Source organism: Streptomyces sp. NPDC034049 (assembly GCF_055575575.1).
The window spans coordinates 567,709-682,520 of record NZ_JBVISJ010000001.1 but is presented as its reverse complement, the minus strand read 5'-3'; the positions used below and the strand labels follow the sequence as shown (position 1 = coordinate 682,520).

99 protein-coding genes, 1 pseudogene and 1 riboswitch (2 of these 101 only partly in view) are annotated in these 114,812 nt (G+C 71.8%); of the genes and pseudogenes, 38 read left to right on the top strand and 62 right to left on the bottom strand.

Annotation, left to right across the window (positions count from 1 at the left end; genetic code table 11):
• Positions 1-438: the beginning of a histidinol dehydrogenase gene (hisD, locus tag ACZ52C_RS03000; protein ID WP_469073104.1), read on the bottom strand. 885 nt of this gene lie to the left of the window's left edge; only the first 438 of its 1,323 coding nucleotides appear in the window; it begins with the start codon at positions 436-438; its stop codon lies off the left edge, out of view.
• Positions 439-620: 182 nt separating this feature from the next.
• Here hisD and ACZ52C_RS02995 point away from each other — a divergent pair, with 182 nt between their 5' ends.
• From ACZ52C_RS02995 to ybaK, 4 genes are all read left to right on the top strand, one after another.
• Complete coding sequence (locus ACZ52C_RS02995; RefSeq protein ID WP_469073103.1) at positions 621-2,204, top strand: oxidoreductase; 1,584 nt, start codon at positions 621-623, stop codon at positions 2,202-2,204.
• Between the two features lie 170 nt (positions 2,205-2,374).
• On the top strand, positions 2,375-3,385 hold the full coding sequence (locus tag ACZ52C_RS02990) for a hypothetical protein (RefSeq protein WP_469073102.1): 1,011 nt from the start codon (positions 2,375-2,377) through the stop codon (positions 3,383-3,385).
• 70 nt (positions 3,386-3,455) lie between these two features.
• Positions 3,456-4,196, top strand: coding sequence for an LON peptidase substrate-binding domain-containing protein (locus ACZ52C_RS02985; protein WP_469073101.1), 741 nt, complete (start codon positions 3,456-3,458; stop codon positions 4,194-4,196).
• Between the two features lie 17 nt (positions 4,197-4,213).
• Positions 4,214-4,714, top strand: a complete 501-nt coding sequence (gene ybaK / locus ACZ52C_RS02980) for a Cys-tRNA(Pro) deacylase (protein WP_469073100.1) — start codon at positions 4,214-4,216, stop codon at positions 4,712-4,714.
• A gap of 248 nt (positions 4,715-4,962) precedes the next feature.
• Here ybaK and ACZ52C_RS02975 read toward each other — a convergent pair whose 3' ends face one another.
• The 4 genes from ACZ52C_RS02975 to ACZ52C_RS02960 all read right to left on the bottom strand — a co-directional run bounded on the left by ACZ52C_RS02975 (position 4,963) and on the right by ACZ52C_RS02960 (position 8,998).
• A complete protein-coding gene (locus ACZ52C_RS02975) occupies positions 4,963-5,637 on the bottom strand; it encodes a DUF2567 domain-containing protein (RefSeq protein ID WP_469073099.1) in 675 nt (224 codons plus the stop codon).
• A gap of 34 nt (positions 5,638-5,671) precedes the next feature.
• The gene (locus ACZ52C_RS02970) at positions 5,672-6,496 is read right to left on the bottom strand and encodes an ABC transporter permease (RefSeq protein WP_469073098.1); all 825 of its coding nucleotides are present in this window, start codon (positions 6,494-6,496) and stop codon (positions 5,672-5,674) included.
• A gap of 106 nt (positions 6,497-6,602) precedes the next feature.
• Positions 6,603-7,628, bottom strand: coding sequence for an ABC transporter ATP-binding protein (locus ACZ52C_RS02965; RefSeq protein WP_469073097.1), 1,026 nt, complete (start codon positions 7,626-7,628; stop codon positions 6,603-6,605).
• Positions 7,629-7,774: 146 nt separating this feature from the next.
• Positions 7,775-8,998 (bottom strand): NYN domain-containing protein, encoded by a 1,224-nt coding sequence (locus ACZ52C_RS02960; protein ID WP_469073096.1) that lies wholly within the window; start codon positions 8,996-8,998, stop codon positions 7,775-7,777.
• A 243-nt stretch (positions 8,999-9,241) separates the two neighbouring features.
• Between ACZ52C_RS02960 and ACZ52C_RS02955 the strand changes: the two genes are divergently transcribed.
• Entirely contained in the window at positions 9,242-9,406 is a 165-nt protein-coding gene (locus ACZ52C_RS02955; RefSeq protein WP_469073095.1) for a hypothetical protein, read from the top strand.
• 132 nt (positions 9,407-9,538) lie between these two features.
• On the opposite strand, the gene dnaE is transcribed toward ACZ52C_RS02955, so the two are convergent.
• Complete coding sequence (dnaE, locus tag ACZ52C_RS02950) at positions 9,539-13,078, bottom strand: DNA polymerase III subunit alpha (RefSeq protein ID WP_469073094.1); 3,540 nt, start codon at positions 13,076-13,078, stop codon at positions 9,539-9,541.
• 214 nt (positions 13,079-13,292) lie between these two features.
• Here dnaE and ACZ52C_RS02945 point away from each other — a divergent pair, with 214 nt between their 5' ends.
• From ACZ52C_RS02945 to ACZ52C_RS02935, 3 genes are all read left to right on the top strand, one after another.
• Positions 13,293-14,618, top strand: a complete 1,326-nt coding sequence (locus ACZ52C_RS02945; protein ID WP_469073093.1) for a DUF2252 domain-containing protein — start codon at positions 13,293-13,295, stop codon at positions 14,616-14,618.
• A gap of 84 nt (positions 14,619-14,702) precedes the next feature.
• A complete protein-coding gene (locus ACZ52C_RS02940; protein ID WP_469073092.1) occupies positions 14,703-15,386 on the top strand; it encodes a hypothetical protein in 684 nt (227 codons plus the stop codon).
• 78 nt (positions 15,387-15,464) lie between these two features.
• Positions 15,465-16,265, top strand: coding sequence for a DsbA family protein (locus tag ACZ52C_RS02935; RefSeq protein ID WP_469073091.1), 801 nt, complete (start codon positions 15,465-15,467; stop codon positions 16,263-16,265).
• An 88-nt stretch (positions 16,266-16,353) separates the two neighbouring features.
• On the opposite strand, the gene ACZ52C_RS02930 is transcribed toward ACZ52C_RS02935, so the two are convergent.
• Positions 16,354-17,004 carry a hypothetical protein gene (locus ACZ52C_RS02930; RefSeq protein ID WP_469073090.1) on the bottom strand — a complete coding sequence of 217 codons (651 nt, stop codon included), beginning with the start codon at positions 17,002-17,004 and terminating at the stop codon, positions 16,354-16,356.
• Positions 17,005-17,212: 208 nt separating this feature from the next.
• Here ACZ52C_RS02930 and ACZ52C_RS02925 point away from each other — a divergent pair, with 208 nt between their 5' ends.
• On the top strand, positions 17,213-20,443 hold the full coding sequence (locus ACZ52C_RS02925) for a helix-turn-helix transcriptional regulator (RefSeq protein WP_469073089.1): 3,231 nt from the start codon (positions 17,213-17,215) through the stop codon (positions 20,441-20,443).
• Between the two features lie 158 nt (positions 20,444-20,601).
• Positions 20,602-22,278, top strand: coding sequence for an alkaline phosphatase D family protein (locus ACZ52C_RS02920; RefSeq protein ID WP_469073088.1), 1,677 nt, complete (start codon positions 20,602-20,604; stop codon positions 22,276-22,278).
• A 13-nt stretch (positions 22,279-22,291) separates the two neighbouring features.
• Here ACZ52C_RS02920 and ACZ52C_RS02915 read toward each other — a convergent pair whose 3' ends face one another.
• The gene (locus ACZ52C_RS02915; protein WP_086802232.1) at positions 22,292-22,861 is read right to left on the bottom strand and encodes a dienelactone hydrolase family protein; all 570 of its coding nucleotides are present in this window, start codon (positions 22,859-22,861) and stop codon (positions 22,292-22,294) included.
• 119 nt (positions 22,862-22,980) lie between these two features.
• Between ACZ52C_RS02915 and ACZ52C_RS02910 the strand changes: the two genes are divergently transcribed.
• Entirely contained in the window at positions 22,981-24,108 is a 1,128-nt protein-coding gene (locus ACZ52C_RS02910; protein ID WP_469073087.1) for a mechanosensitive ion channel family protein, read from the top strand.
• Positions 24,109-24,181: 73 nt separating this feature from the next.
• On the opposite strand, the pseudogene ACZ52C_RS02905 reads toward ACZ52C_RS02910, so the two are convergent.
• From ACZ52C_RS02905 to ACZ52C_RS02880, 6 genes and pseudogenes are all read right to left on the bottom strand, one after another.
• Positions 24,182-24,375, bottom strand: a pseudogene (locus ACZ52C_RS02905) (SDR family oxidoreductase); the annotation flags it as partial.
• Between the two features lie 150 nt (positions 24,376-24,525).
• On the bottom strand, positions 24,526-26,112 hold the full coding sequence (locus tag ACZ52C_RS02900) for a Na+/H+ antiporter (RefSeq protein WP_086802230.1): 1,587 nt from the start codon (positions 26,110-26,112) through the stop codon (positions 24,526-24,528).
• A 73-nt stretch (positions 26,113-26,185) separates the two neighbouring features.
• Positions 26,186-26,662 (bottom strand): GNAT family N-acetyltransferase, encoded by a 477-nt coding sequence (locus ACZ52C_RS02895; protein WP_469073086.1) that lies wholly within the window; start codon positions 26,660-26,662, stop codon positions 26,186-26,188.
• On the bottom strand, positions 26,659-27,603 hold the full coding sequence (locus ACZ52C_RS02890; RefSeq protein ID WP_469073085.1) for an RluA family pseudouridine synthase: 945 nt from the start codon (positions 27,601-27,603) through the stop codon (positions 26,659-26,661). Before ACZ52C_RS02890 ends, ACZ52C_RS02895 begins: the two co-directional genes overlap by 4 nt.
• Positions 27,604-27,686: 83 nt before the next feature.
• A complete protein-coding gene (gene lspA, locus ACZ52C_RS02885; RefSeq protein ID WP_469073084.1) occupies positions 27,687-28,292 on the bottom strand; it encodes a signal peptidase II in 606 nt (201 codons plus the stop codon).
• 81 nt (positions 28,293-28,373) lie between these two features.
• Complete coding sequence (locus tag ACZ52C_RS02880; protein ID WP_469073083.1) at positions 28,374-29,240, bottom strand: TraR/DksA family transcriptional regulator; 867 nt, start codon at positions 29,238-29,240, stop codon at positions 28,374-28,376.
• A 649-nt stretch (positions 29,241-29,889) separates the two neighbouring features.
• Here ACZ52C_RS02880 and ileS point away from each other — a divergent pair.
• Positions 29,890-33,033: an isoleucine--tRNA ligase gene (gene ileS, locus ACZ52C_RS02875; protein WP_469073082.1), complete on the top strand. Its 3,144-nt coding sequence runs from the start codon at positions 29,890-29,892 to the stop codon at positions 33,031-33,033.
• A 339-nt stretch (positions 33,034-33,372) separates the two neighbouring features.
• Here the strand turns inward: ileS and ACZ52C_RS02870 are convergent, their stop codons facing one another.
• The 16 genes from ACZ52C_RS02870 to rsmH all read right to left on the bottom strand — a co-directional run bounded on the left by ACZ52C_RS02870 (position 33,373) and on the right by rsmH (position 51,473).
• Positions 33,373-34,629, bottom strand: a complete 1,257-nt coding sequence (locus ACZ52C_RS02870) for a DivIVA domain-containing protein (RefSeq protein WP_469073081.1) — start codon at positions 34,627-34,629, stop codon at positions 33,373-33,375.
• Positions 34,630-34,675: 46 nt separating this feature from the next.
• A complete protein-coding gene (locus tag ACZ52C_RS02865) occupies positions 34,676-34,972 on the bottom strand; it encodes a YggT family protein (protein ID WP_469073080.1) in 297 nt (98 codons plus the stop codon).
• Between the two features lie 60 nt (positions 34,973-35,032).
• Entirely contained in the window at positions 35,033-35,674 is a 642-nt protein-coding gene (locus ACZ52C_RS02860) for a cell division protein SepF (protein ID WP_045555307.1), read from the bottom strand.
• A gap of 129 nt (positions 35,675-35,803) precedes the next feature.
• A complete protein-coding gene (locus ACZ52C_RS02855) occupies positions 35,804-36,523 on the bottom strand; it encodes a YggS family pyridoxal phosphate-dependent enzyme (protein WP_469073079.1) in 720 nt (239 codons plus the stop codon).
• 5 nt (positions 36,524-36,528) lie between these two features.
• Entirely contained in the window at positions 36,529-37,263 is a 735-nt protein-coding gene (gene pgeF, locus ACZ52C_RS02850; RefSeq protein ID WP_469073078.1) for a peptidoglycan editing factor PgeF, read from the bottom strand.
• Positions 37,260-38,453: a cell division protein FtsZ gene (ftsZ, locus tag ACZ52C_RS02845; RefSeq protein ID WP_469073077.1), complete on the bottom strand. Its 1,194-nt coding sequence runs from the start codon at positions 38,451-38,453 to the stop codon at positions 37,260-37,262. Before ftsZ ends, pgeF begins: the two co-directional genes overlap by 4 nt.
• A 279-nt stretch (positions 38,454-38,732) precedes the next feature.
• Positions 38,733-39,533, bottom strand: a complete 801-nt coding sequence (locus ACZ52C_RS02840; protein ID WP_469073076.1) for a cell division protein FtsQ/DivIB — start codon at positions 39,531-39,533, stop codon at positions 38,733-38,735.
• A gap of 58 nt (positions 39,534-39,591) precedes the next feature.
• Positions 39,592-40,689, bottom strand: coding sequence for an undecaprenyldiphospho-muramoylpentapeptide beta-N-acetylglucosaminyltransferase (murG, locus tag ACZ52C_RS02835; RefSeq protein ID WP_469073075.1), 1,098 nt, complete (start codon positions 40,687-40,689; stop codon positions 39,592-39,594).
• Positions 40,690-40,695: 6 nt separating this feature from the next.
• Positions 40,696-42,045 carry a putative lipid II flippase FtsW gene (gene ftsW, locus ACZ52C_RS02830; protein ID WP_045555312.1) on the bottom strand — a complete coding sequence of 450 codons (1,350 nt, stop codon included), beginning with the start codon at positions 42,043-42,045 and terminating at the stop codon, positions 40,696-40,698.
• Between the two features lie 88 nt (positions 42,046-42,133).
• Complete coding sequence (gene murD / locus ACZ52C_RS02825; protein ID WP_469073074.1) at positions 42,134-43,561, bottom strand: UDP-N-acetylmuramoyl-L-alanine--D-glutamate ligase; 1,428 nt, start codon at positions 43,559-43,561, stop codon at positions 42,134-42,136.
• Positions 43,543-44,616 (bottom strand): phospho-N-acetylmuramoyl-pentapeptide-transferase, encoded by a 1,074-nt coding sequence (gene mraY / locus ACZ52C_RS02820; RefSeq protein ID WP_467332305.1) that lies wholly within the window; start codon positions 44,614-44,616, stop codon positions 43,543-43,545. Before mraY ends, murD begins: the two co-directional genes overlap by 19 nt.
• Positions 44,613-46,028 carry a UDP-N-acetylmuramoyl-tripeptide--D-alanyl-D-alanine ligase gene (locus tag ACZ52C_RS02815; protein ID WP_469073073.1) on the bottom strand — a complete coding sequence of 472 codons (1,416 nt, stop codon included), beginning with the start codon at positions 46,026-46,028 and terminating at the stop codon, positions 44,613-44,615. Before ACZ52C_RS02815 ends, mraY begins: the two co-directional genes overlap by 4 nt.
• A 4-nt stretch (positions 46,029-46,032) precedes the next feature.
• Complete coding sequence (locus ACZ52C_RS02810) at positions 46,033-47,706, bottom strand: UDP-N-acetylmuramoyl-L-alanyl-D-glutamate--2,6-diaminopimelate ligase (RefSeq protein WP_469073072.1); 1,674 nt, start codon at positions 47,704-47,706, stop codon at positions 46,033-46,035.
• 63 nt (positions 47,707-47,769) lie between these two features.
• The gene (locus tag ACZ52C_RS02805) at positions 47,770-49,746 is read right to left on the bottom strand and encodes a peptidoglycan D,D-transpeptidase FtsI family protein (RefSeq protein WP_469073071.1); all 1,977 of its coding nucleotides are present in this window, start codon (positions 49,744-49,746) and stop codon (positions 47,770-47,772) included.
• Positions 49,743-50,369, bottom strand: a complete 627-nt coding sequence (ftsL, locus tag ACZ52C_RS02800; protein WP_469073070.1) for a cell division protein FtsL — start codon at positions 50,367-50,369, stop codon at positions 49,743-49,745. Before ftsL ends, ACZ52C_RS02805 begins: the two co-directional genes overlap by 4 nt.
• Positions 50,370-50,516: 147 nt before the next feature.
• Positions 50,517-51,473 carry a 16S rRNA (cytosine(1402)-N(4))-methyltransferase RsmH gene (gene rsmH / locus ACZ52C_RS02795; RefSeq protein WP_469073069.1) on the bottom strand — a complete coding sequence of 319 codons (957 nt, stop codon included), beginning with the start codon at positions 51,471-51,473 and terminating at the stop codon, positions 50,517-50,519.
• A 262-nt stretch (positions 51,474-51,735) separates the two neighbouring features.
• Between rsmH and ACZ52C_RS02790 the strand changes: the two genes are divergently transcribed.
• From ACZ52C_RS02790 to ACZ52C_RS02775, 4 genes are all read left to right on the top strand, one after another.
• Entirely contained in the window at positions 51,736-52,344 is a 609-nt protein-coding gene (locus ACZ52C_RS02790) for a beta-class carbonic anhydrase (RefSeq protein ID WP_469073068.1), read from the top strand.
• Positions 52,345-52,629: 285 nt separating this feature from the next.
• Positions 52,630-53,670 (top strand): AAA family ATPase, encoded by a 1,041-nt coding sequence (locus ACZ52C_RS02785; RefSeq protein WP_469073067.1) that lies wholly within the window; start codon positions 52,630-52,632, stop codon positions 53,668-53,670.
• Positions 53,667-55,025, top strand: coding sequence for a DUF58 domain-containing protein (locus ACZ52C_RS02780; protein WP_469073066.1), 1,359 nt, complete (start codon positions 53,667-53,669; stop codon positions 55,023-55,025). Before ACZ52C_RS02785 ends, ACZ52C_RS02780 begins: the two co-directional genes overlap by 4 nt.
• Positions 55,022-57,553 carry a transglutaminase TgpA family protein gene (locus ACZ52C_RS02775; protein ID WP_469073065.1) on the top strand — a complete coding sequence of 844 codons (2,532 nt, stop codon included), beginning with the start codon at positions 55,022-55,024 and terminating at the stop codon, positions 57,551-57,553. The genes ACZ52C_RS02780 and ACZ52C_RS02775 overlap by 4 nt, the downstream gene beginning before the upstream one ends.
• Positions 57,554-57,865: 312 nt before the next feature.
• Here ACZ52C_RS02775 and ACZ52C_RS02770 read toward each other — a convergent pair whose 3' ends face one another.
• The 3 genes from ACZ52C_RS02770 to ACZ52C_RS02760 form a co-directional block, all read right to left on the bottom strand.
• Positions 57,866-58,267, bottom strand: a complete 402-nt coding sequence (locus tag ACZ52C_RS02770; RefSeq protein WP_469073064.1) for a DUF3040 domain-containing protein — start codon at positions 58,265-58,267, stop codon at positions 57,866-57,868.
• Between the two features lie 288 nt (positions 58,268-58,555).
• Positions 58,556-59,326 carry a methyltransferase gene (locus ACZ52C_RS02765; RefSeq protein WP_469073063.1) on the bottom strand — a complete coding sequence of 257 codons (771 nt, stop codon included), beginning with the start codon at positions 59,324-59,326 and terminating at the stop codon, positions 58,556-58,558.
• Positions 59,327-59,457: 131 nt separating this feature from the next.
• Positions 59,458-59,997 carry an SAV_6107 family HEPN domain-containing protein gene (locus tag ACZ52C_RS02760; RefSeq protein WP_045555325.1) on the bottom strand — a complete coding sequence of 180 codons (540 nt, stop codon included), beginning with the start codon at positions 59,995-59,997 and terminating at the stop codon, positions 59,458-59,460.
• A gap of 183 nt (positions 59,998-60,180) precedes the next feature.
• Here ACZ52C_RS02760 and ACZ52C_RS02755 point away from each other — a divergent pair, with 183 nt between their 5' ends.
• The 4 genes from ACZ52C_RS02755 (at position 60,181) to ACZ52C_RS02740 (ending at position 65,799) form a co-directional block, all read left to right on the top strand.
• Complete coding sequence (locus tag ACZ52C_RS02755) at positions 60,181-61,101, top strand: ATP-binding cassette domain-containing protein (RefSeq protein ID WP_469073062.1); 921 nt, start codon at positions 60,181-60,183, stop codon at positions 61,099-61,101.
• Positions 61,073-63,157 carry a YhgE/Pip family protein gene (locus tag ACZ52C_RS02750; RefSeq protein WP_469073061.1) on the top strand — a complete coding sequence of 695 codons (2,085 nt, stop codon included), beginning with the start codon at positions 61,073-61,075 and terminating at the stop codon, positions 63,155-63,157. The genes ACZ52C_RS02755 and ACZ52C_RS02750 overlap by 29 nt, the downstream gene beginning before the upstream one ends.
• 53 nt (positions 63,158-63,210) lie before the next feature.
• Positions 63,211-63,843 carry a TetR/AcrR family transcriptional regulator gene (locus tag ACZ52C_RS02745; RefSeq protein WP_060885014.1) on the top strand — a complete coding sequence of 211 codons (633 nt, stop codon included), beginning with the start codon at positions 63,211-63,213 and terminating at the stop codon, positions 63,841-63,843.
• Positions 63,844-64,284: 441 nt separating this feature from the next.
• Positions 64,285-65,799, top strand: coding sequence for a phytoene desaturase family protein (locus ACZ52C_RS02740; RefSeq protein ID WP_469073060.1), 1,515 nt, complete (start codon positions 64,285-64,287; stop codon positions 65,797-65,799).
• A 37-nt stretch (positions 65,800-65,836) separates the two neighbouring features.
• Here the strand turns inward: ACZ52C_RS02740 and ACZ52C_RS02735 are convergent, their stop codons facing one another.
• From ACZ52C_RS02735 to ACZ52C_RS02710, 6 genes are all read right to left on the bottom strand, one after another.
• Positions 65,837-66,772: an SCO2102 family sporulation regulator gene (locus ACZ52C_RS02735; protein ID WP_469073059.1), complete on the bottom strand. Its 936-nt coding sequence runs from the start codon at positions 66,770-66,772 to the stop codon at positions 65,837-65,839.
• Positions 66,773-66,828: 56 nt separating this feature from the next.
• Entirely contained in the window at positions 66,829-67,752 is a 924-nt protein-coding gene (gene metF, locus ACZ52C_RS02730) for a methylenetetrahydrofolate reductase [NAD(P)H] (protein WP_469073058.1), read from the bottom strand.
• A 155-nt stretch (positions 67,753-67,907) separates the two neighbouring features.
• Positions 67,908-68,552, bottom strand: a complete 645-nt coding sequence (gene thiE, locus ACZ52C_RS02725; RefSeq protein ID WP_469073057.1) for a thiamine phosphate synthase — start codon at positions 68,550-68,552, stop codon at positions 67,908-67,910.
• 155 nt (positions 68,553-68,707) lie between these two features.
• Positions 68,708-69,073: an Rv2175c family DNA-binding protein gene (locus ACZ52C_RS02720; protein WP_190208348.1), complete on the bottom strand. Its 366-nt coding sequence runs from the start codon at positions 69,071-69,073 to the stop codon at positions 68,708-68,710.
• 107 nt (positions 69,074-69,180) lie between these two features.
• A complete protein-coding gene (locus ACZ52C_RS02715; RefSeq protein WP_469073056.1) occupies positions 69,181-70,410 on the bottom strand; it encodes an NAD(P)/FAD-dependent oxidoreductase in 1,230 nt (409 codons plus the stop codon).
• 81 nt (positions 70,411-70,491) lie between these two features.
• Positions 70,492-70,851: an avidin-fold protein gene (locus ACZ52C_RS02710; RefSeq protein WP_469073055.1), complete on the bottom strand. Its 360-nt coding sequence runs from the start codon at positions 70,849-70,851 to the stop codon at positions 70,492-70,494.
• A gap of 52 nt (positions 70,852-70,903) precedes the next feature.
• Positions 70,904-71,015: riboswitch (TPP riboswitch) on the top strand.
• On the opposite strand from ACZ52C_RS02710, the gene thiO reads away from it, so the two are divergent.
• The 7 genes from thiO to ACZ52C_RS02675 all read left to right on the top strand — a co-directional run bounded on the left by thiO (position 71,013) and on the right by ACZ52C_RS02675 (position 77,961).
• Positions 71,013-72,188 carry a glycine oxidase ThiO gene (thiO, locus tag ACZ52C_RS02705; protein ID WP_469073054.1) on the top strand — a complete coding sequence of 392 codons (1,176 nt, stop codon included), beginning with the start codon at positions 71,013-71,015 and terminating at the stop codon, positions 72,186-72,188. It overlaps the preceding riboswitch by 3 nt.
• Before the next feature lie 14 nt (positions 72,189-72,202).
• Entirely contained in the window at positions 72,203-72,403 is a 201-nt protein-coding gene (thiS, locus tag ACZ52C_RS02700) for a sulfur carrier protein ThiS (RefSeq protein WP_045555797.1), read from the top strand.
• A 4-nt stretch (positions 72,404-72,407) separates the two neighbouring features.
• Positions 72,408-73,202 (top strand): thiazole synthase, encoded by a 795-nt coding sequence (locus ACZ52C_RS02695; protein ID WP_319100172.1) that lies wholly within the window; start codon positions 72,408-72,410, stop codon positions 73,200-73,202.
• 162 nt (positions 73,203-73,364) lie between these two features.
• Positions 73,365-75,284 carry a Stk1 family PASTA domain-containing Ser/Thr kinase gene (gene pknB / locus ACZ52C_RS02690; RefSeq protein ID WP_469073053.1) on the top strand — a complete coding sequence of 640 codons (1,920 nt, stop codon included), beginning with the start codon at positions 73,365-73,367 and terminating at the stop codon, positions 75,282-75,284.
• Between the two features lie 67 nt (positions 75,285-75,351).
• Entirely contained in the window at positions 75,352-76,233 is an 882-nt protein-coding gene (locus ACZ52C_RS02685; RefSeq protein WP_469073052.1) for a deoxyribonuclease IV, read from the top strand.
• Positions 76,234-76,894: 661 nt separating this feature from the next.
• Positions 76,895-77,143 (top strand): hypothetical protein, encoded by a 249-nt coding sequence (locus ACZ52C_RS02680; protein ID WP_469073051.1) that lies wholly within the window; start codon positions 76,895-76,897, stop codon positions 77,141-77,143.
• On the top strand, positions 77,140-77,961 hold the full coding sequence (locus ACZ52C_RS02675; RefSeq protein WP_469073050.1) for a Crp/Fnr family transcriptional regulator: 822 nt from the start codon (positions 77,140-77,142) through the stop codon (positions 77,959-77,961). The genes ACZ52C_RS02680 and ACZ52C_RS02675 overlap by 4 nt, the downstream gene beginning before the upstream one ends.
• Positions 77,962-78,116: 155 nt before the next feature.
• Here ACZ52C_RS02675 and ACZ52C_RS02670 read toward each other — a convergent pair whose 3' ends face one another.
• Positions 78,117-78,764, bottom strand: coding sequence for a sulfite oxidase-like oxidoreductase (locus tag ACZ52C_RS02670; protein WP_469073049.1), 648 nt, complete (start codon positions 78,762-78,764; stop codon positions 78,117-78,119).
• A gap of 174 nt (positions 78,765-78,938) precedes the next feature.
• Between ACZ52C_RS02670 and bfr the strand changes: the two genes are divergently transcribed.
• A complete protein-coding gene (gene bfr, locus ACZ52C_RS02665; protein WP_469073048.1) occupies positions 78,939-79,418 on the top strand; it encodes a bacterioferritin in 480 nt (159 codons plus the stop codon).
• A gap of 21 nt (positions 79,419-79,439) precedes the next feature.
• Here bfr and ACZ52C_RS02660 read toward each other — a convergent pair whose 3' ends face one another.
• The 3 genes from ACZ52C_RS02660 to ACZ52C_RS02650 all read right to left on the bottom strand — a co-directional run bounded on the left by ACZ52C_RS02660 (position 79,440) and on the right by ACZ52C_RS02650 (position 82,796).
• Positions 79,440-79,664, bottom strand: a complete 225-nt coding sequence (locus ACZ52C_RS02660) for a (2Fe-2S)-binding protein (RefSeq protein WP_469073047.1) — start codon at positions 79,662-79,664, stop codon at positions 79,440-79,442.
• A 172-nt stretch (positions 79,665-79,836) separates the two neighbouring features.
• Positions 79,837-81,186: a class II 3-deoxy-7-phosphoheptulonate synthase gene (locus ACZ52C_RS02655; RefSeq protein ID WP_060885008.1), complete on the bottom strand. Its 1,350-nt coding sequence runs from the start codon at positions 81,184-81,186 to the stop codon at positions 79,837-79,839.
• A 104-nt stretch (positions 81,187-81,290) separates the two neighbouring features.
• Positions 81,291-82,796 (bottom strand): hypothetical protein, encoded by a 1,506-nt coding sequence (locus ACZ52C_RS02650; RefSeq protein ID WP_469073046.1) that lies wholly within the window; start codon positions 82,794-82,796, stop codon positions 81,291-81,293.
• Positions 82,797-82,903: 107 nt separating this feature from the next.
• Between ACZ52C_RS02650 and ACZ52C_RS02645 the strand changes: the two genes are divergently transcribed.
• Both ACZ52C_RS02645 and ACZ52C_RS02640 read left to right on the top strand, forming a co-directional pair.
• On the top strand, positions 82,904-82,960 hold the full coding sequence (locus tag ACZ52C_RS02645; protein WP_073735655.1) for a trp operon leader peptide: 57 nt from the start codon (positions 82,904-82,906) through the stop codon (positions 82,958-82,960).
• A 118-nt stretch (positions 82,961-83,078) separates the two neighbouring features.
• Entirely contained in the window at positions 83,079-84,956 is a 1,878-nt protein-coding gene (locus ACZ52C_RS02640; RefSeq protein WP_469073045.1) for an anthranilate synthase family protein, read from the top strand.
• 217 nt (positions 84,957-85,173) lie between these two features.
• Here ACZ52C_RS02640 and ACZ52C_RS02635 read toward each other — a convergent pair whose 3' ends face one another.
• From ACZ52C_RS02635 to ACZ52C_RS02620, 4 genes are all read right to left on the bottom strand, one after another.
• On the bottom strand, positions 85,174-86,202 hold the full coding sequence (locus ACZ52C_RS02635) for a 6-phosphofructokinase (RefSeq protein ID WP_469073044.1): 1,029 nt from the start codon (positions 86,200-86,202) through the stop codon (positions 85,174-85,176).
• 164 nt (positions 86,203-86,366) lie between these two features.
• A complete protein-coding gene (locus tag ACZ52C_RS02630; RefSeq protein WP_469073417.1) occupies positions 86,367-87,014 on the bottom strand; it encodes a response regulator in 648 nt (215 codons plus the stop codon).
• 83 nt (positions 87,015-87,097) lie between these two features.
• Positions 87,098-88,327: a MacS family sensor histidine kinase gene (macS, locus tag ACZ52C_RS02625; protein ID WP_469073043.1), complete on the bottom strand. Its 1,230-nt coding sequence runs from the start codon at positions 88,325-88,327 to the stop codon at positions 87,098-87,100.
• A 101-nt stretch (positions 88,328-88,428) separates the two neighbouring features.
• Positions 88,429-89,244: a lysophospholipid acyltransferase family protein gene (locus ACZ52C_RS02620; protein ID WP_469073042.1), complete on the bottom strand. Its 816-nt coding sequence runs from the start codon at positions 89,242-89,244 to the stop codon at positions 88,429-88,431.
• A gap of 186 nt (positions 89,245-89,430) precedes the next feature.
• Between ACZ52C_RS02620 and ACZ52C_RS02615 the strand changes: the two genes are divergently transcribed.
• The 4 genes from ACZ52C_RS02615 (at position 89,431) to ACZ52C_RS02600 (ending at position 93,053) form a co-directional block, all read left to right on the top strand.
• Positions 89,431-90,324 (top strand): alpha/beta hydrolase, encoded by an 894-nt coding sequence (locus ACZ52C_RS02615; RefSeq protein WP_469073041.1) that lies wholly within the window; start codon positions 89,431-89,433, stop codon positions 90,322-90,324.
• Positions 90,317-91,039, top strand: a complete 723-nt coding sequence (locus ACZ52C_RS02610) for a hypothetical protein (protein WP_469073040.1) — start codon at positions 90,317-90,319, stop codon at positions 91,037-91,039. The genes ACZ52C_RS02615 and ACZ52C_RS02610 overlap by 8 nt, the downstream gene beginning before the upstream one ends.
• A 321-nt stretch (positions 91,040-91,360) precedes the next feature.
• On the top strand, positions 91,361-91,984 hold the full coding sequence (locus ACZ52C_RS02605) for an RNA polymerase sigma factor (protein ID WP_469073039.1): 624 nt from the start codon (positions 91,361-91,363) through the stop codon (positions 91,982-91,984).
• Positions 91,977-93,053 carry a CU044_5270 family protein gene (locus tag ACZ52C_RS02600; protein WP_329898955.1) on the top strand — a complete coding sequence of 359 codons (1,077 nt, stop codon included), beginning with the start codon at positions 91,977-91,979 and terminating at the stop codon, positions 93,051-93,053. Before ACZ52C_RS02605 ends, ACZ52C_RS02600 begins: the two co-directional genes overlap by 8 nt.
• 18 nt (positions 93,054-93,071) lie before the next feature.
• On the opposite strand, the gene ACZ52C_RS02595 is transcribed toward ACZ52C_RS02600, so the two are convergent.
• The 6 genes from ACZ52C_RS02595 to ACZ52C_RS02570 form a co-directional block, all read right to left on the bottom strand.
• Positions 93,072-93,824 carry an endonuclease/exonuclease/phosphatase family protein gene (locus tag ACZ52C_RS02595; protein WP_469073038.1) on the bottom strand — a complete coding sequence of 251 codons (753 nt, stop codon included), beginning with the start codon at positions 93,822-93,824 and terminating at the stop codon, positions 93,072-93,074.
• Between the two features lie 121 nt (positions 93,825-93,945).
• Complete coding sequence (locus tag ACZ52C_RS02590; protein WP_469073037.1) at positions 93,946-94,899, bottom strand: ROK family glucokinase; 954 nt, start codon at positions 94,897-94,899, stop codon at positions 93,946-93,948.
• Positions 94,900-94,994: 95 nt separating this feature from the next.
• Entirely contained in the window at positions 94,995-95,534 is a 540-nt protein-coding gene (locus ACZ52C_RS02585) for a DUF5304 domain-containing protein (RefSeq protein WP_469073036.1), read from the bottom strand.
• A gap of 57 nt (positions 95,535-95,591) precedes the next feature.
• The gene (locus tag ACZ52C_RS02580; protein ID WP_469073035.1) at positions 95,592-96,770 is read right to left on the bottom strand and encodes an ArsA family ATPase; all 1,179 of its coding nucleotides are present in this window, start codon (positions 96,768-96,770) and stop codon (positions 95,592-95,594) included.
• 131 nt (positions 96,771-96,901) lie between these two features.
• A complete protein-coding gene (locus ACZ52C_RS02575; RefSeq protein WP_469073034.1) occupies positions 96,902-97,342 on the bottom strand; it encodes an SRPBCC family protein in 441 nt (146 codons plus the stop codon).
• A gap of 107 nt (positions 97,343-97,449) precedes the next feature.
• The gene (locus ACZ52C_RS02570) at positions 97,450-98,205 is read right to left on the bottom strand and encodes a metallophosphoesterase family protein (protein ID WP_045555355.1); all 756 of its coding nucleotides are present in this window, start codon (positions 98,203-98,205) and stop codon (positions 97,450-97,452) included.
• Between the two features lie 356 nt (positions 98,206-98,561).
• On the opposite strand from ACZ52C_RS02570, the gene ACZ52C_RS02565 reads away from it, so the two are divergent.
• The gene (locus ACZ52C_RS02565) at positions 98,562-100,358 is read left to right on the top strand and encodes an AMP-dependent synthetase/ligase (protein ID WP_469073033.1); all 1,797 of its coding nucleotides are present in this window, start codon (positions 98,562-98,564) and stop codon (positions 100,356-100,358) included.
• A gap of 16 nt (positions 100,359-100,374) precedes the next feature.
• Here the strand turns inward: ACZ52C_RS02565 and ACZ52C_RS02560 are convergent, their stop codons facing one another.
• Together ACZ52C_RS02560 and ACZ52C_RS02555 are read right to left on the bottom strand one after the other, a co-directional pair.
• Complete coding sequence (locus tag ACZ52C_RS02560) at positions 100,375-101,997, bottom strand: GMC oxidoreductase (RefSeq protein ID WP_469073416.1); 1,623 nt, start codon at positions 101,995-101,997, stop codon at positions 100,375-100,377.
• 158 nt (positions 101,998-102,155) lie between these two features.
• Positions 102,156-103,298: a glycosyltransferase family 4 protein gene (locus tag ACZ52C_RS02555; RefSeq protein ID WP_093788245.1), complete on the bottom strand. Its 1,143-nt coding sequence runs from the start codon at positions 103,296-103,298 to the stop codon at positions 102,156-102,158.
• Between the two features lie 148 nt (positions 103,299-103,446).
• Between ACZ52C_RS02555 and ACZ52C_RS02550 the strand changes: the two genes are divergently transcribed.
• Entirely contained in the window at positions 103,447-104,751 is a 1,305-nt protein-coding gene (locus tag ACZ52C_RS02550; RefSeq protein WP_469073415.1) for a glycosyltransferase 87 family protein, read from the top strand.
• Between the two features lie 142 nt (positions 104,752-104,893).
• Here the strand turns inward: ACZ52C_RS02550 and ACZ52C_RS02545 are convergent, their stop codons facing one another.
• From ACZ52C_RS02545 to ACZ52C_RS02525, 5 genes are all read right to left on the bottom strand, one after another.
• Positions 104,894-106,165 (bottom strand): Cif family virulence factor, encoded by a 1,272-nt coding sequence (locus ACZ52C_RS02545; protein ID WP_469073032.1) that lies wholly within the window; start codon positions 106,163-106,165, stop codon positions 104,894-104,896.
• Between the two features lie 54 nt (positions 106,166-106,219).
• On the bottom strand, positions 106,220-107,251 hold the full coding sequence (locus tag ACZ52C_RS02540; RefSeq protein WP_469073031.1) for a C40 family peptidase: 1,032 nt from the start codon (positions 107,249-107,251) through the stop codon (positions 106,220-106,222).
• A 310-nt stretch (positions 107,252-107,561) separates the two neighbouring features.
• Positions 107,562-108,599: a C40 family peptidase gene (locus ACZ52C_RS02535; RefSeq protein ID WP_469073030.1), complete on the bottom strand. Its 1,038-nt coding sequence runs from the start codon at positions 108,597-108,599 to the stop codon at positions 107,562-107,564.
• A gap of 259 nt (positions 108,600-108,858) precedes the next feature.
• Entirely contained in the window at positions 108,859-110,202 is a 1,344-nt protein-coding gene (locus tag ACZ52C_RS02530) for an NYN domain-containing protein (RefSeq protein ID WP_469073029.1), read from the bottom strand.
• A 34-nt stretch (positions 110,203-110,236) separates the two neighbouring features.
• Positions 110,237-110,476: a hypothetical protein gene (locus tag ACZ52C_RS02525; RefSeq protein ID WP_033528168.1), complete on the bottom strand. Its 240-nt coding sequence runs from the start codon at positions 110,474-110,476 to the stop codon at positions 110,237-110,239.
• A 198-nt stretch (positions 110,477-110,674) separates the two neighbouring features.
• On the opposite strand from ACZ52C_RS02525, the gene ACZ52C_RS02520 reads away from it, so the two are divergent.
• Both ACZ52C_RS02520 and ACZ52C_RS02515 read left to right on the top strand, forming a co-directional pair.
• On the top strand, positions 110,675-111,430 hold the full coding sequence (locus ACZ52C_RS02520) for a rhomboid family intramembrane serine protease (RefSeq protein ID WP_469073028.1): 756 nt from the start codon (positions 110,675-110,677) through the stop codon (positions 111,428-111,430).
• Positions 111,427-111,708: an Lrp/AsnC family transcriptional regulator gene (locus ACZ52C_RS02515; RefSeq protein WP_045555364.1), complete on the top strand. Its 282-nt coding sequence runs from the start codon at positions 111,427-111,429 to the stop codon at positions 111,706-111,708. Before ACZ52C_RS02520 ends, ACZ52C_RS02515 begins: the two co-directional genes overlap by 4 nt.
• Before the next feature lie 42 nt (positions 111,709-111,750).
• On the opposite strand, the gene ACZ52C_RS02510 is transcribed toward ACZ52C_RS02515, so the two are convergent.
• The gene (locus ACZ52C_RS02510; protein ID WP_469073027.1) at positions 111,751-113,955 is read right to left on the bottom strand and encodes a protein kinase domain-containing protein; all 2,205 of its coding nucleotides are present in this window, start codon (positions 113,953-113,955) and stop codon (positions 111,751-111,753) included.
• 78 nt (positions 113,956-114,033) lie between these two features.
• Positions 114,034-114,812, bottom strand: the 3' portion of a protein-coding gene (locus ACZ52C_RS02505; RefSeq protein ID WP_469073026.1) for an aminotransferase class V-fold PLP-dependent enzyme. Its footprint extends 583 nt past the window's final position; the window shows 779 of its 1,362 coding nt (coding positions 584-1,362); the start codon falls outside the window, past its right edge; the stop codon is at positions 114,034-114,036.

Here is a 114,812-nt window from a genome sequence, read left to right as displayed (position 1 = left end):
CACGTTCATGATCACGGAGGAGGGATACACCGAGCGGCCGCCGGGGGCGTAGAGGCCGACGCGCTCGACCGGCACCCACTTCTCGGTGACGGTGCCGCCGGGCACGACCTGGGTGGTGTGGGTGGTGCGGCGCTGCGCGCGGTGGACGGTGCGGGCGCGCCGGATCGACTCCTCCAGGGCCGCGCGGACGGCCGGGTCGAGCTGCTCCAGGGCCTCGGTGAGGGCCTCGGCGGGGACCCGCACGGAGGTCAGGCGCACCCCGTCGAACTTCTCCGCGAAGTCGATCAGCGCCGCGTCGCCCCGATGATGCACGGCCTCGCAGATCGGCCGCACCTTCTCCAGGGCGGCCGAGACGTCGAAGTCGGCTCGGGGCAGCAGGTCGCGCAGGGCGGGTCCCTCGGGGAGGGCGTCGCCGCGCAGATCGATTCGGGAGATCACAGGCCCAATTCTCTCAGACCCGCGTCGGCGGCCGTCCGCGCGTTCCAATGGCTGATACGGCTCGGGCGGGAACCCGGAAGATCCTCTTCACGTCTAGCGTTCAGGCTGTCACTCAGCGGGCATCACCAGCGTAAACAGGTGCGCGATACACGCGAATGCCCAGGACGGGGGAAGGAAGAGTCGTGAGCGAGGGGCCCGGCCTCCGGGACGACGGGGACCTGCCGGAGGACCTGACCGCCGCGGAAGCGGGCATGTGGCAGGCCTTCCGCAACGGCAGCGTGTACGACCTGCGGGACGGGGACGTCGCCGTGGACGATCCGCACGGCGGCCACCCGTGGGGTCCCGAGCGGTCGGTGCGGGCCCGGATCGTGGCCTGGCTGCTGCTGGACGGCCCGCCGGCGCTGGCCGGCCGGGTGTCCGCGCTGAAGCTGGTCGGCGTCCAGATCAAGGGCGTGCTGGAGCTCGCGGGCGGCCAGGTGGTGCCGTACGTGGAGATGAAGGGCTGCCGGTTCGAGAAGGAGATCCTGCTGCCGGAGGCCCGGTTCACGACCGTACGGCTGGTGGACTGCTCGGTGCCCCGGCTGGAGGCCGCGCGCCTGCACACGGAGGGCGATCTGCATCTGCCGCGCTGCCGCTTCCACAACGGGGTACGGCTGGCGGACGCCCAGATCGGCACCGATCTGCTGCTCAACCAGGCGGTCGTCTACCGCGACCGGCACGGCCGCTCGCTCTCCGCCGACGGGCTGACCGTCGCCCAGGACGTCCAGGCCGAGATGCTGGAGTCGCACGGCGAGCTGAGTCTGCGCGGCGCGACCGTCGGCGCCTCGCTCAGCCTGCGCGGGAGCCGGCTCGCCAACCCCTACGGCCGCCTCGCCCTGAACGCGCCGCAGCTGACCGTCGAGCGCACCCTGTATCTGACCCCGGCCGGCGTCGGCAATCCGCTGCACACCAGCGGCAGCACCCCCGCGCGCGGGACCCGGGTGCAGCGCTTCGAGTGCCAGGGCGGGATCCGGCTGGACGACGGGCGGTTCGGGGACTCCGTCGACCTGGAGCGGGCCCGGTTCACCTTCACGGAGGAACAGGAGCTGTCGCTGCGCCGCGTCCAGGTGCCGGAGCTGCGCTTCCTCGGGGAGAAGCCCGAGCGCGGCAAGGTCGTCCTGTCCGGGGCCCGCGTCGGCGTCCTGATCGACAAGGCGGAGAGCTGGCCCGGCCCGGGCAACCTCCACATGGGCGGCTTCCAGTACGAGACCCTCGTCCCGCGCGGCCAGTTCCCGCTGGCCGAACGGCTGGAGTGGGTGGCGGCGGCGACCGCCGAGTACAGCCCGGAGCCGTACGAGCGGCTGGCGACCGTGCTGCGGGCCGGCGGGGACGACGAGGGCGCCCGCGAGGTGCTCCTCGCCAAGCAGCGCCACCGGCGCGAGAACCTGCCGCTCGCGGCCAAGCTCTGGGGGTACGCGCAGGACTGGACGGTCGCCTACGGGTACCGGCCGGGCCGGGCGGCGGTGTGGATGGCGGTGCTGTGGGCGCTCACCTCGTACGCCTTCTCGCACGCCGAGCATCCGCCGATGAAGAGCGGCGAACACCCGGACTGGAACGCGTCGCTGTTCGCCCTGGACCTGCTGCTGCCGGTCATCGACCTCGGCCAGGCCGGCTACTGGCAGCTGGAGGACAGCTGGCAGTGGCTGGCGGCGGTGGTCATCATCCTGGGGTGGATCCTGGCGACGACGGTGGCGGCGGGCGCCACCCGCCTGCTGAGCAGGAACTGACCGATTCCGTACCGGAGTCGACCGGTTGTTTCGAACCGATCTTCGATGCAGACAACCTGACTCGTCGTCCCTCCGTCTTCCCAGCGAACCATCAATCCGCGAAACCACGACGGTGAGCACCCGGTCCGCGCGTGCGGAACCGGGCGAGGCGCAAAAGGGGGCCAGGCGCCATGGATCCGCTGCGTGCGCTCGTCCGTACGGCCCGGATGGCACGCCACACCTCACGGCTCGCCGTGGGGCTGCCGGCCGACGACGAGGTGCTGCTCGACGCCCCCGACGAGCGGCTCGGGCCCGCGCTGGTGGCGGCCGGCCGCGGTGACCACGCGCCCGCGGCGAAGCTGCTGGCCACCACCCGGGAGTCGGCGGAGTGGGAGAACCGTGACCGGTACGCGTTGCGGCTCGCCGCCTTCGCCCACGCGCGCGACGCGTGGCTGCGGAGCTGGCACCGGGCCGCGCCGCACGACCCGGACGTCCTGCTGATCAGGGCCGAACTGGCGGTGGCCCGCGGCTGGCGCTCCCCCGCCCGGGCCGAACGGCTGCGCGAGGCCGGCCCGTTGATCACGGCGGCGGCCGAGGGCGAACCGCGCGACCCGGTGCCCTGGCGGATCGCGCTCGACCACGCCCGGGGCACCGGAGTGGGCCACACCGGCTTCGAGCAGCTGTGGACGGAGGCGGTCCGCCGGTCCCCGCACCACTACGGCTGCCATGTCGCGGCCCTGAAGTACCTGTCCGCCGCGTGGTACGGCTCGCACCGCGAGTGCTTCGACTTCGCCGAACGCGCCGCCGAGGACGCGCTCCCCGGGTCCCTCGTCCGGGCCCTGCCGGTGCGGGCGGCCTTCGCGTACCTCGCGGACGGCGGCGGGGCCGCGATCCCGCGCGCGCGTCTGGACCGGGCGGCGGACGGCGCGATCGCGCTCTCCGCCGAGTACGGGCCCGGCGACCCGTGGCCGGCCGAGGTGCGCAACCTGCTGACCTACGTCCTGGTCCGGCTGGAGCGCTGGTCGGACGCCCTGGCCCAGCTGCGCATGATCGGCCCGTACGCCACGTCGTTCCCCTGGGACCGGGTGTCGGACGATCCGCTGGGCCAGTTCCTCCAGCTGCGGGACGGCGTACGGCTGGAGGTGGCGTGCTCGATCCCGCTGCGCGCACGGCCGAAGAGGGCCGAGCGGGGCGAAGGGTAGCTCCCGGCGGAGGTCACCAAACGAGTACGGACGAACGCGCGCGCCCCGACGACCATTAGGCTCTGGCCTCGTGACCACCGTCCGGCTGCCGCTCTTCCCCCTGAACTCGGTGTTGTACCCGGGGCTCGTGCTTCCTCTGAACATCTTCGAGGAGCGCTATCGCGCCATGATGCGCGAGTTGCTGAAGACCCCCGAGGACCAACCCCGCCGCTTCGCCGTGGTCGCCATCCGCGACGGCCACGAGGTCGCGCCGAGCGCCCCGGGCATGCCGGATCCGACGGCGCTGCCCGACCGGGGCCCGACCGCGGGCTTCGGCGACCAGCCGACGAAGGCGTTCCACGCCGTGGGCTGCATCGCGGACGCGGCCACCATCCGGGAGCGCGACAACGGCACGTACGAGGTCCTCGCGACCGGTACCACCCGCGTGCGCCTGCTCTCGGTGGACACCACGGGTCCGTTCCTGGTGGCGGACCTGGAGGAGCTGCCGGAGGACGCGGGCGACGAGGCGGGCGCGCTCGCCGAGGGGGTCCTGCGGGCGTTCCGCCAGTACCAGAAGCGGCTCGCGGGCGCCCGGGAGCGCTCGTTGTCGACGGGCGCGGACCTGCCCGACGAGCCGGCCGTCGTCTCGTACCTGGTCGCGGCGGCGATGATGCTCGACACGCCGGCCAAGCAGCGGCTCCTCCAGGCTCCCGACACGGCGTCCCGGCTGCGCGACGAGCTGAGACTCCTGCGCGCCGAGTCCGCGATCATCCGTAGTCTGCCGTCGTTGCCCGCGTCGGAGCTGACGCGGGGCCCGACGAGCCTCAACTGACGCACACGAGAAGGCCGATGGCGAAGAAGTCGAAGAAGCAGCAGGCGGGCGGCACGCCCGCGACGGTGGCCCTGACGGCGGCGGGCGTGGAGTACACCGTGCACGCCTACGAGCACGATCCGGCGCATCCCTCCTACGGCGAGGAGGCGGCCGAGGCGATGGGCGTGTCGCCCGAGCGGGTGTTCAAGACACTGGTGGCGGACGTCGACGGCGCGCTCGTGGTGGCGGTCGTGCCGGTGGCGGGCTCGCTGGACCTGAAGTCGCTGGCGACGGCGGTCGGCGGCAAGCGGGCGGCGATGGCCGACCCCACGCTCGCGGAGCGCACGACGGGCTATGTGCGGGGCGGGATCTCCCCCCTCGGCCAGCGCAAGCGGCTCCGCACGGTGCTGGACGCGTCGGCGGACGCGCACGACACGATCTGCGTCTCGGCTGGGCGGCGGGGCCTGGAGGTCGAGCTGTCCCCGGGAGACCTCGCGAAGCTCACGGAGGCGGTGTCCGCGCCGATCGCTCGCGCGTGACGTTGGGGGGCGGCGCGTTTTCGGCTACGGGTGCGTGGGGGCTGGTCGCGCAGTTCCCCGCGCCCCTGAAAAGCAGGGGCTGCGCCCCGTGCTTTTCACCCCGCGGCCCCGTCGCCTTTCAGGCCCGCAGGGCCGTGGTCTTTCAGGCCCGCAGGGCCTGGTCTTTTAGGGGCGGGAACTGCGGAGAAACCCCACGCACCCGCACTCGCCAGCGCACCAGAACCCCCGAGCTATCAGGCGCCCGAAAATCACACCACCGGCGCGCCGTACCCGTCCTTCTCCGGCTCGGACTCGAGCGGCTCGGGATCGCGCGGTCCGAACAGCGCCGTCAATCCGAGGTGCACCAGCAACCCCGCGAACGGCCAAGCCAGCAGCGCGCCCTTCGCCCCGAGCTTCAGCGGCGCCGAGAACGTCACGCCCTGCCCGACCTCCTTCGCCCGCGCGGCGACATCCGTCCCGGGTCCGAGCCACACCCCGAGCCGCCACGCCACCACGGCCCCGAGCAGCCCGCCGACCAGGAGCGCCACGACGAGCGGCACCCCGCCGCGTCGGCGCAGCAGGAAGACGACGAGCGCGCTCAGCGCCCCCGCGCCCAGGGCCAGCAGGGTGAACGTCCCGTCGACACCCGCGGCCTGCTCGCCCTCGGTGTCCTTGAAGTAGACCGCCGACCCGTCGGAGACGAGCGGCACGTGCGGCGCGAGCCACCACCACAGGACGCCCAGCACCGCGCCGCCGAGCAGCGCCATGACCACGGTGACGACGGCGGCCTCGATCAACTCGGTCCTGAGCCCGGGGCCGACGGGCGGCTTCTCCGGCCCGTACCAGGGTTCCGCGTCGCCCCCGCCGCTGGTGGGCGGGGGAGCCCAGGGGTCGTTCGGGGACTGGTCGTGCGGCGGCGGAGGAGGAGTCAACGGTGCGGTCACTCTGCCATCGTGCCAGGCCCGGTCGCGCGCCGCGTCACCGGACGGCGGCCCGCCGGTACGCCCAGGTGGCGACGGCGAGCGAGACTACCCCGACCCCCGCGCACACGGCGAGGTCCCCGAGCACGAACGCCCAGTCGGGGCTCGGCCCGAAGGTCCGGGCGAAAGCCTCCACGCCGTACGTCGACGGCAGCAGGTCCCGGGCGAACTGGACGAAGCCCGGCATCCGGTCGGCCGGCAGCACGCCCAGCAGGAGCGCCGCCGACATACCGAGCTGCCCGAGCACGGTGGCCAGCTCCGGGCGCGGGGCGAGCAGCCCCAGCGCGGCGCCCAAGCCGGCGAGCGCGGCCCCGGCGAGCGGGATCACGGCGGCGAGCACCCAGAGGTGGGTCAGCGGCAGCCCGAAGAGCGCACAGCCGAAGACGGCGGTCACGACGGTCCCCGGCACGGTGAAGGAGGCGTACGCCCCCGCCGCGCCCAGCACCACGGCCGCCGGCGGCACCGGAAGTGTGGCGTAGTGGTCGAGTCCGCCGCTGGACCGCAGCTGCCCGAAGTACTGGGCCAGCAGGTTCAGCGCGACGAAGGCGACGACGAGCACCGACGAACCGGCGACCACGGCGTGCGCCTCGGCCCCGCCGTCCACCACACCGCGCATCAGGATCATGATCCCGATCGACTGGAAGGTGGCGACGAACAGCAGTGGGATCCGCGCGACCCGCGCCCGGGACAGCTGCGCCCGGTACACCGCGCAGAGCGACGGCCACAGGCGCGCGCGGGGCCCTAGCTCGGCGGCTCCGCGCTCCACGCGCTCCTCCACCGCCAGGGCCTTGCCCGGCAGGATCTCGGCGGGTACGACACTCACGTCGAGCTGCTCCTCTTCGCTTCGGCTGTCGCCCAGTTCCGTACGGCTGCGGCAGCCACGTCGTTCACCTTCGCACCGACTGTTCTCCGGCCCACGCCCGCGTCCCTCACCCCTTGACCAGTCCCTGCGCGCTGCCCGCGCTGCCGCCGAGCGCCAGGTAGACGTCCTCCAGGCTCGGCGTGGCGAGGGTGAAGTCGTCGAGCGCCACGAAGGCGGCGCCCCCGGTCACGGTGGCCACCACGGCACGCGCCTCCTCGGGTGCGAGCCGGAGCGTCCACCGGCGCCCGGACTCCACCGCGCGCGGGCGCAGGGCGACGACCTCGGGCACGTCCAGCGGGGCCTTCTCGCGCCACACCAGGTCGACCCGAACCTCGCCCGCGACCTGCTCCTTCAGCCCGGCCGGCGTGTCGCAGGCGATGACCCGGCCCTGGTCGAGGACGGCGACCCGGTCGAGCACGGTCTCGGCCTCGATGACGTTGTGGGTGACCAGCAGCACGGTGGCGCCGGACTCGGCGCGCCGCCGGTCGACGGCGGCCCACACGGCGCGCCGGGCCACCGGGTCCATCCCGCTGGTCGGCTCGTCGAGCACGAGCAGCGGGCGCTCCCCGACGAGGGCGGTGGCGAAGCAGGCGAGCCGTCGCTGTCCGCCGGACAGCTTCTTCAGGGGACGCGCGGCGAGCCCGGTCAGTCCCAGTTCCTCCAGCACCGCGTCCCGCTCGGCCCGCGCCCGCCGGATGTCCAGCCCGCGCAGCCGTCCGGTGGTCTCGGCGGCGAGCGCCACGGTCAGCTCGTCGAGGGCGGTGGACTCCTGGCCAAGATAGGCGAGGATCCGGGAGGCCCGCTCCGGGTGCCGCACGATGTCGTGGCCCAGGATCTCGACGGTGCCGTCGTCGGGCCGCATCAGCCCGGTGAGCTGCCGTACGAGGGTGGTCTTGCCCGCCCCGTTGGGTCCGAGCAGCCCGAAGATCTCGCCGCGCCGGACCTCCAGCGCCACCGCGTCGTTGGCCCGCACCTCGGGGGTCCCCGGTGTCCCGCGCCGTCCCCGGGTGGCCGGATAGGTCTTGGTGAGGCCCCGCACAGCGCACACGACATCCCCACCATGCCGGACCGCCTGTGCCGTACGCGTACTCACGAGGGACGAGCCTAAGGGGTCCGGAGGACTGTCCCCTCTCCGGGGCACCGCAGCGCGCCCCGGAGAGGGGCGCGGGGAACTGCGCGACCAGCCAGAATCAACCCGCAGTCGCCCGAAAACAGTCCGCCCCGGCCCGTGAGGCCCCCTTACCGCTCCCCCGCCGGCGCGTGCTCGACCCCCGTGCGCACATCGATCTCCCGCCAGAACCCGGCCCGGATCGCGTACCGGTCGTGCTCGTCGATCTGATCGTCCTTGTGCGCCAGCAGCCCGAACCGCGCCGCATACCGCAGCAGCTCCCCGTCCACCCGGTGCGGCACCCGCGGATACATCCCCGACAGCTTCTGCAGATGCGCCTGGTCGGTCAGCCGGGCCATCCACCGCCGGGCGAACACCTGTCCGACCTCGAAGGGGTCGCCGCCCACGGTCGTGATGTCCTCCTCCCGATCGGCCCACCGCTGCTCCGCCGAGGTCAGCTGCGCCAGCGTCGGCATCGCCGCGGCCTCCGGCGGCTCCGCGGCGCCCCCGGGCCGGTCCACCCAGCCCTTGTCGGAGGACCACCGGAGCGTGGCGGTGGCCGGATGCTGCACGGCGTGCGCCCCGGGCCCGCGCATCGCCGCCAGGTCCTTCGGCGTCGGTACGCCCTTGTGTGCGGACGCCCGCTCCTCGCTGCCGTTGCGCGCGGCACCGGCAGCCGAGGCGTGCTCGGGCTCTCCGGGTGACCGCTCGGCGGCCGCCGCGAGCGCCGACTCGGGCAGCGGGGCCGACAGGATCGCGGCGATCTCCGGCCGCGGCACCGGCTGGGGCGCGCAGACCCCGCCGACGTCCTTGGCCCGCACGGCCTTGGTGATCCACATCCGGTCGAGCACCCGCCGCTCGTCGGCCTCGGCCACCAGGTCCTCGGACTGGTTGTAGTCGCCGTCGGCCGCCTGCACCGCCCACAGGTGGACGGCGACGCCGTGCTCCTTGGCGGCCATCATGCCCGGCAGCAGATCCCCGTCGCCGGTCACGAGGACCACGTCGGAGCAGGCGCGGTTGCGGGCCAGTTCGGTCAGTTCGGCGTGCATGGCGGCGTCCACGCCCTTCTGCGCCCAGCGCCCGTCGCTGCGGGTCAGCGCGCCGAGCCGGACGGTCACCCGGGGCATCACGCGCAGCCTGCGGTGCTCGGGCTGCGGGACGCGGTCGGGGGCGCCGTCGAACCAGTAGATGCGCAGCAACGGCCGTTCGGTGTCGGCCTCGGCGCGCTCGCGCAGCCCCTGGATGAGGGCGGCGTGATCGACGGTGATGCGGGAGCGGGAGGGTTCCCCGGCGAGGAGGCTGGCGGCCGCGCCGAGCAGATACCCGGCGTCCACCAGGACGATGCAGCGGTCCACGCGATCCACCCTCTTTCCGGGAGGTTTGCTTCGGGCTTCCTTCGAGTCTGCCCGACCGCGCGGAGGTTAACGGCCGGAACTCGATCTTCGGCGTGGCGTATCCGGGCGCGCGCCCCCGGGTCGCGACTCGTGGTCCGACAACTCTCGTCACGGACGGTGATTTTCCGAAATGCGCACCTTGTCATGCTATGTGAGTCTGGTCGCGGCCCTGGCCCCTAGATCCCCCACAGGAGGCAGATCACCATGGCCAAGAACAAGAAGCAGGACCGTAAGCAGCCGCAGTCCGAGCGTGGTCAGCAGCAGACCCAGCAGTCCTCGCTGGAGTCGCAGGCCGAACAGCGCGTGACCCAGGTGACGCCCGGCGACATGGCCCGCAAGGGCCGGCAGAAGCGCTTCGGTCACAACTGACATCTGCGTAAAGGCTGTTGCAGCCCAGGTACACCGAGGGGCGCATCCGGAACACCGGATGCGCCCCTCGCGCGTTCACGCCTGTCGGACTCCGCGGCCCGCACGGGTCCGCCCGGACCCGCCCAGGTCCGCTCAGCCGGCCAGGCAGGACGGGCCGAGCAGCACCTTCAGATCGCCGAACAGGGCCGGGTCGGGCTTGACCCGGTGCCGGTCGAGGCGGAGCACGGTCGTCTTGGTCGGGCCCTGGAGCCTGATCCGGACCTCGCTGTCGCCCTTGTGGTGGGTGAGGATCTCGCCGAGCCGGCTGACCATGGGCGGGGTGACCCGGGTCGCCGGGATGGTGAGGATCACGGGCGCGTTGGTGCCCGCGTTCGACAGGTCGGGGACCTGCATCTCCATCGCGACGAGCCGCGGCACGTCCTCGCGCTTGTCGAGGCGGCCCTTGACGAACACGACGGCGTCCTCGACGAGTTGCGTGGAGACGAGCTGGTAGGTCGCCGGGAAGAACATGCACTCGATGGAGCCGGCGAGGTCCTCGACGGTGGCGATGGCCCAGGCGTTGCCCTGCTTGGTCATCTTGCGCTGGAGGCCCGAGATGATGCCGCCGATGGTGACGACCGCGCCGTCCGCGTGCTCGCCGCCGGTGAGCTGGGCGATGCCCGCGTCGGCCTTGTCGGCGAGCACGTGCTCCAGGCCGAAGAGGGGGTGGTCGGAGACGTAGAGACCGAGCATCTCCCGCTCCTGGGCGAGGAGATAGGTCTTGTCCCACTCGTCGGTGGTGAACTCCACGTCGAGCCCGAAGCCCGGCTCGCTGCTGTCGTCCTCGCCCATGCCGCCGAAGAGGTCGAACTGGCCCTCGGCCTCCTTGCGCTTGACCGCGACCACGTTGTCGATCATCGGGTCGAAGTGCGCGGTGAGGCCCTTGCGGGTGTGCCCCATGGAGTCGAAGGCGCCCGCCTTGATCAGCGACTCCGTGGTCCGCTTGTTGCAGGCGACCGCCTCGACCTTGTCGAGGTAGTCCGGGAAGGAGGCGTACTTCCCCTTGGCCTTGCGACTGCGGATGATCGACTCCACCACGTTCGTCCCGACGTTGCGGACGGCGGAGAGGCCGAAGAGGATCACGTCGTCGCCCTGGGCGGCGAAGTTCTGCTCGGACTCGTTGACGTTCGGCGGGAGCACCTTGATCTTCATGCGCCGGCACTCGTTGAGGTAGACCGCCGACTTGTCCTTGTCGTCCTTGACCGAGGTGAGCAGCGCGGCCATGTACTCGGCCGGGTAGTTGGCCTTGAGGTACGCCGTCCAGTAGGAGACCAGGCCGTACGCGGCGGAGTGGGCCTTGTTGAAGGCGTAGCCGGCGAACGGGACCAGCACGTCCCACAGGGCCTGGATGGCCTCGTCGCTGTAGCCGTTCTTCTTGGCGCCGGCCTGGAAGATGGTGAAGTTCTTCGCCAGTTCCTCGGGCTTCTTCTTGCCCATCACGCGGCGGAGGATGTCGGCCTCACCGAGGGAGTACCCGGCGATGATCTGGGCCGCCTTCTGCACCTGCTCCTGGTAGACGATCAGGCCGTAGGTGACCGCGAGGACCTCCTGGAGCGGCTCCTCCAGCTCCTTGTGGATCGGGGTGATCTCCTGGCGGCCGTTCTTCCGCTCGGCGTAGTTGATGTGCGAGTTCATGCCCATCGGGCCGGGCCGGTAGAGGGCCGAGACGGCGGAGATGTCCTCGAAGTTGTCGGGCTGCATCTGGCGGAGCAGCGAGCGCATCGGGCCGCCGTCGAACTGGAAGACGCCGAGCGTGTCGCCGCGGCAGAGCAGTTCGAAGGTCTTGGGGTCGTCCAGCGGGAGCGAGAGCATCTCCAGGTCGATGCCTTTGTTGGCCTTCACCATCTTGATGGCGTCGTCCATGATCGTGAGGTTGCGCAGGCCGAGGAAGTCCATCTTCAGCAGGCCGAGCGACTCGCACTGCGGGTAGTCCCACTGGGTGATGGTCACGCCGTCGGTGTGCCGCACCCAGATCGGGGCGTGGTCGACGATGGGCTCGCTGGACATGATCACGCCGGCCGCGTGCACACCCATCTGCCGGACCAGGCCCTCGACGCCCTTGGCGGTGTCGATGACCTTCTTCACGTCCGGTTCGTTCTCGTACATCGCCCGGATCTCGCCCGCCTCGCCGTAGCGCGGGTGGGAGGGGTCGGTGATGCCGTTGAGGTCGATGCCCTTGCCGAGGACGTCGGCGGGCATGGCCTTGGTGAGCCGGTCGCCCATCGCGTACGGGTAGCCCAGCACGCGCGCGGAGTCCTTGATGGCGTTCTTCGCCTTGATCTTGCCGTAGGTGCCGATCATGGCGACCTTGTCGGCGCCGTACTTCTCCGTCACGTACCGGATCACCTCGACGCGCCTGCGCTCGTCGAAGTCGATGTCGACATCGGGCATGGAGATGCGCTCGGGGTTGAGGAACCGCTCGAAGATCAGGCCGTGCGGGATCGGGTCGAGGTCGGTGATGCCCATGGCGTACGCGACGATCGAGCCGGCCGCGGAGCCACGGCCGGGGCCGACCGCGATGCCCTGCTTCTTGGCCCACATGATGAAGTCGGCGACCACGAGGAAGTAGCCCGGGAAGCCCATCGAGATGATGGTGTCCATCTCGTACTCGACCTGCTTCATGCGGTCGTCCGGGATGCCGTCCGGGAAGCGGCGGTGCATGCCGCGCATGGTCTCCTCGCGGAACCAGCTGACCTCCGTGTACCCCTCGGGGATGTCGAACTTCGGCATCAGGTTCCGGGCCTCGAACATGCCCGTGGTGTCGATCTGCTCGGCGACCAGCAGGGTGTTGGCGCAGCCCTCCTGCCAGGCGTCCGAGGAGTCGATGGCGTACATCTCGTCCGTGGACTTCAGGTAGTAGCCGGTGCCGTCGAACTTGAAGCGGTCCGGGTCGGAGAGGTTCTTGCCGGTCTGGATGCACAGCAGCGCGTCGTGCGCGGTCGCCTCGTGCGCGTAGGTGTAGTGCGAGTCGTTGGTGACCAGCGGGGGGATGCCGAGCTTCTTGCCGATCTCCAGCAGGCCGTCGCGGACCCGGTGCTCGATCTCGATGCCGTGGTCCATCAGCTCCAGGAAGTACCGGTCCTTGCCGAAGATGTCCTGGTACTCGGCGGCCGACTTCAGGGCCTCGTCGAACTGGCCGAGGCGCAGCCGGGTCTGCAGCTCGCCGGAGGGGCAGCCGGTGGAGGCGATGAGCCCCTCGGACCACTGGGAGATGGTCTCCTTGTCCATCCGGGGCCACTTCTGGAGCCAGCCCTCGGCGTACGCGTCCGAGGAGAGCTTGAAGAGGTTGTGCAGACCGGTCTTGTTCGCCGCCCAGATCGTCTTGTGCGTGTAACCACCGGAGCCGGAGACGTCGTCCCGCTTCTGGTGCGGCTGACCCCACTGGATCTTGCGCTTGTTGCGGCGGGACTCGGGGGCGACGTACGCCTCGATGCCGATGATCGGGGTGACGCCCGCCTTCTTCGCGGAGTGGAAGAAGTCGTACGCCCCGTGCAGATTGCCGTGGTCGGACATGGCGATGTGGGTCATGCCCATCTCGTTGCACGCGTCGAACATGTCCTTGAGCCGCGCGGCACCGTCCAGCAGCGAGTACTGGGTGTGGACGTGCAGGTGCGTGAACGGCGGCTTTGACACGGCTTCGGCCTCCAGGGGACACAGGGGAAACAGGCGTGAACGACTTCCCCACGGGCTGCGGACAGTCTGGGGGACAGCGTCGAAGTCTATGCCTCGGCACTGACACGGCGAGGGGTGTGCCCCGTACCTTTCGGGGAGGAGTCGTGGGCACTCCCGTGCGCGCTCGCACGTTGAGAGGTCGACCCACCCGTGATCCACCAGGAGGCACCCAGCGATGTCGGTTCCGCAGCTCAACGACGAGCGACGCGGTGAGGAGATCCTCGCCGTCTTCGACACCGCCTTCGGCCGGCTCCTCGCCGCCGACCCGGCCGCGTTCCGCGTGAAGTTCCGGAAGATGGCGGCCTCGGCCTTCGCGTTCTACCGGGGCACGGCGTGCCTGTTCTACAAGGACCTGGACGAGGAGAAGTCGGCCGGACCGTACCTGGACGAGCGCACCTCGCGCGTGTGGATCCACGGCGACCTCCACGCGGAGAACTTCGGCACGTACATGGACTCCACGGGCCGTCTGATCTTCAACGTGAACGACTTCGACGAGGCGTACGTCGCCCCCTTCACCTGGGACCTGAAGCGTTTCGCCGCCTCCGTGGCGCTCATCGGGTACGCGAAGGCCCTCAGCGACGAGCAGATCACGGAGCTGGTGGAGATCTACGCGGCCGCCTACCGCGAGCGGATCCACGCCATAGCGACCGGCGCCAAGCGGGACGAGGTCCCCCCGTTCACGCTGGACACCGCCCAGGGCCCGCTGCTGGGCGCGCTGCGCGACGCCCGCTCGCTGACCCGTTTCGGCCTCCTGGACTCGATGACGGAGATCCGCGACTTCGAGCGCCGCTTCGCGCCGGGCGGCGGCTCCATCGAGCTGGACGCGGCGACGCGCTACAAGGTGCTGGCCGCCTTCGACGGCTATCTGGAGACGCTGCCGGAGTCGTCCCTGACCCGCCCCGACTCGTACCGGGTGAAGGACGTCGTCGGCCGCCGGGGCATCGGCATCGGCTCGGCGGGGCTGCCGTCGTACAACATCCTGCTGGAGGGGCAGAGCGACGCCCTGGAGAACGACGTCGTGATCTACATCAAGCAGGCCCAGACCCCGGCGGTCTCCCGGCACATCACCGACGAGCGGATCCGTGACTACTTCGAGCACGAGGGCCACCGCACGGTGATCTCCCAGCGCGCTCTGCAGGCGCACGCGGACCCGTGGCTGGGCTGGACCGAGCTGGACGGCGCCGGACAGCTGGTCGCCGAGGTCTCGCCGTACGCGGTGGACCTGGACTGGAGCGACATCGACGACCCGGAGGAGATCGCGGCGGTCGTCGCCGACCTCGGCCGGGCCACGGCCACGATGCACGCGGCGGCGGACGACCTGACCGGACAGTCCCTGGTCCCGTTCTCCACGGAGCGGGCCATCGACGCGGCGATCGCGGCCGACGAGGAGGGCTTCGCACCCCTCCTGGTGGACTTCGCGCACGCGTACGGGGCACGCGCGCGTGCGGACCACCAGATCTTCGTCGACCTCTTCCGCAACGGCCGGATCCCCGGTCTGTAGACGTCCGACATCCTTCCGTGTTCGTCACTCACAGGGGCCCTTTAGCGGTCCCTTACGGGTGAACGTGGGAGACTCTCCGACGCCATGGACATATCCGGGACCCACTTCAGAGCCGTACGCGCGGCGCTGTTCACGGCGATCGTCGTGACACTCGGCACCGCGTCGCACGTGCTGCTGTCCGGGGTCCCGCTCCCGCTCACCGCCGTCGCCGCGATCGCCGCCGCCGTCTTCCTCGTCGCCTACGCGCTGGCCGGCCGCGAGCGCGGCTTCGGGCGCATCGCCGGTGTGCTGATCCCGCTGGAGCTGACCGCCGACACGGTCTTCACCGCGGGTCAGCACGCCTGCTACGGCGAGGCGGGCGGCCCCGTCACGGGTCCGCTGCGCCAGGTCGGACTGGACGTCCTGTGCGGCGGCAGCGTCGGCGCGCCGCTGGCGCGGGTCACCGGCGGCTCCGAGCGCGCGGCCACGCTGCTGGCGGGCGCCGGTCCGACGGCCGTCTGGCTGCTGCTCGCCGCGCACATCGGCGTGGGGCTGCTGGCCGCCGCCTGGCTGCGGCGGGGCGAGCGGGCGCTGGCCCAGCTGCTGGACGCCGCGGTCGCCGCCGGCTTCCGTCCGCTGCTGATCGCGGTCGCCTCCGTCCTGGTGCGGCCCGCCCCGGCGGAGCACCGGCCGAGGCGCGTCGCGCACCGTACGGCCACCGCCCGCACCCTTCTCTTCGCCCACTCCCTGGGACGGCGTGGACCGCCGTGCTCGGTCACGTTCGCGTGACCGCCTTCCGAGCACGAGCACATCCCCGTCACACCCATCCGCGCACCCGGGTGCGCGTTTCCCAGGGAGTTCACCCTTATGAGCAAGCGGAACAGCAACGCGGCGAAGTCGGCGGCCCGTGAGCGGCTGCGTCTGGAGCGCGAGCGCCAGGCCAAGCGCGCCAAGGTCCGGCGTCAGGCGATCGTGGCGTCCTCCATCGTCGCGGTCCTCGCGATAGCGGGCGGCATCGGCTACGCCGTCGTCCAGAACAACAAGCCCACGAAGTGGGAGGCGGCCGCCGACGCCACGGTGGTCGCGCCGGCCAACGCCTCCGGCAAGAACGGTACGACCGTACTGATCGGCGACTCCAAGTCCGACAACGTGGTCCACCTGTACGAGGACCCGCGCTGCCCGGCCTGCGCCAGTTTCGAGCAGACCGTCGGCGAGACGGTGAACAAGGGCATGGAGGACGGCGACTACAAGCTCTCCTTCACTCTCGGCACCTTCCTTGACGGCAACCTCACCGGCGAGGGCTCGAAGAACGCGCTGAGCGCGCTCGGCGCCGCCCTGAACGTCAGCCCCGAGGCCTTCCTCGACTACAAGGCGGCGCTGTACTCGGCGAAGTACCACCCGGAGGAGTCGACCGACGAGTTCGCCAAGGACAGCTATCTGATCAAGGTGGCGAACACCGTCGACGCGCTGAAGAACAACAAGAAGTTCCAGGACGCCGTCGAGAAGGGCACCTACGACGCCTGGGCGATGCGGATGAGCAAGACCTTCGACGACGCCGAGGGGGTCGAGTCGACTCCGACCATCAAGATCAACGACAAGAAGATCACCAACCCGTCGTCGGTCGCGGACTGGGAGAAGTCGCTCAAGGACGCGGGCGTCACGAAGTAGCGACCTGGCGGCCGTAGCCGCGTGCTCGACGCGGCTACGGCTACGGCTACGGCTACGGCTACGGCTACGGCTACGGCTACGGCTACGGCTACGGCGCGATGTACGGCTTGACGCGGCCCCGGTAGTCCTCGGACCGGACCTCGTTGTAGTACTTGTCGGCGTCCTCGTCGTCCGAGGTGAAGATGTAGACCGGGCATTCGTCCGACTCGACCTTGCCGCTGTACGTGTACTGCTCCTTGCCGGTGCGCGCCTCGACGACCCGCAGCCGGTAGGAGGTGTTGTACGTCTTGATCTTCAGCGGCTTGCCGTCGGCCTCCATGTCGCAGACCTTGCCGGTCGCGGTGGCCTTGGTGCGCTCGACACAGACGACCAGCTCCGCCTGTGCCGGCTTGTCCTCGTAACCGAGGAACCAGCCCTTGGGGAAGTCCCCGTCGAGGGGCACGCTGCTGTTCCAGCCGTCGCCGGTGCTGTTCATCAACTGCGCCGGGTGCACCGTCTTCTTCGTACGGTCGTAGGCCGGTAGTCCCGCGAAGCCGAGTCCGTCCGCGCAGACCCGTTCCAGGTCCTGGGTGGTCAGCGGAACCTCCGGCTCGTCGGCGGCGGCACCGGCCGACGACGACCCGCCGCCGCTACCTCCACCGGGACTCCCGGTGCTCCCGGTGTTCCCCGCGGATGACGAACACCCGCTCAGGACCACGCCCAGCACTCCGGCGGCGACCCACACCCGGGCACGCTGCATCGACGACCTCCCTGCCGAAAAGAGAAAGAAGCAGGCAGGGCATGTCCCCCCGGGTCATGCCCTGTCCCCCCTGCCCTGCCGAGACAGAAGCGTGCCGGACTCCGACGCGCCGGGTATCGGGGAAGACCCCCCATGTAGTTGTGCGACCCCTGTGAAAGAGGGGGCTACTCTGTACGCGCCTCGAAGAGGTGTGCGAGGAGTACGGGGGTTGCCACGACCATCCCAACGGGGCGCAGGGGGCCTGGAGTTGTCGTCGTTCTCGGTGGAGCCGTCCTTCTCGTCGCTGTCCTCGCCCGCCCTGGTCGGCAGGGAGGCGGAGCGCGAGCTGCTGACGGCCGTCGTCCGGGCGGGCCGGGACGGGCACGGCTCCTCGGTGTTCGTGCTGGGCGAGCCCGGCATCGGCAAGTCCCGGCTCGTCGAGGAGGCCGCGTCCGCCGCCGCGCGCACCGGGGCGCGTGTCCTGCGCGGGCGAGCGGCGTCCGCCGGGCGCGCGGTGCCGCTGCGCCCCCTCGCGGAGGCCGTGTTCTCCGGCCTACGGGGCGAGGGTGCGCCCTCGGACGGCGAACTGGGCCTCTACGAGCCCCTGCTGACCCGGCTGTGCGGGCTGGCACCGCAGGACGGCGCACCCCTCGTCGGGTACGCCGAGGCGGTGCTGCGGCTGTTGCACGTCCTCGGCCGGGACGGCGGCTGTGTCCTGGTGCTGGAGGACCTGCACGACGCGGACGCCGACACGCTCGCCATCGTCGACTACCTGACGGACAACGTCTCCGGGCAGCGGACCGTCCTGCTGGCCACCCTGCGCGGCGAGTCCGGCCCGGCGCTCGACCTCGCCGGGGCCGCCACGTCCCGCCGCACGGCCCGCACGATCCGGCTGGCCCGCCTCGGGCCGGCCGGCACCGCCGAGTTGGCGGCCCGCTGTCTGGGCCACGACTCCGCCGAAGACGTCCCGGCCGCGGTACTGAACCGGCTGCACACCGTCTCCGAGGGCGTTCCCTTCGTGGTGGAGGAACTGCTGCGCGCCATGGTCGACGGGGGCGGGCTGGTCCGGGAGGGGGACTCCCGCTGGGCAGTCACCGGCTCGCTCGACGCCGGTGTCCCCGCCACCGTCGCCGCCGCCGTCCTGCAACGTGTGGACCAGCTGCCGCCCGCGGGTGTCGCCCTCCTGGAGGCGGCGGCGGTCCTCGGCCGACGCTTCCCCGTGGACGTCGCCGCCCGCGCCGCCGGCCTGGACCCCACCACCGCCCTCCCCCAGCTCCGCCACGCCTCCCACGCCCACCTCGTCTCCGGCGCCACCACCCCCGCCGACCCCGGCTGGCACACCTTCCGCCACGCCCTCACGGCCGACGCCATCAGCGGCCGCCTGCTCCCCGCCGAACGGGCGGCCCTGTGCCTGGCGGCGGCCGACGCGATCGAGGGGGCGTGGGGGGTGAGCGACGAGGAGGCGAGCCCTGACGTGACGCACACCGGTGGCGACACCCCGACACGCCCGATCACACCGAGCACGACACACCACGACACGCCCAGCAGGGGCGCCCCGCCCGCCGAACCCGACCTCTCCGCTCTCGCCCTCGCCCAGCCCCCACCCCCCGCGCCCGCCCAGTCCGCCACCCCGGCCCGCACCCCCCACCGCCCCCTCGGCGAGGACGCCCGTGACGATCTGTACCGGCTCGCCGCGGAGTTGTGTGTCGCCGGTGGCCGGCCGGCGCGGGCGGCCGTGCTGCTCGCCCGGGCCGGTCGACAGGCCGTCGCGCGGGGCGCGCTGCTGACCGCCGTGGAACTCCTCGACCGGGGCCTGGAACTGATCGCCGACACGCCGGACGCTCCCCCCGAGGCCGTGGCCCGGCTGCTGGAGGAGTTGCTCGGCACGCTGGTCCTCACCGGCGACGTACGACGCGTACCCGAACTCGGTGACCGGCTGGACCGTGTCCTGACGGTCTCCGGCGCGCCGGCCGGCCGACGGGCGGCGGGTTTCCTGATCCGGGCGCGGGCCGCGGCGACCGCGCAGCAGTGGGAGGAGGGCCTGACCGCCGTACGGCGGGCAAGGGAACTGCTCGGCGACTCGCCCGACCCGGCGTCCCGCGCCGCGCTGGACGCGGTCGCCGCCCACCTGATGCTCAACTCGCAGCGCCCGGACCGGCTGGAGAGCGCCCGCGCGCTCGCCGAGGGCGCCGTCGCGACCGCGGAGGAGGTGGGGCTGCCGGAGGTGGCGTGCAAGGCGCTCAACATGCTCGGCTACTGCCTGCGCCCCCGGGACCTGGGCGAGGCGGAGGACGCGTTCACCCGGCTGGTCGCGACCGCCGAGGCCCACGCGCTGCCGGTGTGGCGGATCCGTGGCCTGCTGGAGCTGGGCGTGCTCGACCGTGTCCGGTTCACCGGCACGGACCGGCTGCTCGCCGCGCGCGCGGCCGCCGAGGACACCGGCGCGGTGCTCATGACCGCCTGGGCCGACATGCATCTGACCCTCTCCCACATCCTGCGCGACGAACACGACCGGGCCGCGGAGTCCGCGCGTCGCCTGCGGGAGACGGCCCGCCGACTGCGGTTGCGCGAGGTGGAGCTGATCGGCGCGGGCGTGGACGGCATCATCGCCGCCTCGCTCGGGGAGCGGGAGAGGCTCGACGCCACCCTGCGCACGCTGGAGCGCGCGCTCGCCGGGCGCAGCGCGGGGGCGCTCTGGGGTTACGCCGACACCTCGGTGTGGGGCTGGGCCCAGGGCATCTGCTCCCTGCTGCGGGAGGAACCCGACCGCGCGCTGGCCGAGTTCACCGAGGCGGACGCGGTCATGCGGGCCCTGCCCAGCACCCGTGGCGTCACCGGGTTCCTCGGGCCGTACCTCCTGCTGCGCACCCTGCGCGGCACGACCGACTGGGGTGAACTGGACGGCCCCGGCACCGAACGGCTCGCCCAGGTCCACTGGGACCGCCCCTTCGCCGGCTGGTCCCGGGCCGTCCTGCTGGGCCGCGAGGGCCGCGGCGCGGAGGCCGCCAAGACGGCGGAGGAGGCCCTGACCAGCACCGCCGCGATCCCGCTGGCCGCCCACCTCTGTCTGCGGCTCGGCGCCCAGGCCGCGCTCGCCGACGGCTGGGGCCGGCCCGTCGAATGGCTGCGCGCCGCCGAGCAGTTCTTCCACGAGCGGGGCACGACCCGCGTGTCCGCCGCGTGCCGGGCGCTGCTGCGCGACGCCGGCGCGCCCGTGCCGCGCCGCCGCCAGGGCCACGACACGATCCCGCGAGAGCTGCGCCGCGTGGGGGTGACGGCCCGGGAGTACGAGGTGCTCCGCCTGCTCGCCGCCCGGCTCGGCAACCAGGAGATCGCCGACCACCTCTTCCTCTCCCCGCGCACCGTGGAGAAGCACCTCGCCAGCCTCCGCCACCGCACCGACAGCCCCGACCGCGCGGCCCTGATCACCCTGGCCAGACGCTACGCCGAGGACCGGTGACCCGCCGGGGCGCCGGCTCACCGGAGACCGCAGAACCCTGTGCGTCGGCCCGCTCTCGCGCACCCGGTACGACGAACAATGCACGACCGTCTGAACATTGAGCGGATTTCGGGCTTCTGTCTTACCTCTGGCCCTACTCATCAGTAATCTCATCCGCCGTGACCAGTCGCAGATCTCACTCCAGCCCCGATTCCCCGACCCGGCCCACGAGTTCGCCCGCCCCGAGCCGCCGTACGGTGGTCAAGGCGGCCACGGCCGGTGCCGTCCTCGCGGCACCGCTGGCCGCCGCGATACCGGCGCGCGCGGCAGAGGCCCCCGCCTTCCTGCACGGGGTCGCCTCAGGTGACCCGCTGCCCGACGGTGTCCTGCTGTGGACCCGGGTGACGCCCACCGCCGCCGCGCTGCCCGGCTCCGGCGTCGGCCCGGACGTCGAGGTCGGCTGGACCGTCGCCCTGGACAAGGCGTTCACCCGCGTCGTCGCCAAGGGGTCGACGACCGCGAGCGCCTCCTCCGACCACACCGTCAAGGCGGACGTACGCGGTCTGGCGCCCGCCACGGACTACTGGTTCCGTTTCTCCGCCGGCGGCACCGACTCGCCCGCCGCCCGCACCCGCACCGCCCCGCCCGCCGACGCCGCCGTCGCCGGGCTGCGCTTCGGCGTGGTGTCCTGCGCCAACTGGGAGGGCGGGTACTTCGCGGCCTACCGTCATCTCGCCGCGCGCGGCGACCTGGACGCGTGGCTGCACCTCGGCGACTACATCTACGAGTACGGCACCGGCGCGTACGGCACCCGCGACAAGGTCGTACGACCGCACGCGCCGAGCCACGAGATCGTCTCCCTCGCCGACTACCGCGTCCGGCACGCCCGTTACAAGACCGACCCCGATCTCCAGGCCCTGCACGCGGCCGCGCCGGTCGTCGCCATCTGGGACGACCACGAGATCGCCAACGACACGTGGTCGGGCGGCGCCGAGAACCACACCGAGGGCGCGGAGGGCACCTGGGCGGCCCGTCAGTCGGCGGCCAAGCGGGCCTACTTCGAGTGGATGCCGGTACGCCCGGCGGTCGCGGGCACCACCTACCGCCGGTTGCGCTTCGGCAAGCTCGTCGACCTCTCGCTGCTCGACCTGCGCTCCTTCCGGTCGCAGCAGGTGGGCGTGGGCGACGGCGAGGTCGACGACCCGGACCGTACGCTGACCGGCCGGGCCCAGCTCGACTGGCTGAAGGCCGGGCTGACGTCCTCGGACACGACCTGGCGTCTGGTCGGCAACTCGGTGATGATCGCCCCGTTCGCCCTCGGCAACCTCACCGCCGACCTCGTCGAACCCCTCGCCGAACTGCTGGGGCTGCCGAAGGAGGGGCTCGCCCTCAACCCGGACCAGTGGGACGGCTACACCGACGACCGCCGCGAACTCCTCGCGCATCTGCGGGCGAACGCCATCCGCAACACCGTCTTCCTCACCGGCGACATCCACATGGCCTGGGCCAACGACGTACCGGTCAACGCCGGTACGTATCCGCTGTCGGCCTCCGCCGCGACCGAGTTCGTGGTCACGTCGGTCAGCTCCGACAACCTGGACGACCTCGTCAAGGTCCCCGAGGGCACCGTCTCCGCGCTGGCCTCCCCGCTGATCCGCGCCGCCAACCGGCATGTCCACTGGGTCGACACCGACCGGCACGGCTACGGCGTCCTGGACATCACCGCCGCGCGGGCGCAGATGGACTTCTACGTCCTGTCCGACCGCACGAAGGCCGACGCGACCTCGTCCTGGGCGCGCTCGTACCGGACGCGGAGCGGGACACAGAAGGTCGAGCGGACGTACGACCCCGTGTGATCCCGCCCACGGCTCACAGGGTGTCGAGGAAGCCGAGCGCCACCTGCCAGGTGGCCTCGGCGGCCTCCTCGTCGTAGTCGGGGAGGTCGGGGTCGGTGTAGAGGTGGCCGGCACCGGCGTATCTGTAGACCTCGACGTCGGCGCCGGCCTTGCGCATCTGGAGGTACCAGGCGCTCAGCCAGTCGTCGGGCTCGAAGGGGTCGGGCTCGGCGACGTGCAGTTGAACCGGCAGGTCGTCCACGGACGCGGTGGCGGCGATGTCCGACGTGCCGTGCAGGAGCAGCAGCCCGCGCGCGTTCTTGTCGCCCAGGGCGAGGGTCTGCGCGACGGCGGCACCGAGCGAGAACCCGGCGTAGACGAGCCCTCGCTCCGAGTAGGGCGCCGCGGCCAGGACCGCCCGCTTGAGAACCTCCTCCCGGCCCAGCTCCTCGTTGAGGGCCCGGCCGTCCTCGACCGTGTCGAACGTCCGGCCGCCGAAGAGGTCGGGGGTCCACACCTCGTGTCCGGCGGCGCGCAGCCGGTCCGCGGCCTGGCGTACGGCGGGCCGCAGACCGTAGGTCGAGTGGAAGAGCACGATGTTCATGAGGCCATGGTGCCAGCCGGGTCCGACAGCGGGTCCGCCGACCGGTCCCGGCGCCCGTACCCCGAGCGCGGCCGAAGTCACATGTTCATCACCCCGCGAGGCCGGTTACGTTCGAAGGCATGGAGAACCTACTCCGCCCATTGATCGTCATCGGTGGCTCGGTCGTCCTCACGCTGCTCATCGGCTGGACGACCGATCTGCTGCTGCGCAAGGCGGACCAGCGGCACCACGAGACACCTCTGTGGGGCCTGCTGCGCCGCGGCCGCATCCCCTACCAACTGGTCCTGTGCGCGGCCTTCCTGAGAGCGTCGTACGACGAGGCACAACTGCTGGAGCAGCACCGCACCGCCGTCGGCCGCACCCTGACGCTGGTGCTGATCGGCGCGACGGCCTGGCTGGTGATCCGCATCGCGGCGGCGATAGTGGAGACGACGTACAGCCGTTACGCCCGCACCCACCGCGATCCCGCCCGGGTACGCCGGGTGCGGACCCAGGTGACGCTGATCATGCGGGTCGTCTCGGCGATCGTCGGTGTGGTGGCGGTGGCGTCGATGCTGCTGACCTTCCCGGCGATGCGCGCGGCCGGCGCCTCACTGCTGGCCTCGGCCGGACTGCTGGGCATCGTCGCCGGTATCGCCGCGCAGTCCACGCTGAGCAACCTCTTCGCCGGGCTGCAGATCGCCTTCGGCGACATGGTCCGCCTCGGTGACGTGGTCGTCGTGGAGGGCGAGTGGGGCACGATCGACGAGATCACCCTCACGTTCCTCACGGTCCGCACCTGGGACGAGCGCCGGATCACGATGCCTGTGTCGTACTTCACCTCGAAGCCGTTCGAGAACTGGTCCCGGGGCGGCGCCCAGATGACCGGCACGGTCTTCCTGCACGTCGACCACGCCGCGCCGCTGTCCGCGATGCGCGACCGGCTCCGCGACATCCTGCGTTCCTGCCCCGCCTGGGACGGCCGCCACTACGACCTGACGGTCACCGACTCGACGCCCTCCACCATGGAGGTGCGGGCCCTGGTGACGGCGAAGGACCCGGACGACCTGTGGACCGTCCGCGTCGCCGTCCGCGAACAGCTCATCCACTGGCTCACCGAGACCCACCCGTACGCCCTCCCCCGCGTCAACACGGCCGACGCGGTCCTGCCCCCGACCCATCCCCACTCCCACAACGGCGACGGCAGGGCCCTGCGCACCCACCGGAGCCGTGTCCACGAGCCCCCGAGGGCCCCGGACCGGGGGTGAGCGCGGCACCGTCCGCGCCTCGACATGAACGTGGGGCGGCCCCGGCCACCGGGTCCGCCCCACGCCCGCGTCGACCGCGTTCCGCGCCCCCTCGCCCTGGACGATCTGCGCGATGACTTGCCCCACGCCGGGCGACGCGAGCCGCGCCTCCGCCACCGGACCGGGCGCCACGACGTTCACCGTGATCCCGCGCGGCCCGAACTCCCGTGCCAGATCGAAGGCGTACGGGCGCAGCGCGGCCTTGGACGCGGCGTACGCCCCGCTCCCCACCAGAAACCCGTACATCCCACCAAGGAGACGGGCGGGCGCGGGCGGGTGAAAGCAACGCACCCACAGCCGCCGACGACGCCCCGACCCCACCTCACCGCCGAGGAGTCACGGGCGGGCGCGGGTGGGCAAGGGGGGCACCCGCCCGACTCACCGCAGGCTGCGCACATCCAGATGCCGCAGCACCCGGTCCACCACCTCCGGATCCGCCCCCGGCTCACTTCGCGCGGCCAGCACCTCGTGCCGAGCCGCACTCAACATCTCCCCCTGGATCCGCCGCATCCGGCGAAGCCTCCGCACCCGTTGCTCGTGCCCCTCCCGCCGCTCGTCCTCCCCCACCTCCGGACTGATCCGCACCCCGATCTCGAAGGCCCGCCGCAGCAGCCGCTCGGACATCTCCTCCGGCAGCTCCTCCACCTCCTCGATCTCCTTCAGCCGCCGCTTCGCCGCCTTCGCCGCCCGCACCGCCAACGCCTTCTCGAACTCCTTCTCGACCCCCTCGTCGGCCCGCACCCCCAGCCACCGCACCAGCCGCGGCAGTGTCAGCCCCTGTAGCACCAGCGTCGCCATGATCACCCCGAACGCGATGAACACGATCTCGTCCCGGTCCGGGAACGGCGCCCCGCTGTCCGTCTCCAGCGGAATCGCCAGCGCCAGCGCCACGGAGGCCACCCCCCGCATCCCCGACCACCACATCACCACGGTCTCGCGCCACGACATCGGGATCTCCTCGTCGTAGTCGCGTTTGGCGTGCAACCGCCGCGCCAGCCAGGTCGCCGGCAGCAGCCACAGCAGCCGTACGAACACGACGACGACCACGACGGCCGCCGCCCAGCCGAGCATCTCGCCCCACCGCCCGGACGCCGTACGGATCGCGTTGTGCAGTTCCAGCCCGATCAGCCCGAAGGCGACACCGGTCACCAGCGTGTCCACGACGTCCCAGACGGTGTGCCCGGCGAGCCGCGTCAGGACGTCGTCCGCGCCGAGCGCGTACTCCGCGAGGAACAGCGCGGTCGTGAGCACCGCGAGCACCCCGGACCCGTGGAGCTCCTCGGCCATGACGTACGACGCGTACGGCACGAGCAGGGTCAGCCCGATCTGCAGCGTCGCGTCCTCGAGGAAGTCCATCAGCTTGTTGGCCGCCCAGCCGAGCCCGATCCCCACGGCGAGCGCGACGACGGCCGACAGCACGAGCTGGAGCGCGGCGTCCGGCCAGGAGAACGATCCGCTGACGGCCGCGGCGATGGCCACGTGGTAGAGCACGATGGCCGTGACGTCGTTGAAGAGGCCCTCGCCCTCCAGTATCGACACCAGCCGTCGCGGCAGCCCCAGTTGCCCGGCCACGGCGGTCGCCGCCACCGGGTCGGGCGGCGCGACGAGGGCGCCGAGCGCCACGGCCGCCGCGATGGGCAGCCCGGGCACGATCGCGTTCGCCACGACGGCCACCGCGGCGGTGGTCACGAACACCAGCGCCACGGCCAGCAGGAGGATCGGCCGCAGGTTGGCGGTGAACTGCCGCCAGGACGTCCGTCGCACCGCCGCGTACAGCAGCGGTGGCAGCAGCAGCGGCAGGATGAGCTCCGGCGGGATCTCCACATTGGGCACGAACCCGGGCAGGGCCAGGGCGATGCCCAGCAGCGTCATCAGCACTGGCGCGGGCAGCTTCAGCCGCTCCCCCACCGGCACACTGACCACGGCCCCGACCAGCAACACGAACAACAGGGCCAATTGATCCATGGGGGCGCTCCGCTGGTGCTAGACGATCTCGACAGACCGGATGCCCAGGGTGCCCCACCCGCACCGCCGAACGCTAAAGTCTTCGCCGCATCGCCCGATGCGGGATGCCCGCGTCCGCGAACTCCGGCCCGTACGCCTCATACCCCAGCCGCTCGTAGAACCCCAGGGCGTGCGTCTGGGCCCCCAGGTCCACAGCGGTCAGCCCGCGCTCCCGCGCCGCCTCCTCGACGGCCCGCACCAGCGCGACCCCGACGCCCAGCCCCCGGGCCTCCGCGACGACGGCGAGCCGCCCCAGGGACCCCACACCCAGCTCCCCACCGGTCTTGCCGGCGGCGGCCTCCCCGTACAGCAGCCGACCGGCCCCGAGGGGTGTCCCGTCGTCCCGCACGGCGAGCACATGCACGGCCCCGGCGTCGTACGCGTCGTACTCCAGGTCCTCCGGCACGCCCTGCTCGACGACGAAGACCTGCTTGCGCACCGCGAAGCAGGCCTCGCGGTCAGCGGGTCCGTCGGCGACGCGCACCTCGTAGGACACCGGCGCGGGACTCACGCGTACGTCTCCTCACGGACCTTGTCCAGGGCCTGCTGCAGATCGGCCGGGTAGTCGCACTCGAACTCGACCCAGCTGCCGTCCCCGGGGTGCTCGAAGCCGAGCCGTACCGCCTGCAGCCACTGGCGGGTGATACCGAGCCGCTTGGCGAGCGTCGGGTCGGCGCCGTACGTCAGATCGCCGACGCAGGGGTGCCGGTGGGCGGACATGTGGACGCGGATCTGGTGGGTGCGCCCGGTCTCCAGCTTGATGTCGAGCAGGGAGGCGGCACGGAACGCCTCGATCAGGTCGTAGTGCGTGACCGACGGCTTGCCCTCGGCGGTGACGGCCCACTTGTAGTCGTGGTTCGGGTGCCGCCCGATCGGGGCGTCGATGGTGCCGCTCGTGGGGTCGGGGTGGCCCTGGACCAGCGCGTGGTACCGCTTGTCGACCGTGCGCTCCTTGAACTGGCGCTTCAGGGAGGTGTACGCGTACTCCGACTTGGCGACCACCATGAGGCCCGAGGTGCCCACGTCGAGCCGGTGCACGATGCCCTGGCGCTCGGCGGCGCCGGAGGTGGAGATGCGGTACCCGGCGGCGGCGAGCCCGCCGATGACGGTGGGCCCCGACCAGCCGGGGCTGGGGTGCGCGGCCACGCCGACCGGCTTGACGATCACGACCACGTCGTCGTCGTCGTGCACGATCTCCATGCCCTCGACCGGCTCGGCGACGACCCGCACCGGCGCGGGCGCCTGCGGCATCTCGACCTCCAGCCAGGCCCCGCCGTGCACCCGCTCGGACTTGCCGACCACCGACCCGTCGACCGTGACCTTCCCCGCGGCGGCGAGCTCGGCGGCCTTGGTACGGGAGAAGCCGAACATGCGGGAGATGGCGGCGTCCACACGCTCGCCCTCCAGGCCGTCGGGCACGGGCAGGGTACGGATCTCGGGAATCGTGCTCACCCGACGAGTATGCCGGACCGCCACGACACGCCCGACCGCGCCTGTGGAAAACCCCCGTCGCCCCCGTCTGTCACCTGGTGGGCTCAGTCCTTGTGGACGGTCCCGTCCGGGTCGAGCCCCCGGAACGACAGCAGCACGATCAGGATGCCGCCGCACACGATGGCCGAGTCCGCGAGGTTGAAGACCGCGAAGCCCTTCGGCGCGATGAAGTCGACGACCGCGCCCTCGAAGACACCCGGCGACCGGAAGATCCGGTCGGTGAGGTTGCCCAGCGCGCCGCCGAGCAGCAGACCGAGCGCGATCGCCCAGGGCAGGCTGTAGAGCTTGCGGGCCAGGCGGGCGATGACCAGGATCACGATCGCCGCGATCATCGTGAAGATGATCGTGAAGGCCTCGCCGAAGCCGAAGGCCGCGCCCGCGTTGCGGATCGCCTCGAACTTCAGCCAGTCCCCGATGATCTCGATCGGCTCGTGGTGCTCCAGCTTCGCGACCACGATCATCTTGCTGACCAGGTCGAGCGCGTACGCCAGCGCGGCGACCCCGAAGAGCACGGCGATCCGGCGCCTGCCGCGCGGCTGCACGGTGGCCTCGGCCCGCTGGGCCGCGACGTCGCCCTCGGACTGCTCCGGGTCGGCCCCCGCCGCGTCTGGAATGTCCGGCGTACCGATGATGCGCTCCGCCTCTGCCACGTGAGTCCCTCAACCTAGGTTCCTGACTGAGGACAAAGGTACGACACGCCCGCCGCGGACCAGGGGCTCAGGCGGCGATCGCTAGCGGCGTTCCTGCTTCTGCTTGCACTCCACGCACAGGGTGGCCCGGGGGAAGGCCTGCATTCGCGCCTTACCGATGGGATTGCCGCAGTTCTCGCAGAGTCCGTAGGTGCCCGAGGCGAGCCGGTCCAGGGCGCGCTCGGTCTGGTCGAGCATCTCGCGCGCGTTGTGCGCGAGGGACAGCTCGTGCTCGCGCGTGATGTTCTTCGCGCCGGTGTCGGCCTGGTCGTCTCCCGCGCCGTCCCCGGAGTCCCGCATCAGACCCGTCAGGGCCCGCTCGGAGGCCTCCAGCTCGGTCCTCAGCCGCATCGCCTCGGACTGCAGCTCCGTCCGGGCATCGGCCACCTCCTCGGGGCTCCAGGGGTCCTCACCGGGGCGTACCGCCAGCTCGCCGGGTTCCACCGCGGCGGGCCGTGCCTTGGGGACGGCGGTGGGCTTCTTCTTCGCCGCCGTAGCCGTACCAGGAGTGTTCTTCGCAACCACCGTCGTGGCTCCCGTCGTCTCGGCGGCCTCGGCCGCACCCGCCTTCTTGACCGTGCTCTTCGTCGCAGAGGTGCTCTTCTTCGCCGCCGTCGCCTTCTTGGCCGCGGCCTTCCCGACGGCCGACGCGCCGCCGGCCGAGTCGCCACCGGCGGCTTTCCGGCCGACCGGCTTCGCGGCGGCCGGCCTCCCGGCGTCCGCCTTCCCGGCCACGGCCTTCTTCGCCGCCGCCTTCGTGGCCGCCGTCTTCTCCGCCACCGCCTTCTTCGCCACCCGCTTCTTGCCGGCCACCTTCACCGCCGCGGCCTTCTGCCCCTCGTCCCCGCCGGAGGCCACCGTGGATCCGCCGGACGCCGACTGCTGTACGGCGGTCTTCTTCGCCACCATGGCCGCGCCCCTTCACATATTGTGATCTTGCACGCGTATCGTGCTGGGACGATAAATCGACCCGAGTCCCGCGGCAACGGGGCAGACCACCTGTTTCACCCGCCCCGCGAGCGTCGCGCGACGAGCCTGCAAGCGTTGTGCCCAGCTCCCCGCCGGGTATTCCGCCGCGCCGCACGTCCCAGGATCCGGACGCCCGACCCGCTCCATTCGGGTCACCCCGCAGGTCACCCCGCCCCCGCCCGGCGGACCGGGCCGAAGCCCCGCCGCACCGCCCGCGCGGACGCCGGAAATCCGGTCGGCCGCTGTCCGTACGGCGCCGTACACTGGGCGGAGCGAGAAGCGTGGATGGGGACGAGTAGCGTCGTACGCAGCCCAGAGCGACCCGGGGACGGTGGAAGCCCGGGGGCGAGCGCGATGTGAAGATCACCCCGGAGCCGCCGGAAGAAAGCCGCAGCCCCTGTCGCACACCGTGGGGCACGGCGAGTAGACCCGGTATCGCGACCTCAATGAGGGGGTTCACCGGTGCGTACGGCGCGCGGGGGAGCCAAGGAGGGTGGTACCGCGGGAGCGCGCCGCACACGGCGTTCGAAGGATCGAAGCTCTCGTCCCTCCGACGGAAGGCAGCAAGTCCGTTGGAGGAAGCCCGCTCATGACAGAGCCGACGTACCGCCAGGTGCCCGCCCAGGTCGATCTGCCCGCGCTCGAGCACGCGGTGCTCGACTTCTGGCGCGAGCAGAAGATCTTCGCCAAGAGCCTGGAGCAGTCCGAGGGCCGCCCCGAGTGGGTGTTCTACGAGGGCCCGCCCACCGCCAACGGCATGCCGGGCGCCCACCACATCGAGGCGCGCGTCTTCAAGGACGTCTTCCCCCGCTTCCGCACCATGCGCGGCTACCACGTGGCCCGCAAGGCCGGCTGGGACTGCCACGGCCTCCCCGTGGAGCTGGCGGTCGAGAAGGAGCTCGGCTTCAACGGCAAGAAGGACATCGAGGCGTACGGCATCGCCGAGTTCAACGCCAAGTGCCGTGAGTCCGTGCTCCGCCACACCGACGCGTTCTCCGACCTGACGACCCGCATGGGCTACTGGGTCGACCTCGACGACGCGTACGTGACCATGGAGCCCGAGTACATCGAGTCCGTCTGGTGGTCGCTGAAGGAGATCTTCAACAAGGGCCTGCTGGTCCAGGACCACCGCGTGGCCCCCTGGTGCCCCCGCTGCGGCACCGGCCTGTCGGACCACGAGCTGGCGCAGGGCTACGAGACGGTCGTCGACCCCTCGGTGTACGTCCGTTTCCCGCTCACCTCCGGTCCGCTCGCGGGCGAGGCCGCGCTCCTGGTGTGGACGACCACGCCGTGGACGCTGGTGTCCAACACCGCGGTCGCCGCCCACCCCGAGGTCACCTACGTGGTCGCCACGGACGGCACCGAGAAGCTCGTCGTCGCCGAGCCGCTCGTCGCCAAGGCGCTGGGCGAGGGCTGGGAGACCACCGGCCAGTCCTTCACCGGCGCCGAGATGGAGCGCTGGACCTATCAACGTCCGTTCGAGCTCGTGGAGTTCCCCGAGCCCGCCCATTTCGTGGTGAACGCCGAGTACGTGACCACCGAGGACGGCACGGGCCTGGTCCACCAGTCCCCCGCCTTCGGTGAGGACGACCTCAAGGTGTGCCGGGCGTACGGCCTGCCGGTGATCAACCCGGTCCGCCCGGACGGCACGTTCGAGGAGGACGTCCCGCTGGTCGGCGGCGTCTTCTTCAAGAAGGCGGACGAAAAGCTCACCGAGGACCTCCAGACCCGGGGCCTGCTGTTCAGGCACATCCCGTACGAGCACAGCTACCCCCACTGCTGGCGCTGCCACACCGCGCTCCTCTACTACGCGCAGCCGTCCTGGTACATCCGCACCACCGCCGTCAAGGACCGCCTCCTCCAGGAGAACGAGAAGACCAACTGGTTCCCCGACACGGTCAAGCACGGCCGCTTCGGCGACTGGCTGAACAACAACATCGACTGGGCGCTGTCCCGCAACCGCTACTGGGGCACCCCGCTGCCGATCTGGCGCTGCGAGGAGGGCCACCTCACCTGCGTGGGCTCCCGCGAGGAGCTGAGCCGGCTCTCCGGCACCGACCAGTCGGAGCTGGACCCGCACCGCCCCTTCATCGACGCGGTCACCTTCGCGTGCCCCGAGGGCGGCTGCGCCGCCACCGCCACCCGCGTCCCGGAGGTCATCGACGCCTGGTACGACTCGGGCTCGATGCCGTTCGCGCAGTGGGGCTACCCGTACAAGAACAAGGAACTCTTCGAGTCCCGCTACCCGGCCCAGTTCATCAGCGAGGCCATCGACCAGACCCGCGGCTGGTTCTACACGCTGATGGCGGTCGGCACCCTGGTCTTCGACAAGTCGTCCTACGAGAACGTCGTCTGCCTCGGCCACATCCTCGCCGAGGACGGCCGCAAGATGTCCAAGCACCTGGGCAACATCCTCCAGCCGATCCCGCTCATGGACCAGCACGGCGCCGACGCCGTCCGCTGGTTCATGGCCGCCGGCGGCTCCCCCTGGGCGGCTCGCCGCGTCGGCCACGGCACCATCCAGGAGGTCGTCCGCAAGACGCTCCTCACGTACTGGAACACGGTCGCCTTCCAGGCGCTGTACGCCCGTACGTCGAACTGGGCGCCCAGCGCGGCGGACCCGGCCCCGGCCGACCGCCCGGTCCTGGACCGCTGGCTGCTCTCCGAGCTCCACGCCCTCACCGACCAGGTGACCGGGGCCCTGGAGTCCTACGACACCCAGCGCGCCGGAAAGCTCCTCTCGGCGTTCGTCGACGACCTGTCCAACTGGTACGTCCGCCGGTCGCGCCGCCGCTTCTGGCAGGGCGACAAGGCCGCGCTGCGCACCCTGCACGAGGTCGTCGAGACGGTCACCAAGCTGATGGCCCCCCTGACCCCGTTCATCACCGAGCGGGTCTGGCAGGACCTGATCGTGCCGGTCTCCCCGGGCGCCCCCGAGTCGGTGCACCTGGCCTCCTGGCCGGAGGCGGACCTCTCCGCGATCGACCCCGAGCTGTCCCGGCAGATGGTGCTGGTGCGCCGCCTGGTCGAGCTGGGCCGTGCCACGCGCGCGGAGTCGGGCGTCAAGACCCGCCAGCCCCTCTCCCGCGCTCTGGTGGCGGCGACGGGCTTCGACGCCCTCAACCCCGAGCTGCACGCGCAGATCACGGAGGAGCTGAACGTCAGCTCGCTGGCCTCCCTCTCCGAGGTCGGCGGCTCCCTGGTGGACACCACCGCCAAGGCCAACTTCCGCGCGCTGGGCAAGCGCTTCGGCAAGCGCGTCCAGGACGTGGCCAAGGCCGTGGCGAACGCCGACGCGGCCGCCCTCTCGCTGGCCCTGCGCGAGGGCACGGCGACGGTCGAGGTGGACGGCGAGACCATCAGCCTCGCCCCGGACGAGGTGATCATCACCGAGACCCCGCGCGAGGGCTGGTCGGTCGCATCGGACTCCGGGGCGACGGTGGCGCTGGACCTGGAGATCACGGAGGAGCTCCGCCGGGCGGGCCTGGCCCGTGACGCGATCCGCCTGATCCAGGAGGCCCGCAAGAACAGCGGCCTGGACGTGGCCGACCGAATCGCCCTGCGCTGGGAGGCGACGGACCCGGCGGTGGCCGCGGCCCTGACCGAGCACTCGGCCCTGATCGCGGACGAGGTCCTCGCGACGGACTTCGCCCGGGGCGAGGCCGACGACACGTACGGTGCCCCGTTCACGGACGAGCCCCTGACGCTGACGTTCCGCCTGCGCAAGGCATAACCCCCAGGGGCGCGCCCCAGCCGGCCTGCTGCCCGCCGTGGCTGCGGGCAATCGTGCCGCTGGGGCGCTGGGGGTACCTCCCGCTCGAGCGAAGCCGAGAGTGGGGGAGGGTGGGCGCAGCGGCACCCGCCAAGCGCCGGTGAGCGCCTCCCACCCCCGCCCAGCACCAGCCATCGGGCACCACCAAGGCCTGGGGCACCGAAAATCTCGGTGCCCCAGGCCTTCGGCGTTTCGTACGTCGGACATCCGCACTCGCCCACGAACAAGGGCGGGGCCCCGGATCGAAAATCCGGGGCCCCGCCCTGAACGCTGCCGACGCCTACGGCGTACCAGTAATCGTCAGTTGTCGTCCTCGTCGATGAGGAACCCACGCATCGGCGAGGGAGCCTGCCCCATCGGAGAGGGGCCCTGCGGCCGGACCGGAGCCATCGGCTGGGTCATGGCCGGAGACATCTGCTGCTGACCGCCGTAGGAGGGCGCGGCCGGAGACGGGGCGCCGCCCATGCCTCCACCCATGCCGCCCGGGTTGCCACCGTACGACGGGGCGCTCGCGCCGGCCGGAGCCATGGAGGGCGCCGGGGACGGCGGCAGCGACGCGGTCGCCGGGGTGCGCGGCGGGGCCAGCGAGTCGTCCGCCTGGGTCTCCAGCTGACGCAGCTGCGACTCCAGGTACGACTTCAGACGCGTGCGGTACTCGCGCTCGAAGCCGCGCAGGTCCTCGACCTTGCGCTCCAGCGTGGCGCGGGCGGACTCCAGGGAGCCCATCGCGACGCGGTGCTTCTCCTGCGCGTCCCGCTCCAGCGCGTCGGCCTTGGCACGGGCGTCCCGCTCCAGACCCTCGGCGCGGCTGCGGGCCTCACCGACGATCTTGTTGGCCTCGGAACGGGCCTCGGCGATCGCCTGGTCGGCGGTCTGCTGGGCCAGCGAGAGCACGCGCGCGGCGCTGTCGCCGCCGGGACCCTGACCGGGGCCGCCCATCGGACCACCCATGGGGCCGCCCATCGGGCCGCCCATCTGCTGCTGCATGGGAGGCTGGCCGCCCATGGGACCCTGACCCATCTGGCCCTGGCCCATCTGCGGCTGCATCTGGCCCTGACCCATGGGGCCCTGGCCCATCGGTCCCTGACCCATCGGGCCGGGACCCTGCTGCCCCTGGCCACCAGGGCCGGCGGGCAGCTGCGGGGCACCGCTCGGCAGCTGGGGCGGGCCACCCATGGGGCCCCCCATCTGCTGCGGCGGGCCCGATATGCCGGCGGGTACGGGTCCACCGGGACCTCGCATACCCTGCTGCTGCATGCCGCCCTGTTGCTGCATGCCACCCTGCTGCATGCCGCCCTGCTGCTGCATGCCACCCTGCTGCATGCCGCCCTGCTGGTCCTGCGGCTCCGGAGGCTTGCGCATGTTCTGCTGGTTCTGCGCAGCGGCGCGCGTGGCCGCGGCCAGTTTGGCGCGCAGGTCCTCGTTCTCGCGGAGCAGACGCGTCAGTTCGGCTTCGACCTCATCGAGGAAGGCATCGACCTCGTCCTCGTCATAGCCTTCTCGGAGGCGGACGGTCGTGAACTGCTTGTTCCGCACGTCCTCGGGGGTCAACGGCATCTCTTCACCTCAACGTAGTCGTCGGCATTCGGCAAGACCGCATCTCTCACACCGCTCCCATCCCGCCGGCTACCACCGCACGCAGAATGAAAACGATGATCATCAGCACGAAGAAGGACAGGTCGAGCGCCACGCCCCCGAGACGCAGCGGCGGAATGAACCGCCGCAGAAGCTTGAGCGGTGGATCGGTGACAGTGTAGGTGGCCTCCAGAACGACCACCATCGCCTTGCCGGGTTGCCATGAGCGGGCGAACTGGAAGACGTAGTCCATGACCAACCGGAAGATCAACACGATGAAGAACACCGTCAGCGCGATGTAGAGGATCGTCAAGACCACGCTCATGTCCGGTGTTTCCCTCTCCCCAATTCCGTGTTGCTCTACCGCTGTTTCCGGTCGTACGTCTCAGCTCTGGTTGAAGAACCCGCCCTCTGCGATGCGGGCCTTGTCCTCCGCCGTGACATCGACGTTAGCAGGCGACAACAGGAACACCTTCTGCGTCACCCGCTCGATGCTGCCGTGAAGACCAAACACCAAACCGGCCGCAAAGTCGACAAGTCGCTTCGCATCTGTGTCGTCCATCTCAGTCAGATTCATGATCACCGGGGTGCCCTCACGGAAGTGTTCCCCGATGGTACGGGCCTCGTTGTAGGTCCGCGGGTGCAACGTGGTGATCCGGTAAGGCTCTCGCTCGGACACGACCTTGGGCATGATCACCGGTGCGTTCTTCTCCAGACTCGAACGTTCTTGTGTGATGGACGCCACGGGCGCGATCCGGGCGGGTCGCACCGATTCCGCGGGGAGCGAAGTGGCGTGCGCCACCGGTTCGCGCTGCACCGGGGGCTGCACCACTCGCACCGATTCATCCCTTTGGGACTGGTGTGACTGGTGTGACTGATGCACCGGCTCGTGCCGGCGGTGGTCCCGCTCGGGCTCCGGGTCGAGCTCGGGCTCGAAGTCGTCATCGGGGTCGAATCCCCTGCCGTCGTACCCATCGTCCTCCACGAGGCCGAGGTAGACCGCCATCTTGCGCATCGCGCCGGCCATGCTCTGAGTCCTCCGCTCTGTGGTGGATCGACTGACGACTTCCCAAGTGCCCGCGATCCACGAGGTCGTTGCGCCCGCCTCTCGACGGAATGACCATATTTTCTGCTGTGGTCCGACTTCTTGGCGACGTTACCCGAGCCCGGGACGGACTCCGAGTACCGCAGTGCCGACGCGCACATGTGTCGCTCCGGCCGCCACGGCATCCTCGAGGTCCGCACTCATCCCTGCGGAGACCATGTTCGCAGCCGGATGGGCTCGGCGCAGGTCGGTCGACAAAACCATCAACCGCTCGAACGCGGCCCGTTGGCGTCCGGCGTACTCCCCGGTGAGCGGCGCGACGGTCATCAGACCATCGACCCGCACCCCCGGCGACTCCGCCAGGAGGTCGGCCAGCTCTTCGATTCCGCCCGGACCGACACCCCCTCGCTCCCCGCGGCCGCTCTCGTCGGCGTCGAGCGCGACCTGGATGAGACATCCCACCTCACGGCCGGCCCGAACGGCCTCTTTCGACAGAGTCGTGACAAGCCTGGAACGATCGACGGACTGCACGAGATCCGCGTAACGCACCACAGAACGGACCTTGTTGGTCTGCAACTGGCCCACGAAGTGCCACACAAGGGACAGATCCGAGCATTCGGCCGCCTTGGGGGCCGCGTCCTGGTCCTTGTTCTCGGCGACGTGGCGCACACCGAGTTCCGACAGGATCCGCACATCGCTCGCCGGGTAGGTCTTGGTGACCACGATCAGGGTCACCTCGTCCCGCTTGCGGCCCGCGGCCGCGCACGCCGCCGCGATGCGGTCCTCCACCTTCGCCAGGTTCGAGGCGAGTTGTGCCTTACGGTCGGTCATGTCCCTCAGTCCAGCCAGACATATCCCGCGAGTCGCCCTGTGGCGCGGTCGCGACGGTACGAGAAGTGATCACTCGACTCCAGCGTGCACACCGGCGACTGCTCCCGGTCGCGCACTCCGAGGCGCTCCAGCTGTGCATGCACTCCGGCGCACACATCCACGGAGGGCGTGCCCCAACTGGTCTCGGCGTACGCCGCCGGCTCGACGGTGGCCACCTCGGCGCGCATCGCCTCGGGCACTTCGTAGCACCGGCCACAGACGGTGGGTCCGGTGCGGGCGACGATCCGGGCGGGGTCGGCGCCGAGGCCGGTCATGGCCCGTACCGCCGCGGGGACGACCCCGGCGATCATGCCGGGCCGACCCGCGTGGGCGGCGGCGACGACCCCGGCGACCGGATCGGCCAGCAGGACGGGCACGCAGTCGGCGGTGAGAACGGCGAGCGCGAGACCGCGCCGCGTGGTGACGATCGCGTCGACGGACGGGACGTCGCCGGAACCGGAGCCCCACGGCCCGTCGACCACGGCCACGTCCGCGCCGTGCACCTGGTTCATCCAGACGACCCGGCCGGGCTCCAGACCCAGCGACTTGGCCGCCAGCTCCCGGTTGGTCGTCACGGCGCCGGCGTCGTCCCCGACCGCACCGCCGAGGTTGAGCTCCTCATACGGAGCGGCGCTCACCCCGCCCCACCTGTCGGTGAAAGCGAAGTGCGCGCCGCTCACGTTCTCGCGCCGTCCTATCACTTGAGGAAGTCCGGCACGTCCAGCTCTTCCGCGGCGCTGTCCGAGTAGGACCGGGACGGCGGGACCGGCGGGGCGACCGGGGCCTCGTTCACCGGCTCCGGGGCGGGCGCCGCCGGCTCCTCCTTCGGCTTGACGGTGCCGAGCGAGCCGAAGGACGGACGGTTCTCGGCGGGCCGCGCGGGGGCGGGCTCCTCGCGCTTGGCCGCGGCCGAGCCCAGGATGTTGTCCCGCTTGGCCGGGGGCTGGCCGCCGTCGAAGCCGGCCGCGATGACCGTGACCCGGACCTCGTCGCCGAGGGCGTCGTCGATGACCGCGCCGAAGATGATGTTGGCCTCGGGGTGCGCGGCCTCGCTGACCAGCTGGGCGGCCTCGTTGATCTCGAACAGGCCGAGGTCGGAGCCACCGGAGATGGAGAGCAGGACGCCGCGGGCGCCGTCGATGGAGGCCTCCAGGAGCGGCGAGGAGATCGCCATCTCGGCGGCGGCCACCGCGCGGTCGTCGCCGCGGGCCGAGCCGATGCCCATGAGGGCCGAACCGGCCTCGGACATGACCGACTTGACGTCGGCGAAGTCGAGGTTGATCAGACCGGGGGTGGTGATGAGGTCGGTGATGCCCTGGACACCGGAGAGCAGGACCTGGTCGGCCGACTTGAACGCGTCCAGCACGGAGACCTGGCGGTCCGAGATGGAGAGCAGCCGGTCGTTCGGGATGACGATGAGGGTGTCGACCTCTTCGCGCAGCTCGGCGATGCCGTCCTCGGCCTGGTTGGCGCGGCGGCGGCCCTCGAAGGTGAAGGGGCGGGTGACCACGCCGATGGTGAGGGCGCCGAGGGAGCGGGCGATGTTGGCCACGACGGGCGCGCCGCCGGTGCCGGTGCCGCCACCCTCGCCGGCCGTCACGAAGACCATGTCGGCCCCCTTGAGGACCTCCTCGATCTCCTCGCGGTGGTCCTCGGCGGCCTTCCGGCCGACGGCCGGGTTGGCGCCGGCGCCGAGTCCGCGGGTGAGTTCACGGCCGACGTCGAGCTTGACGTCGGCGTCGCTCATCAACAGAGCTTGCGCGTCGGTGTTGATGGCGATGAACTCGACGCCCTTGAGACCGACCTCGATCATCCGGTTGATGGCATTGACACCACCGCCGCCGACACCGATGACTTTGATGACTGCGAGGTAGTTCTGCGGTGCTGCCACGTCGAAGGCCTCTCGCCTCGAGTTACGTGTCGCCGCTTCGCGGGGTACCCGCGAGCCGACGACTGATGCCGAAGTGGGACGGTCCGAACGCCGACCCGAACCCTAACGCTGAAGTTTAGGGTTACCAGTGTGACTGTTCCTTGGACTCTTCCGAACAGGACACTAAGTCGACAAGTGGCGCACGTTCAACGAACACGCCGAACCTCCCGTTTTTCTTTTCACCCTATGTGATCAGCCGTAGCGGTGCCCAACCAGGGTGCTGGCCTGCGCGGATGTGCGTCAACTCCCTGATGACGCGGGCGCGGTGGGGACACTCACGTCGAAGTGCCCCGCACCCGGCGCCGCTTTCAGCAGGGCCGTGAGCGCACGGGCCTTCGCGCCCCCCTTCTCCGCGCTCCCCCACGCGACCGTACGGTCTCCGCTCAACTCCAGCGAGATGGCGTCGTAGGAGCGGACCTTGACGACCAGGGTCTCGCGCGCGATCGCGGCCGGAATCGCGTCGGCGACCCGCACGGCCTCCCGCACGAGCCGTTCCTCCCCGAATCGCCGCAGACTGGCGGCGGACGAACCGGACCGGGCCACCGTCAATTCCAGTACGGGAACGCCTTCCGGGGCGCGTGAAACCGTGGCAAAACGCACCCCTTTCGCGTCCACTTCGACGTACTTGCCCGAATTTCCGGCCGCTTCGACAATCAGAACCGGAGTGCGTTCGTTCAGTTTCAGCCCGATTCCATGGGGCCATGAGCGGACGACCTCGACCGAGTCGATTCGAGGCAATTTCTTCAGCAGTCGTGACTCGATCGCGTCGATGTCGACGGAAATGAGCGGATCGCCGAGCGGCACGGCGGCCGCCTCGCGCACCTGGGTCCCGGTCAGCACCCGGGTTCCCGACACGGTTACCGTCTCGGCCCGCAGCCACGAGGAGCCGTACAGGGCCCAGACGGAGGCGCCCCCGATCAGGACCAGGGCGATCGCGGCAGCGATCAGTGCCCGGGGGCCGGGGAGCCGCCGCCGGGGCGGCGGGCCGGGGTCCAGATCCTCGTCCGCGCCGCGCTCGGCGGTGCTGGTCGGTCCGGCCACGCGCACTCCCTCTCCTGGCCCGGTTCGCCTCCGGGCGCCTCAGCCGGCGAACCGCTCCCTAGCGGTGTCCACGCCTGGCGGCGATCGCCTCGTACACCATGCCGACGAGCAGGTCGTCGGCGTCCCGGCGGCCGAACTCGCTGGCGGCGCGGGACATCTCGTACAGCCGGTGCGGGTCGGCGAGCACGGGCAGCACGTTCTGCTGCACCCACTGGGGCGTCAGCTCCGCGTCGTCGACCAGCAGTCCTCCGCCCGCCTTGACCACCGGCTGGGCGTTCAGCCGCTGTTCGCCGTTGCCGATGGGCAGCGGGACATAGGCGGCCGGGAGCCCGACGGCGGAGAGCTCGGCGACGGTCATCGCGCCCGCACGGCAGAGCATCATGTCGGCCGCGGCGTACGCGAGGTCCATCCGGTCCACGTACGGTACCGGGATGTACGGGGGCATTCCCGGCATCTGGTGCACCTGCGGCAGTTCGTTCTTCGGGCCGACCGCGTGCAGGATCTGGATCCCGGCCTGCTGGAGGTAGGGCGCGACCTGCTGGACGACCTCGTTGAGACGGCGCGCGCCCTGGGAGCCGCCGGAGACCAGCAGGGTCGGCAGGTTGGGGTCGAGACCGAACAGCGCGCGGGCCTCGGGGCGCACGGCGGCCCGGTCGAGGGTGGCGATGGAGCGGCGCAGCGGGATGCCGATGTACCGGGCGTCGCGGAGTTTGCTGTCCGGGGTGGAGACCGCGACCTGGGCGGCGTACCGGGAGCCGATCTTGTTGGCGAGGCCGGGGCGGGCGTTGGCCTCGTGGACGATGATCGGCACCCCGAGACGCTTGGCGGCCAGGTAGCCGGGCAGGGCGACATAGCCGCCGAAGCCGACGACCGCGTCCGCCTTGGTGCGCTCCAGGATCTGCTCGGTCGCCTTGATCGTGCCGCGCAGCCGACCGGGCACGGTGATCAGCTCGGGGGTGGGCTTGCGCGGCAGGGGTACGGCGGGGATCAGCGCGAGTTCGTAGCCGCGCTCGGGGACGAGGCGTGTCTCGAGGCCGCGCTCCGTGCCCAGGGCCGTGATGCCCACGGTCGGGTCCTGCCTGCGCAGGGCGTCCGCGAGGGCGAGCGCGGGCTCGATGTGACCGGCGGTTCCGCCACCGGCGAGTACGACATGCACCGAAATTCACCGCTCTCCGGACGAACGTGCCGAGACACGCCGTCGCATCGTGTTCCATCTCCCTGGCCCCGAAGGGCCGCCGCCACGCTTTCTACCAAAGCGGGGTTGCCGCATGGCCAGCGCCGCCCGCGCTGCGGGTTCGTCGCGCGCGAAGGCGATCAGCAACCCGATGGCGAACATGGTCGGCAGCAGGGCGGAACCTCCGTAGGAGAACAGCGGGAGCGGGACTCCGGCGATCGGCAGCAGACCGAGCACCGCACCGATGTTGATCACTGCCTGAGCGGTGATCCAGGTGGTCACGCCTCCCGCGGCATACCTGACGAAGGGGTCCTCCGTGCGTCCGGCCACGCGGATACCCGCATAGCCTAGAGCCGCGAAGAGGGCGAGCACCGACAGCGTCCCCGCGAGGCCCAGTTCCTCGCCGGTGACGGCGAAGATGAAGTCGGTGTGCGCTTCCGGGAGTTGGCCCCATTTTTCCACACTGGCACCGAGCCCGGAGCCGAAGATTCCGCCCGAGGCCAGGGCATAGATGCCGTGCACGGCCTGCCAGCAGTCGGCGCCGTCCGTGCGGGGTTCGGTGGCTCCGATGCAGGCCAGGCGGGCCATACGGTTCTCGCTGGTCCTGATCAGGACGAACCCGATGAGGCCGGCGATGGACAGCACGCCCACGAACATCCTGGTCGGCGCCCCGGCCAGCCACAGCAGGCCGAACAGGATCGCCGTGAGAATGATCGCGGTGCCCATGTCACCGCCGAGCATGATCAGCCCGAGCAGCAGGAACGCCACCGGAACGAGCGGCACCAGCATGTGCTTCCACTGCGTCAGCAGGCGCTTGTCCTCCTTGCGGGCCAGCAGGTCGGCGCCCCAGAGCACGAGCGCCAGCTTGCCGAACTCACTGGGCTGGATCTGGAAGGAGCCGCCGACGGCGATCCAGTTCTGGTTGCCGTTGATCGACTGCCCTATCCCGGGCACTTGAACCAGGGCCATCAGGAACACACAGCCGGCCAGGATCGGATACGCCAGTGCCCGGTGCAGCTTGACCGGCATCCGGGAGGCCACGAGCAGCAGCACGGTGCCGATCGCGGCGGCGAGGAACTGCTTGCGGAAGAAGAAGGTGCCGGGCAGCGACTTCTGCAGGGCGGTGATCTGCGAGGCCGAGTAGACCATCACCAGCCCCAGCACGGTGATCAGCAGGCTGCCGCCGAGGATCAGGTAGTACGCGGTCAGCGGCCGGTCCCAGGCCTTGCGCGCCCGTGTGTGCAGCCGCCGCAGGGGGTTCTCGCGCGGCGGCCGGGAGACGGGTGGCCGCCGGGTGACGCGCTGGAGGGGCGCACGGCTCGTACGGCTACTCGGCATCGGGGGCGCCCTCGCCGCCGACCGACCAGTTCCGTGTCACGCGTCCCTCCCAGTGTCACCCGGCGCCGCCAGGCGAGGCCGGGCCGGGTCAGCCGTCCGTGGCGGCCAGTTCGCGCACAGCCTCCGCGAACGCGTCCCCACGCCTGTTGTAGTTGACGAACATGTCCATCGACGCACAGGCCGGCGCCAGGAGCACCGTGTCGCCCGTCCGTGCCAGCGTCCGCGCCTCGCGGACGGCGGCGAGCATCGCCCCAGTGTCGGTCCGGTCGAGGTCGACGACCGGCACTTCCGGCGCGTGTCGCGCGAGCGCTTCCCGGATCAGCGCGCGATCCGCGCCGATCAGCACGACCCCCCGCAGCCGCCCGGCGGCGCCGGCGACGAGCTCGTCGAAGGTGGCCCCCTTGGCGAGTCCGCCCGCGATCCACACGATCGACTCGTACGCGGCCAACGAGGCCTGCGCCGCATGTGTGTTGGTGGCCTTGGAGTCGTCGATGTACGCCACGCCGTCCACGTCGGCGACGTGCGCGATGCGGTGCGCGTCCGGGGTGAAGGCCCGCAGACCGTCGCGTACAGCCGCTGCGGGCACCCCGTAGGCGCGGGCGAGGGCGGCCGCCGCGAGGGCGTTGGCGATGTTGTGCGGGGCGGGCGGGTTCACGTCGGAGATCTCGGCGAGTTCCTGGGCGTTCTTCTGCCGGTTCTCGACGAAGGCGCGGTCGACCAGGATGCCCTCCACCACGCCGAGTTGGGACGGACCGGGCGTGCCGAGCGTGAATCCGACGGCCCGGCAGCCCTCCTCGACGTCGGCCTCGCGCACCAGGTCCTCGGTGGCCTTGTCGGCGACGTTGTAGACGCAGGCGACCCGATTGCCCTCGTAGACGCGGCCCTTGTCCTTGGCGTACGCCTCCATGGAGCCGTGCCAGTCGAGGTGGTCGGGGGCGAGGTTGAGGACGGCGGCGGAGTGGGCGCGCAGGGAGGGCGCCCAGTGGAGCTGGTAGCTGGACAGCTCCACGGCGAGGACGTCGTAGGGCTCGTCGCCGAGGACCACGTCCAGGAGCGAGACCCCGATGTTGCCGACGGCGGCCGTGCGCAGCCCCGCCGCCCTCAGGATCGAGGCGAGCATCTGGACGGTCGTGGTCTTGCCGTTGGTGCCCGTGACGGCCAGCCAGGGAGCGGCGTCGGGGCCCCGCAGCCGCCAGGCGAGTTCGACGTCGCCCCAGATCTCCAGACCGGCCGCGCGGGCCGCCGTGAACAGCGGCTTGTCCGGCTTCCAGCCCGGGGTGGTGACGACGAGTTCGGTGCCCTCCGGCAGGGTGGCGCCGTCGCCGAGGCGCACGGTGATGCCGAGCGCCTCCAGGTCGGCGGCCTGCGCGCGGGCGCGTTCGTCGGCGCCGTCGTTGACGACCGTGACGGCGGCGCCGAGGCCGTGCAGGACCTTGGCCGCCGGGATGCCGGAGACGCCCAGCCCGGCGACGGTGACGTGCTTACCCTGCCAGTCGGTCACTTGTCCGCTGCCCATCCCGCGTAGAAGAGGCCCAGTCCGACGATCACACAGATGCCCTGGATGATCCAGAAGCGGACCACGACCAGGACCTCGGACCAGCCCTTGAGCTCGAAGTGGTGCTGGAGCGGTGCCATGCGGAACACGCGCTTGCCGGTCAGCTTGAACGAGCCCACCTGGATGACGACCGACATGGTGATGAGCACGAACAGGCCGCCGAGGAGCGCGAGGAGCAGCTCGGTGCGGGAGCAGATCGCGAGACCCGCGAGCGCGCCGCCGAGGGCCAGCGAACCGGTGTCGCCCATGAAGATCTTGGCCGGCGAGGTGTTCCACCACAGGAAGCCGAGGCAGGCGCCCATCAGCGCGGAGGCCACGATCGCCAGGTCGAGCGGATCCCGTACCTCGTAACAGGCGGACGGGTTGGTCAGGGTCTGCGTGTTGGCGCAGGACTCCTGGAACTGCCAGACGCCGATGAACGTGTACGCGCCGAAGACGAGCACGGAGGCACCGGTGGCGAGGCCGTCGAGGCCGTCGGTCAGGTTCACGCCGTTCGACATCGCGAGGATCATGAACAGCGCCCAGATCACGAACAGCACCGGGCCGATGGACCAGCCGAAGTCCTGCACGAAGGAGAGCTTGGTGGAGGCCGGCGTCTGGTCGCGCGCGTCCGGGAACTGCAGCGCGAGGACCGCGAAGGCGATACCGACGATCAGCTGGCCGGCCATCTTCGCCTTGGCCCGCAGACCGAGCGAACGGCGCTTGACGATCTTGATGTAGTCGTCGAGAAAGCCGACGAGGCCCATGCCCGCCATCAGGCCGAGCACCAGCAGACCGGAGAAGGTCGGCGGCTGGCCCGAGATCACCTTGGCCAGGAAGTACGCGACGATCGTCGCCAGGATGAAGGCGATACCACCCATGGTCGGCGTACCGCGCTTGCTGGCGTGCTCGCGCGGGCCGTCGTCACGGATGTACTGGCCGTAGCCCTTGCGGGCCAGCAGCTTGATCAGCAGCGGGGTGCCGACCAGCGTCAGGAAGAGACCGATGACTCCTGCGAACAGGATCTGATTCATCATCGCGCGGCAACCTCACCCTCGTTGCCGCCGTCGAGCAGCGCCTGCGCCACACTCTCGAGCCCGACCGACCGGGACGCCTTCACGAGTACGACGTCTCCCGGGCGCAACTGACTGCGCAACAGGTCGACCGCCGCCTGTGCGTCGGACACGTGCACCGACTCCTCACCCCACGAACCCTCGTTGTATGCGCCCAGTTGCAGCCAGGAGGCCTCCCTGCCCCCGACCGCGACGAGCTTGCCGACATTGAGCCGGACGGCGAGCCGTCCGACCGCGTCGTGCTCGGCGAGCGATTCGTCCCCGAGCTCGGCCATCTTGCCGAGCACCGCCCAGGTCCGCCGCCCCTTGCCCATGGCCGCGAGCGCGCGCAGAGCGGCCCGCATGGACTCGGGGTTCGCGTTGTAGGCGTCGTTGACGACCGTCACGCCGTCCGGGCGCTCGGTGACCTCCATGCGCCAGCGGGAGAGGGAGCCCGCCTCGGAGAGCGCGGTGGCGATCTCACTTGCGGACATGCCCAGCTCATGGGCGACGGCGGCCGCGGCGAGCGCGTTCGACACGTGGTGCTCACCGTACAGGCGCATGGTCACATCGCTTGCACCGGAGGGTGTGTGAAGCCTGAACGCGGGCTGTCCGGCCTCGGTGAGCGTCACGTTCTCGGCGCGTACGTCCGCTTCGCCGGACTCGCCGAAGAGGAGCACCCGGGCCTTCGTACGGGACGCCATGGCCCGTACGAGGGGGTCGTCGGCGTTGAGGATCGCCGCGCCGCCCTCCTGCTCGGACGGCAGGGCCTCCACCAGTTCGCCCTTGGCCTGCGCGATCTGCTCGCGGCCGCCGAACTCGCCGATGTGGGCGGTGCCGACGTTGAGCACGAGACCGATCTTCGGCGGCGTCAGCTCGGTGAGGTAGCGGATGTGGCCGATGCCGCGGGCGCCCATCTCCAGGACGAGGAAACGGGTCTCCTCGGTGGCGCTGAGCGCGGTGAGGGGCAGCCCGATCTCGTTGTTGAGGGAGCCGGGCGTGAAGACCGTCGGCGCCTTGCGCCGGAGCACCTGGGCGATCAGGTCCTTGGTGCTGGTCTTGCCCGCGGAGCCGGTGAGGGCCACGAGGGTCGCGCCGAGCTTGCGCACGACGTGCCGGGCGAGGGCGCCGAGCGCCGCCTGCACATCGGCCACCACGATCGCGGGCACGCCGACGGGGCGGGACGCCAGCACCGCTGCCGCGCCCGCCTCGACGACCGCGGCCGCGAAGTCGTGCCCGTCCACGCGCTCGCCCGCGAAGGCGACGAAGAGGCTGCCGGGCTCCACCTCACGGGAGTCCCGGACGACCGGTCCGGTGACCTGTGCCGACGGATCCGGTATGTCGTGCGTCTGCCCGCCGACGACTTCTGCGATCTCGGCGAGAGAGAGGGCGATCACAAGTTCATCCCTGGGTCTGCTGGATAGCTTCGCGGAGCACCTGGCGGTCGTCGAAGGGACGGACCACGCCGGCGATGTCCTGGCCCTGCTCGTGGCCCTTGCCCGCGACCAGCACGGTGTCGCCCGGCTGGGCGCGCGCCACGGCCGCGGCGATCGCGGCGGCCCGGTCCTCGAAGAGGAGGACCTCGCCGCGCTCGTGGGCCGGCACGGACGCCGCGCCTTCGAGCATGGTCGCGAGGATCGCGAGGGGGTCCTCGGAGCGGGGGTTGTCGGAGGTCAGTACGGCCGTGTCGGAGAGGCGGGCCATGGCGGCGCCCATCGGTCCGCGCTTGGTGGTGTCCCGGTCGCCGCCGCAGCCGAGGACGACGTGCAGGCTGCCCTCGGTGACCTTGCGCAGCGCCTTGAGGACCGACTCGACGGCGTCCGTCTTGTGGGCGTAGTCGACGACCGCGAGGTACGGCTGCCCGGCGTCCACCCGCTCCAGCCGGCCCGGTACGCCCGGTACGGCCGCGATGCCGTCGGCGGCGGTCTGCGGGTCGATCCCGGCGACGGCCAGCGCGGCGACGGCCGCCAGGGTGTTGGCGACGTTGAAGGAGCCCGGCAGCGGCGACCTGGCGGCGATCCGCTCGCCCTTGGGCCCGACCACGGTGAACGTCGAGTCCATCGGCCCGACCCGGACGCCCTCGGCGCGCCAGTCGGCGTCGGGGTGCCCCTCGGCGGAGTAGGTGACGACCGGGACCGTGGCCTCGTCGACGAGCCGGCGGCCGTACTCGTCGTCGAGGTTGACGACGCCGAGCCTGCTGCGCTCGGGGGTGAAGAGCTGTGCCTTGGCCTGGAAGTAGTCCTCCATGCCGGAGTGGAACTCCATGTGCTCCGGGCTGAGGTTGTTGAAGACGGCGACGTCGAAGACGCAGCCGTCGACCCGGCCGAGGACCAGGGCGTGGCTGGAGACCTCCATGACGACCGAGTCCACCCCGCGTTCGCGCATGACGGCGAACAGGGCCTGGAGGTCGGTGGCCTCGGGGGTGGTCCGCTCGGACTTGATGCGCTCGTCGCCGATGCGCATCTCGACGGTGCCGATGAGCCCCGTGGAACGCACGGCCTGCAGACCGCCTTCGACGAGGTACGCGGTGGTGGTCTTGCCCGAGGTGCCGGTGATGCCGATCTGGAGCAGGTCGCCGCCCGGCCGGCCGTAGATGGTGGCCGCCAGCTCGCCCATCCGCGCGCGCGGGTTCTCCACGACGAGGGCGGGAAGCCCGGCCGCGGCGGCGCGCTCGGCGCCGCTGGGGTCGGTGAGGACGGCGACGGCGCCGAGGCCGACCGCCTGGTCGACGAAGTCGGCTCCGTGCAGACGGGCACCGGGCAGCGCGGCGTAGAGGTCGCCGGGGCGGACGGCACGCGAGTCGTGGGTGATGCCCGTGACCTGGACGGTGTCCGCGCTCGCCGGCTGCTCGGCACCCAGCTGACCGGCGAGTTCCGCGAGGGGTGTGGCGGAGACATGGGCCGGCCTGGGCGGTCCCGGATACGTCACGGGAACGTCCTTCTGGGTGGTTTGGGACTGATCAGCGTGTGGCACGGCGGTGAGCGTACCGGGCGCACCCCCACGGGAGCGAAGCGAGGGTTTGTGCGAGCGGGGCTCGGAGGCGTGGTTCCCGGGGTCGGGAGTGATCATGGTCACGAGTCGGTTCCTGGCTGGTTGCGCTGATCGTCGGGCGGATCAGGGTGGGGGCCGAAGGACGGGTCAGGGTGCGAAGGCGACGGGCAGGTTCGCGGGCTTCGCGCCGGTGGGCGGCACCTGGAGGGTCTTCAGGGCGAACTCCATGACCTCCTTGTAGATGGGTCCGCAGATCTGGCCGCCGAAGTAGTTGCCCTTGGTGGCGTTCTGGATCGCGCAGTAGACGGTGATCCGGGGCTTGTCGGCGGGCGCGAACCCGGCGAACGACGAGGTGTAGCCCCGGTATCTGCCGGTGGCCGGATCCACACGGTTGGCCGTACCCGTCTTGCCCGCGACCCGGTAGCCGGGGATGCGCGCCTTGGTGCCCGTGCCCTCCTCGTCGTCCACGACGGACTCCAGCATCCGGGCGAGGGTCTTCGCCGTCTTCTCGCTCACCACCCGGGTCTTGCCGGGCTTCGGGGCGGGGGTGAAGCGGCCGTCGGGCCCCTTGGTGCCGCGTACGAGGGTCGGTTCGACGCGTACGCCGCCGTTGGCGATCGTCGAGTAGACGGAGGCGGCCTGCATGGCGTTGACCGACACGCCCTGGCCGAAAGGAATCGTGTACTGCTGCGAGGTCGACCAGTCGCCGGGCGCGGCGAGGATGCCCTTGGTCTCGCCGGGGAAGCCGAGGCCGGTGTAGCTGCCGATGCCGAACTTGCGCAGGTAGGAGTGGAGGATCTTGTTGGACTCGCCCTGGTTGCGGCCGAGTTCGCCGGTGGCGAGGATCGTGCCGATGTTGCTGGACTTGGCGAGGACGCCGTTGAGCGTCAGGTACCAGGTCGGGTGGTCGATGTCGTCCTTGAAGAGCCGGTCGCCCCGGTGCAGCCGGTTGGGCACGGTGACGCGGGTCTCCGGGGTGGCGACGTTCTCCTCCAGCACGGCGGCCATCGACATCACCTTGGCGGTGGAGCCGGGCTCGTAGGCGTCCTGGAGCGCCGCGTTGCCGAGCGCGTCCGGGTTGGCTCGGGTGAGGTCGTTGGGGTCGAAGCCGGGCGAGTTGGCCATGGCGAGGATCTCGCCGGTACGGGTGTCCTGCACTATCACGTAGCCGCGGTCCGCCTTGGACTTCTTCACCTGCTCGGTGATGGCGTTCTGCGCGGCCCACTGGATGTCGCGGTCGATGGTCAGCTCGACGTCGGAGCCGGCCACGGCGGGGGTCTCGGTGGAGCCCGCGGTGGGCACGAGACGGCCGCCGGACTGGGCGTAGCGGATCTTGCCGTCCTTGCCCGACAGGCGGCTGTTCCACTGCTGCTCGATGCCGCCGCCGCCCTTGCCCTCGGCGTTGACCCAGCCCAGTATCCCGGCGGCGAGATCGCCGTTGGGGTACACGCGCTTGCTGCTGGGCTCCTGGAAGACGCCGGCCAGGACGTTGACCGTGCCCTTCTCGTCGGCGGCCCGTTTGACGAGCGCGGTCTTCAGGTCGCTGATCTGGTTCCAGACCTGGGGGGTCTGGCGGCGGGCGAGCAGCACATAGCGCGTGTTCTTGGTGCGCAGCTTCTCGGCGAGCGTCTCCTGGTCCGCGCCGAGGATCGGCGCGAGGAGCGCGGCCGCCTGCTCGGGGCCGTCGTCGATCTTCAGCTGTTCGCGGGTGAACATCGTCGGGTCGGCGGTGATGTCGTTGGCGTCGGCGCTGATCGCCAGGGCGACGCCGTTGCGGTCGGTGATCCCGCCGCGCTCGGCGGCCAGCACCCGCCCGACGTAGCGGTTCTGGTCGGCCTTGGCCGCGTACTCGCTCGCGTCGACGGCCTGCACCTGGAGCAGCCGTACGACGAAGGCGATCATCACCAGGGTCAGCGCGAGGCTCACCATGCGCAGCCGGGGGCGGGGGCTGCCCAGCCGGATGGTGCGCGCGCGCAGCTGCCGGGGCGGGGCCGGGCGGCGCTGTGCGGCGGGGCGGGCGCCGGGGCCCGGTCGGCGTTGCTGGCCGCCCGGTCGAACGGGCCGGGCGGGTCCGGGTACGCGGCGGCGCGGGGGCTGCCTGCCTGAATCGGCCACTTCCGTCACCTGCCGGGGGTCGTCGGGAACTGGTTGGGCTGTACGGGCGGGGTGGTGGGGGTCGGAGTGGGGGTGCCCGAGGGCTGCGGCGTGCGGGCGTCCGCCTGCGGCTCGGGCTCGGCCGGCGTCCGCGTCGGAGCGGGGGGCGAACTCGGGCTCGGCGTCGGGGAGCCCGGGGGCGTGGGGCTGCCGGTGGGCGTCGGGTCGACGGGCGGGCCGGGGTCGAGGATCTCGGGCGCGAGGACGAGCGGCATCCGGGCCATGGACTGCCGGGCGGCGCTCGGGACGCCCTTGACCGAGCCGTCGGGGTTCAGGAAGGCCGGGTCGCCGCCGGGGACCATGCCCAGCTCGCGGGCGCGGCGCTGGAGGGCTTCGGGGGCCGAGTAGGCGTCGACGTCGCGCTGGAGCGCCTGTTCCTCGTCGGTGTAGCTCTTCACGTCGTCCTGGAGGTCGTCGAGCTTGAACGACCCTTCGCTGAGCGCGGAGTTCAGCACGAGGAGGCCGATGAGACCGCCGCCCAGGAGGAGGACGACCAGGAGGACGAAGGGGGTGCGGGCGGCGCCCTTGGGCCGTGCGGGCAGGAGCCGTGCGAGACGGGCCGCCCGGCCCCTCAGTTCGGGTTTCCTGCTCACGCGCCCTCCCTGGGGGTCCGGGTTCGGGACTCGCTCGCCGTCCCCGCGAGTTCGCTTGTCGGCCTCACTCACCGTCCCCTTCACGCACCGTGTGCGGTCGCCCCGTACGCCTCACGCGCCTCACGCACCTCATGTGCGTCGGGCAGCTCATGCGACGTCCTCCCGCACGCGTTCCGCCCCACGCAGACGCGCGGGGGCGGCGCGCCGGTTCTCGGCGACCTCTTCCTCGGTGGGAAGTTCGGCACCACGGGTGAGGAGCTTGAGCCTCGGCTGGTAGCGCTCGGGGACGACGGGCAGTCCGGGCGGGGCGGTGGTGGCGGCTCCGGCCGCGAACACCTGCTTCACCAGCCGGTCCTCCAGCGAGTGGTACGACAGCACGGCGATCCGGCCGCCGACCGCGAGGGCCTTCACCGCGGCGGGGATCGCCCGCTCCAGGACGGTGAGTTCGCCGTTGACCTCGATGCGCAGGGCCTGGAAGGTGCGCTTGGCGGGGTTGCCGCCGGTGCGCTTGGCGGCCTGCGGCAGGGAGTCGCGGATCAGTTCGACGAGGCGGGCGCTGTTGCTGAACGGCTCCTTGTCGCGCTCGCGCACGACCGCGGAGACGATCCGCTTGGCCTGCTTCTCCTCGCCGTACGCCCTGAGGATGCGGACGAGTTCGCCCGGCGGGTAGGTGTTGAGGACCTCGGCGGCGCTGATGCCGGTCGTCTGGTCCATCCGCATGTCGAGCGGGGCGTCCTGGGCGTAGGCGAAGCCCCGGTCCGCCTCGTCGAGTTGCATGGAGGAGACGCCCAGGTCGAACAGGACGCCCTGGACGCGCGGGAGGCCCAGGCGGTCGAGCACGTCGGGGAGTTCGTCGTACACGGCGTGCACGAGGGTGGCGCGCTCACCGAAGGGGGCGAGGCGTTCGCCGGAGAGGCGCAGGGCCTCCTTGTCCCGGTCGAGGGCGACGAGCCGTGCCTCGGGGAACCGGGTGAGGAGCGCTTCGCTGTGGCCGCCGAGGCCGAGCGTGCAGTCGACCACCACCGCGCCGGGCGCCGTGAGGGCCGGGGCCAGCATGTCCAGACACCGCTGGAGCATGACGGGGACGTGGCGGCTGTTGCTCAAGGGGCCCTCTCAGGTCCGGCGCGAGCCGCACGTACGCGCCGCGCACGCGGGGAGACGCCGGGCTGTCGCCGGTTCTCCTTGGGGTTTCGGTCAGCGGGGGGCCTCGCCTCCCGCTCGGCGTCACTTTAGTCCACGGCCCTGCGCGGTCAATCAACCGGCCTGCGCGTCGCGCGGCTCCCCCGGACGAAGCCGTGAGGACGGCGAAATCACCCGTACGGCCGCGATCCCACCCCTCCTGTGGGTTACCTCACAACAAGGTTCAATGACGTTCTTTGTCCCCTCTCACAGAGCGCCCCCAGCTGCGGTGACCAGTACCGTCTTGTCCATGACGACCTCCGCAGCAGTTCCCACCGGCCCCGAAGGCGCCATATCCGACGGCACCGTCACCGACCGCCTCGTCGAGGCGAACCAGCGCTATGCCGCCGCGTTCACCGACCCCGGGATGGACGCCCGCCCCGTCCTGCGTGTCGCGGTCGTGGCCTGCATGGACGCCCGCCTCGACCTGCACGACGCGCTCGGCCTGGAGCTGGGCGACTGTCACACCATCCGCAACGCGGGCGGCGTGGTCACCGACGACGTGATCCGCTCCCTCACCATCAGCCAGCGCAAGCTCGGCACCCGCAGCATCGTCCTGATCCACCACACCGGCTGTGGCCTGGAGTCCCTTACCGAGGACTTCCGCACGGAGCTGGAGGCCGAGGTCGGCCAGCGTCCGGCGTGGGCGGTGGAGTCCTTCCGGGACGTGGACCAGGACGTACGGCAGTCCATGCAGCGCATCCGCACCAATCCTTTCCTGCTCCACTCCGACGACGTACGCGGCTTCGTCTTCGATGTGAAGACCGGTCTGCTCCGGGAGATCGACGCGGCCTGAGCCCTGTCGAACCGCGCGGCCGGAACCGCCCTCCTATCGCCCGAGGGCGGTTCCGCGCAGCCCCGGTTTCCTGTCAATCTGCTGGCATCTCACCCCGCAGAACACCGCAAACCTGACATATCGCGGCCAGTTATCCACAGGCGAGTGACACGGATTGGTAACGGCAGCAAGAATGCGGATGTGGCGTCACGCTGAGCAGTTCACGCGTGGTGTCCGTGTTTCGGGGTGGGCCGGTCCGCATCGCAGAGCGACGGCCCGGAGAAAGAACGGGCCGAGGAGGGCCGGGTGACGACCTATGACGATCGAGCGAGCCTCACTGATCTGACCAGCACTGTGGAGCGAGTCCGCAGTTCGGTCGAAGGAGTGATCGAGGGCAAGCCTGAGGTCGTACGGCTTTCGCTGACAGTGCTGCTCGCCGAGGGACATCTTCTGATCGAAGACGTTCCCGGCGTCGGCAAGACCATGCTGGCCAAGGCACTGGCGCGGTCCATCGACTGCTCGGTGCGGCGTATCCAGTTCACGCCGGACCTGCTGCCGTCGGACATCACGGGTGTGTCCATCTGGGATCAGCAGCGCAAGGAGTTCGAGTTCAAGCCGGGCGCGATCTTCTCTCAGATCGTGATCGGCGACGAGATCAACCGCGCCTCGCCGAAGACGCAGTCCGCGCTCCTGGAGTCCCTGGAGGAGCGCCAGGTCACGATCGACGGCACCACCTACGAGCTGCCGAGCCCCTTCATGGTGGTGGCCACGCAGAACCCGGTGGAGATGGAGGGCACCTACCCGCTGCCGGAGGCCCAGCGCGACCGCTTCATGGCCCGGGTCTCCGTCGGCTACCCCAGCCCGGAGGCCGAGCTGCAGATGCTCGACGTCCACGGCGGGGTCTCGCCGCTGGAGGACATGCAGCCGGTGGCGCACGCGCACGAGATCGTGAAGCTGATCGAGGCCGTCCGGGGCGTGCACGTCGCCGAAACGGTCCGGCGGTACGCGGTGGACCTGGTCGGCGCCACCCGCACCCATCCGGACCTCAGACTCGGCGCCTCGCCGCGCGCCACGCTGCATCTGCTGCGTGCGGCGAGGGCGACCGCCGCCCTGAGCGGCCGGGAGTACGCCCTGCCGGACGACATCCAGTCGCTCGCCGTGTCCATCCTCGCCCACCGGCTGCTGCCCACCGCCCAGGCCCAGCTCAACCGGCGTACGCCGGAGCAGGTGGTCCAGGAGATCCTCCAGCGCACACCCGTACCGCAGGCCCCCCAGGCACAGAGCGGGTACGGGTCGGTCCACACCGCGCCCGCGTACCCGCAGCAGCCGCCGCGGAGGCTTGGATGACCACCGCCGGGCCGGCGCCCTCCCCGGAGCAGGACAAGGGCGGGCTGCGCACGGCCCTCGCCGGCCTCACCACGCGCGGGCGCTCCTTCCTGGCCGCCGGCGTGGCCGCCGCCGTCTGCGCGTACGTCCTCGGGCAGAGCGATCTGCTCCGGGTCGGCCTGCTGCTCGCCGTGCTGCCGCTGGTCTGCGCGACCGTGCTGTACCGCACCCGCTACCGGGTCGCGGGCAGCCGCCGCCTCTCCCCCGCGCGCGTCCCCGCCGGCAGCGAGGCCCGCGTCCATCTGCGGATGGACAACGTCTCGCGGCTGCCCACCGGGCTGCTGATGCTCCAGGACCGGGTGCCCTACGTACTCGGTCCGCGCCCGCGCTTCGTGCTGGACCGCGTGGAGGCGGGCGGTCGCCGCGAGGTGTCGTACCGCGTCCGCTCCGATCTGCGCGGCCGCTATCCGCTGGGCCCGCTCCAGCTGCGTCTGACCGACCCGTTCGGCATGTGCGAGCTGACCCGGTCCTTCTCGACGTACGACACGCTGACCGTCGTCCCGCGCGTGGAGGCGCTGCCGCCGGTGCGGCTGAGCGGCGAGGCCAAGGGCTACGGCGACGGACGGCAGCGCTCGTTGGCGCTGGCCGGCGAGGACGACGTGATCCCCCGCGGCTACCGGCACGGCGACGACCTGCGCCGGGTCCACTGGCGTTCGACCGCGCGCTACGGCGAGCTGATGGTGCGCCGCGAGGAACAGCCGCAGCGCGCCCGGTGCACGGTGCTGCTGGACACCCGGGCCGAGGCGTTCCTCGGCGCGGGCCCCGACTCCGCCTTCGAGTGGGCCGTCTCCGGCGCCGCCTCCATGCTGGTCCACATGCTCGAACGGGGCTTCTCCGTCCGGCTGTTGACGGACACCGGCAGCTCGATGCCCGGCGACGGCGCCGACGGCTTCGCGGGCGCCAGCCAGGAGTCGGCCGACGCGGCCGGACTGATGATGGACACCCTCGCGGTGATCGACCACTCCGGCGGCACGAGTCTGTCGCCCGCGTACGACGCGCTGCGCGGCGGCAACGAGGGGCTGCTGGTCGCCTTCCTCGGCGACCTCGACGAGGAGCAGGCGACGGTGATCGGCAAGATGCGCCAGCGCGGCGGTGGGGCGGTCGCCTTCCTGCTGGACAGCGAGGCGTGGACGACCGAACCGGGCGAGGTGCCCGGTGCCGGGAGCGCGAGCGAGGAGTCGCTGCGGCTGCTGCACGAGGCGGGCTGGACGGCGCTGACCGTGCCGCGCGGCGCTTCGCTGACGGACCTGTGGCGGCAGGCGGACCGGCAGCGCACCGGAGTGATGTCCGGGAGCATGACGGAGGGACGTTCATGAGCGGGCGGGCGAGACTGGCGCTGTGTGCCTGGGCCGCCACGATCGCGGCGGCGTGCGCGCTGCTGCCGCTGGTCGACCCGGCGACATGGATCCTCCAGGCGGCGCTGATGCTGGGCGTGCAGAGCGGCGTGGGAGCGCTCACCCGGCGCGTCCCGCTGGCCCGGCCGCTGACCGTGGCCGCCCAGGCGCTGGTCACCCTGCTGATGTTGACGCTGGTCTTCGCCCGGGAGCGGGCGGTGGCCGGGATCGTCCCCGGCCCCGAGGCCTTCCAGCACTTCGCGACGCTCCTGCAGAACGGCGCCGAGGACGTCGGGCGGTACGCCATCCCGGCGCCGCTGACCGCCGGCATCCGGCTGATGATCATCGGCGGTGTGCTGGTGATAGGCCTGCTGGTGGACGCGCTCGCGGTGACGTTCCGCAGCGCCGCACCGGCCGGTCTGCCGCTGCTCGCGCTGTACTCGGTCGCGGCGGGCCTCTCCGACGGCGCCGCGTGGCTGTGGTTCGTGCTGGCCTCGGCCGGCTATCTGCTGCTGCTCCTGACCGAGAGCCGCGACCGGCTCTCGCAGTGGGGCCGGGTCTTCGGAGGCGCGCCCCAGGGGCCGCGCGCGGAGTCCGCGAACGGCGCGGTGGCACCGGTGCGCACCGGGCGGCGCATCGGCGCCGTGGCGCTCGGCATCGCCCTGGTGGTGCCGCTCGGTCTGCCCTCCCTCGACGGCGGGCTGCTGGACGGCACGGGCGCCGGCCTCGGCGGGGGTTCCGGCGGCGGCGGCACGATCGCCGCGGTGAACCCGGTGGTGCAGCTGCGCGGCAGCCTGAACGTCGACGAGGACCGCCAGGTCCTGTCCTACCGCACCAACACCGACGACGTGCAGCAGATGTATCTGCGGATCGTCTCCCTGGACAACTTCAACGGCACCTCCTGGACCCCGACCGAGCGCTCCATCACGGGGGTCCCGGACGACTTCGGCAACCCCGTCGGGCTCGCCTCCGATGTCAAGCGGACGTCGATCGAGACCCGGATCGTCGCGTCGGAGGACTACGAGCAGAACTGGCTGCCGATGCCGTACCCGGTCACCAGCGTGGACATCGACGGCGACTGGCGGTACGAGCCCGTGGGGCGCACCCTCGTCGGTGACCACGGCCAGAACACCAAGGGCGCCCAGTACAAGGTCGAGAGCCTGATCGTGGAGCCCACGGCGGAGCAGCTGGCCTCGGCGCCGGAGCCGCCGCCGTCCCTGCGTCGGGAGTACACCAAGGTACCGGCCTCGCTGCCGCCGGTGGTGGCACAGACCGCGCTGGAGATCACCGAGGGGGCGAAGAACGACTACGAGCGGGCGGTGAAGCTCCAGGACTGGTTCGCGTTCAGCGGCGAGTTCACGTACGACACCGAGGTGCGGTCGGGCACGGGCGCCCGCGCGATAGCCCGGTTCCTCCAGGACAAGGAGGGCTTCTGCGTCCACTTCTCGTTCGCGATGGCGTCCATGGCCCGCACGCTGGGCATACCGGCCCGGGTCGCGGTGGGCTTCACCCCCGGCACCCCGCAGACGAACGGCACGATGTCGGTGGGCCTGCGCGACGCGCACGCCTGGCCCGAGCTGTACTTCGAGGGTGTGGGCTGGACGCGCTTCGAGCCGACCCCCAACCGGGGTTCGACCCCCGAGTACACGGTGCCGGAGGACACCGGCACCGGTGGGCTGCCCGAGGTGCCTCGTCCCTCGTCCTCGGCGTCCTCGGCGCCGTCGGCCGAGCCGACGGAGAGCGAGAGCTGCACGCCTCAGGAGGCCAAGCTGGGGGCCTGCGGGACCGAGTCCGCGGCGGCCCTGCCGGGTTCGGACGACGAGGAGCGGTCGGTGTGGGGGCTGGTGTTCTTCTCCCCCTGGACCCTGTTGATCGTCCCGGGAGCGCTTCTCGTCCTGGCGATCCCGCTGCTGCCGATGCTGTGGCGGCTGCGGGTCCGGTCCGTGCGGCTCGGCGCGCACCAGGGCGCGGTGCCGAAGGGGACCCGGGAGCCCGCCCTCGCGCGGGAGGTGACCCATGAGGGCACCGGAGCCCCGGGCTCCCTCGAACAGCCGGACAGAGCCACCTCGTACGGGCGGACGGAGGCCGCGGCGGCTCATGCGCTGGCCGCCTGGCAGGAGGTGGCCGACACGGCGTGGGACTACGGGATCGCGCCGGACGAGTCACAGACGCCCCGCAAGGCGGCCGCGCGGATCGTGCGGCTCGGGGAGCTGGAACCGGCGGCCGCCGACGCGGTGCACCGGGTGGCGGCGGCGGTGGAGCAGGTGCTCTTCGCTCCGCGTCCGCAGATCCCGGCGGGTCTCGCCCGGGACGCTCACCAGGTCGGGGCCGGCCTCAGGGCGCACGCCGGCCGGCGTACCCGGCTGCGGGCACTGCTGCTGCCGCGTTCGACCGTCCGGGTGGTGTGGGCCCTCGCCGCGCGCTGGGCGGACGCCAGGGACGAGCTGCTGTCCCGGGTCCCCAGGCCACGCCTGCCCTGGCGACGGCCCACACCGAGCCAGAACGGCTAGCGCCGACGCGTCACGGCATCACGGTCCTGTCCCCTCGGGTTCGCCCGGTGGGGACGGGACCGTTCGAATTTCCGAGGGCGGGAGCGACAGACGGCGCGCAGTCGCAGCGGCAAAGGCAATGAACGGCAGAGCACGGCGACGCATGGTGACCCCACGGCGGACGGGGGCCTACGGCGACGGACGGTGACCCGCAGGGCCGTGCGGCAATGCGCCCCAGCCCTCACGGGGGCATGCTCGAAGGGTGACCGCCGCTGGGGTGGTCACCCTTCGTCCGTGTTCAGCTGTGGCTGTCGGGTCGGCTGTTCGGCGGGCTCAGTGGCCGCCCTGCTCGTCACGACGGCGCTGCCAGCGCTGTTCGATTCGGTCCATCATGGAGCGGCGCTGTCGTGACTGCCGACGCGCACCGGCGGAGCCTGCGGCACCGGCGGGCTGCTCACCCGGCTTGGGGGCCTTGCGCCAACCGGTGACGGCGAGCACGGCGCAGCCCAGCATGACGAGGAATCCCACCACGCTGACCCAGATCTGCTGTGCGACCATTCCGGCCATGAGGAGCGCGATTCCCACCAGAAAGCCCGCGACCGCCTGGTAGACCCGCCGCCGGGTGTACGTACGCAGCCCGCTTCCCTCAAGCGCTGACGCGAACTTGGGATCTTCGGCGTACAGCGCTCGCTCCATCTGCTCGAGCATGCGCTGCTCGTGCTCTGAGAGCGGCACGGAGTCCTCCTCATCGTGCGGTCGCCGGGGCGACCCGGGGGGTCCTCTTCAGGATAGGCAGGGAATCGCCCCCTTGAAACCCGCCCCTCTACGCCAATTCGCCAACCGGAACCCGCCATGGCACCCCGACTCGCTGAGGTGTGAATTCCCCAGCGAACGGCCCGTCATGCCGGAACGGTCTCCCTCGATCATACGGCTCCGAGCGCTCGATCGGGGGGCCTGTGGCGTACTCCATCCGCCGCCGAGCCCCTGATCAGGGGGGCGTCCTCGTCCGCCGCGGGAGCCGGCTCAGGACTCGGCGCCCCCTCGCGTCTCACCCAGCACATGAAGTTGGGTGGCCACGGAGTGGAAGGCGGGCAGCTCGGCGGCCACCGCCTCCAGCTTGAGCAGGGCGTCCAGGGCACCGGGCTCGGTGTCCACGAGGACACCGGGGACGAGGTCGGCGAAGACCCGGACACCGTGCACGGCGGCGACCCGGAGGCCCGCGCCCTCGACGAGGGCGGTGAGCTGTTCGGCGGTGAAGCGGTGGGGAACCGGATCACCTTCGCCCCAGCGTCCGTTCGGGTCGTCGAGCGCCTGCCGGGCCTCCTTGAAGTGCCCGGCGAGGGCGCGGGCGAGGACGGCACCGCCGAGACCGGCGGCGAGCAGGCTGAGGACGCCCTCGGGGCGCAGCGCGGCGACCGCGTTGCCGATGCCCTCGGCGGGGTCGTCCACGTACTCCAGGACGCCGTGGCAGAGCACCGCGTCGTACCCGCCGCGCTCGACGACGTCGAAGAGGCCGTGGGCGTCGCCCTGGACGCCCCGGACGCGGTCGGCGACACCGGCCTCGGCGGCCCTGCGCTCCAGCGCGAACAGCGCGTTCGGGCTGGGGTCGACGACGGTGACGCGGTGGCCGAGGCGGGCCGCGGGCACCGCGAACCTGCCGCTGCCGCCCCCGGTGTCCAGTACGTCCAGCGACTCGCGCCCCGTCGCCTTCACTCGGCGGTCGAGGGCGTCCTGGAGGACCTCCCAGACCACGGCGGTACGGAGAGAGGCGCGGGGTCGCATCGGGTCCGACACGGCAGTTGACTCCTCGGCGCGGCACCGCCTGGTGTGCGGCGGAGCGATGGGCTTGCGTCTCCGCCGGGCCGGTGGCCGTGACGGAGGGTGCTGGTGCCCCCAACCCTAATGGGCGGCGCCGGGACGGTCGGTCAGCCCGCGTCCGGGACCTCCGGGCCGCTGTCCTGCCGGGGTTGCGGCAGCACCGGCTGGAGCACCAGCATCCGTTCGACCAGGCGCAGGAACATCGCCACGTCGCGGATGAGGTCGTCGGCGTCGCGCGCGCTCGCCGCGCCCTGTATCCCCGCCTCGGCCCGTGCGCGGCGGGCGGCGCCGGAGGCGAACAGCGCGCTCCACTCGGCGAGTTCGGGCGCTATCTCGGGGAGCACTTCCCAGGCGCTGCGGATCTTGGCCCGGCGCTTCGGGGTGGGTTCGGGGCGGCCTCGGGCGGCGAGCACGGCGGCGGCGGTGCGCAGGGCGGCGAGGTGCGCGGTGGCGTAGCGCTCGTTGGGCGCGTGGAGGCCGGACGCCTCGTCGAGGCCGGAGCGGGCCTGGGCGAGCAGGTCGAGGGCGGCGGGCGGTGCCGTCGCCCGGCGGAGCACGGGGTGCACGTCGCTCGCCGGGCCGGTCAGTGAGGGGGCAGGGCCGGTGGCTCGGCGCCGGCCTGCGGCTGCTGCGTGGTAGGTGGCCATGACGAACCTCCTGTCGTCTTCGGACGGCAAGCTCTGACACGAGGTGCCGTATGTGCCCATCGTGAGGTATGCCACTGACAATCCGTTCTGACCTGCACTTTTGCTTCGGTCAAAGGTTCGGAGTAGTTTTTGCACTGACCAGTCAGTTTAAAGATGGGCCGAGGGCGGAGGGGTTCCGGGGACATGGCGGAGACAGGGGAGACGGACACCGGGCAGGGAACGGCCCGGGGTGCCGCCGTCGGCGCGGAGGGGTTCGGGCTCGCGGGTCCGCGTGGCTGGGCCTTCCGGGGCGTCGGGTTCGACGCGGAGGCCGGCTCGCTGGTCGCGATCGCGGGGCCGTCCGGGTCGGGCCGGACCTCGCTGCTGCTCGCGCTCACCGGCCGGATGAAGCCGAGCGAGGGCCGTGCCACGGTCGGTTCCCTGCCGCTGCCGAAACGGATGGCGGCCGTGCGCCGCATCAGCGCCCTCGCCCATGTCCCCGGGGTGACGGACCTCGACCCGGCCCTGACCGTCGGGGAGCACCTGCGTGAACGGGCGCTGCTCCAGCGGCGGTTCGACGGCACCCTGCGCGGGCTGCTGCGTCCCCGGGCCGAGCGTGCCGCCGAGACGAAGGAGCGGATCGAGGCCGCCGCGACCGCCGCCGGGCTCGACCGCGAGGCGCTCCCCAAGGGCTCCCGGACGGCCGTGCGCGACCTCGACCGGATGGAGGCCCTGCGGCTGTCGGTCGCCCTCGCCCTCGTCGGCCGGCCCCGGCTGCTCGGCGTGGACGACGCCGATCTGAAGCTCTCCGACGCCGAACGGGCGGAGATGTGGGCCCTGTTGACGTCCCTCACCGAGTCCGGGACCACGGTCGTGGCGGTGTGCAGCGAGGCCCCGGAGGGGGCGGTCACGGTGTCGACGGCGCCGGACGAAGCCGCACGCGCGCGTGACGACGTACACGAATCCCCGAAGCCCGCCGCCGACACCGCCGAACCCACCGACGCGGACGCGGACATGGACGGGGACGCGGACGCCGACACCAACGCCAACGCCAACGCCGACACCGACACCGACACCGACGACAAGGAGACGGCCGATGCGCTCGCCGAAGCTCGCCGCGCTTGAGCTCAGGCGGTTCGGCAGGGGGAAGCTGCCGCGCGCCGCACTGGTCTCGCTGCTGCTGCTGCCGCTGCTGTACGGCGCCCTGTACCTGTGGTCCTTCTGGGACCCGTACGGCCGGCTGGACCGTATCCCCGTGGCGCTGGTGAACGACGACAAGGGGGCGTCGGTCGGCAAGGAGCGGCTGACGGCCGGCGACGACATCGCGAAGGGGCTGCGGGACAGCGACACCTTCGAGTGGCACCGGGTGAGCGCCGCCGAGGCCCGCGTGGGCGTCGAGAACGGCACGTACTACCTGTCGCTGACCATGCCGAAGGACTTCAGCGAGCGCATCGCGTCCAGTTCGGGGGACGTGCCGGAGACGGGCGCCCTCCAGGTGCGGACGAACGACGCCAACAACTACATCGTCGGGCAGATCTCGCGGACGGTGTTCTCGGAGGTGCGGACGGCGGCGTCGACGAAGGCCTCGCGGTCGTTCCTGGACCGGATCTTCATCTCCTTCTCCGACATCCACGGGAAGACCGAGGAGGCGGCGAACGGCGCCGACGACCTCAAGGGCGGTATCGACAAGGCCGAGCAGGGTTCCAGGAACCTCGCGGACGGGCTACGCAAGGCCAAGGAGGGCAGCGGGGACCTGTCCGGCGGGCTGAAGGACCTCGACGAGGGTGCGGGTGATCTGGAGGACGGTGCCCGGCAGGTCGCGGACGGCACCGGGAAGCTCGCCGACAAGGTCGGCGCCGCGGCGGACCAGGTGCGGCCGTTCCTGGACGAGAACAGCGACACCATCGCCGACACCGCCACCCTGGTCGCCGACTCGGCCGCCACGATCCGGGACCACCTCGACGCGTTCGTGAAGACGGCGCCGGCCGCGGCCTCCGGTACCCGTACCGCCTCCGACACCCTGGACGACGTCCACGAGCGCCGCTGCGAGAAGGCCGTACTGCCCGACACGGCCTGCGCGGACCTCAAGAAGGCGAAGGACGCGGCGGCCCAGGCGGCCACGCTCGCCGAGGACGTCGACACCGTGGTGAAGAACTACGACGGTGACATGAAGGCCTTCGACAAGGACCTCCGGACCCTGGAGAAGCAGGCCCGCGCCCTCGCGAAGGCGGCGCCCACGCTCTCCGCGGACCTCGACGACGCCGTCGCCAAGGTGAACGCCCTCGACGCGGGCGCCACGAAGGTCGCCAAGGGGGCCAGGACGCTGCACACGGGCCTCGGCACCGCGAAGACCGGCGCGGAGGACCTCGACACCGGTGTCGGCGCCCTGAAGACGGGCGCGGTCGACCTCAAGGGCGGCATGTACAAGCTGGCCGACGGCTCCGGCAAGCTCGCGGGCGGTCTGCACGACGGGGCCGAGCGGATCCCCGACTACGACGAGCGGGACCGCGACCGGCGCACCGAAGTGATGGCCGATCCGGTGCAGTTGGCCTCCAGGGACCTGCACAAGGCGCCCAACTACGGCACCGGGTTCGCCCCGTACTTCATCCCGCTGTCCCTGTGGGTGGGCGCGATGGTGGCGTACATGCTGATCCAGCCGCTCAACCGGCGGGCCCTCGCGGCGGGTGCCTCGGCGTGGCGGATCGCGCTGGCGGGCTGGCTGCCGGTGGCCGCGCTCGGTGTGCTGCAGACGGTCGCGCTGATGGCGGTGCTGCACTGGGCGGTCGGCCTGCAGATGGCGCGGGCGGCCGGGACGGTGGGCTTCCTGTTCCTGGTGACGGCGTGCTTCGCGGCGATCGTGCAGTGGCTCAACGCGCGCTTCGGGCCGGCCGGCCGGATCCTCGTGCTCGCCTTCCTGATGCTCCAGTTGACGTCCGCGGGCGGCACGTATCCCGTGCAGACCAGCCCGGACTTCTTCAACGCGGTCCACCCCTTCCTGCCGATGAGCCATGTCGTCGACGCACTCCGGCGGCTGATCACGGGCGGCGGCCTGGGCCCGGTGTGGCAGGCGTGCGCGGTGCTGGTGGCGTTCACGGCCGGCGCCCTCGCGCTGACCGCCCTGTCCGCCCGCCGCAAGCAGGTGTGGACCCTGGACCGGCTGCACCCGGAGCTGAGCCTGTGACCGCGCGGGGAGCGGTTCCCGCGCACGGCACGGTTCCTGTGACAATCAGGGCCATGGAAAGCAGCAACGCCCCCGGCGGCGCAGGCGGGGGCCGCCGCGAGGCGACCCGGCAGAAACTCTACGAAGCGGCCGTCACCCTCATCGCGGAGCAGGGGTTCTCCGCCACCACGGTGGACGAGATCGCCGAGCGCGCCGGAGTCGCCAAGGGCACCGTCTACTACAACTTCGCGAGCAAGTCGGTCCTCTTCGAGGAACTGCTGCGGCACGGCGTGGGACTGCTCACCGCCTCCCTCCGCGAGGCGGCCGAGCGGACCGCACGGGAGGGCGGCAGCAGGGTCGACTCCCTCGACGCGATGATCCGGGCCGGGCTCGTCTTCATCGACCGCTACCCGTCCTTCACCCAGCTGTACGTGGCCGAGCTGTGGCGCACCAACCGGGCCTGGCAGTCCACGCTGATGGTCGTCCGGCAGGAGGCGGTCGCCGTCGTCGAGGGGGTGCTCCGCGAGGGTGTCGAGGGCGGCGAGCTGAGCGACGAGATCGATGTCGGCCTGACGGCGTCGGCCCTGGTCGGCATGGTGCTGGTGGCCGCGCTGGACTGGAAGGCCTTCCAGCCGGAGCGCTCCCTGGACGACGTCCACGCGGCGCTCTCCCGGCTGCTCCAGGGCCGGGTGAGCGGAATCGGCTGACCGGTCCCGGCGGAGCCGACCGGTCCCGGCGGAAACGAGAGCGCCGGTCCGAACTGGCCGCGTCCCCCGCGGGCCACCTCGAACCGGCGCTTCCCCGTTCCCCCGTACTCCCCCGTGCCTCGCTTCCGTCGACTCGCGTCGACGGAAGGAGCGGTAAGAGCGCGAGAGCCGTTCCGCCGCCCCGTGTCGGCGGTACCGGAGCCGCGCCCCTTCCCGTGCCTCCACTCTCCCGTTCCCGCAGGTGGCAGCCCATCCGCGCGCCTACTCATCTCACCGGCTGAGTACGGGTACTCAGCCTTGCGTACTTCCCCCCAGGCCCGGCCCGTCAGGGGCGCGGGGAACTCCGCGACGAACCACGACGAACCCGTACCCGCCGAACAGCCGCACCCCCGAGCTCTCCCGCGAAACACCGGCCACACGGCGCCCGATAAGGTCACCGGCATGGCAAGAATCGCGGTGATCGGCGCCGGAATGGGCGCCCTGGCAGCCGCCGCCCGGCTGGCCGTCGCGGGCCACCGCGTGGTGGTGCACGAGAGCACGACGACCTACGGCGGAGCCGTGGGCCGCCTCGAGCGCGACGGGTTCGCGTTCGACACGGGACCGGGGCTCCTGCCGCTCCCGGCCGTCCACCGCGATCTGTTCCTCAAGACCGGCAAGGAGCCGCTGGAGAAGTGCGTCGACCTGGTCCAGGTGGACCCGGCGGCCCGGCACGTCTTCGCGGACGGCACCGACGTCCTGCTGCCGAACGCCTCACGCGCGGGCGTGGTCGCCGCCCTGAACTCCGCGCTCGGCCCGGGCGCCGGCGACCGCTGGGGCGATTTCCTGGTGCGGGCCCGCGAGGCCTGGGACCGCACCCGGCGGCCCCTCCTGGAGGAGCCGCTGTGGTCCGACTGGAAGGTCCTCGCCGAGCGCGAGCCGTACCCCTCGGTCCCCCACAGGAAGCTGCTGCGCACCCGCCGGGCCGCCACCCTCGCCGAGGTCGGCGCGTGGGAGCTGCGTGACCCCCGGCTGACGGCCCTGCTGGAGAGCCACGCCCTCGCGTACGGCCTGGACCCAAGGAGCGTCCCGGCGAGCGCGGCGGTCCTGCCCTACCTGGATCACGCCTTCGGGACCTGGTACGTCCGGGGCGGCGTACGGGAGTTGGCGCGGGCGCTGTACGAGCGGTGTCTGGCCCGCAGGGTCGAGTTCGTCTTCGGTGTCGAGGTCACCGGGATCGTCGAGAAGGACGGCCGGGCGGCCGGGGTGGAACTGGCCGACGGCACGGTGACCGGGGCCGACCATGTGGTCGCCGGGGTCGCGCCCGAGGTGCTGGCCCGCCTGGCGCGCCGGTCGGTCGTACGCGGCGCCGGCGAGGTACCGGCCCGGCCCGGGACGACGAGCCGGCTGACCGTGCTGCTGGCGCTGCGCGGCGGACGTCCGGCGGACGCGGCGCACCGGACGGTGGTGCACGCGGAGGACCGTGACGCCGAGTTGGACCTGCTGTTCGGCGGCTCGCCCGCGACGGCCGCACGGCCCACGGCGACGGTGCTGCGCCCCGACGATCCGGCACTGGTGCCGGACGCCGACCACGAGGCGGTCACGGTCACCTGCACGGTCCCCTCCGAACCCGACTGGAGTTGGGCGGAGTCGGAGGTCTACGAGCAGCAGGCCGAGCGGCTCATCGACGCCGCCGAGCGGGCCGTACCCGACCTGCGCGAGCGTCTGCTGTGGAGCGAGGTGCGCACCCCGGCCGACATCGCGCGGGCGACCGGCGCGGAGGGCGGCGCGGTCCCGGCTCCGGCGCTCGCGGCGGCGGACGGGCGGTGGCTGCACCCCTCCAACACCACCGCTCTGCCGGGCCTGTTCACCGTCGGCGGCTGGTCCCACCCGGGCGGCGGTCTTCCGCACGCCGGGATGTCGGGCGCGCTGGTGGCCGGACTGATCGTGGAGGGGCCGGACTTCCGCGGCTCGCAGTGAGGCTCACCTGGCCCGGGCGAGGGGCCCCGCGAGTTCTTCAGAAACGGTACTGCTGCTCGTCGTAGCCGTTCTGGCCGTTGCCGTTGCCCTGGTACGGGTACTGCTGGTCCGACGGGAGGTCCGAGCCGAACGGGTCGTCGGTGTTGCGCTGCTGCGGGACCCAGACACCGCCGGGCGGGGTCTCGCCGCCGTAGCCGCCGTTGCCGTACTGGTCCTGGCCGTAGCCCTGTTGCCCGTACCCCTGCTGCCCGTAGGACTGGTCGTACGAGGCCGTGGCGTCGTACGTCTGGGTGCCGATGTACGGGTCGGAGTAGGCGGCGTACTGCTGCTGCGAGGCGTCGTAACCGTACTGCTGCTGGTCGTAGCCGTAGTAGGCGAAGGCCTCGTCCTGCGCGGCCTGGTCGGCGGTCGCGTGCTGCTGGCCGGGGGCGCCCGCGTAGGCGTTGTCGTCGTTGTAGACGCCGTAGGTGCTGGTGTCGTCCGGCATGGGTTCCGGGGAGTAGACGGGGGCCGGCCCGGCCGCCGAGGGCGTGGACTGCGGGCGGACGAACACGTCGTCGTCGCGGTCGTCGAGCAGGTCGTCGCCCTGGGGGTACCGTCCGCCGGCGGTGGTCTCCAGGTCCGTGACCTCCAGGGTCGGGTCCTGGCGGTCCGGTTCGCCGCGCCGCCGCTTCTTGGCCGCCTTCGGCAACCGGCCGCCGTCCTCGCCCTCACCGGAGCGCGGGCGGACGGCCCAGCCTGCCTCGAAGCCGCGACGGAACGACAGCGTCACATAGGTCTGCCCGATCGCGAATCCGATCGCGCCCAGCGCGATGACGATCACGTTGGGGATCAGGACACCGAGGACGACACCGACGAAACCGGCGAAGGCGAGCAGACGCCAGCGCAGGCGTGCCTTGTACTGCAGCAGCACCTCGCCCAGCAGCCACAACGCGACGACGCCGAACGCGATGTAGAGGACCGCCCAGCCCATGTACGCCCCTCTCCCTGTAGCCGCTACGCAGTGTGTCGTACGCGAGTGCGACCGGTCTAGGCCCGTGGTGGATGGTGCAGGCCCAGGTTCTCGTAGATTTCCAGAGTCGCGGTGGAGTTGTTCAGGGTGATGAAGTGAAGTCCGGGGACTCCCTCGTCCAACAGCCTCGCGCAGAACTCCGTGGCGAACTCGATGCCAATGGAGCGTACAGCGGTCGGATCGTCTTTGGCTGTGACGATCCGCTCTTTCAGGGCGTTCGGGATGGCCGCGTTGCTGAGTTGCGGCAACCGTTCCAGCATCTTCACGCTGGTGACGGGCATGACCTCGGGGATGACGGGGGTCTCGCAGCCGGCGCTCGCCACCGCGTCCCTCAGACGCAGGTACGAGTCGGGGTGGAAGAACATCTGCGTGATCGCGTAGTCGGCGCCGGCGCGGCACTTGTCGACGAAGCGCGCGACGTCGCTGTCCCAGTCCGGGGAGCGCGGGTGCATCTCCGGGAAGGCGGCGACGCCCACGCAGAAGTCGCCCGACTCCTTGATGAGACGGACGAGTTCGGCGGCGTACGTCAGGCCCTGCGGGTGCGCGACCCACTCGGCCATGGGGTCGCCGGGCGGGTCGCCGCGGACGGCGAGGATGTTGCGGATCCCGGCGTCCGCGTACTGGCCGATGATGTTGCGCAGTTCGGCGATGGAGTGACTGACCGCGGTGAGGTGGGCGACCGGGGTGAGGGTGGTGTCGGCGGCGATCTGCTCGGTCGCCTTCACCGTGCCGGCCCGCGTGGAGCCGCCCGCGCCGTACGTCACGGAGACGAAGCTGGGGGCGACCGCCTCGATCCTGCGGAGGGCGTTCCACAGGTTCCGCTCGCCCTTCTCCGTCTTGGGCGCCCAGAACTCGAAGGAGTAGGTGGTTTTGCCCGTGGCGAGCATGTCACGCACGGTCCGTGCGCGGTCCGTCCTGGTCGAAGCGGTTCCTAGGGCCATACGGGCAGGTTAGTCAGGTCGGGGCCGTCCCCCAACCAGAGCAGGTGCTTTTGTCCTCTTTGTCGAGCTGCCGTCCACGCCTTGGACAGCCATGGACAGCCTTGGACAGCCGTCGACCGCCGGAGATTCGGGCGGACGACCGCGGGCGCGACCGGCTAGAGGGCGCGCAGCCGCTCGGTGAACTCCGCCGCGGCGGCTCCCGGGTCGTCGGCCTCGGTGATCGCCCGGACGACGACCACCCGCCGGGCTCCCGCCTCGACGACCTCGTCGAGGTTGCCGAGGTCGATGCCGCCGATGGCGAACCAGGGACGGTCGGTGGCGAGGGCGGCGGTGTGGCGCACGAGGTCCAGGCCGGGGGCGTGGCGGCCGGGCTTGGTGGGGGTGGGCCAGCAGGGGCCCGTGCAGAAGTAGTCCACGCCTTCCTGGACGGCCGCCGCGGCGGCCTCCTCGTCGGCGTGGGTGGAACGGCCGATGAGCACGTCCGGGCCGAGGATCGCGCGGGCGGCGGGGACGGGGAGGTCGCCCTGACCGAGGTGCAGCACGTCCGCGCCGACGGCGTGGGCGACGTCCGCGCGGTCGTTGACGGCGAGCAGCTTGCCGTGGCGGCGGCAGGCGTCAGCGAAGACCTGGAGGTGCTCCAGCTCCTCGGCGGCCTCCATGCCCTTGTCGCGGAGCTGCACGATGTCCACGCCGGCGCCGAGGACCGCGTCCAGGAACCGCGGGAGGTCGCCCTGGCGCCTGCGGGCGTCCGTGCAGAGGTAGAGCCGGGCGTCGGCGAGCTGGGCGGCGGCGTCGGACATGGGTGGGTCCCCCGTGGGCGTGCGTGATCGGTGCGGCGCACGGGGACGCGGCCCTCGCGGGCCCCGGCCCCCGCGCGCCGGACGGGCGGCTCTTCCGCGGAACCTCCGCGGATCTTTCGGGTGTCTCGGTGTCTCGTGTTCTCAGCTGGTTCCGGTCAGACGGCGAGCGCCTGCGCGCGGCGCTTCACCTCCGTGCCGCGATTCTCGCTCAGGGCCTGGGCCGGGGTCCCGGGCAGGCTGGGGTCCGGAGTGAAGAGCCACTCCAGCATCTCTTCGTCGGTGAAGCCGTCGTCCCTCAGCAGGGTCAGGGTGCCGGTCAGGCCCTTGACCACCTTGTCTCCGTCGATGAAGGCGGCGGGGACGTGCAGCGCGCGGTTCTCACCACGGCGTACGGCGATGAGCTGGCCTTCCTTCACCAGCTGCCGCACGCGGGTCACCTCGACGTCCAGCATCTCTGCGATGTCGGGGAGGGTCAGCCACGCGGGGACGAGAGCATCGATCTTTGCGTCAATCTCGGTCACGTCTCCAAGACTGCCATCTGGGACTGACAGTGGGTAGCCGAGGCGCCCAGGGCGGAGCCGACCGAGGGGTGCGCGGAGCGCGTCGGTCGGCCGGCGGACGCGTCCGGCTACGCCGTCGCCGCCTTCAGGGGCCTCGCCGGGTCCTGGAGCAGCAGCGGATCCATCGGCGTGCCCGCCTCGATCAGACGGCGGCCCTGGGCCAGGTCCCGGGGGCGGCCCACCGCCAGCAGCGCGACCAGCCGGGACTCGCGCAGCCAGCACACCGACCAGGCGACGCCGGTCGGGTCGCCGCGCCGGACCGTCGCGTCGGCCGAGGCGTGGTCCCCGGCGTACTGGACGAACCGGCCGAACTGCTCGGACCAGAAGTAGGGCACGGGGTCGTAGGGCGCGGGGGTCTCGCCGACGATGTTCGCGGCGACCGTGCGGGGGCCCTGGAGGGCGTTGTCCCAGTGGTGGACGAGGAGGCGCCGGCCGTACCTGCCGGAGGGGAAGGAGGCACAGTCGCCGACGGCGTAGACGTCCGGCGCGGAGGTGCGCAGATGGTCGTCGGCCACCACCTCGCCGTGGGCGCCCAGCTCGATGCCGGAGCCCTTCAGCCAGGCCGTGGCGGGACGGGCGCCGATGCCGACGACGACCGCGCCGGCCGGGATGCGGGTGCCGTCGTCCAGGACCACCGTCCCGGGCTCGACGCGCTCCACGCGCGCGTGGGTGCGCAGGGTGGTGCCGCTGTCGGCGTACCAGGCGGTCATCGGGGCGGCCACCTCCGCCGGGAGGGCGCCCGCGAGCGGGCGGTCGGCGGCCTCGACGACCGTCACCGCGCAGCCCGCCTCCCGGGCGGCCGTGGCGAACTCGGCGCCGATCCAGCCCGCCCCCACGACCACGATGTCGTGCTGCCGCGCCAGCACGGGCCGCAGCCGCTCGGCGTCGTCCAGGGTCCGCAGCAGATGCACCCCGGGCACGCCCTCGGCGCCCGGCAGCCGGATCGGTTCCGCGCCGGTCGCGACGACGAGGACGTCGTACGGAACGGGTCCGGCGGGCGTGTCCACTTCGTGGTCGGCGGGGCGCAGGCCGGTCACCTCGCGGCCCAGCCGGAGGTCGATGCCGAGCGCCTCGAAGTCGACGTCGAAGGCGGAGCCCTCGGCGTTGCCGAGCAGGACGGCCTTGGAGAGCGGAGGGCGGTCGTACGGCTGGTGCGGCTCGGCGCCGAGCAGGATCACGTCGCCGGTGAAGCCCTGTTCCCGCAGGGCGACCGCCGTCTGCACGCCCGCCATGCCCGCGCCCACGACGACCACGCGCCGCGCCGGTGATCCGCCCCGCTGCTGCGTCTGCTCGCTCACCCGATCACCATAGACAACTGATATTCGGTCAGTCAGGGGGTGGGGGCCCGGTCGTCCGACGGAGGGCCCGGTGGCCGCCCCTCAGCGGGCGCGGTCCACCGTCCCCTCGACCTGCTCGACCACGCTCGTCCCGCTGCCGGGCCCGGACTCCCACTCCCAGGTCTCCTCCAGCCGGACGCGCCCGTCGGAGAGTTCGACCACGAGGGACACGCAGTGCCCGGAGGCGGTGGTCCCGTCGGTCTTCGCCTGCACGTAGCGGAAGTCCAGCCGGTCCCCCGCGCGCGTGCCCACGAGCCGTCCCCGCACGACGTCCCCGCCCGCGTACTCGGCCCAGATCTCACCGTTCTCCTCGTGGTACGTGAACCGGGTGCGGGTGCCCACCTGACCTGGGGCTTGGTCGGCGACGGGGGCGAGGACGAGACCGTCGAGCGAGCGGGCCATGAGCACGGGCTCCCTTACTGAGGCGATCGGCGGGGGCTAGGGTGGGCCACCGTAGAGCACTCGCGGGAGCCCGGACGCACCGGGCTGAGAGGGAGGCTGGCGGCCTCCGACCGTACGAACCTGATCCGGGTCATGCCGGCGAAGGGAGGGGCTGGACGCCCATGTCGCGTACGCACACGTCAGACGTCCTCGTCGTGGGGGGCGGCATCATCGGCCTCGTCACGGCGTGGCGGTCCGCGCGGCGCGGGTTCGCCACGGCCGTGGTCGATCCCGAACCCGGCGGCGGGGCCGCGCGGGTGGCGGCCGGGATGCTCGCCGCCGTGACCGAACTGCACTACGGCGAGGAGACGCTGCTCGGGCTCAACCTGGAGTCCGCGCGCCGCTACCCGGACTTCGCGGCCGAGTTGACGGAGGCCACCGGCCTCGACCTCGGCTACCGCCGCTGCGGCACGCTCGCCGTGGCGCTCGACGCCGACGACCGCGCCCACCTGCGTGAACTGCACGCCCTGCAACAGCGGTCGGGCCTCGACTCGGAGTGGCTGAGCGGACGGGAGTGCCGTCGCCTTGAGCCGATGCTCGCGCCGGGCGTGCGCGGCGGACTGCGGGTCGACGGGGACCACCAGATCGACCCGAGGCGGCTCTCCGCGGCCCTGGTCGCGGCCTGCGAACGCGCCGGGGTGGTGTTCCACCGGGCCTGGGCCGAGGAACTGTCGGTGGCCCGGGAGCGCGCCACCGGCGTCCGGACGAGCGACGGCGAGCGGCTGGACGCCGGGAGCACCGTCCTCGCCGGGGGCAGCCTCAGCGGGCGGCTCGCGGGGGTCCCGGCCGAGGTGCGGCCGCCGGTGCGGCCGGTGAAGGGGCAGGTGCTGCGGCTGACCGTGCCGAAGCTCTACGCGCCCTTCCTGAGCCGTACCGTGCGGGCCGTGGTGCGCGGCAGCCAGGTCTATCTGGTGCCGCGCGAGAACGGCGAACTCGTCGTCGGCGCGACCAGCGAGGAACAGGGCTGGGACACGACGGTCACCGCGGGCGGGGTGTACGAACTGCTCCGGGACGCCCACGAACTCGTCCCCGGCATCACCGAACTGCCGCTCACCGAGACCCGCGCGGGACTGCGCCCCGCCTCCCCCGACAACGCCCCGCTGCTCGGCCCCAGCGGGCTGGACGGCCTGCTCCTCGCGACCGGCCACTACCGCAACGGGGTGCTCCTCACTCCGGTCACCGGCGACATCCTGGCCGAGGTGCTGGCCACCGGTGAACTGCCGGCGGAGGCACGCGACTTCACCCCCCTGCGGTTCCGCGCCGGCGCGGCCCGCGCACTTCTGGAGCAGCCCGTATGACCACCACCGGGACCCTGACCGTGTCCGTCAACGGGGAGCCGCGGCAGATCGCCCCCGGCACCGCCCTCGACGCGCTCGTGCGGACGCTCACGCCGTCCGTCTCGGGCGTCGCCGCCGCCCTCAACGAAACCGTCGTCCCGCGCGCGCGGTGGACGACCACCGCCCTCGCCGAAGGGGACCGTGTCGAGGTCCTCACCGCCGTCCAAGGAGGCTGATCCCATGGCAGACGACCCCTTCGTCCTCGGCGGCACGACGTACGCGTCCCGCCTGATCATGGGCACCGGCGGCGCGAGCGGCCTGGACGTCCTGGAGCGCGCGCTGGTGGCCTCCGGCACGGAGCTGACCACGGTCGCGATGCGCCGGGTCGACGCGGCCACGCAGGGCTCGGTCCTGTCCGTGCTCGAACGGCTCGGCATCCGGGTGCTGCCCAACACGGCCGGCTGCTTCACGGCGGGCGAGGCCGTGCTGACGGCCCGCCTCGCGCGCGAGGCGCTCGGCACGTCGCTGGTCAAGCTGGAGGTCATCGCCGACGAGCGCACCCTGCTGCCCGACCCGATCGAACTGCTCGACGCCGCCGAGACGCTCGTCGACGACGGTTTCACGGTGCTGCCGTACACGAACGACGATCCCGTGCTGGCGCGCAAGCTCCAGGACGTCGGCTGTGCCGCGATCATGCCGCTGGGGTCGCCCATCGGCTCCGGCCTCGGCATCCGCAACCCGCACAACTTCCAGCTGATCGTCGAGCACGCGCGCGTGCCGGTGATCCTGGACGCGGGTGCCGGGACGGCGTCGGACGTGGCGCTCGCGATGGAGCTGGGGTGCGCCGGAGTCATGCTCGCCTCCGCCGTGACCCGGGCGCAGGAGCCCGTCCTGATGGCCGAGGGCATGCGGCACGCGGTGGAGGCGGGACGGCTGGCGTTCCGGGCGGGCCGCATCCCCCGCCGTCACTTCGCCGAGGCCTCCTCGCCCGGCGAGGGGCTGGCGCGGCTGGATCCGGAGCGCCCGGCGTTCTGAGGCGGAGCTCACGCCCCCCACCCCTCGCCCGAACAGCCGAACGAGTGCGGTCGGAGACCCGCTCGTCACAGCCCTCCCGGCTCGGTCACAGCTCTGCTGCAGTACGTCTTGCGGACCACCGGGCCCCTGGGCCTGTCGGCGGCGGCTCGTACACTCACCTGCGTGGACACGACCCTTCAGGACCCGCTTGTCGGCCAGGTGCTCGACGGCCGGTATCGAGTCGAGGCGCGGATCGCGGTCGGCGGGATGGCCACGGTCTACCGGACCGTGGACACCCGCCTCGACCGCGTGCTCGCGCTCAAGGTGATGCATCCGACGCTGGCCGCGGACCGGACGTTCGTCGAGCGGTTCATCCGGGAGGCGAAGTCGGTGGCCCGGCTCTCCCACCCGAACGTGGTGGGGGTCTACGACCAGGGCACCGACGGCTCGTACGTCTACCTCGCGATGGAGTACGTCGCCGGCTGCACCCTGCGTGACGTGCTGCGCGAGCGGGGGGCGCTCCAGCCCCGTGCCGCGCTGGACATCCTGGAGCCGGTGCTCGCCGCGCTGGGCGCCGCGCACCGCGCCGGGTTCGTGCACCGGGACATGAAGCCGGAGAACGTGCTGATAGGGGACGACGGCCGGGTGAAGGTCGCCGACTTCGGGCTCGTCCGGGCCGTGGACACCGTCACCAGCACCACCGGCAGTGTCCTCGGCACCGTCTCCTACCTCGCCCCCGAGCAGCTGGAGCACGGCACGACCGACACCCGCGTCGACGTGTACGCGTGCGGCGTGATGCTCTACGAGATGCTCACCGGCGGCAAGCCGCACGCCGGCGACTCCCCCGCGCAGGTGCTCTACCACGCGCTCCACGACGACGTGCCGCCGCCGTCGGCCGCGGTGCCGGGGCTGCCCTACGAGCTGGACGAGCTGGTCGCCTCGGCGACCGCCCGCGATCCGGAGCTGCGGCCCTACGACGCCGTGACACTTCTCGCGCAGACCCGTCTGGCGCGGGCGGCGCTGAGCGACGCGCAGTTGGACGTGATGCCGCCGCAGGCGATAGCCGACGGCCACGACAGCGCGGAGGACCGGACGAGCGTGATCCCGCGCTCCCTGTCCGTGTCGCGGTCGGTGGGACTCGATCCCGACGACCGGTTGCACCGCACGAGCCGGTTCGAGTCGCCTCCGCCGCCGCCCCGGGGCGCCCGCACCTCCCCCGCGCCCCGGCGCGGGCTGTGGGCGGTCGTCGTCGCCGTGGTGCTCGTGCTGGGCGTGGGCGGGGGTGTCTGGTACATCAACTCGGGCCAGTTCACGCAGGTCCCGGCCGTGTTGCAGCAGAGCGAGGCGGACGCCACGAAGCGGCTGGAGGGTGCCGGGCTGGACGTCGACATCGAGCAGGCGTTCAGTGACACCGTCGAGCGCGGCAGGGTGATCGGCACCGACCCGGCGCCCGGCGAGCGGATCCGCGACAACGACACCGTGACGGTGACGGTCTCCAAGGGCCCGCAGACCGTGAAGGTGCCGGATCTGAAGGGCACCCCGCTGGACGCCGCGAAGACCCGGCTGAAGGACGACGGGCTCGAACCGGGCGTGGTGACACGGGAGTTCAGCGACGAGGTCGCCCGGGGACAGGTGATCGGCACCCGGCCGGGCGCGGGCACCGAGATCTCGTCCGGCGCGGCGGTCAGGATCGTGGTCAGCCGGGGTGCCCCGGTGGAGGTGCCCGAGGTGTCGGGTGCGTCGGTCGCGGACGCCCGGGCCCAGCTGGAGGAGGCGGGGCTGAAGGTGAAGATCGCCCCCGGCCGGGTCAACTCCGAGTTCGACAAGGGGCTCGTGGCCGAGCAGGCTCCGGGCGCCGGCAAGCAGGTCGGCCAGGGCGACACCGTCACCCTGACTCTCTCCAAGGGGCCCGTGATGGTCGAGGTCCCCGACGTCGTGGGCGACAGCGTCGACGACGCGACCCGGCAGCTGAAGGACGCCGGTTTCGAGGTCGAGGAGGACCGGGGCATCCTCGGGCTCTTCGGCGACGAGGTCAGGAGCCAGTCGGTGGACGGCGGGGACACGGCGCCCAAGGGCTCGACCATCACCATCGAGATCCGCTGACGGGACGGCCCGGCCGTCGCCTCGAACCGGCGGCCGGGCACCGCGGGCCGCATGACACCCTGGTCCGGTGAGCACTCAGCAGTCCCCCGCCCTCCCCCGCAACCCCGTCGGCGGTCATGTCCCCGTCGCCGGGGGCCTGAACTCCGTCGGGCTGACGTACGCCCGCGATCTGAGGGCCGAGACCGTCCAGGTCTTCGTCGCCAATCCGCGCGGCTGGGCCACCCCGGCCGGCAATCCCCGGCAGGACGAGGCGTTCCGCGCGGCCTGCGCCGAGGAGTCGATCCCCGCGTACGTCCACGCGCCGTACCTGATCAACTTCGGTTCGCACACCGAGGCGACGGCCGAGCGGTCCGTGGAGTCGATGCGGCACTCGCTGCGCCGGGGCCGGGAGATCGGCGCGCTCGGGGTGGTCGTGCACACGGGGAGCGCGACCGGCGGGCGGGACCGGTCGGTGGCGCTCAAGCAGGTACGGGAGTATCTGCTGCCGCTGCTGGACGAGTTGACCCATGACGACGACCCGTATCTGCTGCTGGAGTCGACGGCCGGCCAGGGGGCCTCGCTGTGCTCGCGCACCTGGGACTTCGGGCCGTACTTCGAGGCGCTGGACGCCCATCCGAAGCTGGGCGTCTGCCTGGACACCTGCCACATCTTCGCGGCCGGCCACGATCTGACCGGCCCGGACGGTATGCACCGGACGCTGGACCTGCTGGTGGACACCGTCGGCGAGGGCCGGCTGAAGCTGATCCACGCCAACGACTCCAAGGACGTGGTCGGCGCCCACAAGGACCGCCACGAGAACATCGGCTCCGGGCACATCGGCGAGGACCCCTTCCGCGCCCTGATGACCCACCCCGCCACGGAGGGCGTCCCGCTGATCATCGAGACCCCCGGCGGCAAGGAGGGCCACGCGGCGGACGTGGAACGCCTGAAGAAGCTCAGGGACGGCTGACGCCAGCACGGCCCGAGCGCCCCGCGGAACGACCAGCACCGGGTGGCCGACGTGCCGTCAGAGGCCGTGCAGAGAACGGCAGTCCCACGGTGTGACGCTTGTCTCCTGTACGTGCCGTGCCCAAGGATTCCACTGCCGTCACCAGCCCGGGAAGGGCGCAACCGGGAGTGACCAGCGCGCCCCGGCCATACTCACCCCATAAATAGGGAAAGCGACGGACCGCCCTTTTTGACAGGGACATCACCGCACTGTGTGACCAGGCGAACGCCGTGAGCGACCTGCCGCATCCACAGTCCGGGCGGTGTCGGGGCGGCCCCTGGGGTACCACCCCCCGGGGCCACTGCCCGACAGCTTCTGTTGGACCGGCCAGGCTCAACGTCAGCACGGTCAATGTAACCAGCTGGCCCTCAAGGCCATTCCCCAGAAGTAGGGAGTTACCGAAGAGTAAGAGTAGAACCCCTTCCGTTTGGGGATTTTCAGGCGTCCGGTTATCCAGGACGGCAATGCTGCCGTTTTGTCGACATACGAGATCTCGGGCAGTCCGATGGGTGAGATATCGTCTTTGGCTACCGGAAGACCGTGAATTTTCTTCGGACCACCGATCCGGATCACGTCTTCCTACACCTGGACCGGCCACGCTTCGTAAATGGAGTAGCAACGAATGTCAGAGTTCCTGATCGCCGCCGTCGTGATCTTTCTGATCATGTCGGCGACGGTCGCCTTCACCGTCAAAGTCCTGTCGTCGACACCGGCGCGCATCGGGGTGGTGATCACCGCGTTCGCGAGCCTGGTGATCGCCTTCCCGCCGCTCCTTCGTGCCCTGGACACGCAGGCTCCCGTCACCTCCCCGCCGGCCGTCGAGCATCCGAGCCCGCAGTCCGGCGCCACAGGGAAGGCGGGCACGCAATGACCTTCTGGAAGAAGGACGAGCCCATCCAGATCGGATCGTCCTTCTACAACGTGGACGTCACGACCGGCCGTATCGACCGGGAGGAGACGCCCAGCCGCCTGGGCACGGTCTTCGAGCGCAACCCCTTCCTGCGCAAGCTCCCCAAGGAGACCCGCCTCAACTTCCTGGAGGAGACGAGCGGTTCGGCCGGCTCGCGGACCTACCCGCGCGGCCATGAGCTGCGAGGGCCGAACATAGGCACCTCGGTGCACATCGTGCTGACCGGATGTGTGCTGGAGCGGACCCAGATAGGCCAGTCGTCCACGGTGCGCTTCCTCGGGGCCGGGGCCATGGTCGGATCCGTCGAGGTCTTCGACGACCACGTGCCCCCGCCGACGGCGAGGTGCATCACCAAGACGTGGACACTCGCTGTCCCGTTGGACAGGATGCGGACCCTGGCCGAGAGCAACTCCAACCTGATGAAGGCGATCGGCAGCTCCGTCGTGGACCGCATGGAGGCCGCCGAGCGCATCTACAACCGGCACGGCCTGAAGCCCGAACAGCGCCTGTGCGGGCTCTTGGGGCACCTGCTCATGCACTGCGCGGTGCCGGGCAAGGAGTACGACTTCATGGTCGAGGGGCCCACCCAGACCGACCTAGCGGATGCGCTCTGCCTCAGCATCGGCTCGGTCGAGGCCGCGCTGACGCAGCTGCGCAGGAGCAAAACCGTGGTGACGGGCTACCGCTCCTACGAATTCCCCTCCGTGCGTCGACTGCTCGAGACGAGCGAGCTCCAGTTCCCGCAGGGAAGCCTCGCCCGCACTCTCGCATCCATTTAGACAATCGGAATCCGCAGAACCGGATAGCGCCTGCCGTGAGCATCATTCACGGCAGGCGCGCTTTTCTTGTTACGCGTGGTACGGATGGTACGGGCAATTTCCGTCCGTCCCACCTCACCGTTATCGCACGTTGAATTGTTTCACGCGTGCCTCAATCAGAGCTCGGGCCCGTCCCCCGGCCCCTCCTGGTAGGAGTAGCGCTGTTCCTGCCAGGGGTCGCCGATGTTGTGGTAGCCGCGTTCCTCCCAGAAGCCGCGGCGGTCGGCGGTCATGTACTCGATGCCGCGGACCCATTTGGGGCCCTTCCAGGCATAGAGGCGGGGGACGACGAGACGGACCGGGAAGCCGTGCTCGGCGGTGAGGAGTTCGCCGTCCTTGTGGGTGGCGAAGATCGTGCGGTCGTCGGCGAAGTCGGCGAGGCGGAGGTTGGAGCTGAAGCCGTACTCCGCCCACACCATCACATGGGTGACCTCGGCGGCGGGCGGCGCGGTGTCCAGGATCGTACGGGCCGGGATGCCGCCCCATTCGGCGCCGACCATGCTGAACTTCGTCACGCAGTGCAGGTCGGCCACGACCGAGGCGTACGGCAGGGCGGTGAACTCCTCGTGGTTCCAGGAGTGCTTCTCGCCGTCGGCGGTGGCGCCGAAGACCCGGAAGTCCCAGCGCTCCGGTCGGAACTTGGGGACGGGCCCGTAGTGGGTGACCGGCCAGCCGCGCTGGAGCCGCTGTCCCGGCGGAAGCTGCGACGACGCCGCGTTCTCAGATGCGCGATCTCCTGATTCGCGTTCCACCGGCTGACCCATGACTCCATCCTGACAGACCTCGGGTGGTGCACATGACCAGGGCCCACCCGATCCGGACATTTAGAACTAAGGCTGCACTTACTTACTAAGCTTGCACTTACTGGACGATCTTCGGTGGCGGTGCAATCATCGCGGCGCAACCTCCCAGTTCCCCGCTTGGAAGGAGCCTCTGCGATGCAGGGCGACCCCGAGGTCATCGAATTCCTCAACGAGCAGCTGACCGCGGAGCTCACCGCGATCAACCAGTACTTCCTGCACGCCAAGATGCAGGAGAACTTCGGCTGGACGAAGCTCGCGAAGTACACACGTCACGAGTCGTTCGACGAGATGAAGCACGCGGAGGTGCTCACCGACCGGATCCTGTTCCTGGACGGGCTGCCGAACTACCAGCGGCTGTTCCACGTCCGGGTGGGCCAGACGGTCAAGGAGATGTTCGAGGCCGACCGGATGATCGAGGTCGAGGCGATCGACCGCCTCAAGCGCGGCATCGAGGTCATGCGCAACAAGGGCGACATCACCTCGGCGAACATCTTCGAGTCGATCCTCGAGGACGAGGAGCACCACATCGACTACCTCGACACCCAGCTGGAACTGCTGGAGAAGCTCGGCGAGGCGCTCTACATCGCGCAGCTGATCGAACAGCCCGAGAGCTGAGTCAGACCGCCGCTTCCCGGGTCAGGCCGCTTCCTCGAGCTCGGTGAAGACCGACTCTCCCTGGTCGGCCGTCTCGCGGCGCGGGCACGCGCCCCGGCCGAGGATCGCCTGGATCCGCCGGACGCACGAACCGCAGTCGGTGCCCGCCTTGCAGGCCGACGCGATCTGGCGAGGGGTGCAGGCACCGTCCGCCGCATGCTTCTTGACCTGCTGCTCGGTGACGCCGAAGCAACTGCAGACGAACACGCGGTTCACCTCCCGCCGGGAACGAATGGGGGCGCCGTCCCGATGATCGGTGAGGCTAACCTAACCTTACCCGGCAGGCAGGAACCGCAAAAGTGGAGTGGGGCGCGGATCGTATGTGATCCGCGCCCCACGTCATGCGCCGGTGACAGGCGCACTCCCTGTTGATCTTTTACTAGTCCCGGTACAGCTCCGCGACCAGGAACGCCAGGTCCAGCGACTGGCTTCGGTTGAGCCGGGGGTCGCACGCGGTCTCGTAGCGCTGGTGCAGGTCGTCGACGAAGATCTCGTCGCCGCCGCCCACGCACTCGGTGACGTCGTCACCGGTGAGCTCGACGTGGATGCCGCCCGGGTGGGTGCCGAGGCCCTTGTGGACCTCGAAGAAGCCCTTGACCTCGTCGAGCACGTCGTCGAAGCGGCGGGTCTTGTGGCCGGAGGCCGCCTCGAAGGTGTTGCCGTGCATCGGGTCGGTCACCCAGGCCACGGTCGCGCCGGAGGCGGTGACCTTCTCGACCAGCTCGGGCAGCTTGTCGCGGACCTTGTCCGCGCCCATGCGCACGATGAAGGTGAGACGGCCGGGCTCGCGGTCCGGGTCGAGGCGCTCGATGTACTGCAACGCCTCCTCCGCCGTGGTCGTCGGGCCGAGCTTGATCCCGATCGGGTTGCGGATCTTCGAGGCGAACTCGATGTGCGCGTGGTCCAGCTGCCGGGTGCGCTCGCCGATCCACACCATGTGCGCCGAGACGTCGTAGAGCCGGCCCGTGCGCGAGTCCACGCGGGTGAGCGCCGACTCGTAGTCGAGCAGCAGCGCCTCGTGCGAGGAGAAGAACTCGACGGTGCGGAACTCCTCCGGGTCGGCCCCGCAGGCGTGCATGAAGTTCAGCGCGTTGTCGATCTCTCGGGCGAGCTGCTCGTAGCGCTGGCCGGACGGGGACGACTTCACGAAGTCCTGGTTCCAGGCGTGCACCTGGCGCAGGTCGGCGTAGCCGCCGGTGGTGAAGGCGCGCACCAGGTTGAGCGTGGACGCGGAGGCGTTGTACATCCGCTTCAGGCGCTCGGGGTCCGGGATGCGGGCGGCCTCGTTGAAGTCGAAGCCGTTGACCGAGTCGCCGCGGTACGTCGGCAGGGTCACGCCGTCGCGGGTCTCGGTGCCCTTGGAGCGGGGCTTGGAGTACTGCCCGGCGATCCGGCCGACCTTCACGACCGGCACGGAGGCCGCGTACGTGAGGACCGCGCCCATCTGGAGCAGCGTCTTGAGCTTGTTGCGGATGTGGTCGGCCGAGACGGCGTCGAAGGCCTCGGCGCAGTCGCCGCCCTGGAGGAGGAACGCCTCTCCCTTGGCGACGGACGCCATCCGGGCGCGCAGCTGGTCGCACTCGCCCGCGAAGACGAGCGGCGGATACGACTCGAGCTCCGCAACGACTGCGCGCAGAGCCTCGGTGTCGGGGTACTCGGGCTGCTGCGCCGCGGGCAGGTCTCGCCAGGTGTTGCCAGCGCTCGCGCTGGACTTAGCGTTCACGGTCACGACGTCCACATTACGGGGTCATGTCGGGCGTCCATCCCCTTGCTCATCAAGTGAGACGGACCCCGCTCGATCTGAGCGGGGTCCGCGGGGTGCCCCGGGCTGCCTCAGTGGAGGTCCATGACCGCCGGGTCGTCGAAGCCGACGGCGAAGACCGTGCGCAGGGAGAGGTTGGCCTCGCCCTGGTAGCCGTCGCAGGCGTTGCGCCGCTCGTCGGCCTCCTCGACGGCCGTGAACTCGTCGGGGAAGCTCGCCCGCAGGGCGGTGCCGGCGCAGATGTGCTCCGTGAGCCCCCACAGCTCGTCCACGCGTGTCGTGCCGAGCCTCGGCCAGTGGCTCAGCGCCTGCGGGGTGCCGACCGCCCAGTTGCCGCTCGCGTGGGGCCGGCCGTCGACCGTGACGTTGCAGGCCGTCGGGGCGCGGGTGTCGCCGGCCCAGGTACGGGAGAACACGGCGGGCTGGAGGGCGCAGCCCTTGTGGAAGGCGAAGTTCAGCAGCCCGCTGTCGTCGGTCCAGGTCATGCCGCCCTGCAGCCCGACGTAGCGGGTCGCCGCGTACGCGTCCTGGATCACCGTTCTGCCGCCGGACATGTTCAGCAGGCCCGGATAGGCCGAGGCGCTGGTCGGATTGAGCTGGTAGCGCACGATCCGGGCGCCCGCGGCGCCGCCGTACCACTCGCCGGCGACCAGCTTGTACGGGGTGCCGCCGGTCTTGTCGAGGGAGAGCCAGGAGTAGCAGAGCGAGTCGGGGTCGGGGGTCCCGTCGACGGCGTCGTTGTCGCAGCCGCCGGAGGGCGGCGGGGAGGCCTGCCGGTAGTAGTGGGTCTGCGGCAGGACGTACGGGAGGCCGCAGGCGCTCGACCGGCCGGTGACGCCGTCGACGCCGTACGTGTTGAGCCCGGAACCGTAGGTGTCGACCTTGCTCAGCTTGTTGACGTCGAAGACGCGGATGCCGCCGGTGGTGTCGGTGACGTAGAGGTGGTTGGCGTACCAGACGACGCCGCCGCCGTGGCCGGTGACGTACTTGAAGTTCTGGCCGCCGGAGGTCGGCTCGACGAGCAGGACGTGACGGTACCTGAGTGTGTCGCGGTCGATGAAGGAGAGCCTGAGCAGGTTGTTGGTGCGGCACCTGTCGTTCGCCTCGACCGTGCCCGCCGGGTCGGTCCGGAAGGTCTGGTAGTGCCAGGCGACCGCCGTGACGCTCCTGCCCTGGATCGCGCCGTCGGCCCCGTCGGCGGTGCCGGTGGTGCTCATGCCCTGGGGCCACCAGCGGGGGGTGGTGTCGTCGCCGAGCGCCGAGGACCAGCACCAGGCGATCCTCCGGTCCACCGGCGGCAGCGCCTTGGTCTCGTCGCCGGCGCAGGCACGCATCGAGCCCAGGTTCATGCCGGGGTCGGGCGTCCCCGCCGAGTCGGTCGTGTACTCGGTGGTGACGACGTCGTCGAGGTCGGCGTCGGCCAGCCGGCCCGCGAGGGTGGTGGCGGCGGTCGCGGTGCTCGTGTCGGTCATCCTGAACAGGTCACCGGCGAGCGCCAGTCGGGTCGTGGTCGGCTCCTCCGCGGCCGTCGCGGGTTGTCCGGTCAGCCCGGCGAGCAGGGCGGCAGTCGCCGCCACGAGGGCCAGGGGTCGCGTTCTCCGTATGTGTGGCACGCGTGATCCTAAGCCGCACGCCAGGTGTCGATCATGTGAGTTTCCGGGGTTTCTCCGGTAGGGTGCGGCGCATGTTCGCGCACTCGACCCGTAACTGGTGGTGGACCGCTCATCCGGCGGCCCACTGACTGCGCGTACGCAAGACTTCGCGAAGGCCGCCCGAGGGGCGGCCTTCGGTGTTTCCAGGGCCGGGCCGTTCCTCTCCGATCACCGCGACGACCGTGATCCCCCAGGGAAGAGGAACCCATGGACCTGACCCGGCTCCTGTCCGACGACCGCCCGTTCGCGCTGGTGCGGCGCCGCACCCCCGGTCTCCACGACCACGACACCGTGGAACTGCTGATCGGCCCGGTGACGACGTACGAACGGCTCGCCGACCTCCCCGACGAGGGGCTGGCGCTCGTCCCGTTCCGGCAGATCCGCGAACGCGGCTTCGACGTCCGCGACGACGGGACGCCCCTGTCGGTGCTGGTACCCGAGGAGTCGTACGCGCTGCCGCTGGAGCGGGCCCTCGCGGAGCTGCCCGCGCACGACGTCCGGGTCGAGGGCGGTGGCTTCGACGTGGGCGACGAGGAGTACGCGGAGATCGTCGGCCGGGTGCTGCGCGAGGAGATCGGGCGGGGCGAGGGCGCCAACTTCGTGATCCGGCGGACCTACGAGGGCACGGTTCCCGGCTTCGGCCGCGCCGACGCGCTCGCGCTGTTCCGGCGGCTGCTGGAGGGCGAGCGGGGGGCGTACTGGACGTTCGTGGTGTGCACCGGGGAGCGCACGCTGGTCGGTGCCAGCCCCGAGGTGCATGTGCGGATGTCCGGCGGGACGGTCGTGATGAACCCGATCAGCGGGACGTACCGCTATCCGGCCGAGGGCCCGACCCCGGAGGATCTGCTGGCCTTCCTCGGCGACGGCAAGGAGATCGAGGAGCTGTCGATGGTCGTCGACGAGGAGCTCAAGATGATGTGCACGGTCGGCGACATGGGCGGGGTCGTGGTCGGGCCCCGGCTGAAGGAGATGGCGCACCTGGCGCACACCGAGTACGAGCTGCGCGGGCGGTCCTCGCTGGACGTGCGGGAGGTGCTGAAGGAGACGATGTTCGCCGCGACGGTCACCGGGTCGCCGGTGCAGAACGCGTGCCGGGTGATCGAGCGGTACGAGCCGCTCGGGCGGGACGGTGTCGCACGCGGTTACTACGCCGGGGCGCTGGCGCTGCTGGGGCGGGACGCGGGCGGTGCGCAGACCCTGGACTCGCCGATCCTGATCCGTACGGCCGACATCGCGGCGGACGGGCGGCTGAAGGTGCCGGTGGGGGCCACGCTCGTCCGGGGGTCGGACCCCGCGAGCGAGGTCGCCGAGACCCATGCGAAGGCGGCGGGGGTCCTGGCGGCGCTGGGGGTGCGGCCCGGGCGCCCGGAGCGGGAGCGGGTCCGGCCGGGGCTGGCCGAGGATCCGCGGGTGCGGGCCGCGCTGGACGGGCGACGGGCCTCGCTGGCGCCGTTCTGGCTGCGGATGCGGGAGCGGACGGGCGAGCTGACCGGGCACGCGCTCGTGGTCGACGCCGAGGACACCTTCACGGCGATGCTCGCGCATCTGCTGCGGTCGTCGGGGCTGGAGGTGACGGTACGGCGGTACGACGAGCCCGGGTTGCGGGAGGGGGTGCTCGCGCACGAGGGCGTGGTGGTGCTGGGGCCCGGGCCGGGGGATCCGTCGGACGGGGACGATCCCCGGATGGGGTTCCTGCGGTCGCTGACCGCCGAGGTGCTGCGGGGGCACCGGTACGGGGTGCTCGGGGTGTGTCTCGGGCACGAGCTGATCGCGGCGGAGCTGGGGCTGCCGATCGTGCGGAAGGTGGTGCCGTACCAGGGGGCGCAGACGGAGATCGATCTGTTCGGGCGGCCCGAGACCGTGGGCTTCTACAACAGCTTCGTGGCCCGGTGCGACGACGCGACGGCCGGGGGGCTGGCGGAGCGGGGGGTGGAAGTCAGCCGCAGTGGGAGCGGTGAGGTGCACGCGCTGCGCGGCCCCGGGTTCGCGGGGGTGCAGTTCCATCCGGAGTCGGTGCTGACGTTGGACGGGGTGAGTGTGGTGGGTGAGCTGGTGGCGGGGGTTCAGTCTCTGCGGGCGGTTTAGGGGCCCGGGGGTCGGTGGGGCTCGGGGTGCGTGGTCGGGTGCGGGTGGGTGGGGGCTGGTCGCGCAGTTCCCCGCGCCCCTTTCGGGCCTCCGGCCCTCAGACGAAGAGCACGGGGGCGCAGCCCCTGCTTCTCAGGGGCTGCGGGAAACTGCGCGAGAAGCCCCGCCGGGCCCGCACCCGACCACGCGCCCACCCGGCCCCACCCATCGGGCGCCCTCAGCCGAAGAAGACGCCGACCTCCTCGTACAGGCTCGGATCCACCGTCTTCAGACGGGCCGTCGCGTCGGCGATCGGAACGCGGACGATGTCCGTGCCACGCAGCGCGACCATCTTGCCGAAGTCCCGGTCGCGCACGGCCTCGATCGCGTGGAGGCCGAAGCGCGTGGCGAGCCAGCGGTCGAAGGCCGAGGGCGTGCCGCCGCGCTGGACGTGGCCGAGGACGGTCGTCCGGGCCTCCTTGCCCGTCCGCCTCTCGATCTCCTTGGCCAGCCATTCGCCGACGCCGGAGAGGCGGACATGGCCGAAGGAGTCGAGCGAGCCGTCCTTGAGGACCATCTCGCCGTCCTTCGGCATGGCCCCCTCGGCGACGACCACGATGGGCGCGTACGAGGCCTTGAAGCGGGACGTCACCCAGGCGCACACCTTGTCGACGTCGAAGCGCTGTTCGGGGATGAGGATGACGTTGGCGCCGCCGGCGAGACCGGAGTGGATGGCGATCCAGCCGGCGTGCCGGCCCATCACCTCCACCACCAGGACGCGCATATGGGACTCGGCGGTGGTGTGGAGGCGGTCGATCGCCTCGGTGGCGATGCCGACCGCCGTGTCGAAGCCGAAGGTGTAGTCCGTGGCGGAGAGGTCGTTGTCGATCGTCTTGGGGACGCCCACGCACGGCACGCCGTACTCGTCCGAGAGGCGGGCGGCCACCCCGAGGGTGTCCTCGCCGCCGATGGCGATGAGCGCCTCGACCTCCTGCTTGGCGAGGTTGTCCTTGATCCGCCGGATGCCGTTCTCCTCCTTGAGCGGGTTGGTGCGGGAGGAGCCGAGGATCGTGCCGCCGCGGGGCAGGATGCCACGCACGGCGGGGATGTCGAGGCGGACGGTGTCGTTCTCCAGTGGTCCCCGCCAGCCGTCCCGGAAGCCGACGAAGTCGTAGCCGTACTCCTGTACGCCCTTGCGGACGACGCCCCGGATGACGGCGTTGAGCCCGGGGCAGTCGCCGCCTCCGGTCAGTACTCCGACGCGCATGGAAATGTCCCTTCGCCGCGGTTGCCTGGTGAGGGTCACGCTAATAGTGATCCAGGTCACTTCGGCATGTACGGCAGGTCAATTCCGGCGAATTACGGCTGATCGAGGGGGAGTTGATCAAAGTTGATCAAATCCCCTTCACTCTATGGGGTGATTCGAGGCGTTTACTCGTCGTCGAGTCCGCGCTCTATGGCATAGCGGACCAGCTCCACCCGGTTGTGGAGCTGGAGCTTGCCGAGGGTGTTCTGGACGTGGTTCTGGACCGTGCGGTGCGAGATCACGAGGCGCTCGGCGATCTGCTTGTAGCTCAGGCCCTTGGCGACGAGCCGCAGCACCTCGGTCTCACGGTCGGTGAGTTGCGGGGCCTTCGGCTCGTCGGCGCCCGGGGCGGGCCCGGGCTCGGAGGCGAGGCGGCGGTACTCGCCGAGGACCAGACCCGCGAGGCCCGGCGTGAAGACGGGGTCGCCGACGGCGGTGCGGCGCACGGCGTCGATCAGCTCCTCCGTCGACGCCGACTTCAGCAGATAGCCGGTCGCGCCGGACTTCACCGCCTCCAGGACGTCCGCGTGCTCCCCGCTCGCCGACAGCACGAGGACGCGCAGGGCGGGGTTGGCTCCCACCAGCTCCTTGCAGACCTGCACGCCCGGTTTCGCGGGCAGGTTCAGGTCCAGGACGAGCACGTCCGGCCCGGTGGCGCGGGCGCGCCGCACCGCCTGCTCGCCGTCGCCCGCCGTGGCGACCACGTCGAAGCCGGCCTCGGCCAGGTCGCGGGCGACGGCGTCGCGCCACATGGGGTGGTCGTCGACCACCATGACCCTGATCGGGCCGCCGCCCCCGCCGGGCCGCGCCACCGCGTCCGCCGACCCGCCGTCGCCCACGCTCTCCACGCTGTTCGTCACCGCTTCTCCGCCTTCCCCCGTACGCCCGTCGGCCCCTGTGCGGCCTTGGGTACCTTCAGTTCGACTTCCGTGCCCTGGCCCGGCACCGAGATCAGCTCGGCCGTGCCGCCGATGTCGCGCAGCCGCCCCCGGATGGAGAGGGCCACCCCGAGCCGGCCCTCGCCCTCCGCCTGGGCGAGCCGCCCCTCGGGGATGCCCGGGCCGTCGTCCCGTACCGTCACGACGATCTCGTCCGGCCAGTCCTCGACCAGGATCCAGGCCCTCGCCCCGTCGCCCGCGTGCGCCCGCACATTGTCCAGGGCCGCGCCGACCGCCGCCGCCAGTTCCCGCGCGGCCCCCGGGGCGAGCGGCACCGGGCCACCGGGCTCGGAGAACGTGACCTTCGCGCCGGCGTACGGGGCGAGCAGCGCGCGCAGGTCCACGGGCTCCCCGTCGGCGCCGTCGCCGGAGACGTCCGGTTCGTCCACCACGCGGACGAGGGCGCCCTGGGCCGCGTCCTCCGAGATCCGGGAGACGGGGACCAGGCCGCCGGAGACAAGGGTGCGCAGCGCGACCTCCTGCTCGCCCGCCATCCGGCCCAGTTCGGCGGCCTCGCCGCCGAGAGCGGTGCCGCGCCGCTGGACCATGGCGAGGACCTGGAGGACGCTGTCGTGGATGTCCCGGGCGAGGCGTTCCCGTTCGCGGGTGGCGGCCTCGATCTCCAGGGCACGGGCGAGGGTACGCTCGGAGGCGCGGGCCACCTCGACGACGTAGCCGATGGCGATGGAGGCGACCCAGACCAGCAGCACGTTGTGGACGGTGTCGCGGGTGGGGGCGCCCCGGTGGATCAGGTTGGCGACGGCGACGAGCGTGGAGGCGAAGGCCGCCCAGCGCCAGCCGCCCTTGATGGCGAAGGCCAGGACGGCGCCGGCGGTCCATATCGACGGCAGCGTGGGGCCCCCGGCCTCGACCCGCGCGGCCGAGTCGGCGAGCCGGGTGAGCAGGATGCCGACGATCGCGATGGTGAGGTCGGCCGCGAGGAACCGCTTGGTGCAGCTGGCGGCGCCCGCGACCTTGGGCAGGGTCACCAGCGTCCAGCCGGCCAGCACCGCGAAGTAGGCGACGGCCAGCCAGGGGCGCTCGAACTTGTCGTACGCGCTGACGAAGAGGCCCACGGCGTAGATCATCGTCAGGACCCGGTAGCCGGTGAGCGCACGCCACAGCGGCTGCTCCACCGACATCGTCATGACCCGCTCAAGTTTCGGCACGTCCCCCACCCCCTGCTGACTCGCCACCGGGCTCCCCGGCGTACGCGTCCGGAACGCGACCGTACCCGGGAAGCGGGCGGTCACGAAGCCGGTCGGTCCCTGTCCGCGCCGTCCTTCTCCGGGCGGGCCCTCTCGGCCTGTTCCCTCAGCTCCTTGGCGGCCTGCTCCTTCTCGGCCTTGGCGAGGGCGGCCCTGGCGGCCTTGTCGGCCTCCTTCTCGGCCTTGGCCGCGTCCGCGATCTGCCGCTTGGCGGCGGTCGCGTACATGTCGACGTACTCCTGGCCGGAGAGCTTCATGATCTCGTACATGACCTCGTCGGTCAGCGCCCGCAGGACGAAGCGGTCGTGCTCCATGCCCTGGTAGCGGCTGAAGTCGAGGGGCTTGCCGATACGGATGCCGGGGCGCATGACCTTGGGCAGGACCTTGCCCGGGGGCTGGATCTTCTCCGTGTCGATCATGGCGACGGGGATGACGGGCGCGCCGGTGGCGAGGGCCACGCGGGCCAGGCCGCCGGGCTTGCCCCGGTAGAGGCGGCCGTCGGGCGAGCGGGTGCCCTCGGGGTAGATCCCGAACAGTTCGCCGCTCTCGATGACCTGTATGCCGCTCCTGATGGCGGCCTCGCCCGCGCCGCGTGCACCGGACCGGTCCACCGGGAGCTGGCCGACACCCTTGAAGAAGGCGGCCGTCAGCTTGCCCTTGATGCCGGGGGTGGTGAAGTACTCGGCCTTCGCGATGAACGTGACCTTGCGGTCCAGGACAGCGGGGAGGAAGAACGAGTCCGAGAAGGAGAGGTGGTTGCTCGCGAGGATCGCGGCGCCCTCGGCCGGAATGTTCTCCAGGCCCTCCACCCAGGGCCTGAAGGTGACCTTGAGCGGTCCTCCGATTGCGACCTTCATCGCGCCGTACAACAACCGATTGCCTCTCTGTGATCCGTGGAGGAGACCTTAACCCGGACGCCCGAGGAAGAGTCCGACAGGTCCGACCGGTGTCGAGCGAAGCCCCTGGTCGGTGTCAGTGCGGTCGCGTACGGTGAACCACATCCGGACTCATTCACACCCTTCTCATGAACAGGAGACCGAACCGTGCCGGTCCTTCCTGGAGCCGAGCCGTACCACCACGAGGGCGGGGAGGTGGGAGTCCTCCTCTGCCACGGATTCACCGGGTCACCGCAGTCCATGCGTCCCTGGGCGGAGTATCTCGCCGAGCGCGGGCTGACCGTCGCGCTGCCCCTGCTGCCGGGCCACGGCACCCGCTGGGAGGACCTCCGCCCGACCGGCTGGCAGGACTGGTACGCGGAGGTGGACCGCGAGCTGCGGACCCTGCGCGAGCGCTGTACGCGGGTCTTCGTCGCGGGGCTGTCCATGGGCGGCGCCCTCGCGCTGCGACTGGCCGCGAAGCACGGGGACGCGGTCGCCGGCGTGATGGTCGTCAACCCGGCGAACAAGGTGCACGGCCCGGCCGCGCACGCCCTCCCCCTGCTCCGGCACTTCGTGCCCACCACCAAGGGCATCACCAGCGACATCGCCAAGGAGGGCGTCGAGGAGCTGGGGTACAGCCATGTGCCGCTGCACGCGGCGCACTCGCTGCGTAACTTCCTGCGCCTGGTCGACGGGGAACTGCCCCAGGTCACCCAGCCGTTGCTGCTGCTGCACAGCCCACGGGACCATGTGGTGCCGCCCGTCGACTCCGAGCGGGTCCTCGGCCGGGTGTCGTCGACGGACGTCACGGAGATCCTGCTGGAACAGAGCCACCATGTGGCGACGTTGGACCATGACGCGGACCTGATCTTCGAGGAGAGTCACGCGTTCGTCACCCGGCTGGTGGCGGGATCCGATGCGCCGCGCGCGACGGATCCCGCGGAGGCGGGTGTGAAGAAGTCCGACGCGGAATCCGTACAGCAGTCTGATTCGGGATCCGCGGAGCGGAACGGTCCGGGATCCTTGGGGCAGAGGGAAGGGACGGCCACTGGTGGCTGAGCACGACTCCGAGCGTGAGCCGGAGGAGCAGGGAGCGCCCCTCGGCGCCTCACCCGGCGACCCACGGGGCGACTCCTCGGGCAGCTCCGCGGGCGGTCCCGCCAAGGGCGCCGGGGGCGCCTCGTCGGGCGAGGCGTCGGGCGAGGCGGCGGGCGAGGAGCAGCACGTGCCGTTCGACGAGGACGCCGCCTGGCGGGCCATCGTCGCCGGGTTCGGCGAGGAGCCGCCGGACCCACCGGGTGCCAAGCCGTTCAGGTCCGTGGAGGACCTGGCCCTCCTGGAGCCCGAGCCGGAGGAGTCCGCGGACAAGGCTCCGGACGGCGCCGCCGGCCCCGCGGCCCCCAAGCCGCTCGGCAGCTCGGTCGCGTTCGCGCCCGGTGTCGGGGCGGGCCCGCGCGACTACAGCGTGCCCGACCCGGTCGGCGAGGACACGGGCGACGAGGCCGACGAGGAGGACGAGGACGGCGAGGGCCACTTCGTGCCGCCCGAGCCGCCCCCGCTGCCGGAGGCCGACGCGACCTCCAAGTTCGCCTGGCTGGGCGTGGCCGGCGGCCCGGTCCTGCTGCTGCTCGCCGTGCTGCTCGGCTGGGAGATGACCTGGTGGCTCACCACCCTGGGCATCGGCGGCTTCCTCGGCGGCTTCGCCACGCTGGTGATGCGGATGAGGGAGGACGACGAGGACGACGGCGATCCGGGGCGGGGCGCGGTCGTCTGACCCCACCGCCACCCCACCGCCAACCCACCGACGTCACCACCGTCACCGACGTCGCGTCGCGCACGAGGGCCCGCCCGGGATCGTTCCGGGCGGGCCCTCGCCGTCGCCCGGCGCCACGACGCGGTCCCCGGCGGTCCCAGCGGTCCCGGCGGTCCCAGCGGTCCCAGCGGTCCCAGCGGTCCCAGCGGTCCCAGCGGTCCCAGCGGTCCCAGCGGTCCCAGCGGCGGAATGGAACTCGATTCCGGTGAACGGCGAAGTACGAGTGCACGACCCGAACGAGCCCAAGCCTTCGAGGCGTTCGGACGAACGAGAGGAGCCCCGATGCCCGTCGGACCACCGGGACTCGGCACCCGCGAGCGAGAGCGCGAGGAGAGTGACGCCCGTGTGATCGAGCGGTCCCGGGACGATCCCGAGCTGTTCGCCGTCCTCTACGACCGCCATGCCGACGCCGTCCACCGTTACGCGGCCCGGCGGCTAGGTCCCGAGGCGGCGGAGGACCTGATGGCGGAGACCTTCGCCATCGCCTTCCAGCGGCGGCACACCTACGACCTGGAGCGGCTCGACGCCCGCCCCTGGCTGTTCGGTGTCGCCACCAACCTGCTCGGCAGGCACCGGCGGGCCGAGGCGCGCCGCTTCCGGGCGCTGGCCCGGCTGCCGGAGCCGGTGGAGCACGAGGAGCCGGTCGCGGACCGGGCGGTCGCCAGGGCCGGTGCCACGGGGGTGCGCCGGGAGCTGGCGGCTGCGCTGGCCGGGCTGTCCGCCCGGCACCGCGACGTGGTGCTGCTGGTGGCCTGGGCCGGCCTCGACTACGAGGAGGCGGCCCAGGCCCTCGGCGTGCCCGTCGGCACGATCAGATCCCGGCTGAACCGGGCTCGCGGCAGACTGCGCGAGGCACTGGGCGGATCCGATCCGACCGCTTTCCGAGAGGCAGACGCCCATGCGTGACATCGACGACCCGAGGACCCTGGGGGAGCTGCGAGGCCTCGCCGACTACGACGCGGGGGTGCCCCCGCTGGACGAGGAGACCCGGCGGCGGGGGCGGGCCCGACTGCTGGCCACGATCACCGCGCCGGACGCGGACCGGACACGGAAGCCGGCCTTCCGGCTCGCCCCGCCGGTACACCGCCGTCCGGTCCCGCGGATCGCGCTGAGCGGGCTGGTCGCCGCGGCCGTCACCGCCGGTGTCCTGGTCGCCGTGCAACAGGACGGCGACGACGGCCGGGGCGGGACCGCGAAGCCGCCGGTGACCAGCCTGCCGCCGATGCGGAACGTGAGCGCGCGGACGGTGCTCAACGGGGCGGCCGCGTACGCGCGACAGCACGAGAAGCAGGTCAGTCCGCGGGACGACCAGTTCATGTACACCAAGGAGATCATCAAGGAGACCGACCAGAAGACCGGGAGGACGAAGACCCACGTCGCCGAGAACTGGCGCTCGGTGGACGGCTCCAAGCGTTCGTGGGTCATGGAGCTGGGCAAGGGGTGGTGGGCCCCACCGCTGGCCGCGAACGAGAGCGTGTGGCCGCCGCAGGACTGGAGCAGGCTGCGGAAGCTGCCGACCGACCCGGAGCAGCTGATCCTTGCGGTCCAGAGGGAGTCCTTCGGACGCCAGGGGAAGAACGCCTCCCTCGACGACATCACCGACGAGGAGTGGATGCACATCCACTTCAGCCTCGCCGGGCTGCTCAAGCTGGTCCCGGTGATGCCCGAGGGGCTGCGGCCGGCGGCCTACGAGGCGCTCGGGATGGTCCCGGGGGTCAAGGCGGTGCCGAACCAGAAGGACGCCAAGGGACGGGTCGGCGTGGCCATCACCTACAAGGCCCCGGACCTCCCCGGGGGAAGCTTCGACTACGGCGGCTACTTCATCTTCGACCCGGTGACGTACGCCTTCCTCGGCTTCCGTGACGAGCGTTCCTCGGGCGACGGCAAGAACATGAAGGTGTACACCCAACTCTCCTACCTGGACAGTTGGGCGATCGTCGACCGGGCCAAGGAGTACCCGTCGGCCGCCGGGTAGCGGCGTACGAAACACCCCCTAGGCGTCGGCGGGGACCCTGAGGGCGGCCAGGACCGGCAGGTGGTCCGTGGCCGCCCTCAGGTCGTCGTCGGTGAGGCCGGGGACGCCGAGGGGGACGCCGCAGCCGAGGACCTCGATGCCGGGGGTGGCCAGGATCGCGTCGATGCGCTGGTGGGGGTCGGTGGGGGTGGAGGTGTACTCGCCGCCCCACGGGGTGGTGGTCCAGCAGTCCTGGAGTTCACCGGCGAGGCGACGGAAGGTCGGGCCGTGCGGGCGCTCGTTGAGGTCGCCGCCCGCCACCGCGTGCGGCACACCCAGGCCGGCGAGGTGGTCCAGGAGCATGCCGCCCTGCTCGTACCGCTCGTCCTTCTGGAGGGAGAGGTGGCAGGACAGCACGCCGAGGCGGGCGCGGCCGAAGCGGACCACTGCCGTGGCGAAGCCGCGCCGGTGCAGGCCGGGGGTGAGGGGCAGGAGGACGTCCTCGGCGTGTTCGACCGTGGCGCGGAGGTTGCACAGCAGCGCGGGCCCGCAGGCGGTGGCCCCGCCGGAGAGGGTGACCAGACCGGAGGCGGCGGCGAGCCGCGCGAGCTTCTTGCGCCAGCGGAAGAAGCGGGGGGCCTCCTGGACGAGGACCAGGTCGGGGGCGCAGGCGGTGATCACTCGGGCGAGGGCGTCCGTGTCGTCGCGCATGGAGCGGATGTTGTAGCTGAGGACGCGGATGGTCGCCGAACCGTCGGAGTTGGTGCGGGAGTTGGGGAGCGGGGTCACCATGGGGATCAAGATACGCCCAAGAGCTCGGGTGCATTTGTCCGTTTGCGAGTGACGGTGCGTCGTGGTTTCTCGCGCAGTTCCCCGCGCCCCTGAAGGGCGCGGGGGTGCCGCCGGGCCGTGTCTACATGATCGGGTCGGGTTCTCTCGCCAGGTCCGCCGCGCCCACCAGGCCCGCCTCGTTGCCCAGCCGGGCGGCGATGACGTCGGCGACCGGGCGCCAGTTGCCGCCCACCAGCCAGCGCTTGTAGGACCTGCGGATGGGGTCGAGGACCAGTTCGCCCTCGTCCGACAGGCCGCCGCCGACGATGAAGGCGGAGGGGTCGAAGAGCGAGGCGAGGTCCGCGAGGCCGGCGCCGGCCCAGCGCGCGAGTTCGCGGTAGGAGTCGACGGCGACGGGGTCGCCCTGGCGGGCGGCCATGGAGATGTGCTTGCCCTCGATGCCGTCGGGGGTGCCGTCGCCGAGGCCGAGGAGGAGCTCCGCGTTCTCCGGGGTGGCGTTGGCGCGCTGCCTGGCGTACCGGACGAGGGCACGGCCGGAGGCGTACTGCTCCCAGCAGCCCTGGCTGCCGCAGCCGCACAGCAGGCCGTCGGGGACCATCCGGATGTGGCCGAACTCGGCGGCCACGCCGTAGTGCCCGCGGCGCAGCTTGTTGCCGATGATGATGCCGCCGCCGAGACCGGTGCCGAGGGTGATGCAGATGACGTTGCGGTGGCCCTTGCCCGCGCCGAACTTGTACTCGCCCCAGGCGGCGGCGTTGGCGTCGTTCTCCACGACGACCGGCAGGCCCACGCGGGCCTCGACCTTCTCCTTGAGCGGCTCGTTGCGCCAGTCGATGTTGGGGGCGAAGTAGACCGTCGACCGTTGACGGTTGACATAGCCGGCCGCGCCGATGCCGACGCCGACGATCTCGTGACCGGCTCGCGCGCCCTCGACGGCGGCGGCGATGGCGTCCACGATCCCCTCGGGCGTGCCCGGGGTCGGCACCTTGTGGGTCGAGAGGATGTTGCCTTCCTCGTCGACCACACCGGCCGCGATCTTGGTACCGCCGATGTCGACGCCGATGGTGAGTCCCATGAATCCCTCAGTTTCGGTCGAGCCCCGCTACGGCCAACCGTACCCGAGGCCCTGCCCCTGGACTCCCGGCGTCCGCCCGCCGGACGGGCCCGTCGTCAGTCCAGGTCGATGCGCTCGCCGGGCCCCTGATCGTCCCCTTGGTCGCGGCCCTGCTGGTGGCCGGTGCCCCGGTTCGTCCAGCGGCGCTCCTGGGCCTCGACGGCGGAGCGGTACGCGGCGAGGAGTTCACCGCCGGCGGCGGCGAGATGGTCGAAGACATCCGGGTTGCGTTCGATGACGGGTTCGACGGCGGCCTTGGCCTGGCGGACGACCTGGTCGACCATCTGCTGGGCCGCGCCGCCGGCGACCGCGCCGAGCAGCGGCGACTGGAGCCCGGACAGCTTGTCCGCGACGGTGTCGACCAGCTTGCGCAGTTCCTCGGCGGCCGAGCCCGGGGGCGGCCCGTACCGGGCGCGGCGGCGGGCCTTCTCCGCGATCAGGTCCTCTTCGCACGCCGTGGCCCAGGCGTCGGCGTCGGTGGCGCGCACACGGTCGCTCTCGCGTCCCTGCTCGGCCGTCCGCACCTCTTCGGCCGCGTCCCTGCGAGCGGCCGCGTCCTCGCGAGCGGCGTCGGACGGGGGGCGCTCTTCGCTCATGGCGGGCTCCTGCCTACGGTTCGTACCTTCGACGTTACCCGAACGGACGTATGCGGTTCACCGGGTCCGGGGCCACAACTGCGGGTCCGGCGCGAATCGGATCCTCAGGGAGCCCTCGCGCAGGGCCGCGCCGTCGACGGTGCAGCGGCGCAGTGCCGACGGCAGCGGAACGATACGGCGGAACTGGCCGGCCGTGACGACCAACTCGTCGCCGCGCCGGATGAGATCCAGCTCGTCCCGTAGCGCGCCGGGCAGCGGGATGTGCCACACGAGCACGCCCTCGGCCGCGAGGTTGTCGGTGACGGGCCAGGCGACGCGTGCGGGAGCGTCACCCGTACCGGGTACGCCGAGGGCGGTGAGGTCGTCGAGGCCGCGGGGGTCGTGGCCGAGGTGGCCGACACCCCGTACGGGCCGGCCCTCGCCCTGCTCCTCCCACTCCTCCAACGCCTTGCGCTGCTGGGCGACGAGGCCGGCCAGCCAGGTGTCGTGGATGCCCTGGGGCAGGACGCGGTTGGCGACCAGCAGGTCGACGGGGAGGGCCCGCAGGGCGAGTCCGACGCTCGCGAGGCGCGTGTGGTCGGCGCCGGCCGGGCCGGGCTCGGCGACCAGGCGCACGCTGGTGCCGGGGTCCTCGACGATCGCGGCGACGGCGGCCAGCTCGACGTCCCAGCGGGCGGCCGTCTCGTAGAGCCACTCGGCGGGCATCGGCACCCCGGCGAGCCGTCCGAGGACCGGCCGCAGCGCGCGGGCCGCCTGCCGTTCCGGCGGGAGCAGCCGGCGCAGGTACCGCCGCAGCTCCTCCGGGAGGCCGAGCAGGGCGAGGGCCTGCGGCGCGGGCGGCAGATCGACGACGAGCAGGTCGTACGCCTCCGACAGCGCGGCGTCGCGCAGCGCCCGCAGCAGGGCGAGTTCCTCGGCGCCGGGCAGGGGGGTGAGCTCCTCGGCGTCCAGCCGTCCGGCGCCCAGCAGGTCGAGGACGGAGGCGGCGCGCTCCTGGAACGCGACGAGGTCCTCGCGGAAGCCGGCCGCGGCGTCGGGGCGCCAGGCGGTGAGGCCCGGCGCCACCCGGACGGGCTCGGGTCCCGTGGCCGTGCCGAGGGCCGCGCCCAGCCCGTCCGTGCGGTCGGCGCTCAGCACGAGCGTCCGCGTGCCCGCGCGGGCCGCGTCCAGCGCCGTGGCCGCGGCGACCGTCGTACGGCCGCTGCCGCCTTGCCCGGTGATCAGGATGGTGCGCATGGGGGTGAACGGTAACCCAGCGGGCCGAAGGGGTGGACGGCCGCGCCCCCGTCAGGGGCGCGGGGAACCCCGCGAAGCCACGACGAACCCGCAGCCGCGCCGCGTCCCGGCCGCGGGTCGGTGGGCGAGGGCTACGCCCCCGACTCCACCCGCTTCTTCAGCCCCGCCAGCGCCCGGTCGATGATGACCTTCTCCGCCTTGCGCTTGATCATCCCGAGCATGGGGATCTTGACGTCGACGGTCAGCTGGTAGGTCACCTCGGTCGCCGAGTCGCCCACCGGCTTGAGGAGGTAGGAGCCGTCGAGGGAGCGGAGCATCTGGGACTTGACCAGCGTCCAGGAGACCTCGTTCGCCCCGGCCCAGGTGTACGCCAGGGTCTGGTCGTCCTTGATCGCGCCCGCGTCCATCACGAGCCGGACCTGCTCGGCGCGGCCCTGGCCGTCGGTCTCCAGCACCTCCGCCTCCTTCACCTCGCCCGTCCAGTCCGGGTAGCGGGCGAAGTCGGCGATCACTGCCATGACGTCGGCCGCCGCAGCCTCGATCGTGATGCTCGAACTGGTGAATTCCGCCATCGCCGTGGCTCCTCCAGAGACTGTCCGGTGAGGGAGGTGGGTGCGCACGTATGTGCAGCGTGAAGGCTACCGCGCGCCCGCCGAACCCTCGCCACCCCACCCGGCGTTCACCACTCCAGCGCCCACGGTTTCCCCCTGCCAGCGAAGTGCCCGACGTTGACGCACTCCGTCGCGCCGATCCGCATCCGCCGGGCCAGCGGCTGGTGGACGTGCCCGAACAGGGCGTACCGGGGGCGGGTCCTGCGGATCGCCTCCAGCAGGGCACGGCTCCCCCGCTCGAAGCGGCGCGCCACCGTGTCGTAGACCAGTTCGGGCACCTCCGGGGGGATGTGCGTGCAGAGCACGTCGACCTCGCCGACCGCCTCGATCTTGGCCGCGTACTCCTCGTCGCTGATCTCGTAGGGGGTCCGCATGGGGGTGCGCAGGCCGCCGCCCACGAAGCCGAAGACCCGGCCGCCGATCTCCACCCGCTCGCCGTCGAGCACGGTGGTCCCCGGCCCCGCGTACTCCGGCCACAGCTTCGGCATATCGACATTGCCGTAGGTGGCGTACGTCGGTGTGGGGAAGGCCGCGAACAGCTCGGCGTACTGCTTGCGCACGGCCTTCTCGATCACCGCTGAGCGGTCCTCGCCCACGCCCGCCCAGAGCCGGGCGCCGAGTTCGCGGGCCTCCTCGAACCGCCGGGCGGTGCGCAGTTCGACGAGCCGGGTGGCGTTCTCGGCACCGAAGAGGTCGGGGAAGATGCCGCGGGAGTGGTCGGCGTAGTCGAGGAAGAGGACCAGGTCGCCCAGGCACACCAGGGCGTCGGCGCCCTCACCCGCTCTGGCCAGGTCGCGCGCGTTGCCGTGCACGTCGCTGACCACGTGAATGCGCGTTCTGCCGTTACCGTCCGGTGTGCGTGCCATGACGATCAAGCGTAGGCCTGTGCGGCATACGTGAACAGAGCCGGTCGCACGTGCGGTTACTGGCCAGTCAGCAAGTGAGGGGATTATTCTTCCCGGGAAGAGCCCCCATGTGTGACGCGGAGAACATCTCACCGGACCCCCCTCGCGGAGAGGCCATACCGACGGGTAACGTCCGGGCAGTCCAGTTGTGCTCAGGTTTTCAACCAGTAAGGCCCAAGGAACTACGCGGGACCTGAGCGCTCGCCCCAGCCTTGGACCGCACCGTCGCAGCAACACAGAGTCGTGGCGCCGGCGCCCTATGAGGAGCAGCAGTCTTGCGCGAGTTCAGCCTTCCGGCTTTGTACGAGGTCCCGACGGACGGCAATCTGACCGACATCGTCCGCAGAAACGCCGCGCAGCATCCCGATGTCGCCGTCATCGCCCGCAAGGTGGGCGGCGCCTGGCAGGACGTGAACGCGGTCCAGTTCCTGGCCGAGGTGCGCACGGCGGCCAAGGGGCTCATCGCCGCCGGGGTCCAGCCGGGCGACCGCGTCGGTCTGATGTCCCGTACCCGCTACGAGTGGACCCTGCTGGACTTCGCGATCTGGACGGCCGGCGCGATCACCGTGCCGGTGTACGAGACCAGCTCGCCGGAGCAGGTGCAGTGGATCCTCGCCGACTCGGGCGCGACCGCCATGATCGTGGAGCTGGACGGGCACACGGCCGCCGTCGAGTCGGTCCGCGACAGCCTGCCGGCGCTCAAGCACGTCTGGCAGATCGAGGACGGCGGGGTGGAGGAGCTGGGCCGCCTCGGCCAGGACGTCACCGACGCGGCCGTCGACGAGCGCAGTTCGCTGGCGAAGGCCGACGACCCGGCGACCATCGTCTACACCTCCGGCACCACGGGCCGCCCGAAGGGGTGCGTGCTCACCCACCGCAGCTTCTTCGCCGAGTGCGGCAACGTGGTGGAGCGGCTGCGGCCCCTGTTCCGCACGGGCGAGTGCTCGGTGCTGCTCTTCCTCCCGCTCGCGCACGTCTTCGGGCGGCTCGTGCAGGTCGCGCCGATGATGGCGCCGATCAAGCTGGGCACCGTACCGGACATCAAGAACCTCACCGACGAGCTGGCCTCCTTCCGGCCGACGCTGATCCTCGGTGTGCCGCGGGTGTTCGAGAAGGTCTACAACTCGGCCCGCGCCAAGGCCCAGGCGGACGGCAAGGGCAAGATCTTCGACAAGGCCGCGGACACGGCGATCGCCTACAGCAAGGCGCTGGACACCCCGTCGGGCCCGGCCCTCGGTCTGAAGATCAAGCACAAGGTGTTCGACAAGCTCGTCTACAGCAAGCTGCGCGCGGTGCTCGGCGGCAAGGGCGAGTTCGCGATCTCGGGCGGTGCCCCGCTGGGCGAGCGCCTCGGCCACTTCTTCCGCGGCATCGGCTTCACCGTCCTGGAGGGCTACGGCCTCACCGAGTCCTGTGCGGCGACCGCGTTCAACCCCTGGGACCGGCAGAAGATCGGCACGGTCGGGCAGCCGCTGCCGGGTTCCGTCATCCGGATCGCGGACGACGGGGAGGTGCTGCTGCACGGCGAGCACCTGTTCAAGGAGTACTGGAACAACCCGGGCGCGACCGAGGAGGCGCTGGCCGACGGCTGGTTCCACACCGGTGACATCGGCACCCTCGACGAGGACGGCTATCTCAGCATCACGGGCCGCAAGAAGGAGATCATCGTCACCGCGGGCGGCAAGAACGTCGCCCCGGCCGTGATCGAGGACCGTATCCGCGCCCACGCGCTGGTCGCGGAGTGCATGGTGGTGGGTGACGGGCGGCCGTTCGTCGGCGCGCTGGTCACCATCGACGAGGAGTTCCTGGGCCGTTGGGCCGCCGAGCACGGGAAGCCGGCGGGCTCCACCGCGGCGTCGCTGAGCGCGGACGCCGATCTGAACGCGGCCGTCCAGGCCGCGATCGACGACGGCAACGCCGCGGTGTCGAAGGCGGAATCGGTGCGGAAGTTCCGCATTCTGTCCTCCCAGTTCACGGAGGAGTCGGGCCACCTGACGCCGTCCCTGAAGCTCAAGCGCAACGTGGTGGCGAAGGACTACGCGGACGAGATCGAGGCGATCTACCAGAAGTAGTCACACACGTACGAGGCTATGGCGCGGTGTCCTCCACGAGGACCCGCGCCATCGTGCGTTCGGCGAGCGCGGTGATCGTGACGAACGGGTTCACCCCGATCGAGCCGGGCACCAGCGAACCGTCGGTGACGTACAGCTTCGAGTAGCCCTTCACCCTCCCGTAGCCGTCGGTCGCCCTGCCCAGCACACAGCCACCCAGCGGGTGGTAGGTGAAGTCGTCGGCGAACACCTTGTTGGACGAGCCGAACAGGTCGTACCGGTACATCGTGGAGTTGGCGGAGTTGATCCGGTCGAAGAGCTTCTTGGCCATGGACGAGGAGACCGCGCTCTGGGCGGCGCTCCAGCCGAGCTTCGCCGAGTCGCCGGCGGCGTCGTAGGTGAAGGAGGCGCGCTCGGTGTTCTTGGTGATCGCCAGATAGAGGCTGACCCAGTGTTCCAGGCCGGTGGGCAGGGGGGCGATCTCGGCGAAGACCGGGTTGGCGGTGTTGGCCCAGTCGTCGATGCCCATGACCGGCATGGTCGACTGGTTCTCCCCGACCGTGTCCCACAGGTGGTTGGCCCGGCCGAGCATCACATTGCCGTTGGGGCCCCAGCCGGCGCCGACACTGGCGTCCAGGGCGGGGAGGGTGCCCTTCGCCCGCGCGCGGACGAGCAGTTCGGTGGTGCCGACACTGCCGGCGCCGAGGAACAGGTAGGTGCAGCCGTACTCCTTGGTCTCGACGACCGTGCCCGTGCCGTCGAGGCGGTCGACGGTGACGACGTACGTGCCGTCGCCCAGCCGGCGGATGCCCCTGGCCCGTTCCAGGGTGTGGACGGTGACGTTGCCGGTGCCGAGGGCGGCGGCCAGATACGTCTTGTCGAGGCTCTTCTTGCCGTGGTTGTTGCCGTAGATCACCTCACCGGCGAGGGCCGACTTCGTCGCGGTGCCGGCGGCCTCGCGCTGCATGTGGCCGAAGTCGTAGACGCTGGGCACGAAGGTGGTCCGCAGCCCCGCCTTCTCGGCGTGCGCCCGGGAGATCCGGCTGAAGCGGTACCACTCGGTGGACTCGAACCACGCGGGGTCGACGGTGTTGACGCCGAGCATGGCGCGGGCGCGCGGGAAGTACGTGGAGTACATCTCGGCGGTGTCGACGGTCGGGAACTGCTCGGCGAAGTAGGACCGGAGCGGGGTGACGGCCATGCTGCCGTTGACCAGGGAGCCGCCGCCGACGCCCCGGCCGAGGAAGACCGACATGTTGGCGTAGCGGACCCGGTCCAGGACGCCGGGGTAGGGGCTGATGTCCTTGTTGACGACGTCCAGCCAGAGGAACGTGGCGAGCGGGGCCTCGGTCCGGGTCTTGAACCACATGGACCGCTCGTCCGGCTCCCGGGTCGAGCAGAAGATCTTGCCGTCGGCGCCGGGGGTGGTCCACGCCTTGCCCATCTCCAGGACGAGGGTGCGGATGCCGGCCTGACCGAGCCGGAGGGCGGCCACGGCGGCGCCGTAGCCGGAGCCGATGACGATCGCCGGGGCGTTGTCGACGGCGTCGGGTTCGGCCGCGTGGGCGGACTGGAGGCCGATGCGGGTGAGACCGAGGGCGGCCGCCGTCTGCAGGGCGGCCATACCCAGTATGTGACGTCTCGTCAGCTGACGCTGCATCAGTTTTGCTGTCATGTGCGCAGCATGTGCGGATTATTCGGCTCCGGCTAGGGGCTCGGCCGTGCCGGGTGGCGTCTACCGGGGTGCCGGGTGCTCCTGAAAGGCGAGTTCCGGTCGTCTTGTGGCTGGTCGCGCAGTTCCCCGCGCCCCTTACGGGGCTACAGCAACGTCTTCAAAGTTTCTGCCAACAGGTCCCAGCGCCATTTCTCCTCGACCCACTCCCGGCCCCGCTGCCCCATGCGTTCCCGTAGCTCCGGGTCGCCGAGGAGAGTGACGACGCGCTCCGCGGCCTCCGTCGGGGAGCCGCCGCGTACGACCCAGCCGGTCTCGCCGTCGAGCACGGCGTCGGGCGCGCCGCCGGAGTCGCCCGCGACGACGGGCAGGCCGGTGGCGGACGCCTCCAGGTAGACGATCCCCAGCCCCTCGACGTCCAGGCCGCCCCGGCGGGTGCGGCACGGCATGGCGAAGACGTCGCCGGCGCCGTAGTGGGCGGGCAGCTCGGACCAGGGGACGGCGCCGGTGAAGCGGACGGACCCGGCGACCCCCGTCTCGTGGGCGAGCCGGCGCAGCTCCTTCTCGTAGGGTCCGCCGCCGACGATCAGCAGCACCGCCTCGGGCTCCGCCGCGAGGATGCCGGGCATCGCCCGGATCAGCGTGTCCTGCCCCTTGCGCGGCACGAGCCGCGAGACGCAGACCACGACCGGGCGGTCGGTGAGGCCGAGCCGGGCGCGGACCTCGGCGCCGCCGGAGCCCGGGTGGAAGGTCTTCTCGTCGACGCCGGGCGGCAGTTGGACCATCCGCCCGGCCGCCTCCGGGGTGAGGGCCGTGGCGATCCTGGAGCGGGTGTACTCGCCCAGGTAGGTGATCGTGTCCGTGCCCTCGCCGATCCGCCGCAGCAGCTGCCGGGCGGCGGGCAGCTGGGCCCAGCCCGCCTCGTGGCCGTGCGTGGTGGCCACCAGCCGCGTCGCGCCCGCCCGGCGCAGCGCGGGGGCCATCAGGCCGAGGGGGGCCGCAGCGCCGAACCACACCGACGTACAGCCGTGCTCGCGCAGCAGCGAGACCGCGCGGCGGGTGACGGCGGGCGTCGGCAGCAGCATGGTCGTACGGTCGCGGACGACGGTGAAGGGCTGCTCGGCGTCGAAGGCGGCCGTCGCCTCGACGCCCTCGCGGCTCCGCTTCCACGTCGACGCGTAGACGACGATCCGCTCGGGGTCCAGCCGCAGCGCCATGTTGTGCAGGAACGCCTGGATGCCGCCGGGCCGGGGCGGGAAGTCGTTGGTCACGATCAGGGTCTTGTGCATCGCCGCCGACCCTACCGGCCGCCCCCGGGCTCACCCCGCCGACCCCGGCCCTGCCGCACGGCCGCCGCACAGCCGGACGGGGGATCATGTCCCTCACCAACACGAACCGGTGCGCGGACGGACAGGGACTCACGTGGCTCAGACCGACATGACGGGCTCTCGTCGACGGCTCCCGTTCGGGCTGCTCGCGCTCTGGGGCGCGACCCGGCTGCTCCTGCTGCTGTTCGTCTTCAAGGTGTTCGTGTTCCCGGGACCGGACGTCACCGGCGACGTCTCGGTGATCTACCACGGCTGGTACGGGACCCTGCGCGCGGGAACGTATCCCCTGGACGACGTCACCTGGCAGTACCCGCCCGCCGCCGCCCTCGCGATCCTCTCCCCCGCGCTGCTGCCCTTCCTGGACTACGCCTCGGCCTTCTTCGTCCTCGCCCTCCTCGCCGACCTGGCGGTCCTCGCGCTGCTCCTGTACGCGGGCACCCGCCCCGGGAGGACCTGGCGCGGCGCCCGGGTGTGGGTGGTGGGCCTGCCCCTGCTGGGTCCGACCGTGTACGCCCGGTACGACGTGATGGTGACGGCGGTGGCGGTCGCCGCGCTCCTCGCCGGCAGCCGCCATCCGCGCGCCATGGGGGCGCTGACGGCCTTCGCGGCCCTGCTGAAGGTGTGGCCGGCGCTGCTGCTCCTGGGCGCCCGCCGGCCCGCCGCCTGGGCCTGGGCGGCGGCGACCGGCCTGGTGCTGGCGGTGGGCTTCGCCCTGGCCATGCCGGGCGCCTTCGCCTTCCTGACCTTCCAGCGCGACCGGGGCACCGAGGTGGAGTCGCTGGGCGCGCTCGTCCTCCATGTCGCCCGGCAGTTCGGCTGGGACGGGGAGGTCCTGCTCAACTACGGCTCGGTGGAGTTCCTCGGCCCGTACGTCGGCGTCGTCAGCGACGCGGCCCTGGCGCTCAGCGGGGTGGCCTTCGCCTGGCTGCTGCTGTGGCGGGTGCGGGCGCGGCGGTTCGCGCCGCACACGCTCGCGGACGCGGCGTTCGTGGGGGTGCTGCTGTTCACGGCGACGAGTCGGGTGATCAGTCCGCAGTACATGGTGTGGCTGGTGGGGCTGGCAGCGGTCTGTCTCTGTTTCCGGGCGAGCCGTATGGGGCTGCCGGCGGTCATGGTGCTGGTGGCGTGCTTCGTGACCGTCCTGGAGTTCCCGATCTGGTTCGGCCATGTCGTGGCCAGCGACTGGCTGGGCGTCACGCTCCTCTTCGTCCGCAACGGCCTGCTGGTGCTGGCGGCGCTTCTCGGGGGATTGGAGCTGTGGAGGGGGGCGGTGGGGCCGGGGGTGCGTCGTCGGGTGCGGGTGGGTGGGGCTTCTCGCGCAGTTCCCCGCGCCCCTGAAAAGCAGGGGCTGCGCCCCGTGCTTTTCACCCCGCAGCCCCGTGAACTTTCAGACCCACAGGATCGTCGGCTTTGAGGCCCGCAGGACCGCGGTCTTCCAGGCCCGCAAGGGGCGGGGCTTTCAGGCCCGCAGGGCCTGGGCTTTGGGGGGCGCGGGGAACTGCGCGAGAAGCCCCACGCACCCGCACCCGACAACGCACCCGGCCCCACCCTCACCCTCACCCCAACTGCGCCCGCACGTACTCCCTCCACTGCTCCGTGAACTCCCCCACCGTCGTCCCCAGAACCTCCTCCAACGCCCCCTCCACCGCCCCCTCCCGCTCCCCGTGCGCCCCCACCGCCCGGTAGAACTCGCCCAGCCGCACCTCGCCCCAGCGGTCCGCGATCAGACGGCAGGCCAGCCACCCGCTCTCGTAGGCCTGCGCGAGCGTGCCGGAGTCGTCGGCGAAGCCGAAGTCCGCGTCGGCGGGGAGCGCGTCCGGCAGCCGCCCCTCCGCCAGCGCCCGTTGCAGCTCGGGGGCCACCTCGCGGGCCCCGCGGCCCGTGCCCCGGTAGCCGACCCAGTCCGCGTAGCCCTCGGAGAGCCACAGCGGGGTCGCCGCGTTGGTGTGGGCGCGGGTGGCGACGTGGGTCGTCTCGTGGGTGAGAACCACCTGCTTGCCGAAGTCGCCGAGGACGGCGTACGCGTCGGGGTTGACGACGATCCGGTCCGCCGGCGCCTTCGTCGCACCCCCCGCCTCCCCGGTGGTGACCGCGGCTATCCCCCGGTACCCGGAGGCGGGCGACCCCAGCAGCCCCGCCATCTCGTCCAGCGACTCCGGTACGACGACCACGACGCGCCGCGCCCAGTCCTCGCCCCACGCCTCCGTCACGGCGGGTACGGCCCGGTCCGCCAGCGTCGCGTAGGCACGCAGGGCGTCCGCCGACCGCCCGACCCCCAGCACCAGGCTCCGTTCCCCCCGTACCGCGACGATCCGCCCCTGCTCCCAGAGCTGTTCGGTGCCCTTCTTCGACGGCTCGTCGGCGGCGACCCGCCACGTCCCGTCGTCGTCCCGGACGAGGGTCAGGGTCCGTACGGCGGTGACGGGCGCCTGGTCGTAGCCGCGGATCCGGTAGCGCAGGGCGGCCTCGGCGGTGGCCCGGTCACCGGTGCGCCGGAAGGAGTTCAGGTCGTACGACCAGGAGGACAGCGGCAGACCGCGGAGGTTGGCGAACTCGGCTGCCCCGGTGGCCAGTTGACCGGCGACGGAGGGGTCCGGCGCCTCGGTGGCGCGGTAGGCCGCCCCGTCCCGCTCCAGGACCGCCTCGGCCCGCCGGTCGAGCATCCGCTCGACGTCGGCGCGGGCGGCGTCCGCGGCCGCGCTGCCGCCGCAGCCGGCGAGGAGGGCGAGGGCGAGAGCGACCGCCGAGGGGACCCTCGCGCGTCCCGGGAGCCCGCGCCGGACCCCCGACCCGGGCCGGGAACGCGTCGTGCGCCTTCGACCAGCCACGTTCCCGATCGTACGGGGCGCCGGCCGCCTCGTGACGACCGGAGCCGGCGGCGGTCAGGGACGGGTGACCGAGGCGATCGGCATCATGCCGACGGGGTCGTAGCGGACCGGGGCGCCCGGGTAGGGGGCGTGGATGACCTGTCCGTTGCCGACGTACATGCCGACATGGCTGGCGTCGGGCCGGTAGGTGACCAGGTCGCCGGGCTGGGCCTGGGAGAGCGGGACCTGGGTGCCGGCGTACCGCTGGGCCTGCGAGGTGCGCGGGAGGCCGACGCCGGCCTGCCCGTACGACCAGACCATGAGGCCGGAGCAGTCGAAGCCGTCGGGGCCGGTGGAACCCCATACGTAGGGCTTGCCGAGGGCGGAGCGGGCCGCGGCGACGGCGGCGGCCGCGCGGCCGTTGGGGGCGACCGCGCCCGAGGGTTCGGGCATGTCGGTACGGCCCGCGGCGGTGGAGCGGGAGGCGCGGTCGTACGCGGCGCGCTCCTCGTCCGGGAGGGAGTTGAGCAGCTGCCGGGCTGCCGCGAGCTTGCCCTCGACGGTCCGCTTGTGCCGGGCGACGGCCTTGCGGCTCTTCTCCAGTTCGGTCAGCTTGCCGCCGGCCTCCGCGCGGTTTTGATGGAGGTCGCGCAGGGCCTGCTGGAGGTCGTGGAGTTCGCCCGCCTGGTGGGCGCTGATGCGGTCCAGGGCTGAGGCCCGGTCCAGGTAGTCGTCGGGGTTCTCGGAGAACAGCAGGGCGATCGACGGGTCGAGGGCGCCGGAGCGGTACTGGGCGCCGGCGAGCGACCCCAGCGACTCCCGCATGGTGTTGATGCGGTCCTGCTGCCGGGCGATCGCGTCCTGTGCGGTGCCGACCTGCTCGCGCAGCGCGTCGGCGCGCTCGTCGGCCTTGTTGTAGGCCTCGGTGGCCCTCTCGGCCTCCTCGTACAACCGGTCCACCTCGGCGCGGGTGTTGTCGTGCGGCGCGGCGGCGGCCGGCTGGACGGGGATGGCGCCGAAAGCGGCGGCAGCGGCGGACAGCACACCGAGGGCGGCGGCCGCGCCCCGGTCGAACCCGGACGGTACAAGGCGACTGTGGGACACCACGGGAAGCCGCACTCCCTTCGACGGTGGACAGGGCCCTCCCCGGCCCGGAGGGCGCCCCCGGCAGGGGTGCGCTCACGGCGGGTGAGGGAAGCGCGGCCGACAGTAGCCGCGCGACGGTCTCCCAGCCAAAGACCTCAGCGGCAACAGAGCGTGACGTCCGGCCTGGGACCCAGGTCACCAGCGGGTGAAGGGGTCAGCACGAGGTGCGGGAATTCGCCCGTTCGGGCGGCGTCGTGTCCTGATCTTGAAGAAAAACAGGGCTGATCGTCACACAGTGTGACGATCAGCCCTGTTCGAGGCGGAGCGGGTGTCAGCCGCCGACGCGGACACCGAACTGGAAGCTGCCGATGGTGCTCATCGACTCGTAGCGGACGACCTTGCCCGGATAGGGGGCGTGCAGGACCATGCCGTTGCCCGCGTAGAGGCCGACGTGGCCGAGGTCGTTGAAGAACACCAGGTCGCCCGGCTTGAGCTGGTCGCGCCCGATCTTCGTGCCGTCGTTCTGCTGCGTGTACGTGGTCCGGCTGATCGAGACACCGGCCTGGGCGTAGGCCCACTGGGTCAGCCCGGAGCAGTCGTAGGAGTTGGGGCCGCTGCCGCCGGAGACGTACGGCTTGCCGACCTGGGTGTCGGCGGCCGCGAGGGCGGCGGCGCCGTAGCTGGACGCGGGCGCCTCGTCGCCGAGTTCGACGCGTTCCCCGGCGTCGCGGCTGGCGCGGGTCTCCTGCTCGTCCAGGGCGGCCTTCTCCTCGGCCGTCAGGGTGTTGAGGAGCTTCTGCGCGGCGGCCAGCTTGCTCTGGACTTCCTTCTTCTTGTCGGCCAGGGTCTCGCGGGTGTCCGCGAGGTCCTCCAGCTTCTCCGTGGCCTCCTGGCGCTGCTGCGCGAGCGCGCGCTGCTTCTCCTGGATCTTCTTGAGCGCCTCGACCTGCTGGCTGGTCAGCTGATCGAGGGTGGCGGCCTTGTCCAGGTAGTCGTCCGGGTCGGCGGAGAGGAAGAGCTGGATCGAGGAGTCGATGCCACCCGAGCGGTACTGGGCGCTGGCCGCCAGGCCTATGCCCTCACGGAGCTCGTTGAGCTCCTCCTGGCCCTTGGCGACGTTGTCCTGGATCGTGGAGATCTCTTTCTCGAGCTTCTCCTGCTTCTCCTCGGCCCCGTTGAGCTTGTCGGTGGCCCGCCCGGCGTCCTCGTAGAGCTTGTGCACCTTGGCCTGGACGTCGTCCTTGCTCGGCTTCTCGGCGGGCGCGGCGTTGGCGGCCTGCGAGGTGAGGGCCACGGCAGCGGCGGCGGCAGAGGTGAGCACGGTCACACGCGCTCGGCTCGGCTGCTTGGGTCGACGGTGGGACGCCACGGTAGGTGAACTCCTTCTTGTGAGCGACCGACCGGCGGGGACTCCGGCGACGATCACCCGTTCAGAGGTTTGAGCCCAGACCCTAGTGACCCAATGGTGATCACTTCAAATCCCCCACAGGAAAAATCCCGTCCCAGGGCGCACAATTTACACTCAACACACATGCAGTAGCGCTCGGTTGACGCTACGTTGCGCAACAGTTCGGTCAATTCGGGCATAGCGCCTGTACGTTGCTCTTGGTGCGCTTGGGGTCGAAGGGTCAGGAAAGGCGCTTGAGGAGCACCGCGGAGGCGACCGGCCGGGCTCCCGCCTTGGCGATCCCGTCGGCCACCTCACGGTCGGTGGAGACGACGATGACCGGCCGGCCGGGCGGTTCGGCCCGCACCAGCTGGCGGATCAACTCGTCGGCGGTGACACCCGGTTTGGAGAACAGCACCCGCACCCCGCGCGGCGGCGCGAGCAGCACCGGCGCGGCCAGCTCCGCACCGTCGAAGACACAGGTCACCTCGGCGCCGGTCTGGGCGGCGAGCTGGGAGAGCTGCCCGAGGAGCCGGAGCCGCTGCTTCTCCAGCGGCATCTGCGGATAGCCGGTCTTGGTGACGTTGTAGCCGTCGACGACGAGATGCGCCTGCGGCAGCGCCAGCAACTGGTCCAGGATCGCCGGGTCGTTCTCCGACAGCGCGCGGGCGGCGATGTCCTTCGGCGTCATCCGGCCCGGCTCGACCGCGTCGACGGTCTCGGCGGGCCGCACGGAGACCGGCGGCAGCGCCAGCTCCCGCCTCAGGCCCTGGGCCGCGTCCAGCACGGTGTCCAGCAGCAGCCGTACGCGCATGTCCTCGACGCTGCGGCCCTCACGTGCGGCCCGCCGGGTGGTCTCCAGGGCGGCCTCCGCCTCGCCGAGCCGGGCCTTGAGCCGCCGGGTCTCGCTCTCGGCGGCGGACACCTGGGCGTGGCTCTCGGCGCGCAGGGTCTCCATCTCGGCGTGCAGCTTGCGCAGGGCCGCCTCACCGCGCTTGACGTCGCTGAGGGCGGCCCGGAGCTTGCGGTGCAGCGAGTCGGCGTCCTTCTTGGCCGACTCCAGCTCCGCCCGCAGCCGTTCCGTCTCGGTCTTCGTGTGGCCGCGGGCCTCGGCGAGCTGCTCGCGCAGCCGCTCCAGCTCGGCCCGGCTCTCCTCGTCGGCGCGCTCGGCGTCCGCTCGCAGGGCCTCCTCGCCGGCGGCGGCGACCAGCTTCACCCAGCCCGTGGGGCGCAGCACATAGGCCGCGGCCGCCACGTCCAGCGGATCCGCGGCCGGGGGCGGCGCGCCGGTGTCGAGGGCGCCGGCCAGCTCCGGGTGGGCCTCCCTGAACCGTTCCCCGATCCGCTGTCTGAAGAGCGTGTCGCTCTCCACCGCGGCCGCCATCGCGTTCCCGGCGAACTTCACCCGGCGGTTCGGGGCGAACCGGGCGTACTGTCGCAGCTGGGCGGGCAGTTCGGCGACGGTCAGTCCGCCGAAGCCGTCGGAGACGATCTGCACGACGCGCTTGCGGACGCCCTCGGGCAGCGGACGGTCGAGCACCTCAGCGGCGCCGTCGCCCGGCCCCCCGCCTGAGCTCTCCACCATCCGTCACCCCAATGTCTGTGCGGGTCCCGCTCCCTCAGGAGCCGGCGCCCGGCCTGTCCACGAGTTCCACCTGGTCCACGGCGTTGCACCAGCGGCAGCGGACCGACTCGATGGTCTCACTGACCACGTTGCGCTCCTCGACCTCGGGCTTCCCGGCGAGGTCGAGGTGAACGTACTCGACGACCTTCGACGAGCGAGTCACGTCGAACCGCGTGAGGTTGCCACAGAGCGTGCAGCGCCAGCGGGTGGTGTCCGTCGGCAGGGGAACCGTCATCGTGGCTGCTCTTCCTTCTTCCAGTCTCCGCGAAGCACCGGCCTCCCGGTGCGTGTGGCTCGTAACCCTACGGCCTGACCGGTCCTGGACGCCTGTTCGCCTGCGGTGGCGGCGCGGATTGCCCGTGAGGGCGGGGCCGGCCACCGTCGGCGGCGAGGCGGTCTGTGCGGGTGGGTCCCGTTACGTCATGCTCTGCTCATGATCGGCAAGTGGAGCACCTCGGCCGCCCGGGCCGTACGAAACGAGTCGGCGCCGGTGACGTACGGGCTGATCGCGGTCTGCTGTGCGCTCTTCCTGATCGGACCGGCGGCGGGCCTCAACCCCGTGTACGGCACCGGCGACGAACTGCTCGCCGCGCAGCGGGCGTACTTCCGGCGCTGGGGCGTCGTCCCGGCCGAACTGTTCCACGGCACCCCGCGCGCCGCGCTCACCCCGCTCACGGCGCTCTTCGTCCACGGCAGCTGGCTGCATCTGCTCGGCAACATGCTCTTCCTCTTCGTCTTCGGGGCGATGGCCGAGGAACGCATGGGCCATGTCGAGTTCGCCCTTTTCTACGTGGGCTGCGGCTATCTCGCGCTGGTGGCGTACGCGGCCGCGCACGCCGGGTCACCGCAGTCGCTGGTCGGCGCGTCGGGGGCGATCTCCGCGGTCCTCGGCGCGTTTCTCTTCCTGTTCCCCAGGGCCCGGGTGACGAGTCTGCTGCCCTTCCTCTTCTTTCTGCCGCTGCGGTTCCCCGCGTGGGTGACCCTGCCGTTCTGGGTGAGCCTGCAGTGGCTGGCCGCGGGGCGGCAGACCGCGGGGCCGGGGGTCGCCTATCTGGCGCATCTGGTGGGGTTCGGACTGGGGTTCGTCCACGCGTGGGGGCGCTACGGGCGTGGGACTAGAGTGAAAGCGCCCGTGGATGTTCCGTCGGACGTCCCCGCTCCGGCCCCCGAGGGAGAGAAACAGCCGTGATCACCGCGATCGTGCTCATCAAGACCAGCGTGGACCGGATCCCGGAGATCGCGGAGTCGATCGCCGCGCTCGACTCCGTGAGCGAGGTGTTCTCGGTGACCGGTACCTACGACCTGGTCGCCATGGTCCGGGTGAAGGCCCACGACGACCTGGCCGATGTGATCCCCGGGTCGATCAGCAAGATCCCCGGCGTGCTGGGCACCGACACGCACGTGGCGTTCCGGACGTACTCGCAGCACGACCTGGAGGCCGCGTTCGCCATCGGCCTGGACGGCTGAGCACCCCCGGACCGCGCCGGTCGCCGGCTCGTCCGCCGGCCTTCAGGAACCGAGTTCGACGGCCGCGATGCCGGCGGAGGTGACGGTGTAGAGCCGTCCGGCACCGACGACCGGGCTGCTGCCGTTGCCGTCCTGGGAACCGACGGTGAGCCTCCACAGCCGCTTGCCCTCGCCGTCGATCGCGTGGAGTTCGCTGCCCGAGCGCAGATACAGGACGCCGGCGCGTTCCACCGGGGTGGGCAGGGGCCCGACGGCCGGGTACGTCCACCGGGAGGAGCCGTCGGCGCCGGTCGCCACCAGCATGTCCGCCTGCGCCGCGACGAAGACGTCTCCCACGGAGACCGTGGTCGAGGCGTAGCCGCCGCCCCGGCCGTGGGCGGTCCACGCGCGCCGGCCGTCGCCGTCCACGCCGTACAGGATGTTCCCGTCGTCATTGGTGCTCACGGCGAGCATCTCGAACAGGTAGGCGGGACGGGCGACTTCGCTCTTCAGGTCGGCCTTCCACGTCACGCTGCCGTCCGCGACCGCGAGGGCGTGCAGATGGTCGTCGTACCCGCCCACGTACGCCGTGTCCCCGACGACCAGCGGGGCCACGTCGGGCCCGCCGGGCACAGGCGTCGTCCACACGACGTCGCCGTCGGTGTCGTAGGCCCGCACGCCGCCGGCGCCGACGCCGTCCCCGTACGTGACGAGGACGAGCTCACCCGCGATCACGGGGACCTCGGTGTGGAACCGGTCCCCCTCGCGGGACCATCTCACGTCCCCGTCCGGGCCGAGCGCCCACAGCGTGCCGGGGCTGCTCCCGCCCGGTGAGGTGACGACGTGGACGGTCCCGTCCGGGGCCACGGCCGGCGGGGACATCGGGAGGAACTCGAGCTCCTCGCTCGCGAACGGGGCCGTCCATCGCACCACGCCGTCGTCCGCGGCGAGGGCGTACACGCCCTTGCCCTCGACCGACACATAGAGCGTCTTCCCGTCCGGTGACAGCGCCCCGCAGGGCCCGGACGTATCGACCACCTGCCCGATCCGCGCCCGCCAGGCGAGCGACGCGGGCACCGCCCCGCCCGTCCCGGAAGCGGAGGCTGAGGCACCCCCGCTCTCCTTCCCACCGGTCGGGTCACTCCCCGACCCCGGCTCCCGCAGCCACCACCACCCACCGACGCCGCCGCCCACGGCCGCCACCGTGACGCCCCCGGCGAGGGCCCGCAGCAAGGCCCGCCGCGAGGCCGGAGGGCGATCGGCCACGTCCGCGGCCGGCCCGGGTTCCCCCGCCCGCTCCGGAGCCTGTACGTCCGTCAACGTCAGGGGGGCCACGTACTCGACGCCGCTCTCCCGCTCCCCCGAGTCCCGCCCCGGGAGCCACCGGTGGCCGGACCCGGGGCCGTCGGCGGTGAACCAGCCCGCGCGCATGTCCTGCCGCAGCGAAGCCGTCGTGTGACCGGCGGCCGCGAGGATCTCGGCCGGCGTCGGGCGGTCCGCCGGTTCGGCACGGAGGCAGGACTCGACCAGGGGTCGCACACCCTTCGGCACACCGGACAGGTCGAAGTCGCCGGTGAGGATGCGCATCAGGACGACCGCGTCCTTGCCCTCGCCGAAGGGTTCGCGCCCCGCGGCGGCGTACGCGAGGACGGTGCCGAGGGAGAAGACGTCGCTCGGCGGCCCCACCTCGGCACCGTTGCGGATCTGCTCCGGGGAGACATGCCCGACCGAGCCGACGACGGCGCCGGTGCGGGTCAGGGCCGTCCCCTCCAGCGCCCGTACGATCCCGAAGTCGATGACACGCGGGCCGTCGGCCGCCAGGAGGATGTTGGACGGCTTGAGGTCGCGGTGGACCATGCCCCTGGCGTGGATCGCGACGAGGGCCTCGCCGAGCGCCGCGGCCAGCACCCGGACCGCCCGCTCGGGCAGCGCCCCGCGGTCGAGGACGGCGTCCCGCAGATTGGGTCCGTCGACGAACTCCGTGGCCATCCACGGCCGTTCGGTCTCGGTGTCCGCGTCCACCACCCGGGCGGTGTAGGTCCCGGCCCCGCCGACGGTCTGCGCGGCACGCACCTCGTGCCGGAAGCGGGCCCGGAAGGTCCGGTCCTCCGCGTGCTCGCCGCGGACCACCTTCACCGCCAGCAGTACCCCGGGGCGCGCCTCGGCCAGATACACCTCGCCCATGCCGCCCGCGCCGAGTCTGCCCCGCACCTCGTAAGGGCCGATCCGCCGAGGATCCGTCTCGCGCAGCGCCCGCACCCCGTGCACCCACCGCTCCCCTGTCCACCGTTCGGCTGCCGAGGGGAGCGTATACGCCGGGCAGGCGCCGGGGTCACCCGGCGCGGATCACACGGCCGGGACGCAACGGCCTTCCTCCGTACGGTAGTTCCACTTCGCGCCGTCCCGTACGAGTTCCTTCACCGCGGCCACGAAGCGCTCCACGTGCTCGTCGGGGGTGCCCGCGCCGAAGCTCACCCGGATCGCGTTGAGGGAGCGCTCGCCGGGCGCGGCCTCGGGGGCACCGCACTCGCCCTGGGTCTGCGGGTCGCTGCCGAGGAGGGTGCGGACGAGGGGGTGGGCGCAGAAGAGACCGTCGCGTACGCCGATGCCGTACTCGGCGGAGAGGGCGGCGGCGAAGTGGGAGCTGTTCCAGCCCTCGACGACGAACGAGATGACACCGACCCGCGGGGCGTCGTCCCCGAAGAGCGAGAGGATCCGGACCTCGGGCACCTCGGCGAGCCCGGCGCGCACGGTGTCGATGAGGTGCCGCTCACGCGCGACCAGCGTGTCGAACCCGGCCTCGGTGAGGGCCTTGCAGGCGGAGGCGATGGAGTAGGCGCCGATGACGTTGGGCGAGCCGGCCTCGTGCCGGGCGGCGGTCTCGTGCCACTCGACGTCCACGCCACCGTCGGTGCGCCGGGTCACCTTGCGGGAGGCGCCGCCCCCGGCGAGGTACGGCTCGGCCGTGGCGAGCCAGTCGGCGCGGCCGGCCAGGACGCCCGAGCCGAAGGGCGCGTACAGCTTGTGACCGGAGAAGGCGACCCAGTCCACGTCCAACTCCTGTACGGACAGGGGGTGGTGGGGTGCCAGCTGGGCCGCGTCGAGGACGATCCGCGCGCCGTGCG

Excerpts from the sequence above, each read along its gene's own strand:
- ACZ52C_RS02990 (WP_469073102.1), top strand. The coding sequence starts at position 2,375 with ATGGATCCGCTGCGTGCGCTCGTCCGTACGGCCCGGATGGCACGCCAC.
- ybaK (WP_469073100.1), top strand. The coding sequence starts at position 4,214 with ATGGCGAAGAAGTCGAAGAAGCAGCAGGCGGGCGGCACGCCCGCGACG.
- ACZ52C_RS02955 (WP_469073095.1), top strand. The coding sequence starts at position 9,242 with ATGGCCAAGAACAAGAAGCAGGACCGTAAGCAGCCGCAGTCCGAGCGT.
- ACZ52C_RS02945 (WP_469073093.1), top strand. The coding sequence starts at position 13,293 with ATGTCGGTTCCGCAGCTCAACGACGAGCGACGCGGTGAGGAGATCCTC.
- ACZ52C_RS02940 (WP_469073092.1), top strand. The coding sequence starts at position 14,703 with ATGGACATATCCGGGACCCACTTCAGAGCCGTACGCGCGGCGCTGTTC.
- ACZ52C_RS02935 (WP_469073091.1), top strand. The coding sequence starts at position 15,465 with ATGAGCAAGCGGAACAGCAACGCGGCGAAGTCGGCGGCCCGTGAGCGG.
- ACZ52C_RS02930 (WP_469073090.1), bottom strand. The coding sequence starts at position 17,004 with ATGCAGCGTGCCCGGGTGTGGGTCGCCGCCGGAGTGCTGGGCGTGGTC.
- ACZ52C_RS02915 (WP_086802232.1), bottom strand. The coding sequence starts at position 22,861 with ATGAACATCGTGCTCTTCCACTCGACCTACGGTCTGCGGCCCGCCGTA.
- ACZ52C_RS02910 (WP_469073087.1), top strand. The coding sequence starts at position 22,981 with ATGGAGAACCTACTCCGCCCATTGATCGTCATCGGTGGCTCGGTCGTC.
- ACZ52C_RS02900 (WP_086802230.1), bottom strand. The coding sequence starts at position 26,112 with ATGGATCAATTGGCCCTGTTGTTCGTGTTGCTGGTCGGGGCCGTGGTC.
- ACZ52C_RS02880 (WP_469073083.1), bottom strand. The coding sequence starts at position 29,240 with ATGGTGGCGAAGAAGACCGCCGTACAGCAGTCGGCGTCCGGCGGATCC.
- ileS (WP_469073082.1), top strand. The coding sequence starts at position 29,890 with ATGACAGAGCCGACGTACCGCCAGGTGCCCGCCCAGGTCGATCTGCCC.
- ACZ52C_RS02870 (WP_469073081.1), bottom strand. The coding sequence starts at position 34,629 with ATGCCGTTGACCCCCGAGGACGTGCGGAACAAGCAGTTCACGACCGTC.
- ACZ52C_RS02865 (WP_469073080.1), bottom strand. The coding sequence starts at position 34,972 with ATGAGCGTGGTCTTGACGATCCTCTACATCGCGCTGACGGTGTTCTTC.
- ACZ52C_RS02860 (WP_045555307.1), bottom strand. The coding sequence starts at position 35,674 with ATGGCCGGCGCGATGCGCAAGATGGCGGTCTACCTCGGCCTCGTGGAG.
- ACZ52C_RS02855 (WP_469073079.1), bottom strand. The coding sequence starts at position 36,523 with ATGACCGACCGTAAGGCACAACTCGCCTCGAACCTGGCGAAGGTGGAG.
- ftsW (WP_045555312.1), bottom strand. The coding sequence starts at position 42,045 with ATGCCGAGTAGCCGTACGAGCCGTGCGCCCCTCCAGCGCGTCACCCGG.
- murD (WP_469073074.1), bottom strand. The coding sequence starts at position 43,561 with ATGGGCAGCGGACAAGTGACCGACTGGCAGGGTAAGCACGTCACCGTC.
- mraY (WP_467332305.1), bottom strand. The coding sequence starts at position 44,616 with ATGATGAATCAGATCCTGTTCGCAGGAGTCATCGGTCTCTTCCTGACG.
- ACZ52C_RS02790 (WP_469073068.1), top strand. The coding sequence starts at position 51,736 with ATGACGTTCTTTGTCCCCTCTCACAGAGCGCCCCCAGCTGCGGTGACC.
- ACZ52C_RS02780 (WP_469073066.1), top strand. The coding sequence starts at position 53,667 with ATGACCACCGCCGGGCCGGCGCCCTCCCCGGAGCAGGACAAGGGCGGG.
- ACZ52C_RS02775 (WP_469073065.1), top strand. The coding sequence starts at position 55,022 with ATGAGCGGGCGGGCGAGACTGGCGCTGTGTGCCTGGGCCGCCACGATC.
- ACZ52C_RS02760 (WP_045555325.1), bottom strand. The coding sequence starts at position 59,997 with ATGGCCACCTACCACGCAGCAGCCGCAGGCCGGCGCCGAGCCACCGGC.
- ACZ52C_RS02755 (WP_469073062.1), top strand. The coding sequence starts at position 60,181 with ATGGCGGAGACAGGGGAGACGGACACCGGGCAGGGAACGGCCCGGGGT.
- ACZ52C_RS02750 (WP_469073061.1), top strand. The coding sequence starts at position 61,073 with ATGCGCTCGCCGAAGCTCGCCGCGCTTGAGCTCAGGCGGTTCGGCAGG.
- ACZ52C_RS02745 (WP_060885014.1), top strand. The coding sequence starts at position 63,211 with ATGGAAAGCAGCAACGCCCCCGGCGGCGCAGGCGGGGGCCGCCGCGAG.
- ACZ52C_RS02740 (WP_469073060.1), top strand. The coding sequence starts at position 64,285 with ATGGCAAGAATCGCGGTGATCGGCGCCGGAATGGGCGCCCTGGCAGCC.
- ACZ52C_RS02735 (WP_469073059.1), bottom strand. The coding sequence starts at position 66,772 with ATGGGCTGGGCGGTCCTCTACATCGCGTTCGGCGTCGTCGCGTTGTGG.
- metF (WP_469073058.1), bottom strand. The coding sequence starts at position 67,752 with ATGGCCCTAGGAACCGCTTCGACCAGGACGGACCGCGCACGGACCGTG.
- thiE (WP_469073057.1), bottom strand. The coding sequence starts at position 68,552 with ATGTCCGACGCCGCCGCCCAGCTCGCCGACGCCCGGCTCTACCTCTGC.
- ACZ52C_RS02710 (WP_469073055.1), bottom strand. The coding sequence starts at position 70,851 with ATGGCCCGCTCGCTCGACGGTCTCGTCCTCGCCCCCGTCGCCGACCAA.
- thiO (WP_469073054.1), top strand. The coding sequence starts at position 71,013 with ATGTCGCGTACGCACACGTCAGACGTCCTCGTCGTGGGGGGCGGCATC.
- ACZ52C_RS02695 (WP_319100172.1), top strand. The coding sequence starts at position 72,408 with ATGGCAGACGACCCCTTCGTCCTCGGCGGCACGACGTACGCGTCCCGC.
- ACZ52C_RS02680 (WP_469073051.1), top strand. The coding sequence starts at position 76,895 with ATGTCAGAGTTCCTGATCGCCGCCGTCGTGATCTTTCTGATCATGTCG.
- ACZ52C_RS02675 (WP_469073050.1), top strand. The coding sequence starts at position 77,140 with ATGACCTTCTGGAAGAAGGACGAGCCCATCCAGATCGGATCGTCCTTC.
- ACZ52C_RS02670 (WP_469073049.1), bottom strand. The coding sequence starts at position 78,764 with ATGGGTCAGCCGGTGGAACGCGAATCAGGAGATCGCGCATCTGAGAAC.
- bfr (WP_469073048.1), top strand. The coding sequence starts at position 78,939 with ATGCAGGGCGACCCCGAGGTCATCGAATTCCTCAACGAGCAGCTGACC.
- ACZ52C_RS02640 (WP_469073045.1), top strand. The coding sequence starts at position 83,079 with ATGGACCTGACCCGGCTCCTGTCCGACGACCGCCCGTTCGCGCTGGTG.
- ACZ52C_RS02635 (WP_469073044.1), bottom strand. The coding sequence starts at position 86,202 with ATGCGCGTCGGAGTACTGACCGGAGGCGGCGACTGCCCCGGGCTCAAC.
- ACZ52C_RS02630 (WP_469073417.1), bottom strand. The coding sequence starts at position 87,014 with ATGGTGGTCGACGACCACCCCATGTGGCGCGACGCCGTCGCCCGCGAC.
- macS (WP_469073043.1), bottom strand. The coding sequence starts at position 88,327 with ATGACGATGTCGGTGGAGCAGCCGCTGTGGCGTGCGCTCACCGGCTAC.
- ACZ52C_RS02620 (WP_469073042.1), bottom strand. The coding sequence starts at position 89,244 with ATGAAGGTCGCAATCGGAGGACCGCTCAAGGTCACCTTCAGGCCCTGG.
- ACZ52C_RS02605 (WP_469073039.1), top strand. The coding sequence starts at position 91,361 with ATGCCCGTCGGACCACCGGGACTCGGCACCCGCGAGCGAGAGCGCGAG.
- ACZ52C_RS02600 (WP_329898955.1), top strand. The coding sequence starts at position 91,977 with ATGCGTGACATCGACGACCCGAGGACCCTGGGGGAGCTGCGAGGCCTC.
- ACZ52C_RS02595 (WP_469073038.1), bottom strand. The coding sequence starts at position 93,824 with ATGGTGACCCCGCTCCCCAACTCCCGCACCAACTCCGACGGTTCGGCG.
- ACZ52C_RS02590 (WP_469073037.1), bottom strand. The coding sequence starts at position 94,899 with ATGGGACTCACCATCGGCGTCGACATCGGCGGTACCAAGATCGCGGCC.
- ACZ52C_RS02585 (WP_469073036.1), bottom strand. The coding sequence starts at position 95,534 with ATGAGCGAAGAGCGCCCCCCGTCCGACGCCGCTCGCGAGGACGCGGCC.
- ACZ52C_RS02580 (WP_469073035.1), bottom strand. The coding sequence starts at position 96,770 with ATGCGCACCATCCTGATCACCGGGCAAGGCGGCAGCGGCCGTACGACG.
- ACZ52C_RS02575 (WP_469073034.1), bottom strand. The coding sequence starts at position 97,342 with ATGGCGGAATTCACCAGTTCGAGCATCACGATCGAGGCTGCGGCGGCC.
- ACZ52C_RS02560 (WP_469073416.1), bottom strand. The coding sequence starts at position 101,997 with ATGCAGCGTCAGCTGACGAGACGTCACATACTGGGTATGGCCGCCCTG.
- ACZ52C_RS02555 (WP_093788245.1), bottom strand. The coding sequence starts at position 103,298 with ATGCACAAGACCCTGATCGTGACCAACGACTTCCCGCCCCGGCCCGGC.
- ACZ52C_RS02550 (WP_469073415.1), top strand. The coding sequence starts at position 103,447 with ATGACGGGCTCTCGTCGACGGCTCCCGTTCGGGCTGCTCGCGCTCTGG.
- ACZ52C_RS02530 (WP_469073029.1), bottom strand. The coding sequence starts at position 110,202 with ATGGTGGAGAGCTCAGGCGGGGGGCCGGGCGACGGCGCCGCTGAGGTG.
- ACZ52C_RS02525 (WP_033528168.1), bottom strand. The coding sequence starts at position 110,476 with ATGACGGTTCCCCTGCCGACGGACACCACCCGCTGGCGCTGCACGCTC.
- ACZ52C_RS02520 (WP_469073028.1), top strand. The coding sequence starts at position 110,675 with ATGATCGGCAAGTGGAGCACCTCGGCCGCCCGGGCCGTACGAAACGAG.